Raw genomic sequence first — 114,376 nt, 5'->3', positions numbered from 1 at the left:
TTTGATGTTACTCAAATTGATCGGCGCATGGACTTGATCGTGTCGTCCCATGAGTTCCTCCATCCCAAAGAAGCCCAGGAGTTTTGGCAGGCCCTGTCCGAGCGCGAAGCATTCGATGCTGATCGCACCTTGTTTATCGATGACACTCTGCGCGTGCTCGATTCGGCCAGGGACTATGGCATCGCGCACCTGTTGGCCATTCATCAGCCCGACAGCCAGATCGAACGACGCGTTGAAGGCTATCCGGCCATAGAGCATTTCAGTGAGATTATGCCGCCGCCGGTGAGTTCCTGATCGTATGGAAAAAGTTCGAATCGATAAGTGGCTGTGGGCGGCGCGCTTTTTCAAAACCCGCAGTATCGCCAAACAGGCCATTGAGGGTGGTAAAATCGCGGTTGACGGTCAGAAAATCAAGCCCAGTCGCGAAATTGGAACGGGTGTGATGCTGACGATTCGCCAGGGATGGGACGATAAAACGGTTGAGGTGATCGCCCTGTCCGACCAGCGCCGTGGTGCTCCGGAGGCCCAAAGGCTCTATCGTGAGACCGATGGCAGCATAGCGCTGCGAGAAAAACGCGCTTTGGAGCGCAAGGCGGGCTTGGGCAGCTTTATCATCAGTGAGCAGCGACCAACCAAAAAGCAACGTCGTCAAATTCACCGTTTTAAACGCGATATGGATGACCAACAGGATTAAGCAAAGGAGAGCATAATGACGTATTCCGGAGTAATTGGTGCCCTGGTGTTATTGCTGAGTGCGGGGGCAAGTGCAGAACTGTACCGCTGGACAGACGCCAACGGTAAGGTGCATTACAGCGATAGGCAGCCCGCGGACAACTCGGCCAAAGATGCCGAGGTGATTGACGACAAGCTTAAGCCCGTCAACATCGACGATAGCCACGAGGAGCGCGAGGCTTTGCGGCACGTATTTCCAGATGAGCCACTGGAGCCGAGCCCGGCCGAGCAGCGCCAGGCTTCTGAGAGGGAGCAAGCATTGAAAGAGCACTGCCGTAAGGCGCGCGAGTACTTGCGTGCAGTGAGTGGCCCCGTTCAATTTATCGATGAAAACGGAGAAATGGTGGATGTTTCCGAGCGCGAACGCCAGGAACGTCAGGCAGAAATGGAAGCCTACGTCGAGAAGCATTGCTCGGGTGTCGCGTCCAACTGACTTGAGGTTTTATGATCAGCACAGATTTGTTGCATCGCTTTATCTTTGACCAATGTGATATCCGCGGTGAACTGGTAACTTTAACCACCAGTTACCGCGAAGTACTGCAGCACAATGACTACCCGGTGGCGGTTCAGCAACTGCTAGGAGAGTTTGTGGCAGCCGTTGCCCTGCTCTCCAGCACCTTGAAGTTTGACGGTGTGATCACATTGCAGGCGCGTGGCGAAGGTGATTTGGCGCTGATTATGGCCGAGTGCACGCATCACAACGAGGTGCGCGCCATTGTCCGTCCCCGCCCCGGAGTTGAAATTGATCAAGACAATCTCTCTCTTGTGCAGCTACTGGGTAAGGGCGTTTTGGCGATTACTCTCGACCCGGCTCAGGGTGAGCGCTACCAGGGCGTGGTGCCTCTGGACGCCCCGACGCTGGCCGGTTGCCTTGAGCACTATTTCCGTCAATCCGAGCAGCTCGAGACCCGCTTTTGGTTGGAGGCAAATGACCAGGCCGCCGCCGGTTTGCTGCTTCAGGCATTGCCCCTGCAGGTCGCTGACAGTGTCGAAGTCAATCGCGATCAATGGCAGACCGCTGTTGCCCTGGCCGACACACTGACTCGAGACGAACTTTTGGGCGTTGAGCACAGTCAGCTGTTGTACAGGCTCTTCCATGAGCAATCGGTCCGTCTTTTCAGTCCGGCGCAGCTGCGCTTTTCCTGCAGCTGCTCGCGCGAGCGCAGCCTGGCCGCTTTGCAGTCTCTTGGCAGAGAGGAGGTCGAGCAGTTATTGGTGGAGCAGGGTGCGATCGATATTGACTGCCAGTTTTGCAATCAACACTACCGTTTTGATACGTCCGATGTCCGCGAGATGTTCGGTGAGGATACCCTGCACTGATGAAAACCCTTCGCTATTGTTGTGTCCTCGCTGGCGTGTTATCGAGTATGGTTTTCGCTGAGCCGCCCACTGAAAAACGGTGGGAGGCTGGTATAGGTGTTGGCGGAATTGTCTCGCCGGATTATAAAGGCTCTGAGAGCTACCGTGACTATATCGCACCCATTCCCTATGTGGTTTACCGTGGGCCGGTGTTTCGTACGGACCGCGATGGTGTGCGCGGGGATTTTTTGCGAACAGAACGGTTTGAGTTGAACGCCAGCATGGCACTATCGGTCACGCCGGACAGCGATAAAAACTCCCTGCGCGAAGGCATGCCGGAGCTGACCTCAACCCTTGAAGCAGGGCCGGCATTTAATATCAATCTCACGGGCGAAAGTTTCTCCGACGGTTTGTCGGTGACCATACCCTTGCGAGCAGTTATCGCTCTGGGTGATGGCTCGCCGGATTATATCGGCTTGGTGAGTGCGCCTTCTCTGGTTTATCGCAGGGCCTTTAAAGGAGGATGGCGCTGGACGCTGCGCACCGGCCCCGTTTTTGCCAGCGGCAAGTATCACGACTACTACTACACCGTAAAACCTCAATACGCTCTGCCAGAGCGGCCTGCCTTTGAGGCTTCCAGCGGTTACAATGGCTTTAACGGTCAGCTTGCTTTGAGTCGTCGGTTCTCGGACTATTGGTACGCCTTTTACGCGCGATACTCCAACATTCAGGGCACGAATTTTCTCGATAGCCCCTTGGTCGAAACCGAACACAATGTGACCGCCGGCTTTGCCATTAGCTGGGTGTTTTTGTAAGTTAGTTTCAGCGGTTTCTCATCACGCTGAATTCACGAAGGAGTTCATGAGGCAGGCGGTGCAGCTCTGCCCAAGTTTTGTATAGTGCGCGTTGTTTTAAAGGGCATCATGACGCTGCCAGACCTGGCTGCGACCAAAAAGGGAAAAGCCGATAAAGCCGCGAACCGTCAGAGTCTGCCCATCGTCACTTAAGCTCACTTTCGCCTTATAGACTTTGCCGGATTTCGGGTCCAGAATTTGTCCCTCGGTCCACTGTCCGGTTTCTTCTTGAGTTAGACCCCACATAAACCTCAGGCCTTCCAGTGGTTTGTCTCTAAACTCACCCGGGCACTTTTCGCAGGTTTTGCCTTTGCTCTTTTCTTGCAGCAGAGTCAGGATCCTTCCTTCAAGGCTGCCCTCCTCCGTGACGCGTAGCTCGACAATGCTTTTTTTGGTGCCATCTTTGTCGTCTACAGTCATCCATTGACCCTCTACGGGAGCGGCCTTGGCGAGCAGTGAGCCTGAAAAAATCATACAGGCGATCGCGAAGCGATATATTGGACTGGGCATATCGGCACCTCCACTTCCAAGGGTAGACCCTTCAACTATAGCGCGGTACTGCGGGTTTTCCAGTTGACAACCAGCCCTGTGGGTGCCGCTTCCGGGTAGTTTTACTAAGCTGACTTGCAAAGAGTGGCGCCGCTTAGCGAGATTCTAGGTGTCATTGAAAAGGCGTTCAGGCAAAGAGTCGGCTCAAATGGCGGACTGCCAGCATTTGGCTAATTCCCAGCCTGGGGTGCGCGCTTGTTTTTGCGGATGGCGCGAGAAGGTGTTTTGCCCGCTTAGCACACGGGCTTAATGACCCGGAGGCTTCGTTTTTCGAATAATGTTTTAACGTCGAGCGCAACTCAGTTGCGGCGCATCGGGACAGGCACGTTCTGGGGTTTCACCAGGGCGGGCTCTGCTTTTAGTCGTTGGTATGCTTCTGAGTGAACCGCAGCGATGCGCCCCAGAGCTGCCTGAAGTCTTGGGTCTTCGCATCCGTCAATCTGCGTAAAAAGCTTTTCTATGGTCGCCAGTGCGCTGGCTTCTAAATCAGACCTCTGGATGTTTATCATTAAGTTAGCGAAAGCTTCAATGCCAACTTTTTGCTGCATCATGATTTCGACAGAAGGTTTACTCGCTACTTCAGGCATCTGAATGTCAGCGCAACGCTTTTTAATATCGCTCAGCATGACATGATTCGAAAGCAGGCTGCGGTAGTCCAGGCCCATTTGCTTGAGGCTTGCAGACGCCGGGCTGCAGGCGAGGCTAATAGTCAAGAAACATACAATTTTGGTCAGTAATCGCGAATTGATCATAAAAGAAAATACGTTTTAGCGGTTATCGAGCTTGGCATTCTAGCATTTTCGCAGTGTCTATTTCGATGCTATCCAGTCGTCAATGGATTGTTCCAGTATGTCCAGAGGCAGTGCGCCGCTGGAGAGCACCTGGTCGTGGAACTCTCTGAGTTTAAATCTCCCTCCGAGTTCCGCGCGCGCTTTCTCGCGCAGTCGGAGGATTTTTTCCAGTCCGATCTTGTAGCTGGTCGCTTGACCGGGCATAACGATGTAGCGCTCCACTTCCCGGGTTGCATCCGCTTGGTTCATGGGGGAGTTATCGATAAAGTAGGTGATGGCCTCATCCCGGCTCCAGCGGTAGTGGTGGATGCCGGTATCCACCACCAGGCGTATAGCGCGCCAGAGCTCAAAGCTCAGCCGCCCGAAGTCCGAATAGGGGTCCCGGTAAAAACCGAGCTCTTTGGGAACCCGCTCGGCGTAGAGCCCCCAACCCTCAATGTAGGCGGTGTAATGGCCGTGGCGGCGAAAGGCGGGCAGCTCGTCCATTTCCTGGGCAATAGCGATTTGCATGTGGTGACCTGGCAGCGCCTCGTGGTAGGCCAAGGCTTCCATCTGGTAGCGCGGCATGGCGGAGAGGTCGTGGAGGTTGACGTAGTAAATACCGGGGCGGGAGCCGTCCTCGGCGGGCGCTTGGTAAAACGCCTTGCCGGCGGATTTTTCTCGAAAGGGCTCGACCGCTTTGACGTGCAGATCGGCCTCGGGCAAATGACCAAACAGCTGCGGCAGCGCCTGACGCATGCCATCGATAATCTCGCGGGTGTCCTGCAAATACCGCTTGCGCCCCGCAGTGGTATCCGGGTAGTAGAGTGCTGGATCGTCTTTGATGTGACCGAAAAACGCGGCCAATGAGCCCTCAAAGCCAATGTTGGCGATAAGGTTGCGCATCTCATCGTGGATACGCGCAACCTCACTCAAACCGAACTGGTGAACTTCTTCGGCGCTCATCTCTGTGGTGGTCATGGCTTGCAGGCGAGCCTGGTAATAGGCGTTGCCATTTGGTAGCTTCCAGACCCCGGCGCGGTTGTCGGCGCGCAAGGCCAACTGCTCTAGCTTGCTGATCAGGGTCTGGTAGGCGGGTTCCAGCTCTGTTCGCAGTGCCTCTGCGGCTCTGTGCTCTAGCTTTTTCTGCTCAGCAGGGGTCAGCTCAAGCGCGGAGACCTTGTGGGTGAAATCTGCCATCAGCGGGCTTATGCCCTCCCGAGTGAAAGGCGCCCCCTGAATCAGGTTGCGGCTGTCGCTGATGACATAGGGGTAGACGAAGGCCGGAGCGAGAACTCCCTTTTGCGCCCGGCGCTCCAGGTTGTCGATAAGTTGGGTGATCAGATCGGAGACCCCGCGCAGCCGCTGGATGTAGGCCTCGGCATCGGCCGGATTGTCTACGCGGTGCGAGTTGATCAGAAACGAGGCGATACCGGCGTGTAGGCCGAACATCTGATTGACCGGGTAGCTGTGATCGCGCCAGCGATAATGCGCCTGGTTTTGGCGTAGTTCGCGTGCGAGCAGTGCCTGGTTCAGGCGGTTCTCTTCCGATAGCAATTCCGCATCCAGTGCTTCGACCCGGCGCAGCTGATCGGCGTAGAGCCGCTGCTCCAGCTCTTCGGCGGCGGGGCTGATATCGTCCCACTCACCGTAGTGGGTTTTTCGCCCTAGATGGGTTTGATACATGGGGCTGAGAGAGACCTGCTCTTCAAAAACGCGTTCAAACAGCGCTCTGGCGCGGGCATTTTCCAGCGCTTGGCGATCGGTGGCGAGAGCACTTAGAGGTATGAGTAACAGGGCCAGGCAAAGGCGTGGCAGGGCGAGTCCCATGGGGCGTCCTTAAGGTTGGCGGTGCTTATTGAGGGCCAGATCGGCGCGGCTTGTCAGTTTGTCTTTGCGGCGTATCTGGGCAAAGGGGTCTTGCTGCTCGGTGGCTTGTTCGGTCTGCTCTGGGGGTGGCGTGGATGCCTTTTCCCGCCGCTGCGCCTTGGCTTGAGGCGCGGTTTTAGCGGCGGGTGCAAGCACCCTTCGCATGTAGATGTAGTACAACAGCGTCAGGCCAAGCAAGGCCAGCCATTTAATGAGATACGACAGCCAGAGGTGGGCGGTATCGCCGGCGCCTCGACTGTAGTCGACATAGTCGCCGTGAACCATCGAGACCAAAAAATACCCCAGGAGCAGCGATAAGGTCGCGACTATGGGCCGGTGATAGCGCTTCCAGATGACGGTGGCGAGGGCCGATTTGGCAAGAAAACGAAACACGGTTAGACCTTACGGGAACAAACTTAGGCCGAGGGCCGCCACCAGGGCCACCATGCCGCGGGATTTGTATTCGCTGATGATCTTGTCTTCTTCTTCCTTAACGATGGTTTCTAAGATCTCGGCGTCGTAGTCTTCGGGCTTTCTGCCGTGCAGATAGATGCGCGTCTTCGCCCGCTCAATGGCTTTGTCGCGAATTTTGCGAGTGTATTTTTGCCGCACCTTATCATAGCTGCGTCTGAGGACATTGCGACGCTTTTCGGGTCTCAGCTCATTTTCCGGTAGTGACATAAAATACTCGTTCGGTCCGCTCTGCGCTCACTCGACAGCGCCGAGAAGGCATTGCCAGTCTGGTTTCACCGCATTGTTGGCGATGGAATAGGACTCGTCCAGCATAACCTCCCTACCCCAGCCTGTGAGGCCGGCGGCAGAGCCGTCTTCGCTCATGTCCAGATGCTTTTGTGGCTTGTTCCCTGGTCCCCAGGACCAAGGCAAAAAGCCAATCTTGTGTTCCAAGGCAGTTTTGATGATCTCGCGATAGGCAATGGCGCCGCCCTCGGTATCGTCCCAGCGATTACCGAACTCGCCTATCACCAGCGGCAGACCCGCCTCGACCGACTCTTCAATTTCCGCGCGTATTCGCTCCGGGGTGTAGCCCCACATGGCAGGCCACCACATATGCACTGACAACAGAATATTGTGTTTGGGGTCAGCCGCTATCAGTGCCGGTCCAGCGGCCTGCAACGTGTCTATGTCTTTGCCCCAGCCGGGCGCATCGATCATCAGTGGCGTCTGGTAACCGGCTTCGCGCATGCGGGTAATCGCTCGGCTGTAGCCTTTGACATAGTCTTCCAGCGCCACCTTGTCGCCGACCTCGTTGCCGATATTAACAATGGTGTAGCGCTGGTGCTTTTCGATGGTGGCGGCAATGTCGGGTCGCGTCCAATAATCCACCAGCTGCTTGAGTTTGGACCAGTCGCCGGTGGCATCGTGCAACTCAATAATGGGAATTAATTCAAAGCGGCGGGCGTTTTTCAGAACCGTGTCCAGCTCTTCGGGCTTACCCTCGGTGGTCCAGACGATACGGACCGTATTGGAGCCGGTTTTGGCAATTTCGCTAAAACTGGACAGGCCTGTGCGATCGAGCCAGTAGACCATGCGGTTTGGGCCCATAAGCACCACAGGGGCATTGCAGCTGTCGTACAGAAAACGCCCCTTGACGGTGAAGGTGCCAGTCTCGGCCCGGGCGATGGATGACAGAAACAGCAGTGACAGGATTAAACCCTTGAAGCTCATAGACACTCTACTCTCGCGCTTGAGCCCCTAGTGTACCTCGTGTGTGTCTACTTGTCCGCTGGCCTCAGGCCAGTGCGGCCGTCGTTTGCCGGAAAGATGCAAGTGAACACGCTGCCCTTGCCCACTTCCGAGTTGATTTGCAGTTCGGCGTCGTGGCGCAGCAGCACGTGCTTGACGATGGCGAGGCCGAGGCCGGTGCCGCCGGTTTTACTGTTGCGGCTGGCGTCGACCCGGTAGAAGCGCTCGGTCAGGTGGGGGATGTGTTTGGCCTCGAAGCCCACGCCGTTGTCTGTGACCGAAAAGTACACATGGGGTCCGCTGCGCCAGAGGCGCATGGCAATCTTGCCCCCCTCGGGCGTGTACTTGACGGCATTGATCACTAGGTTGGAAAAGGCGCTGTGCAATTCTTTCTCGTTGCCGATGACGCTGATCTCCGGCGCGCAGTCGAGGGTGATGGTCTGCTGCTTTTCGCTGGCCAGCACCATGGCCTCAGATTTGATGCTTTGCAGCAAAGGGACGAGTGGCAGGCGTTTTTGATTAAAGCCGGTATCGGCGGTCTCGAGCTTGGAGAGCATGATTAAATCGTTGATTAACAGCGACATACGCTTGGATTGCTGCTGCATCTGCTCAAGCGGCTTTTCCCAGGTGGGTATGGTGTTGTTGTCCGCCATGGTTTCCAGATAGCCGCTGATCACCGTCAGCGGGGTGCGCAGCTCGTGGGAGACGTTGGCAACGAAGTCCTTGCGCATCTGCTCCAGATGGTAGATCTGAGTGATGTCGCGCACCACAATCAGGCGCTCGTTCTTACCGAAGCGGGTAATTTGAAACTGCAGCCGTTTGTCCGGGAAGCGCGGTGAGGGGATATCCAGCGGCTCGACATAGTCGCCAGCTTCAAAGTAGTCGACAAATCGTGGGTGGCGCACGAAATTGATGACCGACTGGCCCTGGTCGGAATTGTAAAACCCCAGCAAGCGCTGAGCGGCCGGGTTCCACCAGTCCAGATGGCCGCGCCAGTCCAGCAGGATGACGCCGTCCTTGAGTGCGGAAGTAGTCTCCTGCACACGGTTGATGACCGCCTGCAGATTCTTTTTCTCGCGTTTCTGGCGGCGCTGCAAGTGGTAGATCGCATCGAAGACTTCGCCCCACAGACCGGAGGACTCCGGGGGCTGGCTTTTGCGCTTGCCCTGCAGCCAAATGTTCAGGCGCAGCATCTGCCACAAATTCCAGCCGATATACCAGGCACCGAACAGAATCAGCGTCCAGGCGAGTTGATCGATGAGAAGGCCAATGACCACGGCAATGGTCAGCACCACTACCAAACGCTTTAACTCGGCGTGAAATCCCTGCAGCAAAATCGAACCCTTGGGGCCAGTGAAATCCGGAGTCTGTGCGGCTGCGCAGACTCAAGGCTAAGTTTAGCTGGCCTTGGTAGAAAAGCGGTAGCCGGTGCCGCGCACCGTCTGCACCAGATTCTCGTGTTGATCCACCGTCAGCGCTTTGCGCAGTCGACGAATATGAACATCCACGGTGCGCTCTTCAACATAAACGTTACCACCCCAGACATGATCCAACAATTGGCTTCGGGTGTAGGCGCGCTCCTGATGGGTCAGGAAGAACTGCAACAGGCGGAATTCGGTCGGGCCCATATCCACCTCGCGGTCGTTGATGGTCACGCGGTGGCTCGCCGGGTCCAGGCACAGGCCCTGCACCTTGATGGGCTGGCTGGACGACTGAGGGTCTGCCCGGCGCAGCACCGCTTTCAGGCGCGCCACTAGTTCCCGTGGAGAAAATGGCTTGGTGATGTAGTCGTCGGCGCCGACCTCCAGTCCTTGAATTTTGTTGTCTTCCTCGCCTTTGGCGGTCAGCATGATGATCGGGATGTTGGCGGTGACTTCATCGCGCTTCAAACGGCGGGCCAGCTCGATGCCACTGGTGCCGGGCATCATCCAGTCCAGCAGGATCAAGTCGGGCTTTTCATCGATGATCAAGCCGTGAGCATCTTGAGCGTTGCTCGCTTCCAGACACCGGTACTCGGCCATTTCCAGCGCTATGCGCAGCATGTCGCGAATGGCGGATTCGTCGTCAACGATGAGGATGGTGCGACTTGTCATATTGCCTGCCTGTGATCCATCAATTGTGCGGAAAATCGGAGTAAGAGGGGTGCGCAAGGCACAGTGGCGTGGAGGATGGGTGCAAACCTCGCGCCGGGCTCCTCCCGTGCAAGCGTATTTAATGTATTAATTGTTGCATATTTATGACAGTTCGGCGCCGAATTTCTCCGTGTGTGCGCCAGTCACCCGAGCTGGATCGTTCCTACGATGATCCCGGCAAAGACCGCAACACCGACCCAGTTGTTGTTTAAGAATGCCGAAAAACACGGGCCTCGTTGGCGATACCGAATCAGCCGTTGCTGGTAAATGAACAGCCCCGCCGCAACCGCGACGCCTAGGTAATAGCCGCTGTTGAGCTCGAAGCGCTGGCCTATCATTACCAAACCGAAGACCACGAGTATTTGTAAGGTGGCGGTGATGACTCGGTCCTGATCGCCAAAGAGCACGGCGGTGGACTTGATGCCGATTCGCACGTCATCGTCCCTGTCGACCATGGCGTAGAAGGTGTCGTAGACCACGGTCCAGAGTAGCACCGTAAAGTAAATCAGCCAGGCCTCAGCCGGCACCTCGTTGCGCACGCTGGCAAACGCCATGGGAATACCCCAGGCAAAAGCGGCTCCCAACACCACCTGCGGCAGGTGGGTGTAGCGTTTCATAAACGGGTAGCTGCAGGCGAGGGCAAGCCCGCCAAGGGACAGCAGCAAGGTCAGAGTGTTGGTGAGCAACACCAGAATAAACGCCAGGAAAATCAGCGTGGCAAACACAGCCCAGGCCTCGCTGACGTGGATTTTGCCTGTGGCCAGCGGCCGGTCTTGAGTGCGCTTGACGTGACCATCAAAGTGGCGATCGGCGTAGTCGTTGATCACGCAGCCTGCCGAGCGCATCACTATGGCGCCCAGTGCGTAGATCAGCAAAAGGTCCAGCCTCGGCACTCCCTCAGAGGCCAGCCATAGCCCCCAGAGCGTGGGCCAGAGTACCAAGAGCCAGCCGATGGGCCGGTTGAGGCGGGTGAGCTGCGCGTAGAGCTTAAGCTTTTCAGGGATCTGCTGTGCCATAGCGGTTAGTGTCCTTGGTCGTTGGGCGCAAACGTCGGCAAAAAAATTTCACTGACCAGCAGTGGCTTGCCCTTCAGGGTGAAGACCGAGCGACGTCCCCACAGGGTTTGCCCCTTCTGCAACTTTGCGGGCACCACAGAGGGCGATGCCAATTCGGCAATGGCCATGGGCGAGCGCCCCAAATCCGGATGGCTGAAAAGATACCCTCCCAGGGGGCGATTATCCAGCTGCCGCAAATGACGCAGTTCGCCGGTCAGGCTGGAGGCGGGAAACAGGCTGCGGGCGAACACCCAGGCCTCATTGGCCGGGCCGCGCAGCACCACTTCGCGAATTAGGCAGCGGCGTGAGGTGGGCACGCCCAACTCACGGGCTTCGCTTAATTGGGGTCTGCCCCAAGCCTGCCGCAAAATCTGTACACTCAGGTGTCCTCCGCTCAGCTGGCGCAGTTTGGCCGTCAGCGAGCCCGGGTCGAGCAGCCAGCCTCTCAGAGGCCCGGGCAGCGCCTGAGCCTTATTGGCCGGGCGCCATAGGCCATATCCGCGCCTGAGAAAAGGGGAGTGAATGGGTGTGGCGGTAGCTGGTGGCAAAAAAACCTCTGTCCGACGGGGTATACGCTGGACGCATTTTAACAGGCCCGACGCCTTGGGAAAGGGCCGATTGCGCACTGCGCGGCTTTACCCGTTCCGGCGCCCTTGGTTTAATGGCCGCTGCCAAGCGTTAACAACAGGTATAACAAGATGCGTAAACCCGAGCTGGTGGCTTTGGTGGCTCAGCAGGCAGGCCTGAGCCTCGCCGAGGCCGATACGGTGATCGAAGAGTTCACAGCCCAGGTGACCTTAGCGCTGGGCCGCGGCGGTTCCCTGACGCTCGCGCGGCTGGGTTCATTTGTTGTCACCGAGCGCCGTGCGCGCTGGCAGCATCACCCGCGCACAGGGCAGAGAATTGAAGTGGCAGCCAGCCGTGGCATCCGGTTTCGCCCGGCCACCGCTTTGCGCCAGGCTGTCCTGGCCGGAGGTGCACTGTGACTCTGACTAAGCGTATTTTGCTCGCGATGGTGCTGGGTATCGCCCTGGGGCTGGTGCTCAACCTAATGAGCAGCGATAGCCCAAGCGGCTGGATTCAGGTTTTTCTGGTTCAGGGGGTGTTTGATGCGGTGGGCACCATTTTTGTCGCCTCACTCAAGCTACTGGTGGTGCCACTGGTATTTGTCTCGCTGGTCTGCGGTACGGCCACCTTGGGCAATCACACCAGAATGGGATCTCTGGCGATAAAAACCATCGGTCTTTACTTAATGACCACCGCCATCGCCATCACCCTGGCGATCGGCGTGGCCAGCCTGCTTGGGCCGGGCTCTGAGTTGGGGCTTAAGGCTCCCGTGGGTACCGATGTGGATGTTGGCCTGTCGGTGAAGGAGACACTGGTCAATATTTTTCCCGACAATCCTGTCAAGGCCATGGCCGAGGGCAATATGTTGCAGGTGATCATCTTCTCGGTCTTGCTCGGTATTGCCATTGCGCGCAGTGGCGACAGCGCCCGGCCCATGGTGGATTTCTTTGAGAACCTCAACCAGGTGGTCATGAAAATGATCATGATGTTGGTTCAGTTGGCGCCCTACGGTGTTTTCTGCCTGCTGGCCAAACTCTTTGCCACTATGGGGTTTGCGGTCTTCGAAGATTTGCTCTTTTACTTTTTTACCGTTATCGGCGTTTTGCTGCTGCAGTGCCTGGTGGTGTATCCGGGGTTGCTGAAGGTGTTTGCCGGTCTGAATCCTTTTGTCTTCTTTCGCAAAATGTACCCCGTACAGGTGTTCGGTTTCAGCACGGCGTCCAGCAATGCCACACTGCCTTTTACCCTGAGTACGGTGAAAGACAAGCTGGGGGTGGATAATAAGGTCGCCTCTTTTACCTTGCCGCTGGGGGCGACGGTGAATATGGACGGCACCTCGATTATGCAGGGGGTGGCGACGGTGTTTATCGCCCAGGCCTATGGTATTGATGTGGGTGTTACGGGTTATCTCATGGTGGTATTGACGGCCACTCTGGCCTCCATTGGCACCGCTGGTGTGCCCGGTGTGGGTATGGTGACTCTGACCATGGTGTTGCAGCAGGCGGGATTGCCGATTGAAGAGGGGATAGCCCTGATCATCGGTGTTGACCGGCTACTGGATATGCTGCGTACGTCTGTGAACATCACAGGTGATGCAGCGGTCACTACGGTGGTGGCCAACAGTGAATCTCTGCTTGATCGTGAGCGCTTCGCCGCAGATTAACATCCGCCGCTCATAAAAAATAAACCCGGCCTTGGCCGGGTTTACTGGGTATTTACCATCAAAGTCCCCTTCAGCCGGGGTTGAGCGCGTTGGCGATGTGCTCCAGCTCGTCGGTTGATTCGATAATATTGGCTATGGTCGCTTCCGCCTTGTCCCGCTTCAGGTGCAGCTCGTCGAATAGGGCGTCGGGCACGGCTTCTTTTGGGCCCAGGCCTATGCCGTGCTGGCGCAGTAGCGCTTTGGCCACGTAAATCAGCTTGGCGTAGATGGCGTGCTCACCGCGATAAGCGGGGTTTTGCTGATGGCGCAGCCCCACCACCACCTCTTCGGGCATGGACCAGAGCTCCATCAGTGTGCCGGCAATCTGATCGCGGTTAACGCCGAGAATGTGGCGCTCGATAGCCTGGGGTGTGGTGTGTGGGTTGGCTTCGCAGAGCTTGCAGTACTGCTCGTAGTGGGGCGGGAAGACCTCTGCCATGATCAAGACGCCGAAATTGTGCAGTAATCCTGTCAGGTAGGCCATGCCAAAGCTCGGGCGGTAATCGCGGGGGATGGCGGTTACCAGCCCCTCAATGGTGGCTGCCATATACACCGCTTGCTGCCAGTAGGGCAGCTCGCCACAGGGGCCACTTTTGGGCATTGAGATGGTTTTGCCGAGCGCTAGCCCCAGTGCCAGGTTGAGGACCATATCAAAGCCCAGTACGCGAACGATGGCGTCGTGGATAGACTTGATTTTGCCCGGTGCCGAGTAATAGGGCGACGCCGCCCAGCTGACCACCTGGGCCGCGAGGCTGGGGTCTGTTTCGACGATTTGTGCCAGGTCGGAGATGTCGGCATTGGGGTCCACCCGAAGCTTGATGATGCGCTGCGCGGTATCCGACAGTGGCGGCAGTTCCAGGGTTTCTTCCAGCCGCTGCTTGATGCGAAGTTGGGTGAAGTTGCGAATAGCGCCCTCGATTTGGGCGGTGTCCTCGGCGCTGCCTGGGTCTGTTTCCAGCGGCTCAAGTGGTACGGATATCTCGCAGACAATGGCATCTTTTAAGGTCTGCTGAAACTCCGTGCCGTGCACGCGAATCAGTTGTTCTTCATCGCCCGAGTCGAGCAGCAGGTCGTCTTTTTCCAGCAGCTGGTTGTCTACCAGCGTCAGCAACCCTGCCACCTGAGGCAGGGCCGGCACCGAGTGAAACTGATTGGCTTCGCAGAACTGTTTGAGCTCCTGCTCGCCGGCGGCGCGCAAGTCCCGGTTGAGGTGGCGATTGACGGCCGCCACGTCCAGCAGGCTGTTGGCGGCAATCACGACCTGCACGCGGCCGATCTCGTCTTGTAAAAGTATGGAGCGGGCGGCGCCGACGTTGCGCAAATGTTGGTCGTGCCATACCAAGCGGTCATCACTGCCCAGGGGCGTGGCGGCGATGTCATAGTGAATATTCTGGCTGCTGAGCAGCGTTTCTACGCTGGTGGGTACTGGCACTGTGTGTCTCCTGTGATCTTGCGGGCTCTGCGCGGGCCGTCGTTTTTTCTTTCCATCCTATAGAAAGTGTAGAAGCAAACCGGACGGACCCTTATGCAGAGTAGCAGTAAATATAGTGTTTTATAGGCGTCAATTCTACGCGGGATGTGACCGAGTGCATGTTTTTCAGATAAACGTCGTCTCATGCGCCAAGGTAGCGTTCGCGTCCGCCCAGCCAGCGTTCAACCACCGCTGCCGAGTGCTCTTTATGGTGTGAGAGCATGTACTCGGCGGCCCGTCGCACGCTGGGTAGCAGGTGGGCATCGCGAGCCAGCTCAGCGATGCGAAACTCCATTTGTCCGGTCTGGCGGGTGCCCAACACCTCACCCGGACCGCGCAGCTCAAGGTCTTGCTCGGCGATGTAAAAACCATCGGTACTCTCGCGCATGACCCGCAGCCGCTGTTTACTGTGGTTGGACAGGGGAGAGCCATAGAGCAACACGCAGTGGCTCGCCGAGGCGCCACGCCCTACCCGGCCGCGCAGCTGATGAAGTTGCGACAAGCCGAGGCGCTCGGGGTTTTCAATGATCATCAGGCTGGCGTTGGGCACATCGACGCCCACCTCGATCACTGTGGTGGCCACCAGCAGGTCGGCCTCCCCGGTTTTGAAGGCCGTCATAACCGCCTCTTTCTCGGCGTTCTTGAGCCGCCCGTGAACCAAGGCCACATTTAGCCCCGGCAGTTGTTCGCTGAGCAGTTGCGCCGTTGCTTCGGCCGCCTGGGCTTCCAGCGCCTCCGACTCTTCAATCAGCGTGCACACCCAGTAGGCCTGACGACCCTGGGCACAGGCCGCCCTGACCCGCTCCACGACCTCTTCGCGCCGCTGGTCCGAGACCACGGCGGTAGCGACGGGGGTGCGCCCCGGCGGTAACTCGTCAATGACCGAGCAGTCCAGATCGGCATAGGCACTCATGGCCAGAGTGCGCGGTATGGGGGTGGCAGTCATGATCAATTGGTGCGGGGTGAAGCCGGACCTCGCCTTCTCCCCCAATGCCAGGCGCTGGTGCACACCAAAGCGGTGCTGCTCGTCAATGATCGCCAGAGCCAAATCGTCAAAGGCCACCTCCGGCTGAAACAGCGCGTGAGTGCCGATTACTACCTGAGCTTCACCCGAGGCGATGGCGGCGAGCGCCTCGCGCTTTTCCCGCGCTTTCAGCCGGCCGCTGAGAAAGCAGGTTGCGACGCCCAGGGGCGCCAGCCAGTCGCTGAAGTTGATGCGGTGTTGTTCCGCGAGAATTTCCGTAGGCGCCATGACGGCGACCTGCTTGCCGGCGGCGACCGCGTTGAGCGCCGCCAGCGCCGCAACGACGGTCTTGCCCGAACCTACATCGCCCTGAACCAGCCGAAGCATGGGCTCGGGGCGTGCGAGGTCGGTGGCAATTTCGCCATCGACGCGCGCTTGAGCAGCGGTTAACTCGAAGGCCAGCTGTTGCAAAAAGCGCTCGCTCAATCGGTTGTCACGCTGCAAAGTCGGTGCGCGCTGGCGTCTTATGCGCTGGCGAAATTGCAGCATGCTCAACTGGTGGGCGAGCAGCTCTTCAAAAGCCAGGCGCTGCTGAAAAGGGTGAACCCCCTCGGCGAGCTGCTGCAGATTCACATCGGCCGGCGGCTGGTGCAGAAGTTTTAGCGCCTCGGCCAGCGGAATTTGATCGAGCGACTGGCGCACCTGCGCCGGTAAGAGCTCGTCGATGGGTTGAACGCTCAAAAGCGTTAACGCCTCGCTCATCAACGTTCGCAGTCGCGGCTGAGTCAAACCATCGGTTGTCGGGTAATGGGGGGTGAGAGTCCCAGCCAGTGGTTTGACCGAATCGCCATCCAGATACTCGTATTCCGGATGGATCATCTCCAGCCCCGAGCCGCCGCGCCGCGCCTCGCCAAAACAGCGCACGCGGCTGCCAGCGCTGAGCCGCTGCTTCTGCGCGGCCGAAAAGTGGAAAAATCGCAGGGTTAGGGTGCCGGTGGTGTCTTGCACGCGGCACACCAGCGAGCGGCGCCGTCCGTAGACCACGTCGGCGGCCCGTATATCAGCTTCAATCACCGCACTGACGCCCGGCTGCAGGCCGCCAATGGGCTGTACCCGAGTGCGGTCAAGATAGCGGCTCGGCAGGTGGAAGAGCAGCTGCTGCACGGTGAGAATGCCGAGACGGGCGAGTTTTTCGGCGAGCGCCGGCCCCACGCCCTTGAGGGTGGTTATCGGGCGGGTGGCGAGGGGCAGGCTCGCGGGCGGCACAGGATCAGCGAATCAGTGAGATCAACGGGTTGTCGTGCTGACAGCGGCGTATGGCTCCCCTCAGCGCATCCACGGCTTTGAAGCGCGGGAAGCTCGCGCGCCAGGCGAGTGCGACTGTGCGTTTGGGGCCGTGGCCGGAAAAGGGCCGGGTGACCAGAACGTCCTCGCTGTAGCCGGTCATACTGGCGGCGGAGACCGGCAATATAGTGATGCCCAGACCCGAGGCCACCATGTGGCGCAGGGTTTCCAGTGAGCTGCCTTCGGCGGCGGTGCGCACCTTGCCGTTGCTCCCTTCAATGGAGGGCTTAAGATTGGGGCAAGTTTCCAGCACCTGGTCGCGGAAGCAGTGGCCCTCCCCGAGCAGCAGTACTTCCTCTTCATCTAGGGCGGCCGGATCAATGGCCTTGGATGCGGCCAGCGGATGATCCTTGCGCATCAGCACTACAAAAGGCTCTTCGTAGAGCGGCTGGGTGACCACATCGGCCTCGGTGAATGGCAGGGCGACGATAATCACATCGAGCTCGCCCTTGCGCAGCTTGGTGCGCAAGGTCGCCGTATAGCCCTCCTCCACGTACAGGGGCATGGCGCTGGCCTCTTTTTGCAGCTCTGGGATAAAGTAAGGCAAAAGATAGGGGCCAATGGTAAAAATCGCACCGATGCTTAGCGGGCTCGACAGTTGATCCTTACCCTCGTTGGCAATGTCCTTGATGGCGGCGGTTTGCTCGAGCACCAGGTTTGCCTGAGCGACGATCTTCTCTCCCAGAGGCGTGGCGGACACTCGCGACTTGGAGCGCTCAAACAGCGCCACACCCAGCTCTTCTTCCAGCTTTTTTACGGCAATACTCAGCGTTGGCTGGCTGACAAAGCAGCGCTCGGCGGCGCGGCCAAAGTGCTGTTCCTGGGCGAGGGTGACGATGTAGCGCAATTCTGTCAGAGTCATGGAAAGCAGCGTCTCGAGTTTATGAAAGGTAACAATCTAGCAAAATGGATAGCGAAAAACTATTAGTAATCGGCTGTGGTGACCTGGGTCGCCGTCTGGCCCATCATCTCAACGATAGCTCAGTGCAGGTCACCGGCCTCAGGCGACACCCGCCTCATACGCCTCACGAGGGCTTAACCTACGTCAGTGCCGATGCGGCAGATGCCTCGGCATTGCAACAAATACTGGCGAGCGGCTACGACTACATCGTTATGACCCCGACGCCCACAGCGCGCACCGATGAGGGGTATGAGCGCGGCTATCTGGCGCCTTGTCGGGCGCTGGTGCAGGCATTGGCGGCGAGTCCCGCACCGAAGAAGGTGGTCATGGTGAGCAGTACCTCAGTGTATGGACAAAACCACGGCGAATGGATTGATGAGCAGGCAGAGGCTCTGCCCAGCAAATTTAACGGCCGGCGTATTCTTGAGGCCGAGGCGCTGCTAGCCGATGCCGGTCTCCCGCTGACGGTGCTGCGCCTGGCCGGTATCTACGGGCCGGGGCGCGACCGTTTGCTCGACAGCGTCAGAAGCGCTCGGGCGCGCGCCAGCCAAGCCTATACCAACCGGATTCACGCAGAGGATGCCGCAGGATTTATCGCTTACCTGTTGACCGAGGTCGGACCAGTGGCGCCACTATACCTGGTCAGCGACGGTGAATCGCCGACCAAGGCACAGGTGGTGCGCTGGCTGGCTGGGGCACTGGGGGTGGCAGAGCCGCCGCCTGGCGATGCGGACGGTGATTTGAATAAGCGCATCGACAACCGGCGAATGCTCTCTACCGGTTATCGACTACGTTATGAGAGTTTTACGGAGGGGTTTGCCGAGCTTATCCAGCGGTCACCATAATGCCGTCGGCCTCAACCTGAGCGCCCTTGGGCAGCTGGCTAATGCCAATAGCGGCGCGCGCGGGATAGGGCTCGTTGAAGTAACGCGCCATGACTTCGTTAACGACGGGAAAGTTGCCAAGGTCGGTCAGGTAAATATTGAGCTTGACGATGTCTTTCAAACTGCCGCCCGCTTCTTCGCAGACCGCCGCCAAGTTCTTAAAAACCTGATCGGCCTCGGCGGCAAAGCCCCCGGTGACCATTTCCATGGTGTCCGGATCCAGCGGGATCTGACCGGAAAGATAAACCGTGCCGTTGACTTTAACGGCCTGAGAGTAGGTGCCTATCGCCTGGGGCGCCTTGTCGGTGTGTATGACTGCTTTGTTGGGCATGATAAATCCGTCGATGAAAAAACCACCGAGTATAAACCCGGAGTTTCTCTCGGCCAAGTCGCGCGCCGTTGATCACACGCATACCGCTTATGGCGTGCTCGCGCCGCTGATCCCTTTTTCACCCTTACTACAGCGAGTTGCTCTTAGGCTGTTGATGTCATTCACAGCGAAGGAGTTTCTCCATGAAAGGTTTAAAAATGACCGTAATGCTCACTCTTGGCTTGGCGATCTGCATCGCGGCAAGCAGCCAGGCAGAGGACTATGGGTTTGTCGCCGAGGTGCGGGGTGAGGGGCCGCCCATGGTATTGATTCCGGGTTTGAATACCCCTGGCGAGGTCTGGGCCGAGGTGGAGGCGCATTACCGAGGCCGCTATCAAACCCACACACTGACCCTCAAGGGGTTTGCCGGCGAGCCAATGACCGCGGAGCCGTCCCTTGAGGCAGTAAAGAATGGACTCATGGCCTACCTCAAAGACAAGCAACTGAACAAACCCGTGCTGGTGGGACACAGCCTCGGCGGCTTTTTGTCGCTCTGGGTGGCCAGTGATGCGCCGAAGTCTGTGGGTAAACTTGTGATTGTGGATAGCCTGCCGTTCTTCCCTTTGATCTTCAACCCCGCAGCGACCGAGGCGTCCATGGAGCCCTTGGCCCGCCAGCAAACGCAAGGCATTGCCAGTGCCTCGGTTGAGGGGCGCCGCCAGTATTACCAAGGCAGTGTACCGGGACTTGTTACCTCTGAAGAGGATGCACGCAGAATCACCGGCTGGGGTGTGGCGTCGGACCCGGCGATGACGGCGCAGTCCATGTACACCATGTTCACCACCGACCTGCGCGATGATCTGGCGCGCATAGAGGTGCCGACATTGGTGCTCGGCAGTTGGTACTCGGCAAAAAACTTTGGTGGTACCATCGATTCAGTAAAGGCGCAGTTTAGTATGCAGTACGAGCATTTGCCGGAGGTTGAGATCGTTATGCATGAACAGGCCCGGCACTTTATTATGCTCGACGATCCGCAGTGGACAATGGAAAAAGTGGACGGCTTTTTACATTAACCAAAGAGACACGAAGCAATACATGCCTATGAGAGCGCACATTGACAGCCGGCTGTACTACGCCCTGCAACTGATTGGCTGGCTGTTTTTTTCCGCGATGCACGTGCTTTTTTCGGCCATGTATCTGCCGTTTGATATGGCCGTGGTCTTTAACGGCGGCTTTATCGGGGCGGCGGGTTTTCTCTGTTCGCATTTGTTGCGTCAGTGCTACCGCACCCGCTGGTTTAAGCTAGAGCGCATGGCACTGTTGATTGCCCGCGCGTTGATCTGTGTGGCGATAGCGACCGCCTTGTGGGAGGCGCTGATTGTATTTGTTTTACACATGGGGATGCTCAAACTCTACGACTGGGATAGCATGAGCAAGCCTGCAGCTGTTTTCTGGTACTACTACTATTTTGTTGCCCTCAGTTTGTGGAGCATGGTGTACTTCGCCAGCAAAATGTTGCTAGCGCGCAAGCGCGAAGCCATGGAAAAGCTCAAGCTGGAACTCTCGCTAAAAGAGTCCCAGCTGCAAAATTTAAAATGGCAAATGAACCCGCATTTCTTATTCAATTCGCTCAACAGCGTGCGTGCTATGATCAACGAAAACCCTGCGCGTGCCCGGGAAATGGTGACGCAATTGGCTGGCCTTTTGCGCCACGCCTTGAGCGATCCGCAATCGGCCACGGTCTCTCTTGGGCAGGAGCTTGAAAGCGTTCAAGCCTACCTGGCAATTGAAAAAGTGCGCTTTGAGCAGCGCCTGGAATATCAGATTGATATTGCCGCCGATCTGCTGCAAGAGCCGGTACTGCCCATGAGCCTGCAGACTTTGGTAGAAAACGCCATCAAGCACGGTATCAGCCAGCACCCGGCGGGCGGCATGCTCAGCATCAGGGCGCGCCGCGAGGAGCGGGCACTAGTGATCCATATTGAAAACCCCGGGCGCTTAGCGCCCGGAGACGGCAATGGTTTAGGGTTAAAAAACACCCGGGAGAGGTTGCATATGGCTTTTGGCGAGCGCTCGGGCGTCGAGCTCAGACAGGCAGACGAGCAGCGGGTGGAGGCGGTGATACGGGTGGAGCGAGCGTGAGAGCACTCATTGTTGATGATGAGCGCCTCGCCCGCAACGAGCTCCGGTCTCTGTTGGCCCAGCACCCGCAGATTGAAATTGTTGGTGAGGCTGAGAACGCTCATCAAGCCCTTGAGCAGATTCAGGCGCTCGCGCCGGAGTTGTTATTTCTCGATATTCAAATGCCCGGCAAGAACGGTTTTGAGCTGCTAGAGGAGCTCGGTCCCGGCCCGGAGGTGATTTTTGTTACCGCCTACGACCAGTACGCCCTGCGCGCTTTTGAGGCGAGCGCTCTTGATTACCTGCTCAAGCCCGTAGACCCGGCCCGCTTGTCTCAAGCGTTAAGCAAACTGAACCTTGAGCGCGAGCAGCCGGATGCCGCGGCGCCTTTGGCCTTGTCTGAAAAGGTCTTTCTCAGGGAAGACGAGCGCTGCTGGTTTGTGCGCTTGCAGGACATATCGGCGTTTGAATCCATCGGCAACTACAGCCGCGTGTATTTTGACGGCCACAAACCCTTGATTCGGCGCTCACTCAATCAGTTGGAAGCCCGATTGCCGGAGCAATACTTCTTTCGCGCCAGTCGCCAGTTTATTGTCAATCTCGATCATATTCTCGACATTGAGACGGCGGTAAACGGTAATATTGAGGCCCGACTACGCTCGGGCATTGCGGTGGAAATGTCCCGGCGCCAGAGCCTGGCGTTTAGAGCGCTAAAAAGTCTATAGCTGAAAGGCCCACCCCCGATTTATTGGAGACGGGCAAATTTCTTAAGAGTTTGATTGGCCTGAGGTGGCGAAGTAATGGGCAAATCCTAGCGGCTTCTGCACCAATGTCGTTATCAAGTATACCCCGTGCAGAACAGATAAAAGTCGACCCGGCAGGTGGCACCGTTCTCAAGTGTCTCGCCGACCATGCAGTCGGGAAACCCCGCGTCTTGCAGACGCATATCACCTTTTAGGGCTTCAGTTTGGGGCTTGCCTGGGGCCAGGACAAAATCCAGGCAAGCCTGGGGGCTGGCTTCCTGTACACGGACAATTTTTAGGGGCTGACCTGAGACGTTGGTGAATTCAAAAACCGGTATGCCTGCCGCAAACTGCGATTCGACGCTGATGTATTCGCCATTGGGGTTGGTAAACTGCTGCAGGCCCATTTGCGCCCGTAACTCTGGGCTGGCCACTATTGCCGTGGCGCCGGCCAGTACCAGGGTCGGGCCCACCAGTGCCGCTGCGAAGTTGCGTTTGCGCAGCACACAAAAAGCGGCAATAGACAGAATTATAACGGCGACAGAGAGGCCTATTGTGCTGGTCGCAGGTAAGGCAGCGGCCTCGAAGCCGCCGCTGCCTACTCCTTGTGCAACGGTAAAGGGCGCGAGCACGAGCAGGGAGAGTGAGGCCAGTAGAATCCTTACTTTTCGGTTGGTAGCAGTCATAAAATCTCCGTCTATGGCGGTGAGGTTTTGTGATGTATGTCCCATATTTCCATAACGCCTGCCAATATGCCAGCGTTTTGTTCGCGTCAGATTGCCTTTCAGGGCTCTGTGTCAAAAAGCGATTTATGGTCTTTGTGCTAGGAGGGAGAAGCTTACTACGGCTGGCTAATTCTTCGCTCTGTGGATGCGAATGACAAAGCTCAGGTTGCGGATGCGCCGCATGATATTGGCCAGGTGGATACGATTCTGCACGCCGATACACAGGTTGATAACGCTGTTGTGAGCGTCGCGTTCGTTGACGTGTATGTGTTCGATATTGCCGCCCTGTTCGGTAACGCGGGTGGCCAGGGTGGCGATAATGCCGCGCTCGGATTCTACCTCTGCCCGAATGTCTACCAAAAACTCCCCCGAGACGGTCGGCGCCCAGTTGACGTGGCTGATTTTTTCGGGGTTGTGGCGGATTTCGGCCAGGTTGTGGCAGGTTTCCTGATGAATGACCAGGCCTTTGCCGGAACTGATGTGGCCGATAATGGGATCTCCGGGAATGGGCCGGCAGCACTTGGCAAAGGTAATCAGCACGCCATCTGAGCTGTCGATGGTCAGTGGCGAATAGATGCTGCCGCCGCGGGGCTTGATGTCGGCGTCCGGTTGCAGCAGTTTTGCCACGGCGTAGGCGATGCGGTTACCCAGGCCAATGTCCTCGAACAGTGCTTCCATGGAGGCCGCGCCGGTGGACTTTTGCAGCTTGTCTTTGTGCTCGTCGCTGAGGTTGTCCACGTCAAGGTCGATGTCCGCCAGTGCCCGGCCGAGCATTTTTTTGCCCAAGGCAACTGAGTGGTGATGGCGCTGGTTTTTCAGGTAGTGGCGTATGGCGCTGCGCGCTTTACCAGAGATGGTAAAGTTGAGCCAATTGGGATTGGGTTGGGCTCCGGGCGCGGTAATGATCGTCACCTTCTGGCCGCTTTGCAGCGGCTGGGAAAGCGGCGCTAAGCGGCCATTGATGCGGCAGGCCACACAGGTGTTGCCGATGTCGGTGTGCACCGCATAGGCAAAATCCACTGCGGTCGCGCCGTGGGGTAGCTCGACGATGCGGCCTTTGGGTGTGAAGACATAGACCTCGTCCGGGAAGAGATCAATTTTGACGTTCTCGATAAACTCCAGCGAGTCGCCGGCCCGACGCTGCATTTCCAGTAGGCCTTGCACCCATTGGCGCGCGCGGTTGTGGCTGCTGCTCAGGGCGTCGTCGCTGTTGGATTTGTAGAGAAAGTGGGCGGCGATGCCGGTATTGGCCATCTCGTCCATTTCTTTGGTGCGAATTTGCACCTCTATCGGCACACCGTGCATGCCCACCAGAACCGTGTGCAGTGACTGGTAACCGTTGGCCTTGGGGATGGCAATGTAATCTTTGAATTCACCGGCCACGGGTTTGTACAAATTGTGAATCACACCCAGGGCGCGGTAGCAGGCGTCCACGCTGTCCACAATAATGCGGAAGGCGTAGACGTCCATAATCTCTTTAAAGAATTTCTTCTTCTGGCGCATCTTCTGGTAGATGCTGTAAAGGTGTTTTTCGCGGCCAATCACCACCGCATTGACGCTCTCCCGACCCAGGCGCTTTTCAATGGCGGTCTGAATTTGTTCCACCAGCTCCTTGCGATTGCCGCGGGCGGTTTTCAGGGCGGCCTGCATGCGAGTGGCTCGCAGCGGGTACATAGCGTAGAAGCCTCGGTCTTCAAACTCCAGGCGCAGGTCGTTCATGCCCAGCCGGTGGGCAATGGGGGCGTAGATTTCCAGGGTCTCTTTGGCAATGCGACGCTTCTTGTGCGGCGGCATAGCGCCCAGGGTGCGCATGTTGTGCAGCCGGTCGGCGAGCTTGACCAGGATGACCCGCAGGTCATTGGCCATGGCCAGGGCCATTTTCTGGAAGTTTTCGGCTTGCTTTTCGGCTTGGGATTCAAACTCAATCTGGGTGAGCTTGCTGACACCGTCAACCAGTTCAGCCACCGGATCACCAAATTGCTTGGCGATGGCTTTTTTGGGAATGCCGGTGTCTTCAATCACGTCGTGCAGCATGGCCGCCATCAGGCTCTGATGGTCCATGTGCATGCTGGTGAGGATATCGGCGACGGCCAGAGGGTGAGTAATGTAGTCCTCACCCGAGCGGCGCTTCTGGCCGTCGTGCGCCTGTTCGGCGTAGTAATAGGCACGCCTGACCTGATCGATCTGAGGGGGTTCCAAGTAAGACGAAAGCCGGTGGCTCAGTGCCTCAATGGTTAACAACGTCGTCCTCCGATCTGTCGGGTCCTATATCTGCTGGTCGAAATTGTGCTCTTCCAGCTGCGGGGCGGGCGCCGGTTCGTCGCGCTCGGCCAGGATGCTGGCGTCAATAAAGCCCTCTTCGATTTCGCGCAGGGCAATAACCGTGGGCTTGTCATTCTCTTCCGGTACATGGGGGTCTTTGCCGCCAACCGCAAGCTGGCGAGCGCGTTTGCTGCCCACCATAACCAGTTCAAAGCGGTTGTCCACGTGGTCGAGGCAATCTTCAACAGTAATACGTGCCATATGTCTTCCGTTGTTACTCAGGAGTGATCGGGTGCTCGCGATGATCGCAGCCTTTGGGGCTATTATGCGCTACCGGGGCGATAAGAGCCAGTGAGGGCGGTCGCGAGCGGGGGCGATATTGTACACAAATTGCCCAACAGGGGAAGTGTCAATCGCGGTTATTTGGACAGCAGCTCTGCCAACAGGGGCGCATGGCGTTCCGACTGCACCTGCTGGCGCAGGTGCTGGCTGGTGATCAGCGCCTGAAACTGCGCCAGGGCGACAGTAAAGTCGTCGTTAATGATCATGTAATCCGCCTCCACATAGTGGGAGATCTCATTAATGGCCTCGCTCATGCGCGCTTCAATCACGGCTTTGTCGTCCTGGCCGCGGCCGGTAAGCCGCTGGCGCAGGCAGGACAGCGAAGGCGGCAGGATAAACAGGCTGACGGTGTCTGGCATGAGTTTGCGCACCTGGGCGGCGCCCTGCCAGTCGATTTCCAGAATAACATCCATGCCACTTCTGAGCGTTTGCTCTACCCAATGCTGCGAGGTGCCATAGAGGTTGCCAAACACCCGGGCGTGCTCGAGAAAGGCGCCTTGCGCCAGCATGGCCTCGAACTGCTCATGACTGATAAAGTGGTAGTTAACGCCGTTTTCTTCGCCCGGGCGCATGGGGCGGGTCGTGTGTGACACCGAAACGCAGACTTCGGGGTTGGACCTGACCAGGGCGTTGACCAAGCTGGTTTTGCCGGCGCCAGAGGGGGCGGATACAGTGTAGAGTATGCCTTTGCTCATGGAGTCATCCGTTGCAGTGTGCGCCGCGGCGCCTAAAGCCGATATTATGGCACAAGCCCGGCGCCGGCGAACACCGGCGGCGCCATCTTTCAAGCCAACCGACACGAGTGTGAGATGCAAAATACCCTAAGCTTAGATGACGCTGCCGAATTGCTCGGATGCAGCCCGGCGTTTGTCCGCACCATGATCACCAAAGGCAGGTTGGAGCCGGATACGGACGGCCAGTTGCAGCGCTCACAGGTGGAGGCCCTGGCCGAGTTAATCGCTAAGTTAAAAGACGGCGGCTTTTCCGCCATGGTCTCGGGCATGGCGCCAGAGGATTGATGCTCCGAGCTCATACCCGGTTTGCGAGGGGCTTAACACTCTTTTATACGCTGGTGCTTGCGTGCGCAATGCCGCTGAGCTAATTTATGGCTACCCGCCGACTGGCGGTCACAACCTTCGATTTATCCCGCCCAAAAAATAATTCCAAAAGCGACTTCGCTCTGCGCTGAGCCCAGTGCCGTGCGTTCGCCCGTGGCATTTTCCCAGCATGGAGAGGTATTACATGGGACTGCTGATATTTGCTCTGTTTGTTGCTTCGGCCTGTTATGTACAGCTGCGAGGTAAGGTTCGTCACGAGCGTTTGACACGCCGACTGACCGATCATTCCAACCTGATGGCACCGTTAAACTGCCTGTTCTATGCGTTCTCGGCGGTCAAGCGTCAGCCCTACATCGACGTTGCAACCTTTTCCGAGTTGTCTGTTTTACAGGATAACTGGCAGCTCATTCGCGATGAAGCATTGGCACTTGATCGCACCCGCGAGATCAAAGCCTCGGATCAGCTGGACGATCTGGGCTTTAATTCTTTCTTTCGCACAGGTTGGAAGCGCTTCTACTTGAGCTGGTATGGCGAGCCCGTCACCTCGGCGGCGCGTCTGTGTCCCAAAACCACGCAGTTGCTGGCGGGGCTGCCCAGTGTCAAGGGGGCCATGTTTGCCATGCTGCCCCCCGGAGCGCGCCTGGTAAAGCATCGGGACCCCTATGCCGGATCTCTGCGCTATCATCTGGGGCTGGTAACGCCTAACGTTCCAGAGTGTTACATCGACGTGGACGGCGAGCGCTACCACTGGCGCGACGGTGAAGCGGTGATGTTTGATGAAACCTATATTCACTACGCCGAGAATAAAACCGATTGCAATCGCATTGTGTTATTTCTGGATATAAAGCGGCCGGTCACTTTTGCGCCGGTTGATTGGCTTAATCGGGCCTTCTCGCAGTTGGTCATGTCGGCGACGGCGACGAAAAACCTGCCGGGTGATAAAGTGGGTTGGCTCAATCGCAGTTTTGCGCATGTGTATCAATTGAGGCGCCTAGGTAAAAAGCTGAAGGCCTACAACACGCGTTTGTACTACAGCTTGCAGTACGCGCTCTACGCTCTGCTGATCTATTTGTTCTTTTTCGCTCGTTAAATACCCGCTTTAAACCCCTCGGCGCTTGACCGAAACCGCCTGTCTGAAAACGTTTTCCAGTACCTGAAAACGTTTTCAGGTATGTCCCCACTTCCGTTGTATAGACACCCTTAAATGCGCCGCATTAGGATTGCCGAGTCGGTACCGCCATACAAATAAAACCGGCCGACAAGATCAGCGTGACTGAACGCTGACAGAAAGTATTCGCAGGTCAGGTTGCAGAGTTAAGCCGTCCATGTACGGCGCGACCTACGAATGTCTTATCCAATCACAATAACAGCGACTACATAATAACGAGGAGCCGCCAATGAAATCTCATACACGATTCAAACGAAATCTCCTGGCCAGTGCCGTAGCGGGCTGTGCCCTGGCAGGTGTGGGGCAATTGGCCATTGCCCAGGAAGGCGAGCAAGCGCAAGGCGCATCAATGCTTGAAGAAGTTATCGTTACGGGTGTAAGACAAGCCTTGACCTCGGCTATGGATGAAAAACGTGATGCTTCTGGCGTCGTGGATGTCATTAACGCAGAGGACATTGGTAAGTTTCCCGATACCAACTTGGCGGAGTCCTTGCAGCGAATTCCAGGGGTTTCAATTAATCGCGAAGGCGGCGAGGGTAAATTTGTTACCGTTCGCGGTTTTGGTCCCGGTTTTAACGTGGTGACACTGAACGGTCGTCAGCTGACTTCAGAGAATATCAACCGCGACTTTGAGTTTGATACCCTGGCATCAGAGATGGTCAGCTCTATCGTGGTCAACAAAACAGGCTCTGCTCTTACGGACTCTGGTGGTATTGGTTCGGTCATTGACTTACAAACCCCCCGTCCTTTTGATGTTGGCAACAAAGTGGCCGGCACCGTCAAGTACAGTTACGAAACTTTAGCCGAAGAGGGCAGTCCGCAAGCCTCTATTCTCTATAGTGGTAATTTTGCAGACGATACTCTGGGCGTACTCTTCGCCTACAATCATTTCGAGCGCAAATCCACCGTGAACCGTGTTACCAATGCCAACTGGGCTCGGGTGGAAGCCGATTCGGGGTCAAACCTATACCCGGATGCGTCAGAGCTTCGCTCCAATGCCAACCCCGAGGGGCGTCTATACCTGCCGCAGAACCACTTTATTCAGGTGCAGCGCGATAAGCGCACCCGAGACAACGCCAATTTAGTGCTGCAGTTTGCTCCGACGGAAGACCTTACCCTGACAGCGGATGTACTCTACTCCGAGTTTGAGCTCTTGCGCGATCAGAATATGCTGGTCCATTGGTTCGGCAGTCGGCCAGATTGGCGAGATGTGGTTGCTGATGAAAATGGCACTGTGACTCACTTTATCGCCGATCGGCGCGAGGGTGAGGGCGTTGTTCAGGCGACGGAGTTCAATGCGATTAAAGAGAACCGGAAATCCAACACTTTGGTTGGCGGTTTGAATCTAGGTTGGAATATCACCGACACCCTCAGCCTTTCTGTAGATGCGTATCGCTCTGAATCTGAGTACGACGATCCTATGGGCTTCGGTAATTCTCAAGTGACGATGGGCTATCGTAATCGTTTAACCTGGGATTTGGGTGATGGATTTATTCCGGCGATTTCCGGGTTTGAGTCAGGCACGGGTTCGGTTCCTTATCAGCCCGACGCAAATGGCCAGCTGACCATTCCCAACAGTGACTATCTTGATCCTGACAACCTGCGGCCTGGCTTTACCATCCGCAACGGCCGTGTAGTCAATGACACCATCGATCAACTGAAGATCGCCGGGGCGTTTGATTCCAACGATTCCTCGGGTTTAATAAAGGCGGATTTTGGCCTTTCGTTTAAAAGTCGTGCAAAAGACCGACAGCAGTTTACGACCGGCCGTGGGCTGACCGAACAAGAGGCGGCAATTGTCGCTGAGAACGAGCCGCGGGCTTATGTCGGTCCGGGTGCCACATTGAACTGCATGTTCTGTGGTGGCGAGTATTTCTGGACAGAAATTACACCGCCGCAAATATCGGTGCTTGATGCCGGGTCTGATTTTCTAAGCGGCGTCAGCGGTAGCGGCAACATACAGACTCAGTGGCTTGAATTTGATCATGATGAGTTTCGTGAAATTTATGAAGGCCATGTTGGTATCCCCTTCACAACGGCTGAAGTCCCTTCGGAATCTTACGACGTTGAAGAAGACATTTTAGCGCTTTATACGCAGCTGGAGTTTGCCGGTGATCTTGGCGGGCTTCCCTATGACGTGGTAGCGGGCCTTCGATACGAAAAAACCGATCTTACAATTACCGGTAACCTGGCGTCTATTCTTAGGGTAGAGGCTGAGGGCGCAGAAGTTCTGAATGAAGTTCTATCCCCTGTCACGCCTACGCAGCTTGAGTCCGATTATGCCGTCTTCTTGCCCAATGTGAGCTTCAAAATTGATTTAACGGAAGAGTTGGTCGCACGCGCAGCCTATTCCAAGACCATTACACGGCCATCCATGCAGGAGCTTCGGCCAAACCTTGAGTTCAGGGATCTTAAGCAGAATGGCCCTTATCCCGTTACGGCGGGTAACCCTGATCTGAAACCGCTGGAGTCTGACAATATCGACCTCTCTCTGGAGTGGTACTACGCTCCCGGAAGCTACGCCTCGATCGGGGTTTTCTACAAGCAGGTTGACAACTTCATCGTCAATGCAACCAGCGGTCAGACCTTTATCGGCGAAGACGGCGAGCCGATTACCGACCCGGCAACGGGAAGCATTAACTTGATTCCGCCGGGTGGCGCGCCCTCGGATATCGTCGATCCCAACGACGAAGTGATTGAGTTTTCGGTTACCAAGCCGTCAAACGTGGAAACCGCTGATGTGAACGGCTATGAGTTGTCAGTCCAGCATATGTTTGGCGGCAGCGGCTTTGGCATGATGGCTAACGCGACGTTTGTCGATACCAATGCGGAGTACGACAGGTCTAAGTTTGATCAGGGCTTTGCCCTAGTTGGGTTAAGCGATTCCTACAATATTGTCGGGTTCTACGAAAATGAGACCTATTCTGCACGGCTTGCCTATAACTACCGGGACGAGTTCTTGCAATCGCTTGATCAAGGCGGGGTGGCGGAACCTACTTTTGTTGAGGGTTATGGTCAGTTGGATATCAGCGCTAACTACAACCTGACAGACAATGTTTCGATTTTCCTGGAAGGCATCAATCTGACCGGAGAGGAAACCAAGTGGCACGGGCGGTTCTCCAACCAGTTCCTATTGGCTGAAGAGAGCGGGCCGCGCTACTCGGTGGGGGTTCGCGCCACTTTCTAGCCTCGACGTCTAGGCGACAGAGAAACTTTGGCGCGTGTTAACGGTGCCAAAGTTTCTCCCGTACTGGCCTGACCCTCGCTTTTGCAAGGTGGGGCTGTCATGACTAAAAGACAGTCCATGGGAAACTCCAACTTGGCTCTTAAGAAAAAATGCGTAGCGATAGTATAAAAAACATAGTAGTAGTCGGCGGTGGCACGGCCGGATGGATTACAGCTGGTATTCTCGCGGCCAAGTGTGCTTTAGAGCAAGGGCGGAATCTCACCGTTACGCTAGTGGAGTCTCCCACAGTGGGCACTGTGGGGGTCGGCGAGGGAACCTGGCCGTCTATGCGAACGACTCTTAAGGATTTGGGTGTTTGCGAAGCTGATTTTATACGCGCTTGCGATGCAACCTTCAAACAAGGCGCGCGCTTTAATCGCTGGGTCGATGGCTCGGAGTCTGATTTTTACTATCATCCGCTTATGCTGCCGGCCTACTTTGCGCCTCTTAATTCACTGATTCATTGGTTAGGCTGTGATTTAAACACTGAGGATCTATCCTATTCAACGGCATCCTGTTACCAAGAGGCGGCATGTGAAGCGGGGCTGGCGCCCAAAGCGATTACCACCCCGCAATACCAAGGCGTACTCAACTACGCCTATCATTTGGATACCCATAAGTTCTCAGAATTTATTAAGAAACACTGCATTGAGACGCTGAACGTTGTTCACAAAGTCAGTGATGTAACTGGCGTTCGTACGGAGGAGGATGGCGCTATATCCTCTCTGATTCTGCAGGATAATACTGAGCTGCCGGGAGACTTCTATATCGATTGTTCCGGTTTCAGTGGTGTGCTGATTGATAAGCACTTCCATATTCCTTTTGCTGACAGATCAGAAGTGCTTTTCTGTGACCGAGCATTGGCGGTTCAGTGCCCTTACGATCAAGCAGGAGCAATTGCCAGTCACACGGTGTCAACGGCGACAGGATCTGGCTGGATATGGGATATCGGTTTACAAAGCCGGCGCGGAGTTGGTCACGTCTACTCCAGCCGGTATTGCAGCGATAGCGACGCTGAGCAGGTGCTCAGACGGCACCTTGGGGAAAAATCCAGGGATCTACCAATTAAATCAATTCGGTATACGCCCGGCCACAGGGAGCGGTTTTGGGTCAAAAACTGTGTTGCAGTGGGCTTATCCGCCGGTTTCGTCGAGCCACTGGAAGCATCTTCAATACTGCTTGTCGAGCTATCAGCTTACTGGATAGCCGAAAAACTACCATTGCGGCGCTCTGAGCTTTGGCGCTGCGAGAAGCAGTTCAACGACATCTTCCAGTATCGCTGGAACTCGATTATCGAGTTCTTAAAGCTTCACTATTGCCTGTCCAGCCGGAAAGACACCCCCTTCTGGCGAGACAATACGAGCGCAAGCTCAATTCCTGCAAGTCTGATCGACAAGCTTGAAAGATGGAAGGAGAAGAGTCCTTCTGTTCTGGATTTTCTGAGTAGAGCGGATGTCTTTCCCTTGGAAAGTTACTGCTTCGTCATGTATGGGATGAATTTTAAAACCTCGACCCATGATCCGGGAAAAAATCGCTTGGAGAAAATACAAGCCAAAATTGACCAGTACAGAAAAGAAACCGACAAAGTTCTGGCGTTTTTGCCGCAAAATCGGACCCTTTTGAATGCCATAAATGAGCACGGATTACAACGAATATGACGACAATGCCTAGCGTAGAAATCCTGGAAGAGCATTCTCATAGACAGTTACGGGTCGACTTTTCTGAAGCACGAAAAGCCTATTTTCACCGTCGGCTGGTTCCGGTTGTGATTTCCGAGTTTTCTACGCTGATGTTTCACTACCCAATCGTTCTGGTGAAAGATGGGCAGACGGGTAAATTCTCATGCTCGGTGCTTCTTGGCATCTCAGAAGAATCTACCCTTTTGAGTAGAGGGCGCGTTGATGATGGGGCTCTTCCTTTGAGCATTCAAAGACTGCCTTTGGTGGCTGTGGAGTCCTCCCCGGAATCGGACCCTGTAATAGGTTTGGATATTGACTCGCCGGGGGTGGGTAAAGGTGAGCCGATATTCGGTGAAAATGCTACAGCTCTCAATGACGCTATGGCTGCTCTGGGAGAGATTTATAGAGGGCGTGAAGAGACTGAGGATTACATACAGAATGTATTGGCTATGGATCTTGTTTCAAAGCTTCAGGCGGAGGTCACCTATAAAGACGGCAGAAAAGTCACAATGGAAGGACTCTACAGTGTCGATATTAACCGGGTTGCGAGAATCGATGACGACAATAAAAGATCACAATTTATGAAAATTTCCAGATACCTTTATGCCCAGAATTTCTCGCTGTACAACATGACAAGAATAGCCGAATTGGCGGGATAATTCACAAATTCTCGTTTGTGTCGACTGTCTACTTTTTGAGGTGAAAATTTTTCAGAGGGACTTGAATCATTGAGGAGCGGGACCATTGGAAAAGGGTGTTTCTAATAGCCCCGGAAAATAGGATATAGCTATGTTCAGAGTAAAAAATTGTAGCGCTTTAACGTTTACTGCTTTTGTCTTGTGTTGCGGCTCTGCCTTGGCAGGAGATGTTCCTGTGACTTGGGAGGTGGTGTATCAGCAATCCGGTCCTAGCCAATTGGTACGCCAGGACAGGGCGAAAGACGGCAGTGCTGTCGTTGCGGACCGAACCATCAAGGCGGGCCAGGTCAATAGCTGTACTATCAATGTATATGCCCCCTATGAAAATTCGGGCGACTGCCAGTCCCCCAGCTTTGTGGTCCAATCGGCCTACGACTGTCCCAACTCTGGTGAGCAAGCGTGGCAAGGCTTGGCAACGAGCTATCCAAACGAGTATGTAGCGGATTTCTGCGGTCAGTGCGGCGCGACAATCACTACGATACATTCTGGGAGTTACAGCACCCCGCCGACATTGAGAGCTGTTTGCAATTGATGTAGATAGGAAACGCCTCAAGAAAACGTTTTCAAAGGGTTGGAAACGTTTTCTTGGTCCGAGAAACGTAACTGCCGTAGTAAGCCAAAAAGCGGAAAATTACACTGACTCATCGCTGGAATTTTTAGTCACCACAACAACGACGTAATAACTATGAAAACGATCTTGCTTTTGGGAGCGCTGCTTATGCTCACCATTCATCCGGTAACAGCTTCTGAGATTATCCAGGCTCAGTCCCCTAATGGTGATATCACACTGCAATTTTTTCTCGATAATCAGGGGCATCCCCAGTATCGGGTGAGCTATCGCGGCGACGAAGTGATCGCTGATTCCGCGCTGGGGCTTGATTTTAAAGGTCAGGCGCCACTGTCAAAAGCTTTGACGTTGGCAAGTGTGTCGCGCACCGGTTTCGATCAAACCTGGGAGCAGCCCTGGGGAGAAGAGCGTTACATTCGCAATCACTATAATCAACTTCTCGTGTCTCTACATGAAGAGTCGGGCCTTAAGCGAAAGCTCAATATTGTTTTTCGGCTCTACGATGAAGGCTTAGGTTTCCGCTATGAGTTGCCTGCTGCGGACGGTGTATCATCGGTGTCGGTTACCCGGGAATTAACCGAATTTTCTCTGGCAGGCAATCACACCGCCTGGTGGACTCCGGCGCAGGCGGGCAATCAATACGAATATTTGTACCGCGAGACACCGGTCGAAGAGATGGATCTTGTACACACCCCCGTGACGTTCAAAACTGGCAAGGGGCTCTACCTGGTGTTGCACGAGGCGGCTCTGCACGATTACTCCACCATGAACCTGAAGCGCACCGGTACGCACACCCTGGCCGCCGAACTGGTTCCGCTGACGCCGCACACTCAAGTGCGGGCGCAGGTGGACTTACCCTTTGCAACTCCCTGGCGTACGCTGCAGGTAGCGAAAGCACCCGGTGATCTGATTACCAATTATTTAACGCTCAACCTGAACGATCCCAACGCCCTTGGCGATGTTTCCTGGGTAAAGCCAGGCAAGTACGTGGGTATTTGGTGGGAGCTGCACCTGGAAAAAGGCACTTGGTCCCAGGGTGACAAGCATGGCGCTACCACTGAAAACGCCAAAAAATACATCGATTTTGCGGCTAAGCACGGCTTTGACGGTGTGCTGGTCGAGGGCTGGAACACTGGTTGGGACAGTGAGTGGTTTAACGGCCAGGGCGCTGAGTTCAATTTTACCCAAGCCTACCCGGATTACGATGTGGAGGAAGTTACCCACTATGCAAAAGACAAGGGAGTCTACATTATTGGTCATCATGAAACCGGCGCGGCGGTCGACAATTACGAGAGTCAATTGGAAGACGCCTACCAGTTTCTCGCCGATCATGGCATGAAGGCGGTCAAAACCGGTTATGTTGAAACCGGAGAACGTTTGACCAATGGCTACTATCATCACGGTCAGCGTTTTGTGCGTCATGCCGATCGCGTGACAAAAATGGCGGCGAAACACAAGGTCATGGTTGTCGCGCACGAAACGGTTAAAGATACCGGCGAACGCCGCACCTACCCGAACCTGGTATCCCGTGAAGTGGCCCGTGGCCAGGAATACGATGCCTGGTCGGACGACGGCGGTAATCCGCCTGAACACACGGTAATTTTGCCTTATACACGCTTGCTCTCCGGTCCTATGGATTTTACCCCAGGCGCTTTTGAGTTGACCCTGCCAAGCCGCCCGAACAATCAGGTGAACACAACCTTGGCAAAGCAATTGGCGCTTTATGTTGTCGTTTATTCGCCGGTGCAGATGGCATCTGATCTGCCTCAAAATTACGCGCGGCACCCGGACGCCTTTGAGTTTATCAAGCAAGTCCCGGTGGACTGGGAGACGACCCGGGTGCTGGCCGGTGAAATTGGCGAATCCATTGCGATTGCCCGGCGCGAACGCGGGGGGGATGACTGGTATTTGGGCGCCATTACCAACGAGACGGAGCGAACCTTGACGCTGCCTCTGGATTTTCTCAGCGAGGGCGAGCGTTACCGGGCGATCATCTACGCCGATGCAAAGGATGCGCACTACCGTAATAATCCCGCTGCCTATCACATTAGCCACCGGGAGGTGGGCGCGGCGGATACCCTAAGCCTGCAGCTGGCGCCCGGAGGTGGCGCTGCGGTAAGTTTGCAAAAGCTGCCGTGATCAATACACAAACACTTCTGCAGCAAGGCTATTAACTTGGCAATTAAGATACTCGTCCTGAGCATCTTAATTGTCGCCCCGTAAAATCTGCGGAATTTGCGAAACCTTGATTTTACAGGGCTTGCGCTCGCCTTCGGCTGCGCATCCTGCGCCGCTATTAACCTGAAAATTATAATTGCCGGGTTAATAGATAGAGCGGTACGACCGACTACATGGGGCCTCCGACCTCACCAGTGCGTATAGGGCAATGCTGGCGAGAGGTTCGGGCTCTCGCCTTAGGCAGCGCGTGTTGGCGATTGATTCGTTAGCACCCTGCCTCTTTTTTTGCCCTCCCACTGAGCGGCGGCGCTGTAGGCCTTCGGTTTACCCCGAAGGTCCGATTGGTTATTATCCTTGCAAAGATTCTAACGATAACAATACTGAGGTGGTCCCGTGACGGGCATTCGAGAAATCGCCATTGAAGCGGGAGTTTCCCCGGCGACTGTGTCGCGTGTGATTCGTAATCCAGAGCTGGTTTCCAAAGAGCGCCGCCAACGGGTACAGGCGGTGATTGACCGCACCGGGTATACCCCCAACAGCCTCGGGGTTAGTCTGCGTAAGGCCAAAACCAACAGGCTGGTCGCCATTATTCCCGATGCCATCAGTGCCTTTAATTACCCTGTGATTCGCGCCATGGAGAGTATTGCGCTGGAAAATGGCTATTCTCTGCTGCTGGGCGACACTCAGGAAATGGAAACCCGGGAGAGGTCTTTTGCCGCCATGGTCAGCTCGCGCCAGGCCGATGGCATACTGCTGTTCTGCCCTCGCCTGCCCTTTGATGTGGAACCCTCCATCCCGCTGGCCAATCAGCTGCCGCCTATGGTCAACGCTTGCGAGCTGGTACCCGTCAATGGTTTGCCTCAGGTCAACATTGATAACCGCGCCGCGGCGCGCGATGGCGTGGAATATTTGCTGTCGCTTGGACACACACGTATTGGTGTAATTGCCGGCAATTTGAAGTCCCCCAGCACGAAAGATCGCTTGGCTGGCTACAAAGATGCACTGCGCCAGGCAGGTCTTGCCATTGATGAGCAGTGCATTGATGTGGGTGACTACGGACTGGAAAAGTCCGAACAGGCTACCCGCCGTTTGATGAAACAGCCCCAGCCGCCAACGGCGATTTTCGCGTTCAGCGATGAAATGGCCATGGCGTGCATCGCGACTCTTTGCAAGAGTGGTTACCGGGTGCCTGACGATATCTCCGTGCTGGGTTTTGACAATATATCCTACGCCAACTACTGCAACCCTTCACTGACGACCATCGCGCAGCCCATGAGCGATATCGGCCGGGTTTGCATGGAATTGCTATTGCCACAGCTGCGTGGCGAGCCGATGGTCGCTCAAAATATCGTGCTCGATCACACCCTGATTATCCGCGAGAGTACAGGGCCGGTAAAAACCTAACGCCTGTCCTCGCTAGGTAACGGCAACTGCGTGAACAGGCGTTGCTTTTTATTGTCGCGCCTGACTTTTGTGCCAGTCTGAACCCGGCACCTCATTGATAAAGGATTCAATATTGCCGCGCTTTTGCATGGTCACGAAGGCACGCGTGCCCATGGCCCCGCCAAAGGTAATATTGGTGGGGTGCTGTCCGGTGAGTGTGATTTGCCGAATCAGCTCGCCGGCCGGGGACAAGACGGCAATTGTTCCTGCGCCGTAGCGGGCAATGTATAGGTTGCCTTCGATGTCGGTGCTCATGCCATCCATACCGTGATCGCTGAATTGATAAAAGCGCTTTTTATTGCTCACGCTGCCGTCATCGTTGCGATCGTAGACCCACACAGTGCGCTGTACACTTTCATTCACATAAAGCTTGCGCCCATCCGGTGACAACTCAATGCCGTTGGTGGTGCCCATGTCGCTCTCCAGGAGCGTTACTGTGCCATTGGCATCGATCTTCCAGAGGTTGCCTCTGCTCTCGGCCCAGTTGGGGTCGCTGGCGTAGACGGTGCCGTCGTCCGCAACAACAATGTCATTGGGCTGATTCATCCGCGCCTCGTGGGCGAAGACCGATACCTCGCCGGTAGCGGTATCAATGCTTAAAACATTGTGCCCGGTGTAGTCAGCCACCAGCATTTGGCCGTTCGGGCCTAAACGCAAGGCATTGCCGGTGCTGCCCTCGGGCAGCGCCAGCCAAAGCTTTGCCTGGCCTTTGTCGCTCACGGCACCAATGGTGCCTTCGCGCTCGTAGTTGACGGCGTAGAGAGTGCCATCGGGCCCGACCACTGGTCCTTCCACCCCGGTGGTAAAGGTGTTTTCGGCTACCCAGTCTTCACTGGTGTAAGGTTCTTGCCCGGCCTGAGCCAAACTGGGCAGAGTCGCTGCCAACAGGCCCAGCGACAAAAGCGGGCGAACACTGAAACGTATCATAAAAGCTCTCTCCAAAGCCGCGTAGCGAGGCAGCGTGAATTTAGGGTTGTGTATGAAGCAGTTGTTTGACACCAAAGGCCGCCGACACAATCACCTCGTACTGAATGTTCAGTGCCCGATCGATAACGGCGTTCGCCTCTTTGCGCTGTTCGACCGTCAACGGCTTGCCCTTGGCGCGAGCCTCAAGGGCGGCGAGCCCCCAGCGGGTGACCTCGCTCAGGTTGTCAGCCAGCTGGTGTAGCTCCTGGTGTGCTGGCGCTTGCGTGGCCTTGGCAACCGCTTTCGCTGCTTCTTGCCACTGCTGCAGTTGTTTGTTGAGGCGCTGCTGCACGCTTGTGTTTTCCGGCTGTGCCAGCCACTGTGATACCTGATCAACAAAGTCTTGGCTGGCGCGGCTCTCGGCGGGCAGACTGTCGACAAACCGATTCAGCGGGTCGCGCCGCGAATAGGTTTCTTTTTCGGATTTTTCGTGGTGGCGGTGGTAGTAGTGCGCCGGCTCCATGGCCGAGCTCAGCTGCAACAGTGAATCGAGCGCCACATCGGGGTAGCGACTCTGCAGTGCGTCGCGCTGCTGTTGAAAGTGCTCAAGCCCCGCCGACACCGCCGACCACTCGGATACATTATCCAGGCGCGCGTAGAGGGCCTTTTCATCGCGCAGCTCCTCCGCGGACCAGAGCCTTTCGGCGACCACAAAGCCTCGCGGCCAGAGGCGCAGATCGATGCTGTTTTCATCGATAATTTCAGCCCAGAGCGCGGCCTCACCGCCGAGCAGCAAAGGTTCTTTGCTGGCATCGACCAGATCTTTTTTTACCGGCTCCGGCAGTTGGCTTCCTGCAAGCTCGCTGCCGGCTATTTTCTCACCCGTTAATAGGTATGGGGCGTTGCCCACCAGCAATTGTCCGCTGAGTGTGTGATTGTGGCTGTCAAGTTCGGCGCTGATAGGGCCCATCCAGCTGTCCACTGTAAAGCTCAGGTGTTGGCCGTCGTAACGCACATCGGACAGCACCTGACGCGACTTGTTTTTAAAATCGATAAAACCGCGACTGGTCTTGTCATGAGTAATGACAGAAAGGGTGCCGGCAACATCGCTGCCGCGTTTGCGCGGAGCGCTAAAGCGCCAGGTGCTCCAACTTTCGTCGTCAGCGGGGGTGGTGTCCAGTTTCACCGGCTCGGGTAACAGGCGCACACGGTAGTGATAACTGGCGTACTGCGGTTGGTCGAGGTAGAAGCCGGTCGATAAGAGCGCGGGAAAGCCCATATTGATCGCCCGCCCCAAGGCATCCGGGCCCTGCCAGGATTGCACCACTGTGCCCTTGGGTAAATCGGGGTGCAGCACCTCGTCCCAGCCAATCATTTTGCGGTCGAGCTGAGTCAGTATCTCGGCCAGGCGCTGGTTAAAGTAGGCGTGCAACGCGTGGCTGTCGGCCAGTTTTTGTTTTTCGCGAAAGGCCTGAATCTCTTGGTTGGTTTCCCAGTGCTCGGGGTCGACTTCATCGCCACCAATGTGCACATAGGGAAAGGGAAACAGCTCGGCCACTTCGCCCAGTATGGCCCTTGCGAACTCGTACACCGCCGGGTTGGCTGGGTTCAGCAGCGGCTTGTGCACGCCCCAGCGGTCTTCTGGTTGGTAGGGGCCCGGGGCGGACATCAGCTCGGGGTAGGCCACGGCGATGGCACTGGCATGGCCGGGCATATCGATCTCGGGGAGCACGTGAATGCCGCGCGCCGCCGCGTAGTCGATCAGCTCGCGCACCTGCGCCCGGGTGTAATACTGCCCGCCCGAGGCCTGTTCGTGCAGCTTGGGGTAGCTGGGCGACTCAAGGCGCCAACCCTGATCGTCGGTCAGGTGCCAGTGGAACACGTTGAGCTTGGCGGCGGCCATGCCGTCTATCTGGCGCTTGAGTGTCTCAAGCGAGAAAAAGTGTCTCACGGAGTCAATCAGCAGGCCGCGCCAGGCAAAGCGGGGTGAGTCTGTCACTGTCAGTGCCGGCAGGCGGATGCTTTCAGCCTTGTGCTGAATGCCGATCAATTGCAGCAGGGTTTCCAGCCCGTGCAGTGCGCCGCGATAGCTCTCGGCGTCTAGAGAAATGGCCTCGCTACTGACCGCCAGGGTATAAGCTTCACTGGCGGTATCGAGTGCGCGCTCGGCTTTGGCGCTAACGCGGATGCTTATTGGCAGTGATGATTCGCCGGCCTTCAGCCCGGTTTGCTGGCGCAGGCGGGATAGAAACCGCTCGCCCGCCTGCCTCACCAGCTCCGTGTCCTCACCGCTGACGGTAACACTCGGCAGAGCCTTTAGAGTCAGATATTGCTCGCTGGTCTCTACCGATTGCGGCCAGGGCAGGAGGTTGAGAGATTCGGATGTGGTGGCGAAGGTGGTGGGGGTCAGCAGGGCGGTGCAGAGCCCGCCCGCCAGTATCAAAGATCGTAACATCATATACAGCGACAGCCAGTTGTGGAGTTAAAAGCAGGTGTTAACTTGCTCGATTATGGTGTAATCGTCGTCGATTAGGTGTATTTCCCGCCACTTATCAAAGGTCAGACACGGGTGTGAGGTGGACAGGGCAATCATATCGCCGACCTTCACATCGGCGTCTTCAGGCAAGCGCATGGCACTGTGCTGATCCATGATGTGAAAGACCTCCCACCCGGCTGGGGCCTTTACCGGGCGGGCAGAGCCCGGGCGGAAGTGCAGCGCCGGTTGCGGCAGGCCGGCATCGAAGGCGCAATCGCGCTTGCCCAGCGTTAAAATCGCGAGGCCAGGCTCGGGCATAGACTGCACATAGGCCCAAACCTCCAGCGAGGATTGTAAATCCCCCTGCACGGCGCAGCTGTCGCCGAGGCGCTCGCGCACCTGCTGCTGAGCCTCCAGGTAAATACCTTTGTCGTGAATCAGGTAGCAGCCCGGCCGGATCACCGGGATGACCTTGCTCTGGTCGGCGCCGCCGAACACCTCGGCGACCAGATCGTACCAAGCAGAGCCGGCGCCGGTGAGAATGGCCCGCTGCCCGCCAAAGCGGCCCTGGGCATGGAGCTTGAGGGTGAGATCGCGTACCTGTTCCAGATGACGACGGATCTTGGCCGGCGCCTCGGGGCCGCCAATTACCCCTTCGTAGGTTTCAATACCGGTGAGCCGCAGCGAGTCGTATTCGGCGATAATAGCGCACAGCGCCTCGGCCTCGGCGTCACTGCGACAGCCGCAGCGCCCCCCCGGCACGCCGATTTCAATCAACAGGTTGAGGGTTTGGCCGGCCGCTGCGAAGTAGTCCCCCAGTGCGCGAATGTTCTCGGCCGAGTCCACAAGGCAGTGGAACTCTGTGCCCCACTCGGCCTTGAGCCCGCTGACCAGCGCCATATTGCGCTTGCCCACCAGCTGGTTGGCCATAATTATACGGCCGATACCGGCCTCGGCGGCCGCAACGGCCTGGGGGGCACTGGCCAGGGTTTGGGCCCAAGCGCCAGCCTCGCGCTGCAGCTGAAAAAACCGCGGGGTCATGGTGGTTTTGCCGTGGGGGGCGAGTTTGACCCCCTGGCTGTCGGCAAAGCTCTGCATCCAGCTCAGATTGTTGTCGAGCCGCGAGCGGTAGACAACCGCCGCTGGCAGGCTGACGGATTCGTGCAGTAAACTCAGGCCTTTGCCCGCTGTGTCACCCGCTCCCTTGGTGGCGGTTACCGATGGCAGTGTGATCTTTTGATTCATGCTACACCTGGGCGTAAAAAGGGGTTTTTGTGCCCGGTCAGACACAAGCGACATGATAGAAAATAACGTTTTCATTGGTCAATAACTGTTAGTATATAACAAAATGAATTATAATTCCCTGGCTGACTCAGCCCGGGCTGCCACGATGAGATGAAAAGGAGCCAGGCTGTGACTCACGAACCGGATATTGTCTCGCGCATTAACGCCCTATTTGGCCAGTTGCGCGATGCTGAGCAGAAAATTGCCAGAGTGATTCTGGAGGATATTTCCTTTGCCTCGGAGGCCAGTATCAGCGAACTGGCGCTGCGCGCCGAGGTAAGTGAAGCCACCATTACCCGCTTTGCCCGGGCGGTGGATTGTAAAAACGTCAGGGATTTAAAGCTGCGCCTGGCGCAGTCGCTGGCGGTGGGGCAGCGCTTTTACGCCGATGTGCCGGCTGAGCCCGCCGGTTTGCACGCGGTCTATGAAACGGTCAAGGCCGCACTGGACCACAACGCCAGGCTGGTGACCGACGAGGTCATCGAGCCGGCGGTGGACGCCCTGGCTGAGGCCAGGCAAATCATTATTTTTGGGGTGGGCGGCGGTTCCACCGTCTTGGCGCAGGAGTGTCAGTACCGGCTCTTTCGCCTGGGCTTTACCGCTACCGCCTACTCGGACCCCATGCTCATGCGCATGGCGGCCGCAGCCATAGACGCCAACGACGTGGTGATCTGCCTGTCGGCCGGGGGGTACAGCCCCGATGTGCAGGAGGCGGCGGAAATCGCCCGGGAGTACGGTGCGCTGGTGGTGGCCATTACGCCCCAGGGCTCGCCACTGGCGGGCGAGGCGGATTATCTGGTTCCCATGGAGCCGATAGAGACAGATTACATCTTCAAACCCAGCGCTTCGCGCTACGTCATGATGGCGGCGATCGATGTACTGGTGATGGAGCTTGCTGTAAGACACAAACGTAAAAGCCGGGAAACACTCCGGCGGATCAAGCACACTCTGGACAATCACAAGCAGGGTGCGGATCGGCTGCCACTGGGCGATTAGTCCGGGGCCTGGTCGCCCCACAGGTTTTGCTTTTCAGGGTTTACTGGTTCGCCGCTGGCAACCGTAAAGAGGTTTAAGTTGTTCGATACCCTGATACGCAAAGCGCTGGTGATAGACGGCAGTGGCGCCGCGCCCTATGTCGCGGACCTGGCCATCGCTGACGGCAAGATTGCCGAGGTCGCCAATTTCATTGATGCTGAGGCGCGCCACCATGTGGATGGCGATGGCCTCTGCCTCTCCCCCGGTTTTATCGACGTCCATACCCACGATGACCTTAACGTCATTCAGGACCCGGACATGCTGGCTAAAATCAGCCAGGGTGTGACCACCGTGATCGTCGGTAATTGTGGCATCAGCGCCAGCCCGGTCACCTTGGCCGGCGACCCGCCAGACCCCCTTAATTTGCTTGGCAACCGCACGGCCTTCACTTATCCGCGCTTCTCGCTCTACGCCCAGGCAGTCATTGAGGCACAGCCAAGTGTGAATGTGGGCGCACTGGTGGGACACACCGCTATCCGCAACAACCATATGGATGACCTGCAGCGCACCGCCACCGCCACAGAGCTGGAAGCCATGATGGCGGATGTACGCGGCGCGCTCAGCGATGGCGCCCTGGGTATGAGCTCGGGCCTCGCTTACGGCAGTGCCAAGTGCTCCAGTACCGAAGAAGTCATGGCGCTGGTGAAAGAGCTCGGGCGCGAAGGTGCGATCTACACCACGCACTTGCGCACCGAGTTTGACGCGGTGCTTGAGGCTATGAACGAGGCTTTTTTAACCGCCCGCAGTGGCAAGGTGCCTTTGGTGATCTCTCACCTCAAGTGTGCGGGCAAAGGCAATTGGGGCCGCAGTGGTGAACTGTTGACCCACATTGAACAGGCCAACGCCGCACAAAAAGTCGCTTGCGACTGCTACCCCTACGCGGCCAGTTCCAGCACCCTGGATTTGGCACAGGTGACCGACGAAACGGAGATTTTTATCACCTGGTCCCAGGGCAGTCCCGATCAGGCCGGCCGCTACCTCAAAGCTATCGCCGCCGACTGGGATACCGATCTGATCTCTGCAGCCAAACGCCTGTTGCCTGCCGGCGCCGTCTATTACTGTATGGACGAACAAGACGTGACCAATATCGTGAGCTACCCCCGATCCATGATTGGCTCCGATGGCTTGCCCAACGACCCGCACCCGCACCCGAGATTGTGGGGCGCCTTCCCTCGGGTGCTGGGGCACTATTGTCGCGACCTGGGCGCGCTGGATTTGCCGCAGGCGGTGCACAAAATGACAGGGCTGTCGGCCAGCGAGTTTCGCCTCGCCGAGCGCGGCCTGATCAAGCCCGGCTACTGCGCTGACCTCGTGTTGTTTGACTTTCAAACCATTAAAGACACTGCCGACTACACCAACCCCAAGCAGGCTGCCAAGGGCGTTGAAAAGGTGTGGGTCAATGGCGTACTGAGTTACGAGCCCGGCACTCACGTGACTGGCCGCTCGGGACAATTTTTGTATCGCCAGTGAGCCTGGCGAAAATTATCTATCGGAGGAGTTATTGTGAGTATTACACGTTATGGCGCTGAGGGCAGTGTGGGTACCGGCGGGCAGCACCTGCCCTTTTCGCTGGCGGCCGAAGCGGCTGGTTGGTTGTATGTCTCGGGCCAAACCCCCATGCTCGATGGCGAAGTGGTCGAGGGTTCGGTGGTCGAGCAATCGCAACTGGCGATTGATAACTGCCTGAAAATCATGCGCAACGCCGGCTACGACAAAGAGCACATCGTGCACCTGACCGTGATCCTCACCGATGCGCGTTACTTTCAGTCGTTTAATAAAGTGTTTAAAGAAAACTTCGGCGCCCACCCGCCGGCGCGTATCTGCTCGGTATGCGACCTGGTGGTGGATTGCAAAGTGGAAGTCGGCGTGGTCTGTTACAAAAAGCCGGAATAAATCCCGTTTGTCTTGCCGCCTTCGGGCGGCGTTTTTTTATAACAATAGAATTGCTTTATGAACGCATCTGTTTTTCTCACCGCTCTCGGCCTGTACATTCTGTTTCTTATCGTACTGAGTTGGTACGTCTCCCGCGGCAACAAAAGCGGTGAAGACTTTTTGCTGGCCGGGCGCGGCCTGCCGGTGTTTTTAACCATAGGCACAACCGTGGCCACCATGGTGGGTACGGGCTCTTCCATGGGGGCGGTGGGTTTCGGCTACGCCAACGGCTGGGGCGGCATGCTCTACGGTGTGGGCGGCGCTATTGGCATACTCTTGCTGGGCTGGTGGTTTGCGCCGGTGCGCAAACTGGAATTTATGACCATGAGCGAAGAGTTGTCCTACTACGTGGGCGCCAGCCGCTGGGTTAAAAACATCGTCGCGCTGCTGATTTTTATTGCCAGTATCGGCTGGTTGGGTGCGCACATTCTCGGGGGTGGCTTGTACCTCGCCTGGATTGCCGACATCGATTTACAGTTGGCGAAAGTGATTATCGCCATCAGTTTTGCTATCTACGTGGTGATTGGCGGTTACAACGCCGTGGTCTGGACGGACACCCTGCAGGCGATTATTTTGTTTGTCGGTTTTATTCTTATGGCCGTGTTGGCAGTGGATGCGGCCGGGGGCTGGAGCCAGCTAATGGCGGCGCAGCCGGCCGAGAATGTGTCCTTGCTGGCCATTGAATCCATTGGCGGTTTGCACGCGCTGTCTTTGGCCATGGTTATCGCCGTCGGTGTGCTGGCAACGCCCTCGTTCCGTCAGCGGATTTATTCCTCACACAATGTCAGCGCGGTGCGCAAATCGTTTTACATTTCCGGCTCCCTCTACCTGCTGTTTTCCTGCGTGCCGGCCATTATCGGTATGGGCGCCTATGCGCTCAACCCGGAGCTGGACAACCGCAATTTTGCCTTCCCGTTCCTGGCCGTTGAAGTGCTGCCGCTGGCTATTGGTGTCGTGGTCTTGATCGCCGGCCTGTCGGCCACCATGTCCAGCGCCAGCTCTGATGCCATTGCCGGTGTGGCCGTGCTGCTTAGGGATATTTTCGTGCTGGTGACCGGGCGCATGCCTGCACGCGAGCGGGTGATTCACTACTCACGCCTGTCGCTGGTGTTGGTTATCGCCATTGCTCTGGCGTTTGCGCTGCTGTCCAACGACATCATTGGTTACATCACCACCATGATCTCCACCGTGATGGCGGGCATGTTTGTCTGCGGCCTGCTCGGACGTTTCTGGCCGCGCTACAACGCCCCGGGAGCCATCGCGTCGCTGCTGGCGGCTTCGGCAGCCTCGCTGGTTGTGGTCAATTTCTACAAGGACTTCTGGGGCAACCCGGTGATCCCCGCCGTGCTCTCGGCGCTGGTGGCCGGTGTGGCCGTATCGCTACTGACGGCGCCCAGCAAGCTTACCCCCGAGCAGGCGCTAAAAGTGTTGGATGACGAGCGCCACGCGATGGAGGGTATTGAATTGTAAGTGTGTTCCGTTAAGCTCAAGGCATGAGCTATGAGATTTGCCTGAAACGTATTTACCAAAAAGCCGATCCATCGGACGGCACCCGCATTCTGGTGGACCGGCTCTGGCCTCGCGGCCAGCGCCGTGAAGACCTCACGCTTCACGACTGGTACAAAGACGCTTCGCCCTCGTCCGGCCTGCGTCAGTGCTGGCACCGCGATGAGCTGACCGTGGACGCCTTTGCCCACGCCTACCGCCACCAGCTGGACGAAGCGCCGCAAACGCTGCTGCCGCTCATGCGCGCCGCCCGCGCCGGGCGCCTGACCCTGCTCACCGCCAGCCGCGAGCCAGAGAACTCCCACCTGTCCATACTGCGCCGCGCGCTGCTGGACGCCCTGGAAGCCGAAGACAGCGCAGACTGCGAGGATGTCGCCTCACCCGTGTGCTATCAAAACCAACGATAAGTGCGTGGTAAACTAACGGCTTTTCATCTGAAAAACCGTTATGGCAAAAAGCAAACTCAATAAAGGCTCCTCCGGCCAGAACCGCAAGGCCAGCGAGGACTATATGGACAAATACCGCCAGAAAGACGGCGTAGAGCAAACCGCCAGCGGCCTGCTCTATCGGGTCATTGAGCCTGGCAGCGGCCTGACCCCCACCGAGGCCGACAGCGTTGAAGTCAATCAGCGCATCCAGCTGGTGGGCGGTAAGATCATCGGCGACACCTACAAAGAAGGCATGCCCGACGAATTCACCATGAAAGAAGCCATCCCCGGCATCCGCGAGGGCCTGCAGCTGATGCAAGAGGGCGCCCGCTACGAGTTCGTCGTCCCGCCCGAGCTGGCCTGGGGCAAAAAGGGCGTGGGGAATAAAATCGGCCCCAATGCGGTGCTGATTTTTGATCTGCGGTTGTTGAAGGTGGTGTTTTAAAAGTTTGCTATGAAGTCCGCAATACGGTTTTGTGCTTCGTTTGCGATGAGCAAAGCTATCGGCGAGCTCTTGTGTGGGTTAGGATAACAAGAGCACATCATCTCCTACCTTGATTTCCCCACCTTTTGGAGCATTTCCATAAATTCCCAAATTCTGGTCGGCTTCGCGAACGATGTTGCGCAGAATGCTTTTATCCTGCGGTAAGGCGCCTTGCTCGCGGATGACGGCGCCGCAGCGCCGGGCGGTGGCATTGCAGTCGATGGTGATTTTGCCAATTTGAATCTTGTGGTCGAGCCAGTGTTGTTCGGCTAAGCCCTGGATGGCGGGATCGGTATCGATGACGATGTTGGGGCGAAAGCGCTCCAGGTGCCAGTCACTGCCGGGATTGAGCGCTTTCATCTGGGCGAGGCTGGCGGTGGTGAGAATGTGCAGCGGCGAGACGAGAAAGAAGCTGCCCACCACTGACACGTACTCCTGCATGTCTTTTGGCAAGTTGTCGAGATCGGGTAAGGGTTCGCCTGGCTCGCGCTCAAAGGTGGCTTTGAGCTCTTCCAGCCAGGTGTGATTGTCTTTTTTAAAGCGGCGGTAGAAGTCTTTGTCGCTGGCCGGCCTGCGCGCTTGCAATAGGCTGTTGTGACCGACCAGTTGCGAGACCCGCTCGCTGGCCTCTGGGTCGTCGCTTCGCAGTGTTTCACCACCGGGGAAAGTGATGCTCACACCACCATCGGCGAGGGTGCCTGCGCGGCAGCGCAGCAGTTCGGGGCGAAACTTACAGCTTTGAATTTCACGGCGTTTTACGTCCTGTACTGCCCAGGTTCTGTCACCCTGCAGGCCGTTTGCGTCCAGCCAGCATCGCGAAAGCGGCTCGCCAGCCATGCCTTTCACCGGGTAGCGCCAAATGGATTGAACGGTGCCGACTTTCATAGAGGCTCTCTGCATTGTCATTGAGCCGAGGGTAGGCAGCGGGCGCACCGGAGTCTATACGTCGATCTACGTATAAAAATAGAAGGCGCTAAGCTCCAGCGGGTTTGGTGGCCGCTTTTGCGCCAAGCGGTATCAGTACCATCATGGCCGCCAGCAGCCAAAAGGAGGTTGCCAGACCTATCCAGTGCGCGACAAAGCCGATGAGCGCGGGCCCCAGCAGTATGCCGGCGTAGCCGGTGGTGGTGACGGCGGCGATGGCAAGCGCCGCGGGCATCAGGCTTTGTCGGCCGGCGCGGCGAAACAGCACCGGGACGATATTGGCGGCGCCGAGGCCAATGAGTAAAAATCCGCTGAGCGCCACTATGGTCCAGGGGCTGGCAAGCAAGACCACAAAACCGAGCACCGCCAGCCAGCCGCTGTAGTGCAGCAGAGCGAGATCCCCCAAACGGGTAGCGAGACTGTCGCCGCTAAAGCGGCCAGTCACCATGGCGATGGCAAAGAGCATATAACCCAGGCCGCCGCGCGCCTCGCTCACTCGCCCCTGCTGGGTAATCAGCAGGGCGCTCCAGTCGAGAATGGCCCCCTCCATCAAAAAGGCGATGGCCGTGAGTGCGGCCAGAAGCAGCACTATGCCTTTGGGGAAAACAAATAGGGTGTCGCTTGCCGCAGGCTTATCGCGCAACAGTTGTGGCGCTGCGACTGCCATGGCCGCCAGCATGATAAGCGCGCAGGCGAGGCTGGCGAAAAGCAGGTTGCTGCCGAGCGAGAGCAGCGCCGTCATCAGCGCTGCGCCGAGAAAACCGCCGAGGCTAAAAAGCGCGTGAAACCCCGACATAAGATGGGTGCCGGCGGCCTGTTCCACTTCAACGGCGTGCAGGTTGATGACCACATCCAGCGAGCCCAGGGCCGCGCCAAAAGCCAGCAGGACCAAACCCATGGTCATTGGGCTGTCCATAACGGTCAGAAGCGGCAAAATAAGCAACAATGAGAAGCCGCTGGCGAGAATCACCGGGCGGCTGCCCATGCGCGCGGCGATAATGCCCGAAAGCACCATGGCGCATACCGAGCCCACACCAATACACAGAATGAGCAGCCCGAGGATGCTCTCATCAATGGCGAGTTTGTGCTTGATAAAAGGCACCATGGGCGCCCAGCAGGCAATACCGAAGCCGGCCACGAGAAACCCGAGGCGAGTGGCCAGACGGCTGGCCGGGGTGTCGGCTGAGATCATAGGGGTTTATCCATGGCGAGGCCGCTAAGTCCGCAAGCGATAGGCTGCGTCCGGGCTCAAGAAACTTGGTTTTACTCAATATTTTGAATCTGCTCGCGCATTTGCTCGATCAGGACTTTGAGTTCAACGGCGGCTTGAGTGGTTTCGCTGACCACGGATTTTGAAGACAGGGTATTGGCCTCGCGGTTGAGCTCCTGCATCAGAAAGTCCAGCCGGCGACCGAGGGAGTTCTTTTGTTTGAGCGTGCGGCGTACTTCCTGAATGTGCGTATCCAGCCGGTCCAGCTCTTCGTCGACATCCGCTTTTTGCGCCATCATGACGATTTCTTGTTCCAGGCGGTCCGGGTCCAGCTCAACGCTGAGCGCCGCGATTTTTTCCTGCAGCTTCTGCCGCTGGGTTTGCAGAATCTCGGGCAGGCGCTCGCGCACCAGGCGCACCTGCTCGGCGATGCCGTCCAGCCGCTGTTCGATAAACCCGGCCAGTTCGGCGCCTTCGCGGGCGCGATGCTCAATCAGTTGGTCGAGGGTGGTTTCAAATTGCTTGAGGGCGTTCTCGTGCAGGGCCTCGCGGTTCATTTCTTCGCTGATCTGCACCCCGGGCCAGCGCAGCACCTCCAGCGGATTGATAGGGGCGCAGTTGGGAATTTGCGCGTCAATGCGGCTGCAGGCATCCGCCAGTTGCGCTAGCCGCTCGCTGTCCAGGCCGATGCTACCGCCGCTGGATTGTTCGGGCTGAAAATGAATGCTGGCCTCAAGCTTGCCGCGCTGCAGCTTGTTGCGGGTGATTTCGCGCAAGGCAGTCTCGATTTCACGAAACTCTTCAGGCAGGCGCAAATACATTTCCAGATAGCGGTGGTTAACGCTGCGCACCTCCCAGATTAAGGTGTAGTCAGTGTGCTGGCTTTCGGTCCGGGCAAAGCCGGTCATACTGCGAGGCATGGCGTATCCTGTGATGGGGCGGTAGTGCAGAGCGCACGATAAACGTTAACATAGGCCCGATATTAACACACACCGCAGCGACGCAAGTGGCTGCCAGGCAACAGGACCCGATGTATGCAGCGCCCCAGCGGACGACTCCCAGAACAGTTACGCCCTATTACGCTCACCCGCCAGTTCACCAAGCACGCCGAGGGCTCGGTGCTGGTGGCCTTTGGTGATACCAAGGTGATTTGCACCGCCAGCGTGGTGCCGGGGGTACCACCGTTTTTGCGCGGCCAGGAACAGGGCTGGCTGACCGCTGAGTACGGCATGTTGCCGCGCTCGACCGGCTCACGCATGAACCGCGAGGCCGCGCGGGGCAAGCAAGGGGGCCGCACCGTCGAAATTCAGCGCCTGATCGGCCGCTCGTTGCGCGCCGCGGTGGATCTCGGTCAGCTGGGGGAAAACACCCTGCACATTGACTGCGATGTGATTCAGGCCGATGGCGGCACCCGTACCGCCTCCATCACCGGCGCCTGGGTGGCGGTGGCCGATGCCATTGGCTGGATGAAAGCCAAGGGGATGGTCAAAGGCGAGCCGCTGATCCGCGCTATCGCTTCGGTATCCGTGGGTATTTATCAGGGCGTGCCGGTGCTGGATCTGGATTATCCCGAAGATTCCAACGCCGATACGGATATGAATGTGGTCATGGCCGATGACGGCGGTATTATTGAAATTCAGGGGACGGCGGAGGCTGAGCCGTTTAGCGAAGATCAGTTTGCACAGATGCTGCGGCTGGCCAAGCAGGGCATTGGGGAGTTGAATAACTTGCAGCGTGAGGCGCTGGCCGCAGGATAAACCGTAGGGCCGGGGGTGAGCGGCGTTGCCCGCTCACCCTGGCGTGCAGAGCGTTACAGCTCCATATCGTAATCGACGATTACCGGCAGGTGGCTGGAGAACTGGCCATTTTTGTAAATGGCTCCGTACTCGACCCGCTGGCCGATGGCGTTGGAGGCGACCTGGAAGTCGGTGCGCCAGCCCGGGCCGGTACCGATTTTGCCGCTGGGCCACCAGCTGTATTCGTCCGGATCGCGAATGGCGCGGCGGAAGGCGTCGACATAGCCGATCTGGTTAAACAGCTGGCTCAGCCACTGACGTTCGTGGGGCAAAAAGCCGGATTCGTGCTGCAGCTCGTCGGAGTCGGTGACATCCCGCGGTGTGTGCGCCATTTGCCAGTTGCCGCAAAAAATGTACTCGCGGCGCTTGCGGGTAATCTTGTCCATGTGCGCCTGCAGGTCGTCGAAGAACTTGATTTTGACTTCCTGAGATTCCACTTCGGAGCTGGCACTGGGGGCGAGCAGTGAGCCGATGCTCATGTGTTCGTAATCGACTTGCAGGTAACGGCCTTCCATGTCCACACCGGATGAAAAGCCGAGGCCAAAGATCAGCGCTTTGGGTTGCTTGCGGGTGTAGATAGCCACACCGTTGTAATGCGGTGTTCCCGAGTCAAAAAAATACGCGAAATAGCCTTCGGGATGAAAGATGTCGTCGTCCAGCTCGTACTCAAGCGCACGCAAATCCTGCAGGCAGATAATGTCCGCGTCCTGATTCTCCAGCCATTCATACAGGCCGCGCTGCGCCGCTTGAAAGATGCCATCGACGCTAAGACTGATAACTCTCATGTTAGCCCCTTAGTTGCGGACTGTGTATGATACCCGAGCCGGAAGCCTATGTGTTATGGGTTATCGGAAGTTGCCAGGCCCGCGTGGGATTTTTTACCCTTTTTTATTGTTGTTGGTTAAAAATCCGGCAGGTGGGCGGCCGTGTGAGCTTTCCGGTCACTGCGGCCTTGCTCTCGCTTATAATAGCCTGATTTTCCCGAAACAGTACAGGATCAGCCCTCATGAAAGATTATCAACGCGACTTTATCGACCTTGCCATCGCCAAAGAGGCGCTGCTGTTCGGTGAGTTTACGTTGAAGTCCGGCCGTATCAGCCCCTATTTCTTTAACGCCGGGCGCTTTTTTCAAACGGGCTCAGGGCTGGCGGCTCTCGGGCGTTTTTATGCGCAGGCTATTGTCGATGCCGGCGTGAGCTTTGACCTGGTGTTTGGCCCGGCCTACAAAGGCATTCCGCTGGCCAGCGCTACGGCCGTGGCTCTGGCCGAGCATCACGGTATGGATGTGCCCTATTGCTTTAACCGCAAAGAGGCCAAGGATCATGGCGAGGGCGGTACCTTGGTGGGCGCGCCGCTTAAAGGCCGCGCCCTGATCGTCGATGATGTTATCACCGCGGGTACCGCCGTGCGTGAGGTGATGGAGATTTTAGCGGCGGTAGAGGCCACGCCGGCTGCGGTCATGATCGGCCTGGACAGGCAAGAGCGCGGCCGCGGTGAACTGTCGGCCATTCAGGAGGTGGAGCGGGAATATAAAATTCCCGTCGTGAATATCATTAACTTGGCGGATATTATCAGCTATCTTGAACAGCAAGGCGGTTCTGAGCGGCTGGAGGCTATCAAGGCCTATCGCTCCCAATACGGCGTATAGGAGTACCCGATGACACGGTTTTCAAAGCGAATGCTGATTTGCCTTCTGGCGGTGCTCTGCAGTGGCGCTTGGGCGCAGGAGGAAGAAACGGAGCACAGCAATGCTCTGTTCCGCTACAAAAATGACCGTGGTCATCTGGTGGTGGACCAGAGCATTCCGCCGGCCGCCGCCGCCCGGGGATATGAGATCATCACTGACACTGGCCGGGTTTTGAAAGAAGTGCCGCCCGCGCCCAAAGGTGAGGATGCCGTCCGCTACGCGGAGCAGTTGCGCCGCGAGGCCGAACTGGCCGAGTGGGATGCTCGCTTAAAGCGGCGCTTCAGCTCGGTTAAGGATATTGAATCGGCGAAAAAACGCGCGCTGACGGAGCTGCGCGGCAATCTGAGTATTTTGCAGGCGAACTTGTCCGGCGTATCGGCGCAGCTTGAAGACCAGCAGCGCCGTGCCGGTATCATGGAGCGCAATGGCACGGAAGTCTCCGAAGCCGTGCAGACCAACATTCATCAGTTGGAGGCCGAGCTGGTGGAGATTCGCAAACAGATTCGGGCCCGCGAGCAGGAAATTGACCAACGAGCCGCAAGGTACGATCGCGATATCGAGCGGTTTCGCGAAATTAAATCCTGACCCTTAAACCACCGGCGTCGATTCGCGCATCAATCCCGCGGCAATCACCGGCCATTGATCGGCCCAGTACTCGGTCGGTGGTCGGCGGAACTCGCTGCGGACGAATTGAGTGATCCGCCCGTCCGCTACACTCATCAACAGGTTGGCCGCTGCCGATAGCGGCAGGTTCGGGCGCAGCCCTTCACGCAGCTCCGCTTCACGTATCACTTGTTTGAGCTGGGTTTCAACCCGCTCGAACAGCTGGGCGATGCGATTGCGCAGGCGCTCGGTTTCCCCGGTCAGGGCATCGCCGGTCAGCAGGCGGGTAATTCCCGGATTGCGCTCGGTAAAGCTCAGTAGCAGGTAGAGAATCTTCTCGCAGCGATCCAGCGCGCCTGGCTCCTCGCTTAAAATCAGCTTGATCCGGGTGAAGATTGTCTCTTCAATAAATTCAATCAAGCCTTCAAACATTTTTGATTTGCTGGGAAAGTGGCGATAGAGCGCCGCTTCGGAAACGCCGACTTCTCTGGCGAGAGCAGCGGTCGTGATGCGGGCCCCGGGGCTGGCTTCCAGCATACGGGCAAGGGCTTCGAGAATTTGCTGGCGGCGCGATACCTTCTGATGGGTTTTACTCATAGGGCAAGCTCTGCTCTGTGTTATGACCCAGGTGTCCGCTCGTGAGAGCGCCTGAGTGTTCCATTAAGGGCGAGGGCCTTTCATTCCCCCGGCGCTCTCGCCCATTGTGTATTCAGCTCGACTTATTGGTGATCAGTGTGCCCACGCCAATGTCGGTGAAAATTTCCAGCAGCACGGCGTGGGACACACGGCCGTCGATAATATGGGCCGAGGTCACACCGCACTTGACCGCATCCAGCGCGCAGCCGATTTTGGGCAGCATGCCGCCGTAAATCGTGCCGTCGGCAATCAGCTCGTCCACTTGCGAGGTGGTGAGGCCGGTGAGAATGTTACCCTCTTTGTCCATGAGCCCGGCCACATTGGTCAGCAGCATCAGCTTTTCCGCCTGCAGGACTTCGGCAATCTTGCCGGCCACCAGGTCAGCATTAATGTTGTAGGAGGCCCCGTCCTTGCCGACGCCGATGGGCGCGATCACCGGAATAAAATCACTGTTGAGCAGCATGTCGATAACGGCTTTGTTGATCGATGCCACTTCGCCTACATGGCCAATATCGATGATCTCCGAGGTAGAGACCTCTGGCGTCTGCGCTTTGACTTCAAGCTTTTTGGCGCGAATCAGCTGGCCGTCTTTACCGGTAACACCAATAGCCTCGCCGCCGTTGCGGTTTATCAGGCTGACGATCTGCTTGTTCACCGTGCCGCCGAGCACCATTTCCACCACGTCCATGGTTTTGCTGTCGGTGACGCGCATGCCGCCGACAAATTTGGAGTCGATGTTGAGCTTGGCCAACAGGTCACCAATTTGCGGGCCGCCGCCGTGAACTACAATGGGGTTCATGCCCACGAGTTTCATCATGACGATGTCGCGGGCAAAGCTGTTCTGCAGCTCTTCGTCCACCATGGCGTTGCCGCCAAACTTGACCACAATGGTTTTTCCGGTAAAGCGTTGAATGTAAGGCAAGGCCTCGGTCAACACCTTGGCGATGTTCATCGCAGCGTCGCGATTGAGAGACATAGTTAAAAATCCAGCTTCAGGGTTTTATCAATTTTCAACAGCTCGCGTTTAAACAGCTGTTGCAGTTTGTTGAGGGTTTCTTCGGATTCGGCCTCAAAGCGCAGGGTGATTTCAGCCGCCGTGTTGGAGGCGCGCACCAACCCCCAGCCTTTGGAAAAGTCGACCCGCAAGCCATCGATGGTGGTGGCCTTGCCGCTTTGAAAGTCGCCCTCGGCAATCAGTCGCTCGATCAGTTTGAACTTGTCCGCCTCAGCCACCGGCACACGAATTTCGGGTGAGCTGGGCAGCATGGGGAAGGCGGCAAACACGTCGTCGATGGGTTGATCGCGCAGGGTGATGATCTCCAGAAGACGGGCGGCAGTATACAGGCCGTCATCGAATCCGTACCAGCGCTCCTTAATAAAGATATGGCCGGAGTATTCACCGCCGAGTAGCGCACCGGTTTCGGCCATTTTGCGCTTCATGTGCGAGTGACCGGTTTTCCACATGATGGGGCGCCCACCGTAACTGGATATCAGCTGGTTGAGTTGCTTGGAGCACTTCACATCGAAGAGCACGTCGGCGCCTGGGTTACGCGACAAAATGTCCTTGGCAAAGAGCATCAGCAGGTGGTCCGGCCAGATGATCTTGCCCGCCGGCGTCACCACCACCAGACGGTCACCGTCGCCGTCAAAGGCAACGCCAAGGTCGGCTTCGGTCTCTTTGACTTTGGCGATAAGGTCTTGCAGGTTCTCGACAAGGCTCGGATCCGGCGGATGGTTGGGGAAGCGGCCGTCGAGTTCGCAGTGCAGCGGAATCACCTCGCAACCGAGTTCCTCAAACAGCGCCGGTGCCACCACGCCGGTAATGGCATTGCCGGCGTCGATCACGATACGAATTTGTCCGGCCAGAGCGACATCGGAAAAGATGCGGTCGATGTAATCGGGGGTGATGTCTTCGTGGGTTTCCTTGCCCTCGCCTTCGAGAAACTTGCCGCTGGCAATGCGCGAGCGGATATCTTGTATAGAACCGTCGGCCAGGGTCTGGCCGCCGATCACCATCTTAAAGCCGTTGTACTCAGCGCCGTTGTGGCTGGCAGTAACCATGACACCGCTGTTGGTGTCCTCCAGTTCGCACACGGCAAAGTGCATAACGGGGGTGGGAACCGTGCCGATGTTGATGACATCGCAGCCCGATTCCAGCAAACCGTCTACCAGCCGTTGGCACAGCTCCGGGCTGTGGCTCCGGCCGTCGCGTGCCACGACAATGCTGGTCTCGCCCTGGTCTTGCACCTCGCTGCCGAGCGCCAAACCGATTTGATAGGCAAGATCCGGTGTCAGGGCAGCACCGACTTTGCCACGAATGTCGTAGGAGCGAAAAATCTCATCCGGCAGGTGCGGGCCGTCCTGCACGGCAGGCTGGGCGCTGGGCGCTTTCTTGCGCGGTGCAGCGCTGTCGAGTCCGAGGATGTCTGCGTCCTCTTCGATGACTTCGATGTCGAGAATGTCTTGGTTCTGATAGAGGGTACTGGGCTGGGGCGCCTCTTGATCGGTGGCCGCATCGCTCTTGGATTTATCCGCGCTGCGGGTATCGACATATTGCTGGGGCAGCGTCAGCCCCTCGCCGGTAGGCCCTGGTTTACTGCGCACCAGCAAGCGCGAGAGCACCAGTGACAGAGCGAGCCCGGTAGTGACGCACAGGCTGATCACCAGCAGCCACATACCCGGCAGCTCGGCGGATTGCTCGACCAATTTCTGTGAGGGCGTAAAATGAACGCTCAAATAACTGCCTGGAATTTTGGCTTCCGCGGGGGGCGCTGCATCGCCGCTGCCGTGACGGTGCAACGGGTAGGGACGGTGGCTGGAGAAGGACTGTTGCAGTATCAGGGTGCCGCGGTCTTGCTCGTTGGCTGTGACCATGCTTTTCAGCGCGTCGGTGTCGAACGTAGCGAGCAGGCTGCCGGGGGCATCCCCCTCGCCTTGGGGGGGCACGGCACTGGCAATCTGTAGCTGCCACTGGCCGTCAATCGGGGCGGCCTCTGGGAGGGTCTCCTGGCGGCGGGTGCTGCGCCGGATCAAGTCAATTTCGGCGTAGCGCAGCGGTGCTTGATGCTCCCGGTCTATCTGCGCTTTTCCAGCGGCAAAGGCCCGCAGGGCGAGCAACTCCGGATGTTCTGCCATCCGTTGACCGGTAATCTGTGCCAAGGTCTCGGCATCGCCGGCTTCCATAGCGGCCACCAGGGCCGGGTCTTGTGCCCAGCCTTTTACCAGGGCCTGCCTTTCATGCAGTGCGGTGGCAATACTCTGGGCGGTAGATTGGGCGGCGTGGGCCGCCGCATCGGCCACTCGCTGGCGCTGCTTACCCTCGACCATTGAACCGTAGAGCCAATAACCCACGCCGGCGTTGATCAGCAAGGTAATGCCCACCAGCAAAAACAGCATGCGGTGACGACGGGCGTGCAGTTGCTTTTTAATGTCTTGTGCGCGCCGCTCGGCGCGGGTCATTTTCGGTTGTTGTTCACTGTCAGCGCTGTTGGCCGGTGTGTCGGTCATTGTCCGTTGTCCTTTGAGTTCTTGCTTTTCTCGGTGGAGTCACTCTTAGTGGCCAGTAGGGCAATCAGATCCCGTGCCAACTGGGTTTTGCTGCGCTTGTCGAGCAGGATTTCACCCTCTTCGTCGATCAGGGTGACGGCATTGTCGTCACTGTTAAAGCCAGTATCGGTGCCGCTGACGTCGTTGGCGATAATGCACTCTACCCCTTTGCGTGCACGTTTCGCTCTCGCATAGTCTAGAACCCGCTCGGTCTCGGCGGCAAATGCCACGCAATAGGTGGGCTTTTTCTGAGCCGCTACCGTGGCCACAATGTCCGGGTTTTGCACCAGCTCCAGCTTCAGGCTTTCATCGCCGTGCTTTTTCAATTTCTGAGCGCTGCGGTGAGCCGGCCGGTAGTCGCAGACGGCGGCGGCGGCAATAAACAGGTGGCAGTTACCGGTTGCCTCAAGGCTGGCGGCGAGCATTTGATCGGCGCTGATAACGTCTATTCGCTCGACTCTATCGGGCGTTGGCAGGGCGCAGGGACCGCTGATGAGCACCACTTTGGCGCCGGCCTCGGCGGCGGCTTCGGCCAGGGCGAAGCCCATCTTCCCGGAGCTGTGATTACTCAGGTAGCGCACCGGGTCCAGCGCCTCTCGGGTGGGGCCGGCGGTAATCACCACCCGGCGGCCGCTGAGCGCGCCACTGGCAAAGCTGCCGGCGAGCAGCTCGGCAAGCTCAATGGCTTCAAGCATTCTGCCGGGTCCCACTTCGCCACAGGCTTGGCTTCCCGAGGCCGGCCCGTAAAAGGTCACCCGTCTGTCTTTTAACAAATCAATGTTGTGGCGCGTGCCCAGCGCGTCCCACATGGCCTGATTCATGGCCGGGGCGAGGGCAATAGGTGCACGGGTAGCCAGACAGAGGGTGGCCAGCAGGTCGTCCCCCAGGCCGCCGGCGAAGCGGGCGATAAAGTCGGCACTGGCCGGCGCGATCAGTACCCGGTCGGCCCAGCGCGCCAGTTCAATGTGGCCCATAGCGGCTTCGGCTTCGGTATCGAGCAGCGAGGTGTGCACCGGGTTGCCCGAGAGCGCCTGCAGTGTCAGCGGGGTGATAAATTCACAGGCGGCGCGGGTCATCACCACGCGCACCTCAGCGCCACGCTCTTTCAGTGCCCGCACCAGCTCGGCCGCTTTGTAGGCCGCTATGCCGCCGGTAATACCCAGCAGAATACGTTTGTTTTGCACAGTGGACATGAAACGTTTCGCCGCATTGAAGGTAAGTGCTTGCTTAGGGGGTAAAGATACCATTCCAGGCGTCGGATAACACCTCCGTGGCGCGAAATTGTGGTTTGAAAATACCCCTCTGGTGGGCTTGAATAAGGGCTTAGTCACGCTGACAAGGAGGTTCGTCATGTCGATTGCCCAGTGGCCCGTGGGGGAGCGCCCGCGGGAAAAACTGCTCGAGCGCGGCCCGGGGGCGCTATCGGACGCCGAGTTGCTGGCCATTTTTCTGCGCACTGGCTGTGCCGGTAAATCCGCTGTGGACCTCGCCCGCGAGCTGCTGGCGGGTTTTGGTGGCTTGCGGCCTTTACTCGAGGCCTCCCACGAGGCGTTCTGCCGCGGCGAGGGCCTGGGTGATGCCAAGTACGCGCAGCTGCAGGCGGTGCTGGAAATGGCTCGGCGCCACCTCAGCGAAACACTGAGTGTCGGCGACGCTCTGACCAGCCCCGACTTGGTGCGCCGGTATCTGGTCTCGCAGCTGCGTCACAGCACGCGCGAAATTTTTGCGCTCTTACTGCTCGATAACCAGCACCGCCTGATTCGCTACGTGCCGCTGTTCATGGGGACTCTGGATGGCGCCAGCGTCTACCCGAGAGAAGTGGTCAAGCTGGCGTTGTCGAGCAACGCGGCGGCGGTGATACTGGCGCACAATCACCCATCGGGGGTGGCTGAGCCCAGCCAGGCGGACCGCCGCATTACCGAGCGTCTGATTGCTGCACTGGATCTGGTGGGGGTGCGTGTGCTCGATCACATGATTGTCGGTGACGGCGAGGTGACTTCCTTTGCCGAGCGGGGCCTGCTGTGAGCCGATCAGGGGTGGATATCGGTATTTTCTGGCTAAAAAAGCAACGAAACGTTGCTATTGGAAGGCGCTTTTGGTATAAAACGCGGCTCTTCGCGGCCGGGTTCCCGGGAGGCGCCCGAAAACCGGGTTCCCGAGGGTGAGTCCAGAGCACCGGACCCCGCTGTCAGGCCGTAATTTGGATACACAGGCTGCTCGATGAATCCTGCTCTGGGCTGCTTTTGCTAATGCTGAAGCATAGAGGCAGCGCAGCGCGATTAAATTTGGTTAAGAGGCAAAACCATGTCTAAGGTATGTCAGGTTACCGGCAAGCGTCCCGTAACTGGAAACAATGTTTCTCACGCAAAAAACCACACCAAGCGTCGTTTTTTGCCGAATTTGCACACCCACCGTTTTTGGGTCGAGGCGGAAAAGCGTTTTGTGAAACTGCGCGTTTCTGCTAAGGGTATGCGCGTTATCGACAAGCGCGGCATTGAAGCCGTACTGGCCGATCTTCGTGCTCGCGGTGAAAAAGTTTAATTGAGGAGATAAGTCATGCGCGAGAAGATCCGTCTGAACTCAACTGCTGGTACCGGTCACTTCTACACGACCGACAAAAACAAGCGCAACATGCCCGAGAAAATGGAGATCAAAAAATTCGATCCCGTTGCTCGCAAGCATGTGATCTACAAAGAAGGCAAAATCAAGTAAATCTTGGTGCGCTTTCGACGTAAAAAAACCCGGCGTGCGCCGGGTTTTTTTACGTCTGTGACTTAAGGCTGGTCAGAAACTGGGTTTGAGGATTTCTACTCCACCTGCTCGCCCCAGCAGCAGCACGTCGGCGCCGCGATGAGCAAAGAGGCCGTTGGCCACCACACCGGTGATCTGGTTGATTTTCAGCTCCAGGTCTCTCGGGTCCGTAATGGCGAGGTTGTGCACGTCCAGAATCACATTGCCGTTATCGGTAGTGACGCCTTCGCGATAGACCGGGTCGCCGCCGAGCTTGACCAGCTCGCGCGCCACGTAGGAGCGGGCCATGGGAATGACCTCCACTGGCAGGGGAAAGCTGCCCAGCACTTTCACCCACTTGCTCTCATCGGCAATGCAGACAAATTCCCGGGCGACGGCGGCGACGATTTTCTCTCGGGTCAGCGCCGCGCCCCCGCCTTTGATCAACGCCAGCTGGGCGTTGGATTCGTCGGCACCGTCGACATAGACCAGTAGCTCGGAAACGCTGTTGAGGTCCAGCACCTCAATGCCCAGGGTTCGCAGCTTGTTGGCCGAGGCATCGGAGCTGGCCACGGCGCCGGCGAAGTCGTCTTTCAGATCGCCCAACATCTCGATGAAAAAGTTGGCCGTTGAGCCCGTGCCAATGCCCAGGATGCTGTCTTTTTCCAGCTTGGGTGCTATGTAGTCAATGGCGGCGCGCGCCACCGCTTGTTTGAGTTGATCCTGATTCATAACCGCTCCTGCAAGTCATCTGTGCACCATTATACGGTGTCGCGTCCGAATTATCAGTGTCTGTACTCGTGGCGCAGGTGTAACCTACCCTTAAATTGTTTATCATGCTGCGAACCTCACACTCCCTTGCAAGACTGAGCTATGCCGGACTCTTACATAAAACGAATTCTCAATGCCCGCATCTATGACCTGGCGGTAGAGACGCCGCTGGATCAGGCGCGACTGTTGTCGCAACGCACCAACAATCATGTGCTGCTTAAACGCGAAGACCTGCAGCCGGTCTTCTCCTTTAAAATTCGCGGTGCCTACAACAAGCTGTTGCAGTTGACCGAGGAAGAGCGGGCCCGCGGTGTGATCGCTGCCTCGGCCGGCAATCACGCCCAGGGGTTGGCGCTCGGTGCTCAGCACCTGGGGGTGCGCGCGGTGATTGTGATGCCGCGCACCACCCCGGCCATTAAAGTGGATGCGGTGCGCGCCCGTGGCGCCAAGGTGGTGCTTCATGGCGACAACTTTGACGAGGCCGCTGCGCATACGCAAAAGTTGATTGAGGAGAAGGGTTACACCTACATTCATCCGTTTGACGACCCGGATGTCATCGCCGGTCAGGGTACCGTGGCCATGGAAATTCTGCGCCAGTACCCTAAGCACATTGATGCCATTTTTGTCGCCGTCGGTGGTGGTGGCCTCTGCGCCGGTGTGGCTGCCTATGTGAAATACGTGCGCCCGGGCGTGAAAGTTTTTGCGGTGGAGTCCGAGGAGTCCGCCTGTCTTGCTGCGGCCATGGAGAAAAACCGTCGCGTGCGGCTGCCGCAGGTGGGTATTTTTGCCGACGGCGTTGCGGTGGCTCAGATTGGCAAGGAGACCTTCCGGGTTCTGAAAAAAACCATCGACGGTGTGATTACGGTTAATACCGATGAAATCTGCGCCGGTATTAAAGACATATTCGAGGACACCCGTTCCATCGCCGAGCCTGCCGGGGCGGTGAGTGTGGCTGGCCTGAAAAAATACGTGGCCGAAAACGGCATCATTGGGCAAACGCTGGTCGCCATCGACTGCGGCGCCAACATCAATTTTGACCGCTTGCGGTATATCTCTGAACGCACCGAGATTGGCGAAAAGCGCGAGGCGGTTTTGGCGGTAACCATTCCTGAGCGCCCGGGCGCTTATCGGGAATTTTGCCAGGCACTGGGCAGACGTAATATCACCGAGTTTAACTACCGCTACGCGGACTCTGACAAGGCCCGTATTTTTGTCGGCGTGCAGGTCAGCGCAGACCCCTCGGATCGCGACGAGCTGGTGAGCAGTTTGCGCGAGCAGGGCTATGAGCTGGTGGACATGACAGACAACGAGCTGGCCAAGCTGCACATTCGTCATATGGTCGGCGGTCACGCGGCCGAGGTCAAAGATGAAATGGTCTTCCGTTTCGAGTTCCCGGAGCGCCCCGGCGCCCTGCTGAACTTCCTGAGTCAGGTGGCGGGCCGTTGGAACATCTCGCTGTTTCACTACCGCAATCATGGTTCTGCGTTTGGTCGAGTGTTGGTGGGTATGGAAGTGCCGAAAAAAGAGCGCGCCCAGGTGCGCAAGTTTTTGGCCGAGATCAATTACCCTTTCTGGGAAGAGACCGACAACGAAGCCTACCAGTACTTTCTCGGATAAGGTTAAGGGGCCTTAAAACAGCCCCTGAATCCCCTGCCGCCGACCAAACCGCCGTCGGTTACTACCCCGTCTACAGGAACATCCCAGCTTTGCAGGGCCAGCCCCGCGACCTCTTGGATCTGGTGGGCTACACCGAGCAGCTTCGGTCGGTTCCAGCCTGGCTGATGACGCCTGAATGCAAAGGTGGTGTCGTAAAAGCCCCCTCCCATACCCAGGCGCCCGCCGCTACGATCAAAGCCCACCAGCGGCAGTAGCACCACATCCAGGTGTTTGGGCGACAGCGGGGCGCGGGCTACCTTTATCGGCTCGGCAATGCCGAAGCGGTTGCGCCGAAAGCGGGTTTTGGCCGTGAAGGCGGTAAACCAGAGTCGGCGTTTTGACCAGGGGTGAAGCACCGGGAGGTAGCAACGAATACCGCGTTGCCAAGCCCAGCGGGCAATGGGGCGCGGATCGATCTCACCGTCGGCGGGCCAATAGAGTGCTATGTGCCTCGCTGCTCGCAGTTGGGGTAAGTGCTTGAGGTGACGACAGAGCGATTCGGAGGCCTGCTTTTGCTGCGCGCTGGACAAGGCTCTGCGCTTTTGTCGCAGCTGGCGGCGCAGGTCGGAGCGTGAAAGAGGAGGTTGGCTCATGGCGGGTAAAATAAAACCCCAGAATGCCGCTGTCGATTGGGCCTTGAACCCTAAAGTTCAAGGGGTGGCTCCTGCGATGCTATTAGGCTTTCCGTCGTGCGGACTTGCTCACAAACACCGGCGAGGAGCTACCGGGTACAGCAGTATCGGCTCAAGGACATAGTCAACTGGCGTACATCCCAGGGTGTATTCACAGTATAGCGCAGTTTTCCCTTTGACCCCAAAGGCCGGGCCACATCAATGTGATGACAACCGGTCCAGCTGCGCCTCGATTTTTTCTTGCATTCTCTGCAGCGTGGCACTGTCGCCGCCGACGGCGGAGTGATTGCTCTGCGCCTGCAGCAGTTCGTGACTGAGGTTGAGCGCGGCCATAACAGCGATACGCTCGAGACCGATAACGCCTCCCGTGTTTTTAATCAGGCGCATGCGCTCGTCGAGAATTTGCGCCGATTGAATCAGGGCGCTGCGCTCTTCAGCCGGACAGGCGACCTGGTAGTCCTTATCCAGTATTTTCACGTGTACCGTTTCGTTACTCACAGTGCCCCCGTCCTATTCCGATTCAAGGCTTTTCAGCCGGGTGATCATCGCTTCTACCCGCGAGCGCGCCAGCTCGTTTTTTTCCACCAGTCTTACCCGCTCGCGCTGCCACTCGCTTTCGCGCTTTTTCAGCTCGGCATTGTCCTGCTGCAGGCGGGTGCACTGGCGGATCAATTCGTCCAGTTTGGCTTCCAGCGTATGTATCAGTTCATCAGACATGGGGCAGGTGACCAATAGAGTTTCAAAGGCTACTATATTGCGCCGTTTGCAGGGGGTCAATCGGCCTTAACGTAAATTCTAGTTTATGTGCGCAGTGTCCGAATATCAAAGGTGTTTTTGATTTTTCGACCTTGGGCGCGCCGGGGCTTGTGGCGCCTGTGTGCTAGCATGGTTCTTTGGTTAGGAGAGTAATGCATGTCTGAAATAGAAAAAGTCGCTAATCCCTTTGACGACTGGGATGATCGATTGGCACCGCTTAACGCGCTTAACAGCCCGGCAGAATTGCAGGGCATGCTCTGCGGCAGGCTCTGCGGCAGCCCCTTGAATGAGGCCGACTGGTTGCGACTGGTGAACGATTTCATGGCTCTGACGGATGAGCCAGACGCAGAGACCACCGACGCTTTGCTGGAGTTTTTGCAGCTTACCCGCGAGCAACTCTCGGGAGAAGGGTTTAGCTTTGTGCTCCTGCTGCCCGATGATGAACAGGGTATGGCCGAACGGGTAGAGGCGCTGTCGCAGTGGTGTCACGGTTTTCTCAGCGGCTTTGGCGCTTCGGGCGCGGCTGAGCAGGATCAGGTCTCCTCCGAGACGGCGGACACGCTGCGCGATTTTTCCGCAATTGTGCAGATTGAGTCGGATGACAACGATGCCGCCAGCGCCGAGTCGGATTTTATCGAGGTCTCTGAATACGTGCGTATGTCCGCCCTGACACTGTTTCAGCGCTTCCATCCCGATTCAGTCGCCGCCACCGCACCGACCGCCTCCGCTACTTTGCACTGAGTGAGCCATGAGAATTACCAAAGCTGAATTTGCCCGGCGCCGCAAGGCGCTGATGGATGTGATGGAGCCCGATAGCATTGCCATAGTGCCCTCGGCTCCCGAGCGGACCCGCTCGCGCGACACCGAGTACCCCTACCGCCAAGACAGTGACTTTTATTACCTGACAGGCTTTGCCGAGCCAGAGGCGGTGTTGGCGCTGATTCCCGGACGCGAGCATGGTGAGTGTGTCATCTTTTGTCGCGACCGCGATCCCGAGCGCGAGATCTGGGATGGTTACCGAGCCGGGCCCGAAGGCGCCTGCGCCGACTATGGTGCCGACGACGCCTTCCCGGTGGACGATATCGACGATATTCTGCCGGGCCTTCTGGAAGGCCGCGAGCGGGTCTACTACGCCATGGGCAAAGATCCAGCGTTTGATCGCCAGGTTATGGACTGGGTGAATACCATCCGCGCCAAGGTGCGCTCCGGCGCCACCCCGCCCGGTGAGTTTCTCGATCTCTCGCACTTTTTGCACGACAACCGGCTGTTCAAAAGCGCTGCGGAAATCCGGGTCATGAAAGAGGCCGGGGAAATTTCAGCGCGCGCGCATGTGCGGGCGATGGAGTTTTGCCGCCCCGGAGTCATGGAGTACCAGCTGGAGGCCGAAATTCTGCACGAGTTTGCCATGGCTGGGGCTCGTTCTCCGGCCTACAGTTCTATTGTCGGCGGTGGCAAAAACGGCTGCATTTTGCATTACATCGATAATAGCGCGCCGTTAAAAGCCGGCGAACTGGTGCTGATTGATGCGGGCTGTGAGCTGGAGTACTACGCGGCGGATATCACTCGCACCTTTCCGGTCAGCGGCACTTTCAGTGAGGAGCAGCGGACCCTCTACGACATTGTCCTAAAGGCGCAGGACGCCGCCATGGAGACGCTAAAGCCCGGTGCTCACTGGAACGAACCCCACGAGGCATCGGTGCGCGTGATCACCGAGGGTTTACTGGAGCTCGGTCTGCTTGCCGGTGAGCTGGAGGCCTTGATTGAAGAGGGCGCCTATCGCCGCTTTTACATGCACCGCATCGGCCACTGGCTCGGAATGGACGTGCACGATGTGGGTGACTACAAAGTCGGCGGCGCCTGGCGCGTGCTTGAGCCCGGTATGGTCATGACCGTTGAGCCTGGAATTTATGTGGCGCCGGACGATGACACCGTGGCCAAGAAGTGGCGAGGCATTGGCATCCGCATTGAAGACGACGTCCTCATCACCAAGGCTGGCTGCGAGGTGTTGACCGCGGCCGTCCCTAAAACCGTCAGCGAGATTGAGGCGCTGATGGCCCGCGCCGCTAAGGCTCGTGGAGGCTGACAGTGGCGGAGTATGATCTGGCGATTGCCGGTGGCGGCATGGTGGGCGCCTCGGTGGCGCTCCTGTGTCTAAGACATAACCCGCACTGGCGTATTGCCTTGATTGATCCGCGCTCCGGTGCACCGGAGCAGAGCCGGCCGAGTTTCGATGCCCGCTCCACAGCGCTGTCGGCGGGCAGCATGGATTGCCTTGAGACGCTGGGGTTACGCGCGCCGTTAGAAGCGGCGGCGCCGATTACACGAGTGCATGTATCGGATCGCGGCTACCTGCCCGGGCAAGTACTCAGTGCCAGCGATTTTGGCAGGGCCGCCCTTGGCTATGTCGTGCGCAATGACGCGCTGGGACGGGCTCTGCTGGGCGCTCTGGACGCCTGTGCGGGAATTGACGTTTTACAGGATTCAGTGGCGCTGCTGCGCTTTGGTGCAGAGGCGGCACAGCTAGAGCTGGCCTCTGGCGAGCTCATCAGCGCTCGCCTTGTGGTGGTGGCCGATGGGGCGGACTCGCCCCTACGCGAGCGCTTGGGCATCGGCGTCGAACAGTCCGACTACCAGCAGTGCGCTGTCATTGCCAATATCCGCTCGAGTCTTCCCCACCAGCAGACGGCCTACGAGCGCTTTACCGACACCGGACCTATGGCTTTGCTGCCGCTTGCCGATCCCCACGAGTCGGCACTGGTCTGGACGCTGCCCCCAGAACTCGCGGCTGGGCTTTGCGCCGGCTCGCCGGAGGCGTTTCTCGGCCACCTGCAGCGGCGCTTTGGTCACCGGCTCGGCCGTCTGAGGGCGGTTAGTGAACGCCACGCCTATCCTTTGGTTCGCCGTGAGGCCCGCGAGCAGGTGCGCTCGCGCCTAGTGCTGGTGGGTAATGCCGCGCACTCTCTGCATCCCGTGGCCGGCCAGGGGTTTAACCTCTCACTGCGCGACGCCCAGATACTGGCGAAAAGCCTGAGTGGCTCAGTGGACCCGGGGTGTCTGTCTGGTCTTGAAGCTTATTGTCAGCAGCGTCGGGCCGATCAGCGACTGACGAGTGAGCTGACCCACCGAATGGTGCAATTATTCACGCATAAAGGCTGGAGCGCTGTCACTCTGCGCCACCTTGGGCTTTTGAGCCTTGAGCTGGTGCCGGGGGCAAGCGCCGCCTTTGGCCGGCAAATGATGGGGGTGGCGGAAGCGTCCTATGGCTGAGCAGCAGGTCGATGTGATTGTGGTCGGCGCGGGCATGGTAGGTCTGGCTGGCGCCCTTAAGATCAAGCGGGCCTGCCCTGAGTATCGGGTGGCGCTGGTGGCGCCCCTTGAGCAGGCGCCCGCTGAGGCGCTCTTTGATCCCCGTGTAGTCGCCCTGACTCAGGCTTCCCGCGCTTTACTGGAAGAGCTGAACGTCTGGGACGCCCTTGTGACCGAGCGAGTCTGCCCTTACCAGCATATGCACGTGTGGGATGGCGAAGGCAGTGGTTCTATCGATTTTGACAGCGTCGCGCTCGGCGCTGAGGCGCTGGGGTATATTGTCGAAAACAGGCTCATTGTCCGCTACCTGACCCGCGAGCTTGAGCGCAGCGGGGTGATTCGCTACGAGGCCGAGGCGAGTGCTTTGCTGAGCCTTGGCAGCCATGTAGGCGGCGTGGCGCTGGAGGGTGGTCTCGCGCTGCGCGCACCTGTCACCCTGGCCGCCGACGGGTCGCGCTCGCGCCTGCGGGACTGGGCGGGGCTCGCCGTGCGCGAGTGGTCTTACGGGCAAACGGCCATAGTCACCAGTGTCCGGACCGAGCTTTCCCACGGTTTTGCCGCGCGCCAGAGGTTTATGCAGTCCGGCCCCCTGGCTTTTCTGCCCTTACGCGAGAGTGACTGTGACAGCACGCCGCGGCATTGCTCCATCGTCTGGTCGGCGGATCAGGCTCTCGCCGATGAGCTGATGGCGCTGGATGAGGGCGTTTTCGCCGAGCGTCTGGCGGCGGCCTTCGAGCATCGCTTGGGCGCCGTCGAGTGGGTCGCCGAGCGCTACCCCCTGGCGCTCTATCAGCGCCATGCCCGGGCGTATGTCCGACCGGGGTTTGCCCTGCTGGGCGATGCGGCCCACAGCATTCACCCGCTGGCAGGTCAGGGGGTAAACCTCGGGTTTCTGGACGTTGTCAGTCTTGCCCGCGAGCTGGCGCGCGCAAGGCAGCGGCAAGTCCCCTTGGAGGATGTCGCTACGCTGCGGCGTTATGAGCGCGAGCGAATGGGACATAATCTGACCATGATGGCGACCATGGAGGGATTCAAACGGCTGTTTGGTGCCCGGTCGCTACCGGCGCTTTTATTGCGCAACCGCGGCATGTCGGCGGTTAATAACCTGCCGGCCCTGAAAACTGTGTTGGCCAAAGAGGCCATGGGGCTATCGCTGTAATGAAACTTTCGGAAAAAACCGGGAAAATGGCCATGGTGGCACATTTTTTTAATGCACTTTTGCTGCTATGGCTGATCGCCGCTGCCGGGTTTCTGGCTGCAGAGCTGACAATACCGACGGTATTTGCTGCCGTGATTACGCTGGTGATTGCCGTGCTGGTGCTTCGCCGCCGCCGTTGGGGCTACTTCGCAGCGGCCGCCTGGGGACTGGCCTGCTATCAGCTTGCCAAAGAGGGGTTGGCGTTGGAGCTGGTAAAACGCCCCGCCATGCTGGGCGGCTTCGCCGTGGTCGTGATTGCGCTGATTTTGCACGAAACCTACTGCCGGCGCCCCATAAGTGAGCGCGAGCCGCCGGCTTGAGGTGACAAGCCCGTGAAACTGTGCGTTCGCTGCTTGAACTCGCCATAGCCAAGTGATTTAATTTTGATCAGGTTCGGTGGGATTGCTGAACTTTGATGGCCGGGGATTGTGTTCGACCAAAGTTGACAAGCGCCTTTGATCGATCGTGAATTCGTAGGTCTCGTGTCTGGTGGCACGTTTTCGACAATCTGCCAGCGCGGGGTGGTAAGTAAGCCGAGTTTGTCGGCGTAAGGAAGCAAGAGGGCGTTATGTCTGATCAATTGGTCTCTGGTGTCGTTAAATGGTTTAACGATGCAAAAGGTTATGGTTTCATCGAGCGTGAAGGTGGCCCGGATGTGTTTGTCCATTTCCGGGCAATCAATGGCAGTGGCCGCAGAACCCTGCTTGAAGGTCAGAACGTGACCTTTGAAGTGGTTCAGGGGCAGAAAGGCCCTCAGGCGGAAAACGTTACCGCCGTATAGCCGTATAATAGCGCGAAGGCCGTCGCCTTCGCCGGGCGCTCAGAGCGCTCTTCCGGTATATCTCGCCCTTGGTCGCTCTGGCGGCCAGGGGCGCTTTTGTGTTGTGTAAAGGTAGACCCCTTGTCTGATTTGACTGTTGTTATCTGGTGTTTTGCGCTCATTGCCATCGGTTATTACTGGTGGCGGGCGCTGCAAACCAAGGATCTGGCCTTTGCCGCCGCTGTGCGTCACTGCCGGGAAATGGACGTGCAAATGCTCGATCAGAGCGTCTATTTGCGCCGGCTGTGGTTCAAGCGCAACAGCTCGGGGGCGCTCAGCCTATGGCGTGCCTTTTACTTCGAGTTCACCTCAACCGGTGAAGATCGTTACTCCGGCCGGGTGATTATGCTGGGCCGGCGCATCGAGGCCATCCAGCTCGATCCCCATCGAGTGCATTAGCCCCGCCGGTCCTTCCTACTGGCACTGCCTTGTGCCAAACCTTTATAATTCGCCCTTTGCCCCCGGGCTGTTAGTCGGAGAACATCATGTCAGAGCGCAAAGCGCAAGTTAGCCGGGATACCCTGGAGACCCAAATCAGTGTTGAGTTGGATCTCGATGGTACTGGTTGTGGTGAGTTTGACACCGGAGTGCCCTTTTTAGAGCACATGATGGATCAGATCGCCCGCCATGGCATGATTGATCTCAAAGTGACCTGTCAGGGCGACACCCACATCGACGATCACCACTCCGTGGAAGATATCGGCATCACCATCGGCCAGGCAATTGCCCGCGCCGTCGGAGATAAAAAAGGGATTCGGCGCTACGGGCACGCCTACGTACCGCTGGATGAAGCCCTGTCCCGCGTGGTGATCGACTTCTCCGGGCGTCCCGGGCTGATTATGCAGATACCTTTTACCCAAAAGCGAATCGGCCAGTTTGATACCGAACTGTTCTGGGAGTTTTTTCAGGGCTTCGTCAACCACGCCCAGGTGACCTTGCACATCGACAATCTGCGCGGCGAGAACGCTCACCATCAGATTGAAACGGTGTTTAAGGCCTTCGGTCGCGCCCTGCGCCTGGCGCTGGAAGAAGACCCGCGCATGGCTGGGATCACCCCCTCGACCAAGGGCAGTCTGTAATCCATGGCAGAGACAGTAGCGGTCATCGACTATGGCATGGGCAATCTGCACTCGGTGGCCAGTGCGCTGGGCAAAGTGTGCGACCAGCGAGTAACAGTGACCAGCGATCCGGCTGAAGTAGCCGCGGCCGAGCGGGTGATTTTCCCCGGTGTCGGGGCTATTGGCGATTGCATGGGCGAAATTCGCCGGCTGGGTTTCGATAAGCTGTTGCGCGAGCAGGTCGCCTCGGGTAAACCGGTCTTGGGTATTTGCGTGGGCATGCAGGCGCTGCTGACGCACAGCCAGGAGAGTGGCGGCACTGACTGCATCGATTTGTTTCCCGGCGAAGTGCGTTTTTTCGGTCATGAGCTTACCGGTAGCAATGGCGAGCCGCTCAAGGTGCCGCATATGGGCTGGAACCAGGTGGAGCAAACGGAGCACCCGCTGTGGGCCGGTATTGATCAATTGAGTCGCTTTTATTTTGTGCACAGTTTCTACGTAGAGGATACCGGCGCCGAGGTGATGGGCCGCTGCGACTACGGCGTGCGCTTTGCGGCAGCGCTTGGGCGGGATAACTTATTTGCTGTGCAGTTTCACCCGGAAAAGAGCCATACCGCAGGGCTGCAGTTACTGCACAATTTTGTTCGCTGGAACGGTCAGCGCTGATCGTTTAACAAAGAGAGTTTTACATGCTGATTATTCCTGCCATCGATTTGAAAGACGGCCAGTGCGTGCGTTTGCGCCAGGGCCTGATGGACGATTCCACGGTGTTTTCCGATGACCCTGTGGCCGTAGCCACCCAGTGGGTGGACGCCGGCTGTCGCCGCTTACACCTGGTGGACTTGAACGGCGCTTTCGCCGGCGCACCGGTTAACGGCGAAGTGGTAACCGCCATTGCCCGCGCCTACCCCAAGCTGCCGATCCAGATTGGCGGTGGCATTCGCTCGGCCGAGACCATCGAGCACTATCTTCAGGCCGGCGTTGAATTCGTGATTATCGGTACCAAAGCCGTGAAAGAGCCGGAGTTCGTGACCCAGATGTGCCGCGAATTTCCCGGCCATATCATTGTTGGTCTCGATGCCAAAGATGGCTGGGTTGCTACCGACGGCTGGGCCGAGGTGTCGGACATCAAGGCGACGGATCTGGCGCGGCGCTTTGAGGCCGATGGTGTCAGCTCCATTGTCTACACCGATATTGCCCGCGATGGCATGATGCAGGGCGTCAATGTCGAGGCCACGGTCGCCATGGCACAAGCCTCCAGTATTCCCGTGATTGCCTCGGGCGGCATCACCAACATGAAAGACATTCGCGCTCTGCAGGCCCAAAGCGGGCAAGGTATCTGCGGCGCCATTACCGGCCGGGCCATTTACGAGGGCACTCTCGATGTGGCTGAGGCTCAGGCCTACTGCGACGGTGTGGCCTAACCATGGCATTGGCTAAGCGCATTATTCCCTGCCTGGATGTGGACAATGGCCGCGTTGTCAAAGGCGTGCAGTTTGTCGATATTCGCGATGCCGGCGACCCGGTGGAAATTGCCAAGCGCTATAACGAGGCCGGCGCCGATGAGATCACTTTCCTCGATATTACCGCCAGCCACCAGCAGCGCGATACCACGGTACACACGGTAGAGCGCATCGCCGCCGAAGTTTTTATTCCGCTGACAGTGGGCGGCGGTATCCGCAGCAACGATGATATCCGCCGCATGTTAAACGCCGGTGCCGACAAAGTGGGCATTAACTCAGCGGCCGTACACAATCCGGATTTCGTCAAGGCGGCGTCGGATCGCTTTGGCGCTCAGTGCATTGTCGTCGCTATTGATGCCAAGCAAGTCAGTGGCGAAGGCGAGCCTCTGCGCTGGGAAATCTTTACCCACGGAGGTCGCAACCCCACCGGCATTGATGCCGTCGAGTGGGCTGCGCGCATGAGCGACTATGGGGCCGGTGAAATCCTGCTGACCAGCATGGACAGAGACGGTACGAAAAACGGTTTTGACCTAGCGCTGACCCGCGCTATTAGCGATGCTGTGCCGGTTCCGGTTATTGCCTCGGGCGGGGTGGGCAATTTGCAGCACCTGGCCGATGGTATTACCCAGGGGCGGGCCGATGCGGTGCTAGCTGCCAGCATCTTCCACTTTGGCGAGTACACGGTGCCCGAAGCCAAAGCCTATTTGCGCGAGCAGGGCATCGAAGTCCGGTTGTAACGCGAGGGGCTTAAAACTGGGCCCTAATCCAATCCATATGTCGGGCAAAGGCCAAGCTATCCTCGGCGGTGACCTGCGAGGGTGAGGTTTTCTTTTGCAGCAGGTCATCCGTGACCGCCTGGGCTTCGAAACACAGCCCTTGCGTTTGGCGGTTGTCGATAAATCGTTCCACCCGCTCATCCAGCACATAGAAGGAGCATTCCCGCGCCCGCCAAAAATCGGGTATGGCAATGTAGCCCTCATCGCCAATAATGTAGGCCCAATTTTGCAGTTTGCAGCGAAACGAGGTGCCTAGCGTCGCGGTGCAATCTCGATACTTGGCTATCCAGCTGAGGTCGTCCTCTACCCCATTGGGTGCCAAACGGCTGGATACCTGAATGGACTCCGGGTCCTGGCGCAGGAACAGCCAGGCAATGGCCACCGGATACACGCCCATTTCCAGCAGGCAGCCGCCGGCGAGTGATTTGTCGTATTCGCGCCTGGAGGCGTCGTAGGGGCGTTGTGGGTAACCAAAATCCGCTTTGATGTGTTTGATCTTTCCGATGCGGCCATCCGCTACCCACGCCAGTGCTTTTTTTATGGCCGGCAAAAAATAAGTCCACATAGCCTCCATTAAATAGGCGTTATTGTCGGCTGCTATTTTTTGCAGGCGAGAGCACTCGTCGAAATTAATGGTTAAAGGCTTTTCGCACAGGACTGCTTTGCCCGCTTCGAGTGCTCGCTTAGCATGTTCGAAGTGCAGCGAGTGTGGAGAGCCAATATAAATAGCGTGGATGTTTGGGTCGCTGAAAAGTGCCTCGTAGCCCTGGTAGGCATTGGGTATTTGGTGCCTGTGGGCGAACTGCTCGGCGGCTGCTAGCTGGCGACCAGCGACAGCGTGCACACTGGCGCCGCGTACCGCACAGAAGTCGGCCGCGAATTGATTGGCGATACGTCCTGTGCTGAGAATGCCCCATCGAATCTTTTTCATCGTTTGAAGGTCTGCTCCAGTTCTTCAAGCGTCTTGCCTTTGGTTTCCGGCAGCAACCAGTACACCAGTATAAGGCCTGCCAGGGCAAAGCCCCCATAAGCGAGAAAGGTGTAGGCCGCACCGATGGTTGACAGCTCCCAGGGGAAGACAACCTGAACGGCATAGCTGACAGCGCTATTGATCATGCCGACAAACGCCATACCGATTCCGCGCAAGTGGTTGGGAAAGATCTCCGACAACAGGACCCACATGACGGGTCCGAGAGATACCGCAAAAGAGGCGACAAACCCCAAAATCCCCAGCAATATCCAATAGGGATTCATGTTGGTCGCGGCGGCAATGATCTGACCCTGTAAACTACGTAACTCACTCTCAGAAAGATGCTCTCGCAGTGCATTTTTAAAGGCGACATCGGTGCTATAAATAAGACCCTCGAGAGGCACAAGCCTTTGTTTGACTTCAACGCTGTCGATTTCAATGGCGGCTACATCGTCGATGACATAGCTGGCCTGTTTAAAGCCATAAGTGCAAACCAACATACTGAGAATCACCCCGGTAAGACCGATAAGCAGCAGCGGGCGCCGGCCAAGACGCTCAATCAACACCATCGCGACAATGGTAAAAAGGACATTGGTAATGCCTACCCAGATCGCTTGGGCGAAGGCGGCATTGGTGCCGATTCCGCTTTGCTCAAAAATCGTTGGCGCGTAAAAGTAAATAGCATTGACGCCGGTAATCTGCTGAGCTACGCCAATCACTAGGCCGACAACAAGCGCCAGCCTGACGCTGGGTTTAAACAATTGTTTGAGCCGGGTAAGGAAGGGCTCAAACCGGGTGTGATGGGTGGCGTTGATCGCCGCGATCTCCTGTACTGGATCGCAGCCCGGCTGCAGCCGGCTGATAACACTTTGCGCTTGATTAGACTTGCTGTTGAGTACCAGCCAGCGAGGACTTTCGGGTATCAGCGTCAGCATAAAAACGTAGAGTACCGCCGGCACCGCTTCAATGCCAAGCATCCAGCGCCAGGTGTATTGATCAATGCCCAGCGTTTGACTCCATTCGCTGCCGGAGTTTGCTATTTGCAAAAGTGCATAGTTGGCAAAATAAGCGGCTGAAAAGCCGATGACAATGTTCAGTTGATTGATCGACACCATGCGCCCGCGCACTGCCGGGGGTGAGATTTCGGCGATGTAAATAGGCGCGAGGCTCAGCGCGCCGAAGCCCAGGCCGCCAATAAACCGGGCTAGAGAAATACTGAAATAATCAGGTGCCAGCGCTGAAAATGCTGCCGAGATGGCGTAAAGGATGGCGATCAGGAGTAAAATGGGTTTGCGACCAAAGCGGTCACTCAGCGGCCCCGAGCTGGCGCCGGCGATTATGCCGCCAAGGGTTGGCGCGCCGACCACTAGGCCCAGCTGCCAGTCGGTGAGGTTGAAATCCGCACCGATAAAATTGATCGCGCCTGAGATCACGGAGGCATCAAAGCCAAAGAGAAATCCGCCGAGGGAAACAATGACGGCTAGCCTAAACGCGTAGAGAGAGTGAGTCATTATTATAAGCTCTGTTAAGGATGTTATACCTCGCCAGCCAGTCTGTCTTCGACAATCGAGCTGGTGGCAAACTGATAGCGCATGTTGCGGTAAACGCAAATATCGGTAATCTCCTCCGGTGTGCCTTTGGGGCAGCAGCGATAGTTGGTTGATACCCGATAGCCGCCCACCACCGGCCGCACTCGGTGCCAAGTATGCCCGTGCAGCAATACCAGAGTTCCCTTGCATGGTGTCAGGGTCACTTGGTCGGGGAAGTCCTCGTCCACTTCGCCAATTGTAATGGTGCCGCGTCTATGGGAACCCGGGATAACCAGTGTCTGACCGCCGATAGACTCGCGAATATCCTCGGTATAAATCAGCCGGTTGACGTTGAATTTATCGGCGTTTTGTTGCGGGTCACAATCCTGGTGCCAAGCTTGGCCTTTGGTGCCCTGACGGGAAAACATGGTCATGCAGTAAAGCGGGTACCAGCCCTCGCCCAAAATAGCGTCGGTCAACGTCGTTAGACGGGTATCCTGCTCGACGGTATCGAACTGGTGCCGCCCCTCTTGTTGCGGAAACCAGGGTATGACCTCAGTAGCGGATTTTTGCAGGAATTCATCGGTGTGTAAAAAATCCGGACTGGCACCAAAGTGATCTAAAATCAGCTCCTGATACTCGTCCATTAGTTGTGCGGAGAAAAAATCCTCCAGCACAAGGTATCCGTCGCGCCAGAAATTCTTGGCCAGTTCTTGGGTGTTCATGGCTGTACCTATTAAGGCTGTCTGTTAATGAAGCCGGGCTGGCTTATCTTTTTGCTCCAGTGTTGCGCGACGGCGTGGTTATCGTTCAGTCGTGAATTGGACTGGGAGAAATAGCCATTGCAACCCTGATCACTTTGCTCAGTCCACATGGGCGAATAGCTGACGTCGGACCAGTCGGCATTGATGTAGGCGATGGCTCCGATTACATCTCGGTTTTTCTCTATATGCACAAAAAACTGATCGATCCATTCGATCGCTTGCGCCGGTTCTGTGGCAATGTCTATCTGATCGGCGCAGTCACCGGAGTGCGGAGCCGCTTCGCCGATAAACGCTTTGACGCCCAGTTCACGGGCGAGAGCCAGTTCGTGTTTGCCGGGCGCGTTTGGGTCGAGGTTGAAGTACGAATAGCCAATCCAGTCGACGTAACGCTCGCTGCTTTCATCCGGTTCGGGAAAATAAGCTATGAGAGTGTCTCGGCTCGCGTAGCCTGCTGAGTGAAAGACGTAATCGACGTTGTCAACGCCCTCATGATGCAAGTAGCGGTGGATATGCTTGAAGGCCTTCTTGTACTGAGTCGGATCGTAGTTATTCCAGGCGCCGTCAAATTCGTAGCCGATGCGAAGCAGTACCTGCGCATCAATGCGATTCAGCCAAAGTGCGAGCTCTGTTAGCAGGTGATCGTAGTCGCCTCTGGCGATTTTGTTCAGGTTACAATGGGGTTCGGCCCGGCACAGCTCTCCTTTTTTGTTTGCCGGGCCCGCGAGATACATACCAATGTTGATGACGGAGGGCTTGAAATTATCTTCGCGTAAAAGGCAATCTACACACTGTTTGCCAGAGCCCCAGTTAGTCGAGCTGAGTAGTGCGTCGTTGCCCAGATATTTTTTAGGGGCATCGGGCGCATTGTCTGCGTAAGCGGCGCCGACATCGTAGGAAATGTAATCGGAGTAACCCGCCGGCTGTGGGATACGCTGGTCGTAGTAGTAGGCTCTGGTGGCGCGCAGGTTTTGCCCGACCATTACCCAGATGCCATCCTCCAGAGCCGCCGCTGTTGTGCCGGAAGCCGGCAGCAAGAACAGGAGGGCTGTTATAATTGTCGCTCGTATCATGTATTACTCCCTCGGGTGGTGTCGTCGTACAAAAAGTGACTGAAATCGGCACTTAGCTTCGATCCAGTCAAGTCCTGACATGCCATGCCGACAAAAGTGCCGGTAAAACTGGCGCCCTCGCCTTTGCCGGCTTCGCACGATAGTAGGCGGTAGTCCAGGGCAACCGGGAGCTCCCGCCACTGCTGCGCATCCAGGCTGTAGCTAAAGATCAATGTGTCGCGAGTGACCTGCGCGCGTAGATGCACCGTTCCTGTTGTGGGTAAAAGTATTGGATCCAGTGGGAAATGGGCGGTCAGTGAGAGTTCAGCCAGGCAGGACATGATGCTCAGGTGACGTTGACCGCTGTCATCGCCACTGAGATAGAGGTAGTGAAATTTTTGCGAGTTGTAGTAGCACACGAGTCCAGCCATTTGCTGGAAAGATTCGGGGGCGAACTCGACGCAGGTTTGGGCGCAGTAGCTCAGAGTGGTTTGGCGCATGGCCACCAAGGACGAGTGGTAGAGGCTGCCGAGAGATTCGCGCCCATACAGGCGCAGGTGACCGGGTCTGTCGCTCAGGCTGAACAGTTTTTCCGGGTAGGGTGTACGCAGCCACTGAAACACCTCTGGCAGTGCGGATTCGGTGAAATAAAAGTGCGTGCGCTGGTTTGGCCAGGGGTGTAGTTTCAGTTTGGGAGGTGAGACCTGAGCCTGCGGCAATTGCTGATCATTGTCCAATCGCAGCCAGTCGTCTTGGTTCCAGAAAACTTTCTGAAGCGCTGTTTCCCGGCCAAGCGGGCTGAAGCGGTTGTCATGAGCCAAGGGGCGCGAGCAAAGATGTACCGCGTAGAATTCACCGCTCGGTGTCTCCACCCAGTCGCCGTGGCCACAGCGTTGCAGGCTCAGTTCCGGGTTGTCTTTGGCTGATACAAAGTGTCCAGCTGGGTCCAGCTCAAAAGGGCCGGTGATAGATCTTGAACGGGCCATGGTCATCGCATGGGTGTAGCCAGTGCCCCCTTCGGCGGTCAGTAGATAGTAGTAACCGTTGCGTTTGTACAGGTGTGGTCCCTCGGTGAAGCCCAGCTCCGAGCCCTTAAAGATGTTGACTGGTTTGCCCAACAGCGCTTTTGCTTCTGGGTCGTATTCCTGCAGCGCAATACCGCCAAAGAAGGTGCGCTCAGGTCGGTGATCCCAGATCATATTGAGGAGCCATTTGCGACCGTCATCGTCGTGAAACAGCGAGGGATCGAAGCCGCTGCTGTTCAGGTAAACGGGGTCGGTCCAGCTGCCATCGATCGTCTCGCAAGTGGTCAGGTAATTATGAGTGTCTTTGAAATTACCGTCGAAGCGCTTAACGTCGGTGTAAATCAGCCAGAATTTGCCATCGGCGTATGTCAGGCAAGGCGCCCAAACCCCGCAGGAGTCGGGCTCGCCGGTCATGTCCAGCAAGGTCGGCCGGTTTAGCGGCCGGCTGGCCAGACGCCAGTGAATAAGATCTCTGGAATGGTGGATCTGTACTCCCGGGTACCACTCGAAGGTCGAGGTGGCAATGTAGAAGTCATCGCCCACTCTGACAATGGAGGGATCCGGGTTGAAGCCGGGTAGGATGGGGTTGTTGATTGGGCCTGGTCTCATACGCTCGTTTGCATTTGGGTGAACGGGAGGCGGCTCGATACTATCATGACGCCTTTTTATCGTTAATGTTAACGATAACAGGCCTATTCGGAAAGGGTCAAGAATTTTATTGAGAGGGGGATGATCAGCCTCTGGCCCCAGGCACGCCAGGGGTGAGGCGTGCCATGGTTAGGACAAAGGCTTCAGACAAAACAGCTTAGTGGGTGACGATCAAGCTGCGCGGTAGCGTTCAATAATCTTTGCCGCCTCGGGCGCTGAGGCGCAAATAAAATCTATAAACTCACCAACGCCAACTTCGGCGTCGGCCCGGGAATCAAAAGGGCCGATGTCCACGCCCTCGCGTGTCTGGTAGTACCAGTAACCGGATTTTTCCACAAAGCGACCACTTCTGTGGGGGACGTTGCCCTGCTCGCCTTCTCTGTTCTGACTCATAGTCTCCACCTTAAGTATTAGAGGTCCCTGACGCCGGTGCCGCCTATTGTCATCGCGAAAACCGGGGCGCGACAGTCGCGCAGATCCTAGCCTTTTTAATAGTAACAATTTTTATGGCTCAGTGGTTCGCAAAGACGCGTAGCCTCGTTGGCTGCCAAACCTTATACGAACACCTCTGTGAGATTATACGCCCATCATCCCGGATTGTTTATATCGTCTTTATATACTGAGAAAAGGGCCTGATAACCGTTTTCTATGAGCTGAAGCGGGCTCCACCACCGGTGTAGCCGTGGAGGGACCGCGGCGATGAGCAGGCTTCGCAGCATTTGCGGAGGGGCGGGACAAAAAGACGAGGAGGGTGGGCTGTGACTGGCCACTTCAGAGGCGGGCACCAGTTCTATGCCCTCGAGCTCAAACCAGTCGGCGGCCTGCTCCAGCAGCTCAAGTGTCTCTGGGTAAGGGTGGCCTATAGCAATGGCCTGGCCCTCGCGCTTTGCGATGCGAATGGCGCGCTCGAGCTGATGGCGAATATCGGCCGGCTTGCGCGAGTGATCGAGAAACACATCGCGCTTGGCGCTTTTCAGGCCATAGGCCTGCGCGACGTCTAAAGCCAGGCTGGATGCGGTGGTGCGGCTGTCGATAAAAAACAGCTTGCGCCTGGCGGCCTCGCCCATCACCCAGCCCATGGGACGCGCCTGGGTGGTCAAGGCGCTGCCTGTGTGGTTGTTGAGGCCGGTAATGCCCGGCAGTTCGTCCAGGCTGGCGCGCAGTACCGCCAGGGTGTCGGCGCGGCTCATGCCATTTTCCAGTCCACCGGGCCCTAATGGCAGGCCGGCGATATTGGCCATGGGGGTGTGCAGTATCAGCTCCTTGCCGGAGTCGCGCCCGAGTCTTGCCAGTGTGGGGCCATGAGGGGTGCTTGGGAGAATCGCCAGCGTGTAGGCGCCCTGCAACATGGCAGAGCGCTTACCCTGAGTCAGGTTGTAGCCGATATCGTCGATAATAATGGCGAGCTTGGCGCTGGATTTTGCCTGAGCGCCAAGGCTCAGGCACAGCAGTGCAACGCACAGCAGTCGCCTTGGCACGCCTCAGGGCTCCCCGAGGGTCTCGGTGGTGGCCTCGGCGAGATGCTGCTGGCGGAAGATGCTAAGGCCCTTGAGCAGATTCAGAGCTTCGTGCAGCTGATTGTCATTGGTCAGCAGCGCCGCACTGTCGCTGCGACGTTCCTTGCGTGCCTTGCTGCCCATCTCCTCACCGCCATTGCCGTTGTTCAAATGGCCTGCCAAGTCGGCTTCGGTGGTGCGCAGGGCGGGCTTGACGGCGGTCACCTTAGCTCGCTCGACGATGACATCCGGCTCAATGCCCTGTGCCTGGATGGAGCGCCCGCCGGGAGTGTAGTAGCGGGCAGTGGTGAGCTTGATGGCCCGCCTTTCGGTAATCGGCACCACGGTTTGCACTGAGCCTTTGCCAAAGCTGCGGGTGCCCATAATGACCGCACGCTTTTGATCCTGCAGGGCGCCGGCGACAATTTCCGACGCCGAGGCTGAGCCGTCGTTGATCAGTACCACCAGCGGCAGGCCGGCGGTGCTATCGCCCGGATTGGCGTTGTAGCGGCTGTGGCTGCTGTCTATGCGCCCTTCGGTGTAAACCACGAGACCGCCATCGAGAAAAGTGTCTGCCACATCGACAGAGGCCTGGAGTACGCCGCCGGGGTTGTTGCGCAGATCGAGAATGACGCCTTTGATGTTGGGGCGTTCACTCAGCGTATCTTCCAGTTTTTCGCGTAGATCGCGGCCGGTGTTGACCTGAAAGGTAGCGATGCGCAGGTAGAGATAATCATCGTCGAGCATTTTTGTGCGTACGCTGCGCACCTTGATAATGTCGCGGGTAACAACGACGTCAAAGGGTTGGTCGATACCCTCGCGGACGATGGTGAGCGTCAAATCACTGCCCTTGGGGCCGCGCATGATGGTGACGGCCTCGTTCAGGGTCATGCCCTTCACCGGCTGGTCTCCCAGGCGGATGATCAAATCGCCGGCTTCAATACCGGCTTTTTGCGCGGGGGTGTCATCGATGGGAGACACCACTTTCACGAAACCGTTTTCCATCCCCACTTCAATGCCCAGGCCACCAAATTCGCCGGAGGTGTTGACCTGCAAGTCTTCAAAGGATTCAGCGTCCAGGTAAGCGGAGTGCGGATCGAGCTCCGCCATCATGCCCTTAATAGCGTACTCCAGTAGTTCTGAGTCGCTGAGCTCTTCCACGTAACTCGAACGAATGTGGTCATAGACACGGGTAAAGGTACGCAGATCCTCCAACGGCAGCAGTCCTTGAGCCCCCTCGACGTCGGGGAGCTCTTGAGCCGGATCTGTCTCGGCCACTGCCTGGAAGCTGATCAGGCAGGCCAATGCCGCAATATGTGCGAATAACAAAGCAAAGCGCATGTTGTTCTCCTGCATGGTGCGCGTCGTTAGGAGCGCAGTGTAACCCTTTTTTGATGGTGCCAGTGTCCTGTCCGGCACACTAGGCGCGCGCTAACCATGGTCCAGGGTTTGTCGGCCGGCCTTCGTGGCGGATTTCAAAGTACAGGCCAGAGTAGCTCTGGCCGCCGCTGTTGCCCACCCGGGCGATGATGTCACCGGCGTCTACCCTGTCCCCTGGCCGTTTAAGCAGGGTTTGATTATGAGCGTAGAGGCTCATATAACCCTCGCCGTGATCGACAATGATCAACAGCCCCTGCCCTCTAAGGTATTCGGCAAAGATAACCTGGCCTGCGTGCACGGCGATCACCGGAGTCCCCGCCTGTGCCTGAATCATCACGCCCTCCCAGCTGAGCTGATTGCCTACCCGGCTACTGCCATAGCGGTGACGCACCTGGCCCTCGGTGGGCCAGGGTAACTTTCCCTGCAGGCGGCTGAAGCGGGTTCCCGGAGGGTTGGTGCTGCCCAGGGTGGCACTCATCTCTGCCAGCAGCGCTCCCAGGCGCTGGCTGTCTTCGCGCTCGGCGGCGAGCTGAGCATCTTTACTGGCAATAACAGCGGCCAGCTTTTCCAGCGTGCTGCTGCGCTTTTCCTGTTGTTTGATCAGTTCGCGCTGGCGCAGGGATAAGTCCTGCCGGCGTTGGTTGAGCGTCTGGCGCGCGCTGACCAATTGCGGCTCCAGAGCATCGAGTTGACTGAGCGTTGTGCGATAGTGTTTCAGCTTTTCGTTGCGCGCTGCGAGAAGGTAGTCATGGTACTTGTTCAGGCGCGTGATGCGCTCGGGCGAATCCTGCCCCAGAAGCATCTTCAGTGGGCTTTGAGGGCCTGCGCGATAAGCGCTTTGAATTTGCGCTGCGATCTGCTGGCGCTGAGCGTTGCGCTCGCGATCGAGCTGGCGTTGCTGTTGCTGAAGACTCTGCAGTTCTTCGTCCTGCTGTTCGATTTTTTCATTGAGCGTGTCGACCTTGTCTTCCAGCTCGCCGATTTCACTCTCGGAGGCCTCCAATTCCTGCTGCAGTTGGCCGCGCTGAGACTTAACGCTATCCAGCTCGCTTTTCAGCTTTTCGATGTTTTCCCTGAGCGCCTCAAGTTTCTTTTGGTATTCGGCCGCGTCGTCCGCGCCATTGGCTGACAGCGTCGTGAGCAGCAGCGCCATGGAGATGGCGCCGAGTAGGTATTGGCCGATACTTTTACTGTGAACGCGCTTGAACATGAGGAGGCGGGAGCGCTGCGGCGCCCCTTGTGTCAGGATGTCAGGCTAATAAGGTTGCGACCGGACATTTCCTCCGGCTGTTCCAGTCCCATCAGGTGCAGCATAGTGGGCGCTACATCGGCCAGTGAGCCGCCTTCGGCAATGCTGCCCTGGCGTTCACTGACGTATACCAGCGGCACCGGCAGGGTGGAGTGCTGGGTGCTTACCTGGCCCGACTCCGGGTCAAACATCTCTTCACAGTTGCCGTGGTCAGCGGTGATCAAGACTTCGCCACCGACTTTGCGGCTGGCCTCGACAACGCGGCCGATGCAAGTGTCAACTGCCTCGACGGCGGCGACTGCGGCATCGAAGACGCCCGAGTGGCCCACCATGTCGCCGTTGGCGTAGTTACAAATAATGGCGTCGTATTTACCTGACTCAATGGCCTCGACCAGTTTGTCAGTGACCTCGGGGGCGCTCATTTCCGGCTTGAGGTCATAGGTGGCGACGTCGGGAGAGGGCACGAGAATGCGGTCTTCGCCGTCGAATACGGCCTCCTGGCCACCGTTAAAAAAGAAAGTCACATGAGCGTACTTTTCCGTCTCGGCAATACGCAGCTGAGTTTTGCCGAGTTTTGCCAGGTATTCACCAAAGGAGTTGGTCAAGGCCTGGGGCGGGAAGGCGCAGCTGGTCTTGATGTCCGCCGCGTACTCAGTGGTCATGACGAAATCTGCCAGCTGAGGCATTAGCTTGCGCTCGAAGCCGTCAAAGTCGGTCTCGACCAGCGCGCGGGTGATTTGGCGGGCGCGGTCCGGGCGGAAATTCATAAAGATGACGGAATCGCCATCGTTGATGGTGGCGGCTTCTTCGCCCTCACCGACAATCACTGTGGCTTTGACGAATTCGTCGTTTTCGTCGCGCTCGTAGGCCGCTTTCAGCCCGTCAACGGCCGTTTCGGCATCGTATTCAGCATCGCCTGTGACCATGACATTGTAGCTCTGCTCAACACGATCCCAGCGGTTGTCGCGGTCCATGGCAAAGTAGCGCCCGCAGATGCTGGCTACCCGGCCTACTCCAATCTCGGCAAACAGATCCTGAGCTTTTTGCAGAGAGGCCTGTGCGCTACGCGGGGCAGTATCGCGGCCGTCGAGAAAGGCGTGCAGGTATATCTCTTCGGCGCCGCGTTCGGCCGCCGCTCTGATCATGGCAAAGATATGGTTCTCGTGGCTGTGCACCCCGCCCGGGGACAGCAGGCCGATGATGTGAACCGCTTTGCCGCTGTCTTTGGCCTTGTCGAGGGCGGCAGCGTAGGCCGGGTTGCTGGCGAACTCGCCGTCTTCAATGGCTTTATTGATACGGGTAAAACTTTGATAGACCACCCGGCCGGCACCGAGGGTCATGTGCCCCACTTCGCTGTTGCCCATCTGCCCCTCGGGCAAGCCCACCGCCATGCCCGAGGTGCCAATCAGGCTTTTGGGGCACTGGCTCCAATATTCATCCCAATGGGGGGTATTGGCACTGTAGATGGCATTGTGTTCGGTCTGCTCGGAGTAGCCGAAGCCGTCGAGCACCAGCAAAACCATGGGTTTTTTCTTGGCAGTCATAGAAAAGTCGCTTGTATGTCTGGGGGAACAGGAACGTGTAAAGGACTTATTCTACCGGTTAATGCCCGACTTCTCTACGTTGGCGGCAGTGAGATTTCCCTATGCCTGACATAGCCCGCGGCGCCTGTCGATAAAAGAGCCTGTGGTGTATACTTCCGCCCTCTGTGGCGCGGTGCGGCGCCCTGTCAAAAAAGCCATAGTAGAGTAGAAAAGGTAGCCGGGTGGACGATTTTTTTAGGTTTCTCAGTCAGGAGTGGATGCTGGTAGGCATTCTGGTGGTGCTGATTTACGTATACGCTTGGCGCGAGCGGTTGAAAAACGGGCGACCAGTCACCACATCGGAGGCTACGGCCTTGATCAACACCGACGCGGCCATTTGGCTTGATGTGCGCGATGCGTCTGAATTCAAGTCAGGCCATATGGTGGATGCGATCAATATTCCCCATGGCAAGTTGGCCGAGCAGATGGATAGCCTGGAGAAATACCGGGACAAAGTCCTGATTGTGGTCGACAAAATGGGCCAGCACGCCGGCAGTGCCGGTCGACAGCTGGGCAACAAGGGGTTTGATGTGCGCCGTCTGTCCGGAGGTATCTCTGAGTGGCGCAATCAGAGCCTGCCGCTGGTGAAAAAATAGGCAAGCCTGTGGCTAAAGTCCTGATGTACACCACGGCCATCTGCCCCTACTGCGTGAGCGCCAAGCGCCTGCTGGCGGCTAAAGGGGTGGAGGTTGACGAAATTCGGGTGGACCGCCAGCCACATCTGCGGCAGAAAATGATGGCTGACAGCGGACGCCATACAGTGCCGCAAATCTGGATCGGCGAGCGTCACGTAGGCGGTTTTACCGACCTCTGGACCCTGGACAAACGCGGCGAGCTGGACGCCTTGCTCGCTGGTTGATGAAATCATAACCATACATATTAGAGATACTGTTATGTCAGAAGAAAACACCCAAGAGCCACAGGCTCAGACCAATGGCGAAGAAAAAGCCAATCCCTCATTTTCGATCAAGCGCATCTACCTGAAAGATCTGTCGTTTGAGACGCCCATGGGTCTGGAGGCTTTCAACCAACAGCAGCCTCCCGGTGTTGAGCAAGAACTCAACGTACAGGTAAGCCGGATAGACGACAATCACCATGAGGTGGTTTTGCTGCTGACCGTCACCGCGAAGCTCAATGATCGGGTGGTTTTTTTGATCGAGGTTAAGCAGGCCGGTGTGTTTTCCATTACCGGTATGAGTAACCAGCAGATGGCACAGTTAATTAATGCCAACTGCCCCAATATTCTTTTCCCGTATGCGCGGGAAGTGATCGACAGCGTTTTGTCGCGAGGCACTTTTGCCGCACTGATGTTGCCACCGATCAATTTTGACGCGGTTTTCGCCCAGGCTGTGAACTCGGCGCAAAAGCAACAGCAGCAAAACGGTGAGGCAGCTGCTACTGCGAGCGAAAACTGATCCGTTTTTGACACTTGTGTTACCAGGGCCTGCCGTCGAGCAGGCCTTTTTGTTTTCGGCCTTTATTTTCGTCGTCTCAAGCGTATAGTATTCAGGCTATAAGTCTTTGATAACAGGCGGGCTGCCACACCATGTTCAACCTTTCGCGTATTCTGCCCAACGAGGGTGGGCACATAGCGGCTATTGATCTCGGCTCCAACAGTTTTCATCTCATCATCGCGCGTTGGGAAAATCACCAGCTGACCCTGCTCGACAGACTGCGCGAGCCGGTGCGCATGGGCTGGGGATTGGAGGAGGACGGCAGCCTTAATCCGGAAGTGCGCGACCGGGCCCTGGCTTGCCTCGAGCGCTTTGGCGAGAGACTGAGAAATTTCCCCTCGGGCAGCGTACGGGCGGTTGGTACCAAAACGCTTCGCTCGATCAATAACTCCCGTGAATTTCTAAAACTGGCCCGGGCCAAGCTCGGCCACCCGGTGGAGATTATTTCGGGTGAAGAAGAGGCCCGGTTGATCTATTTGGGCGTGGCCCATTGCATTGCGCCGGACGGACGCTCGCGCCTGGTGGCCGATATTGGCGGTGGTAGCACCGAGGTAATCCTCGGGCAGGGTATGGAACCGAGGGTCAAGGAGAGTTTGAGCATGGGCTGCGTGGCCATGACCAAACGGTTTTTCGCCGATGGCAAGGTCACCGAAAAAGCCATTAAAAAAGCCCGTATTGCCGCTGGGCAAGAAATTTCACCCGTTGCGGATGAATACAGCGATCGCCCCTGGGAGGAAGTGCTGGGCGCCTCGGGCACCATCAAGGCGGTGGCCAATGTCTGCCTTGAGGCCGGTTGGAGCAATGGCGAGATCACTCTCAAGTCTATGGAGAAAATTATTGACCTCTACGCCAAGCACGGCGCCACGGATCTGAGCCTCAATGGCGTTTCAGACGATCGCCAGCCAGTATTTCTGGGTGGCGTGATTGTACTGGCAGCGCTGTTTGAAAACCTGAATATCGAGTCCATGGTGGCTGCCGATTGGGCCTTGCGCGAAGGCCTGCTGTTTGATCTCAAAGGGCGTTTGGAAAACCACGATATTCGCGAGAGCAGCGTGCGCGCCCTGGCCGAGCGCTTTCATGTGAATACCGCCAAAGCCGAGCGTGTGGCGCAAACTGCGCAGATGCTATTGGAGCAGGTGGCAGAAAGCTGGTCGCTGGACGTGCATGATGCCGCTAAGTTGCTGCGCTGGGGTGCTTTTCTCTACCCCGTGGGCCTGGACATATCCCACAGCGATTACCACAAGCACAGCGCTTATATTGTGCAGAATGTCGATATTGCCGGCTGCTCGCGCGCCGAACAAGCGCAACTGGCGGCGCTGGCGCGCTGCCACCGAAAAAGCTTGCGCACCAAGCACTTTACCGAGGCTGGCACTAACCTGATTCCGATCGCCATTTTACTGCGCCTGGCACATATTTTTAATCGTACCCGCCGCCACTCCATGCCCGAGGGGCTCAGCTTGAGCGCGAAGAAGAAAAAACTGAGCCTGTCCATCCCTCAGCAGTGGCTTGATGCCAACCCGCTGACCTTTGCCGACCTGGAATCGGAAGCCCGCTTTCAGCAAAGCGCCGGGTATGAATTAGTGATTAATCAAGGGCACTCGAGCAACGATTAAACCTTTGCTCACACTAGGCATTGCTTGGTGTATGTTAACGCTAAGCGTTCGCCACCCACTGGGACAACAGCTCTGCTTGGGCGTCGATAGGCTTTTGCCCCTCTTGTGGCTGCACGTGCACGTAGCTGCCGTCGCTTTGCAGAATCCACGCATGGGTGTTGTCAGCGAGGTAGAGTTTTAAGTCGCTGATGATCTGTTCGCGGATCTTCTTAGCTTTGATGGGGAAACAGGTCTCGACCCGGTGGAACATGTTGCGGATCATCCAGTCGGCACTGGAGCAGAACACTTGCGGACTGCCGGCATTTTCAAAATAAAACACCCGGGTGTGCTCGAGAAAACGACCGACGATCGAGCGCACCTGAATGTTCTCCGATTGCCCGGTAATGCCGGGGCGTAACTGACACACACCGCGCACGATTAAATCGACCTGAACGCCGGCGTTGGAGGCCTCGTAGAGAGCGAGCACCAGCTGCTCTTCGTAAAGCGAATTCATCTTGGCAATAATGCGGGCCGGTATGCCTTTGCGAGCGTTGTCGGTCTCCTGCTGAATGTGCTTCAACATGCCCTTGTGGAGGGTGAAGGGGGCGTACATCAGTTCGCTCATCTTAGACGCTTTGCCCATGCTGGAAAGCTGAATAAAAATGCGATAGACATCGGCGCATATGGCCTGGTCAGAGGTCATCAGACCATAATCGGTGTAGAGCTTGGTAGTCTTGGGGTGGTAGTTGCCTGTGCCCAAGTGCACATAGTAAGCGAGTTTTTTCTCCTCGCGACGAGCCACCAGCAGCATTTTAGAGTGCGTTTTGTAGCCAACGACGCCGTAGATCACATGAATGCCGTAGCGCTGCAAGCGCTCGGCGAGGGCAACGTTCTGCTCTTCATCAAAGCGCGCGCGCAACTCTACAATAGCGGTGACTTCCTTGCCGGCCTTGGCCGCCGCCACTAACGCATCCACAACCGGAGAGTTGGAGCCTGTGCGATAGAGAGTCTGTTTGATGGCCAGCACGTGTGGGTCGACGGCAGCTTCGCGCAGAAAGTCCACCACCGCCTGGAAGGAGTCAAAGGGATGGTGCAGCAGAATATCGTTTTTCTTTAGCGCGTCAAAGTAGTTGTCGGTGCGCTTGGGCAGTTTGGGCATGGATTGCACAAAAGGCTGGAAAACCAGTGACGGGTCATCCACCAGATCGAACAGATCGGACAGTCGGTTGAGGTTGACAGGACCATCTACCTTGTAAATGTCCCGCCGATGGATTTCACAGCGCTCAAGAAGAAAGTCTTCAATGTCCGGCGGACAGGTGCCGGTCAGCTCAAGTCTGACTTCGTCGCCGTACTGGCGGTACACCAGCTCACCCTGCATGGCGCGCAGCAGGTCATCGGTCTCTTCTTCATCCAGAAAAATATCCGAGTTGCGTGTCAGCCTAAACTGAAAGCAGTCGAGCACAGACATACCGACGAAAATCTCGCCCATAAAGTGATGAATGATGGACGACATAAACACAAATTCCCGGCCACTTTGCGCCAGTCCTTCCGGCAGCTCAATCATATTGGGCAGCGAACGGGGCACCTGAACAATGGCCCGGCCGGAGTTGCGGCCAAATGCATCCTTGCCGTCGAGCTTGACGATAAAGTTAAGCGATTTGTTCATGATCCGCGGAAAGGGGTGGGCGGGGTCCAGCCCAATAGGGCTCAGCAGCGGCAGAACCTCCGTTTCAAAGTACTGATGGAGATACTGCACCTGATCCGTATTCCATTCATCGCGGCGCAGGATATGAATCTGATGTTCGTTCAGCAGCGGCAACAGCTCTTTGTTGAAAATGCTGTATTGCTCGTTCACCAGTTGGTGGGAGATCTGGCTGATGGCTGCCAGATTGTCGCCGTGGGTCAGGCCGTCGGGGGGGATGGCGCTGATACCGACTTCCAGCATCTGCACCAGGCCGCCCACCCGAACCTCAAAAAACTCGTCCTGGTTGGTTGAGAAGATGCAGAGAAAGCGCAACCTTTCAAAGAGCGGTAGTGACCGGTTATAGGACTGGTACAGAACCCGCCGGTTAAACTCCAGCAGGCTGAGTTCCCTATTGAAAAACTGCTCGGACACTTGGCTACCTCGGTGATGAACGTTCAAACAAAAGTCCTCAACCTATACCCAGTATATGACGGAAACGTTACAGCTGCGCATTCGTACTGCGGCCTATCGACAGCGGTAAACGCTAAAGTGCTGCTTGCCATCGGTGATGCTGGAAGCCGGCACCACTGTGTCGCCGCCCAGTCTGGCCGCTTCATTGCGAGCAATGGTGGCCAGCTCTTCTTTAACCTTCTTTTCACTGCGGTCGATAAAACCAACGCCGTCCATCACGCTGGCTGTGACATGACTGATGGACTCGCACTCGGCGATGTCCTGAGTGCGGGCCACGGCGACGCTCTGGGCGTCTGGCTCGAGGTCCACCCAGGTGCAGGCACCCAGCGCGGTCAGGGTAAAAAGAGCAGTCAGAATGTGTTTCATGGTGTTGTCTCCCGAACTAAAGTTGATCCAGTCCCAGATTACGAACTATGGACGAGACTGGCTCGGCCTGATTCATAGTGTAGAAATGCAGCCCGGGCGCGCCACCTTCGAGCAGGGTTTCGCACAGCTCAGTCACCACCTCTTCACCAAAGTCGCGCAGCGCCTCCGGGTCGTGCTCGAAGCTCTCCAGCCGCCGGCGCAGCCAGCGGGGTATGTCAGCACCACAGTTATCGGAAAAGCGCATCAGGTTACGATAGTTAATAATCGGCATAATGCCCGGATAAATGGGCTTGTCGATACCAATCTTGGCGCAGCGGTCCATAAAGTAAAAGTAGGCATCCGGGTTGTAAAAATACTGGGTGATGCCATTATCCGCCCCGGCGTCGAACTTTCCTTTTAAATAGCGCACATCGTCTTCGTAACTTTTTGCCTGGGGATGAATCTCCGGGTAAGCCGCCACTTCCAGCTCAAAAGCATCGCCATAGTGCTTGCGAATAAACGCGACCAGCTCATTCGCGTAGACCAGTTGGTAAGAGCCGCCTACCCCTGAAGGCATATCCCCGCGCAGCGCAACGATTCGCTCAATGCCGGCGGCCTGATACTCGCCGATAAGGGCCCTAATAGAGTCCTCTTCATCTCCGCCGAAAGACAGGTGTGGCGCCACCGGCGTGTCCAGCCCATTAAACTGTTTTACCAGATTTTTGGTATTGTCCCGGGTGGAGCCGCCCGCGCCATAGGTGACCGAAAAAAAGTCGGGCTCGAACTCAGCCAGCTTGTCGCGCACGGCGGCGAGCTTGGTCTTTCCCTCCTCGGTTTTCGGCGGAAAAAACTCAAAGCTCAAACGTAAAGAATCTTCACTCATCTTGCTGGATTCCCGATCAATACTTATAGCTTTCTGGCTTAAAGGGCCCATTGACGGCAACGCCAATGTAGTCGGCCTGTTCGCTGCGCAGCTTGGTGATCACACCGCCAAAACCTTCCACCATATGGCGGGCCACTTCTTCGTCCAGTTGCTTGGGCAGCACTTTAACGTAGATGCTGTCGGGCTTATCGGCTGCGGGCAGCTCGGCAAACTTGCGCTCAAACAGGTACATTTGGGCCAGCACTTGGTTGGCAAACGAGCCGTCCATGATGCGCGACGGGTGACCTGTGGCGTTGCCGAGGTTAACCAGGCGGCCTTCGGACAACAGCAGCAGGTGGTCGCCGGTTTTGCGGTCGCGGTAGACCTTGTGAACCTGAGGTTTTACCTCCTCCCACTCCCAGTTTTTGCGCATAAAGGCGGTGTCGATTTCGTTGTCAAAATGGCCGATATTGCACACGACGGCGCCGTTTTTCAGCGCCTGCAACATGGCAGAGTCGCATACGTTGATATTGCCGGTGGTGGTGACCAGCAGATCGGTGGTGCCCAGCACGGCGGTGTTGATGTCTTCGGGCTTGCCGGTGTTGACGCCGTTGTTGTAGGGCGATACCACTTCATAGCCGTCCATGCACGCCTGCATGGCACAAATGGGGTCGATCTCTGTGATCTTGACGATCATGCCTTCCTGGCGCAGCGAAGCCGCTGAACCCTTGCCGACATCGCCATAACCGATCACCAGTGCTTTTTTACCCGACAGCAGGTGGTCGGTGCCGCGCTTGATGGCATCGTTAAGGCTGTGGCGGCAGCCGTACTTGTTGTCGTTTTTGCTTTTGGTAACCGCGTCGTTGACATTGATGGCGGGCACTTTCAAGGTGCCTTTTTTCATCATGTCCTGCAGGCGATGCACCCCGGTGGTGGTCTCTTCGCTGATGCCGTGAATATTGTCCAGCAGCTGGGGGTATTTTTCATGGACCATCTGCGTCAGGTCACCGCCATCGTCAAGAATAATATTGGCATCCCAGACATCGCCATCTTTCAAGATGGTTTGCTCAATGCACCACCAGAACTCTTCTTCGGTTTCGCCCTTCCAGGCAAAAACCGGAATGCCGGCGGCGGCGATTGCGGCGGCGGCGTGATCCTGAGTGGAGAAAATATTGCACGACGACCAGCGTACCTCGGCGCCCAGTGCGATCAGGGTTTCAATCAGCACGGCGGTCTGGATGGTCATGTGAATGCAGCCCATGATTTTCGCCCCGGCCAGAGGTTGCTCGGCGGCGTACTTGGTGCGCAGGGCCATCAGGGCCGGCATTTCGCCTTCGGCGATGTCAATTTCGCGGCGACCCCATTGAGCCAGCTGCTGGAATTCTTCGGCGGACTTGGCCGCGACTTTGTAGTCGGTAAACTTGGTAGCGATGTTCATTGCATTCTCCGGTTGGCGGTCTATGGGGAACAGATAGCGCAATCGTTCTCCCGTGCATGTTTGGCATTCTGGTCTTATGGGTGTGGGCAACTGCTGAGCGTTTAGCGTCCTTGCCTTCTGTGCTCAGCCGTTGGTTTTCTCACAAATACTTTTTTAACAATTCTGCTTTATCGGTTTTTTCCCAGGTGAACTCTGGCAGCTCGCGGCCAAAGTGACCGTAGGCAGCGGTGGCTCGGTAAATGGGGCGTTTTAGGTCGAGCATGGCAATCAGGCCTTTGGGGCGCAGGTCAAAATGCTCGCGCACCAGTTTGACAATTTCTGTGTCGGGTAGCTTGCCAGTGCCGAAGGTGTTGACGGAAATCGAAGTGGGTTCGGCCACACCAATGGCGTAGGAGACCTGGATTTCGCAGCGCTCAGCCAGGCCGGCAGCGACGATGTTTTTCGCCACATAGCGGCCAGCGTAGGCCGCCGAGCGGTCGACTTTTGACGGGTCTTTGCCCGAGAAGGCGCCGCCGCCGTGGCGAGCCATGCCGCCGTAGGTGTCGACGATGATTTTACGGCCGGTCAGGCCGCAGTCGCCCACCGGGCCGCCGATAATAAACTGGCCTGTCGGGTTAATGTGGTAGAGCGTTTTGTCGTGCAGCCACTCGGCAGGCAGCACCGGCTTGATAATTTCTTCGCGCACGGCCTCTTGCAGCTCTGCAAGGGCGATTCCGGGGTTGTGCTGAGTGGACAGTACAACCGCATCGACGGCCACCGGCTTGCCGTTTTCGTAACGCAGGGTCACCTGGCTTTTGGCATCCGGGCGCAGCCAGTCGAGCTTGCCGCTTTTGCGCAGCTCGGCCTGCTTTTCCACCAAGCGATGAGAAAAGTAAATGGGCGCGGGCATAAGCACGTCGGTTTCATTGGAGGCGTAGCCAAACATCAGCCCCTGGTCGCCGGCGCCCTGGTCTTTGTCTTCGGCTTCGTCCACGCCAACCGCAATATCGGCGGACTGTTTGCCAATGGCGTTGAGTACGGCGCAGGAGGCGCCGTCGAAGCCTACATCGGAGCTGTTGTAGCCGATGTCCAGAATGACTTGGCGAATCAGATCTTCCAGGTCCACATAGGTGGACGTGCGTACCTCGCCGGCGACGACGGCCATGCCGGTCTTCACCAGTGTTTCCACCGCGACCCGGGCGTCAGCATCGTCGGTCAGAATGGCATCGAGCACCGCATCAGAGATTTGATCGGCGAGTTTGTCCGGGTGGCCTTCCGAGACCGACTCGGAAGTAAAGAGTCCGTATTCCGCCATAGAGAGTGGCTCCTGCTGTTAAGAAATCAGTATGAAGGTTTAAAAAATTGTCGTAGCTGTATCTGGAAACCGTTGCGCAGCGCCATGTAGATACTCTGGCCGTCTTCCAGGCCGGCCGCCGCCGCCCACTGGGTTAAATCGGAAGGCTCAAAGCCCTGCCAGAGATCGCCACAGTTGTCCCGTGCCCAGTCCTGTTCGTGGCGGCACAACTCGGTCACCACCAGGGCGCCACCGGGAGTGAGTGCGGCGCTCAGGTCTTTAAAGATATCCGCCGGCGAGGGCGTATGGTGTAGCACCATGTTCATTACGGCGCAGTCGGCCAGCACATTGTGCTCGCTCAGAATGGAGGTGTCGCCGTGGATAAACTCAATGTTCGTCAGGCCGGCTTTTTCCGCCGCGGCGCGCGAGTGGGCGAGCATCTGCGCGGCGCTGTCGAGCGCTACCACATGGGCAAAGCGCCGGGCCATAACGGGTAGAAACTCCCCTTGCCCCGGCCCGATCTCAAGGGCCAAGTGGGTGCTTTTGAGCGGAGTATTGTTCAGCAGCTGAGAGACCTGCTCGCCGTACACCGGGTAGCTGGCAATCAAGTCTTGCTGGGCGCGAAACTTGTGCGCGTTCTCGGCGAAAAACTGCTGGGAGGTTTCCGTTCGCTCGCGGGTGATGGCCTCGCACTGAGCGCTCACAGCGGTATCCGCCGCCAGCTGGTCAACACTGGCAAAGAGCGCGCGCTGCAGCTCTGCCAAGGGCTCGTCGGGCACCACAATCGCCCGGCGATAAAAGATGGAGTTGCCCTCGCGCCGGGTGGTGGTGAGTCCGGCATTGGTCAACAACTTCAAGTGGTGACTCATGCCCGATTGGCGCACGTCAAAGATTCTCACCAACTCGGAAACGCCGTAGGAGTTTTGGGCGAGAACTTTGAGCACTTGCAGGCGCAAGGGGTCCGCGGCCGCTTTGAGCAAGCCGGCGAGCTGCTCGCCGGCTTGCCCCGGCTCGGGGGGGCTTTGAGAAAGTGTGGTGACCTGCTGATTCATGGAGGCTATAGTAGCGCAAGCCGCGACCTATATCAAAATATTTTGATATAGGTCGCGGCTCTGCTCCGGGTACCTTTACTGAAAGGGCGAGGTGCGGGACAATAGCGCCCCCAATTTTGCGGTACTTCGGGGGGAGAGAGCCCGGTATCGCGCACAAGACAAGGTTGCGTAACCATTGATTTAGGCCCGCTAGAGGTCATTTTGAACCTAATCACAGCTACTATTTAAGGAGCCTTGACCCCTATGCCGTCTCGTTTAGAACTTGCCAATGCCATCCGTGTACTTGCCATGGATGCCGTTCAGAAGGCCCAAAGTGGCCACCCAGGTGCGCCTATGGGCATGGCGGACATCGCCGAAGTCCTGTGGAATGACTTTTTAAAGCACAACCCGCAGAACCCTCACTGGAGTGACCGCGACCGCTTTGTTCTGTCCAATGGCCACGGCTCCATGTTGGTTTACTCCCTGTTGCATCTGAGTGGCTACGATCTGCCCATGGAAGAGCTGAAAAACTTCCGTCAGTTGCACTCCAAAACACCGGGCCACCCAGAGCTGGGCTACACGCCGGGTGTAGAAATTACCACCGGCCCACTGGGTCAGGGCATCAGCACCGCCGTGGGTATGGCTCTGGGCGAGAAAATGCTGGCCGCCCAGTTTAACCGCGATGGCCATGAGATCGTGGACCACTATACCTACTGCTTTTTGGGCGATGGCTGCCTGATGGAAGGTATCTCACACGAGAGCTGCTCACTCGCTGGCACCCTGGGGCTGGGCAAGCTGGTCGCCTTCTGGGACGACAACGGCATTTCCATCGACGGTCATGTTGAGGGCTGGTTCACCGACGATACCGCCAAGCGCTTTGAAGCCTACGGCTGGCATGTCATTCCCCATGTGGACGGTCACGACCCTGAGGCCATCAAACTGGCCATTGAAGCGGCCAAGGGCGAAGATCAAAAGCCGACACTGATTTGCTGCAAAACCACCATCGGTTTTGGCTCGCCCAATAAGTCGGGCACCCACGATTGTCACGGCGCCCCTCTGGGTGATGACGAAGTGGCGGCCACCCGTGAGTTTCTCAAGTGGGAGCATGCACCCTTCGAAATCCCCGCCGACGTCTACGCGGGCTGGGATGCCAAAGAGCAAGGCGCCGCCAACGAGAAAAGCTGGAACGACAAGTTTGCAGCCTACAAGGCCGCCTACCCACAAGAAGCGGCCGAGTACGAGCGCCGTGTGATCAAGGGCGACTTGCCGGCTGAGTTTGCCGCCAAGGCCGAAGAGTTTATTCTGCAGTGCCACAAAAACCCCGAGAAAGTCGCCTCGCGCAAAGCCTCGCAAAGCACCATCGCAGCCTACAATAAGCTGCTGCCGGAAATGGTGGGTGGTTCTGCCGACTTGGCCGGTTCCAACCTGACCATGTGGCAGGGCTCCAAGCCTGTTACCGCGCAAAACGCCGACGGCAACTACATCTACTACGGTGTACGCGAGTTTGGTATGAGCGCCATCATGAATGGCTTGAGCGCCCACGGCGGCTTTATCAACTACGGCGGCACCTTCCTGATGTTCCAACAGTACGCGGCCAATGCCGTGCGCATGTCGGCGCTGATGAAGCTGCGCAACGTTTTCGTTTATACCCACGACTCGATTGGTCAGGGTGAAGACGGCCCTACGCATCAGCCGATTGAGGTGCTGGGCACATTGCGCCTGACACCGAATCTGGACACATGGCGCCCCTGCGATGCGGCGGAAACCGCCGTGGCTTGGAAAGCGGCGATTGAGCGCAAAGACGGCCCGGCCGCTCTGGTGTTCAGCCGTCAGGGTATCGACCCGGTAGAGCGCCCCGATGAGCAGGTGGCTAATATCGCCAAGGGTGGTTACGTGCTCAAAGACTGCGACGGTGAGCCCGAGTTGATCTTGATTGCCACTGGGTCAGAAGTGCCTGTCACCGTCGAGGCCGGCGAAAAGCTCAGCGCTGCCGGGAAAAAAGTGCGTGTGGTTTCCATGCCGAGCACCAGCGTCTTCGACCAGCAGGATGCGGCCTATCGCGAGTCTGTCTTGCCACTGAATGTCACCAACCGCGTGGCGGTAGAGGCGGCACACGTGGACTTCTGGTACAAGTATGTGGGTATCGATGGCCGTATCGTCGGTATGAACAGCTTCGGCGAGTCCGCCAAAGGCCCGGACCTGATGAACTACTTTGGCTTTACGGCAGACAATATCGTCGCCACAGCCCAAGAGCTGCTGGACTAAGCGCTCGACCAAGCGCCGCCATCCGGCGGCGCTTTCTTCTTCCTACCCCTATTTTCTGAACAGCCGCGCATCGCGCATACAACGGAGCGACACATGAACGTAAAACTGATGAGTGATCAGGACCTCTCGGGCAAACGCGTATTGATTCGTCAGGACCTTAACGTACCTTTGGAAGACGGCAGAATCACCAGCACAGTGCGTATTAACGCCTCTTTGCCCACCATCAAGCAGGCGCTGGACGCAGGCGCGAAAGTTATGCTCATGTCACATCTGGGTCGCCCGGAAGAAGGCACTTACGATGAGTCCGCCTCCCTCGCTCCCGTCGCGGCTGAGCTAAGCAAGCAGCTCGGGCGCGATGTACCGCTGATTAAAGACTGGGTCGACGGCGTGGACATGGGCGATGCCGATGTCGTGTTATTGGAAAACGTGCGCTTTAACCAGGGTGAAAAAGCCGATGATGACGCGCTCGCGAAAAAAATGGCCGCCCTGTGCGATGTGTTTGTCATGGACGCCTTTGGTACGGCCCACCGCGCACAGGCCTCCACGCACGGAGTCGCCAAGTACGCGCCCATAGCCTGCGCCGGACCCCTGCTCGCCAGCGAGCTGGACGCTCTGGGCAAAGCGCTGGACAACCCCGCTCGCCCACTGGTGGCGATTGTGGGCGGCTCGAAAGTATCGTCCAAGCTGAGCGTGCTCGATGCCCTGTCGAAAATTGCCGACACGCTGGTGGTCGGCGGCGGCATCTCGAACACCTTTGTTGCCTCGGCGGGCAATGAAGTGGGCAACTCGCTCTATGAAAAAGACCTGATTCCCGAAGCCAAACGCCTGCGTGAGGCCACCGAAGTGGTATTCGCCACCGATGTGCGCACCACCAAAGACGGCTTTAGCGACTGGAGCCACGACAGTAAAACCGAAGTCAAAGCGGCGAGTGAAATTCAGGCCGATGAAGAAATCATCGATTACGGCCCGGAGACGGCCGCACGCGTTGCCGAGATTATCAAAAACGCCAAAACAGTTCTCTGGAATGGTCCCTGCGGTGTGTTTGAGTTCGACGCCTTTGCCAAAGGCACTGAAGTGATCTCGCGGGCCATCGCCGAGAGCGATGCATTCTCCGTTGCGGGCGGTGGTGATACTCTGGCCGCGATCGACAAGTGGAACCTGGCCGACAAAATCAGCTACGTGTCCACCGGTGGCGGTGCATTCCTCGAGTTTGTGGAAGGCAAAAAACTTCCGGCGGTTGCCATTTTGGAAGAGCGCGCGAAAGACTAATTGTTGTTATTTTGCGCGGTTTGAAAAGGCGAGCTTTGGCTCGCTTTTTTGCTTTTGGGTTAAGGTGAAATGGTTATTTCACTTTTTATAGGCGCGTTTCGCCGCGCGGACGAGTTACTTTTCTCTTGTTTGGGAGACAGAAACCTAACGAAAAGGCAGCTCCTGCGCATCCCTGCACCCGCTGCATTCGTGAACCCCTTCACATCAACAGCCCACCCCGGCGAATGGCCCTTGGGGTTCCCTCCCTACGGTCGATTTTGAGGGCCGTATCGACGCACCCTCCCTGGAGCGGCGATACTTGCGCAAGCATCCATGCGTGTTTACCCACAAAAAAGCGACCTCCGTTCGGCTTATTCGCAGGGGGCTCAGGTGTGCCAGTCTGCCGGTTAGGTGTTTTTTTTGAATTTCCTCATTCCGTGCTGTGACACTGAATCCAGCTGGAAAGTGTGACTTGTCGCCACATAAAATCGAACCAATAACACGCGTCGCTTGTTCTATTTCTAGATGCGCAGCGAACTATTACTTAATTTCGCGCATGGCCCTCAAGTCTTACCGGGCAAGGCAAAAACCCTTCGAAAGATGCGAACTTAAACTGGTTTTCCGGGTTTTACCTGGTGGACGGGATTGCCTCGGCGGTGGTGGATTATCACCGGTAGCGAAGGATAAAGAACCTAAAAGTTGTCCGGAGTTGGTTGACCACTACACTACAATTTTATTAGGATTCTGAAACCTAAACTAATTAAAAACACCAATCAGGGATGAGCATGTCAAAAGCAACGCTGTCTTTTTTAGTCCTTACATTTACCGCTCTCGTTACCGCTTGCAGTGGTTTTGTTAAAAATGAATATCGCTCCGGCACCTCCAGTAGCTTGGTGGATTTTTTGTACCCGGGTAATGAGGTGCCGACTATTGAGCAGGATCAAACGCCACACCTAAAGCTGCCCTTACGGGTGGGGTTAGCGTTTGTTCCTGCTAAGTATTCGAATCGAGATACCCTGCCTGAAAATAAGAAAACACAATTGCTTGAGCAGGTGAAGTCGGAGTTCTCACATTTACCCTACGTGAATGAGATTACCGTTATCCCCGAAGCTTACATGCGCTCACGTAAAGGGTTTGATGGGCTGGAGCAATTATCCCGTCTTTACAGCTTAGATGTCATTGCGCTGGTGTCTTTTGATCAGGTAGCGATTTCATCGGGGCGCAAAAGCGCACTGTTGTATTGGACTATCGTCGGTTCGTATGTGGTTAAGGGCAGTCAAAATAGCGTCAACACCTTTGTAGATACGGCCGTAATCGATATGAAAACTCGTAAGCTGTTGTTGCGTGCGCCTGGCGTAAGTGAGCTGGCCAAAAACTCGACCTTGGTTGAGTTGGATAAGGTCAGTCGCGAAATCAAAGAAGAGGGGTTTGAGATGGCCATGGTGGATATGAGCCAAAACCTTACCCAGGAACTGCAGGCGTTTGAAGAGCGTATTAAGCAAGATAAGAGTGTTGAGGTATCTTATCGCAAAGGCCACGGCGGTGGCGGCTCGGTATCTTTGATGACGCTACTGGCGCTGGCGTTATTATTGGCTTTGTGCCGTCGGAGCGCTAATTTACCCTGAAGTGCCGTCCTGGCAGCTTTTACTGCAAAACTGGGCGGAGGCGGGTTCTGCGCTATGCGGAAAAATAGTGATAGACAAGCCTTCAGAAACTCTATATAGTGAGGCCTAGCTAGAAATTGACCACTCATTTACATCCTACATTTCGACGTTTATTCGTAACACCTCGTCCTGCAGTTTTGCAAATTCGTCTCATTTTTTTGCTATCAAGCCTTAATGAAGGCGTTTATTGTTAATTTTCAGGATATTGTTATGTCTAAAACTACCCAGGGAACCGTTAAGTGGTTCAACGAAGCAAAAGGTTTCGGCTTTATCGAGCAGCAGTCAGGTCCTGACGTGTTCGCTCACTTCAGCGCCATTGCCAGTTCGGGATTCAAAACTCTGGCCGAAGGTCAGCGTGTTGAGTTCACCGTGACTCAAGGCCAAAAAGGCCCCCAAGCTGAGAACATTGTCGCTATCTAAGCGGCGCTGCACCCTTAGCTCTAAAAGGCAAACTTTAGGTTTGCCTTTTTTATGCCTGGGTTTCTTGTAGGGGTGGCCGTCGAGCGATGGCCGGTTTAATCGGGATCAGCATCGGAGGTCGTTTCGCTGCCGTTGCGGCTTGCCTGGCGCCGCCAGTGCCGGCGGGCCAGCTCCTGCATGTCCCGGGTTTTGTCGTTTTCATCGACGATCTCTCGCCCCAGCAGTGTTTCGAGTACATCCTCCAGGGTAATAATGCCTTGAACATCGCCAAATTCCGTTACGACCAGAATCATATGGGTTTTCTTGCGCAGAAACTCTTCAAGTGCTTGGGTAAGAGGCATGGCGCCGAGCAGCGCTGGCAACTCGCGTCGAAATTCGCTGACGGGTTGCTCGGTGTCGCCGCGGGCCTGGGCCAGCAGCAAATCGCTTAACAGCACCACGCCGGTAATATCATCCGGGTTTTGATCGTAAATGGGTATCCTCGAAAAGGGGATGGTCTTATGGCGGCCCAGCACATCGCTCACGGTGTCCGTTTGGTTTTCGCTGAACAGGACAGTGCGTGGTGTCATCGCTTCGCGAATCATGGTGTGGCGCAGGGCCAGCAGGTTCTTTACCACCAGGCTTTCACTCTCATCCAGATGACCTTCAGCGCTACTGATATCCGCCGCTATCGCCAGCTCCTGCCGGTCGAGTCCTGCGCCCGTCCGCTCGCCGCGCGTGATCAGGCGCGTAAGCATTTCCGACAAGCGAATAAAGGGATAGAGCAGCTTGATAAGATAATGCAGTCCGTAGGCGGTCATGGGTGCCAGGCTTCGCCAGTAGTAAGCGCCCAGGGTTTTCGGAATGATTTCCGACAGCACTAAAATCAGCAAAGTGAGCACTGCGGAGAAAGCGCCGAGATAGGCGCTGCCAAAAACGACCGTCGCCTGAGCGCCCGCGCCTGCGGCGCCGATGGTGTGGGCGATGGTGTTCAGGGTGAGGATGGCGGCCAGTGGTCGCTCTACATCTTTTGTCAGTTGGCCCAGCAGCTTGCCAGAACGTTTACCCCCCTGCTCGAGCAGCGAAGAGTAGGCTGAAGTAACACTGAGTAGTACGGCCTCGGCGACGGAACACAAAAAGGAAACTCCCAGCGCCAGCGCAATGTAGATCAATAGCAAGGTCATAACGGTCTCTCCGGCGCGGTCGCAACAGGTCCGTAGCTAAATGGAGTGAATCGGCTTTGATAGCCTATCAGGCTGGTAGCCATGGTGGAAGCGCTTGCTTCGGGCTATAGTGTCGGGTGTGACTAAACTGGACGGGTGCGGAATTTACCTGAGCCGCTGCTGACAATAAAAAGGATTGACCCAATGTTTAAAAAATTTATCAACAGGGCCCGCCAGCAGCGCCGGGAAGCCCTGAATGAATACTACAATAAAATCTACGCAACCGTTAATGATGAAGCGGCGCGGGATGTGCGGTGGCTGCCTCTGGCTGAGGGCGGCTCATCAGGTATGACCTATGCGCTAAAAAAATCCGGGCCTGGTCATTATCGGTTTGAGCCCGGATGGTTTTTGAAAATTCTCGCGCATACGCCTTTGTTTTTGGGCAGTGCATTGCTCGTTCGTCAGCTTTACCGATTGGCCGTGGCGGAGGATCTGACCTCGCTTTGGGGGGCAGTGGCGTTTTGGGGCGCTGTGGCTTTGGTGCTTATTGTAGTTGGCCTTTTCTCCCTCCGACACATATATTCAGCACCCACGGTAGAGCTTACCCGGGGGCAGATCTCACGTAAGCATATGCCCATGCCCGCGTTTTTTGAACGACTGTTCCCCGGCAAGAATTATTACCGGATCAGCTTTGACGATGTACTGGCGCTGCAGATTTTGGCGGAGCGCTGCTCCAGTCAGGACGACAGCAGTGCTCGTACCTTTATTAGCTACGAGTTGATTTTGGTTCTGAAAAAGAGAAAGCGCGTACTCTTGGTGGACCATGGAAACCTGGAAGTTATTCAGTCTGATGCCAGGACACTGTCGTCACTGTTGGGTGTGCCCGTCTGGGACGGGTCGGCCCATCCTCTGGAGAGCCTTTTGGTGAGACCCTTTTAAAACTCTGTCTTTTTCCAGTTAAATAAACTCGGGAACCCTTACTGGAACCTGGGTAGTTCGTCCAGCGTGATCACCCGATTATGTTCATACACATGGCGTTTATGCGCCTGAGTGTTGTAGTGCTCGCCCGTCCAAAAGTTGTTGGGGTGATCGCCCGTCGTGTCTAAGGTGCCATCGTTCCAGACCATAAACCACAGCCAATGGGCACCGTCATTTTGCATGGTATCCGGATCGGGGATATTGCTGTTTTCACTCAGCGCGATCATTTTTTCCTGATGTGCGAAGGTGTTGGTGAGCTGGTACAGGGCGAGCTGTGACTCGTAGTTGCGCGCACCGTCGTAGATGTCGGTACTGACAATATCCACAAGATCGTCACCTGGATACCAGATAGCGTTTTGTCCGTTCCATACCCATATGAGATTATTCAGGCCGTGGTAGTGAGTCAGTCGCTCGAAAAGGTAGCGCCACAGTAGTGTTTGCGCGTAGGCCGCAGGCACGCCATCGGTGCGTGAGCGGCCCCACCAGAACCAGCCGCCGGCGGCCTCGTGAAGTGGACGCCAAAGTACGGGTACACCGGCGTTTTCCAGCTTTTGCAGCTCGATCGCAATTAAGTCTACGTCGTTTTCAATAGCGGCAAAGGCAGTGCTGTCTGTATCCAGTGTGCCGTTTTTAACGGGAATAAGGAAAGCGGTGTTTTTGCTGGCTTCTTGCTGGGCGGAGTAGAAATTGTGGGTCTCGCCGGACGGGTCGCGCCAGTGCCAGGCGAAGGTCACCAGCCCACCGCTCTTCCAAAAATCAATGGCCTCTTCCGTCTGCGTCAAGCCCGAGCCGTTGGCGTAGACTCCGTAGTTCATAAAGTCGTACCCCATGAGAGCCGGTGCTTTGCCTGTGGCATCAATAACGCGCTGCTGCATGTCAACGTCATCGGCCCAGGTCAAGTCCATTTGCCCGGCAAGCATCGCCTGGCCCCACTGGCTGAGCAGGTAGTCGAACACCGCCTTGGCTTCGGCGCTGGCATCGGGTGTGACAAGGCGGTCGGACAAAGGCGCCTGAGTTTTCTGGCTGTTGCCGGGGCAGAAATCGCGCGCGATACAGTACTCACCGGATAAAAACCGCAGGCCACTGCTGCCACTGGCGCAATAACGGATTTGCTCGGCGCCGACCTTACAGTGATCAAAGTCGCCCGCGCCGGGGTCAGCCGGCGACTGATATACCACGCAGTTGTGGCCGTTTTCCCAGCCCCAGCCGCTCTCGGGTTGAGCGTATCGGCAGTACGGTAAACCATTACTCGCGGCATTGGGTATCAAGCCGCTTGTCGCTGGGCTCGGAGCGGGTGTGCTGGAGGCTTGGCTGGATGACGCATCTTTGCCGGATAGGCTGGAAGCCTCGTCTGTCGTGAAGGCTGTGCCGGATGACTTACCGCCGCTGCTGCCACAGGCGGTCGCGAAAACGCAGAAGATAAAGCTGAGCAGAAGGCGGTGCGGCGTCATGGTGTGGGGTTCTCAGCCTGTTATTATTGCGAGAATTGTAACCGATTACATTAGTGCTTCCAAGTGCCGGCTGTGTGTGCCGGTAAATCCGGGGGTGTCATCACCCTGTCACCACCGTTCTCAATACTTTGTCGCTTTGACCATGTGGGGGATGTTCAATGCCTGATGTATCCAGAAGGGGTTTTATCCGAGCTGGCTTGTTTGGACTTGGCGGCATCTATGTCACTTCGGCGCTGACCGGCTGTGGCAGTGATAGTGACGACAACGAACTTGGAATGGGTCGCTTTGCTCACGGTGTGGCCTCGGGAGATCCGCTCGCCGACAGTGTGATTTTATGGACGCGGGTGACGCCCGCCGACACCAGTGCCGAATCCGTGCGGGTGAGCTGGGAGGTCTCCGAGAATGCGGCGTTTCGCCAGATTATCGCCGAGGGCTCGGGGGATGCGCATTTGTCCCGCGATTTTACGATCAAAGTGGACGTGCGCGGCCTGAGCCCCGATACCCATTATTATTACCGCTTCAGAACGGCCAATAGCGCATCGGCCACCGGGCGTACGCGCACCCTGCCGGATCATACCAGCGAGCGTTTGCGCCTTGCCGTGTTGTCCTGCTCAAACTACCCCGCCGGTTTCTTTCACGTTTACAACCACCTCGCCAGCCAAGATGTAGATCTGGTTCTGCACCTTGGTGATTATATTTACGAGTACGGCCGCGACGGCTACGCCTCGCAGATGGCCGAGCAGCTGGGGCGCGTGTCGCAGCCGGCACACGAAATTCTGACGCTGGACGATTACCGCACCCGTTATGCCCAGTACCGCAGCGACCCGGACTTGCAGGCAGCACACGCGTCGGCGCCGTTTTTGGTGGTATGGGATGACCACGAGATTGCCAACGACACATACGACGGCGGCGCCGAAAATCACAACGACGGCGAGGGGGATTTCGCCGAGCGCAAGCTGGCGGCCTTGCGGGCCTACTTCGAATGGCTACCGATTCGCCCCGAGACCACGGGCGACAGCGACTCGCTGGCCATGCCTTCAAGCATTTACCGTCAGTTTGAGTGGGGCAGCCTCGTCAATTTACTGATGCTGGACACCCGCAACGAGGCTCGGGCCAAACCGCTGGTGGTGACCGACTATTTTGATGCCCAAACCGGCGCTTTCGATTTTCCCGGCCTGTTTGGCGCTATCAATGATCCGACTCGCGAGCTGCTCGGCGCGCGCCAGCGAGACTGGTTGAGTGCCGCCATCGGAACTTCGAGCGCCACCTGGCAAATCCTCGGGCAACAGGTCTTGATGGGCCGGATGTATCTGCCGTTTGCCATTGCTACCCAGCAATTGAGCATCCCAGATTACGCCGAGCTGGGTGCTTTGGCGCTACTTGCCGGGCGCGCCCAGCAAAACGACCCGACCCTGACGACGCAGGAGCTCGCCTATCTGCAGGCCAATCAATCGCGGCTGACACCAGCGGTGATGGCGCTGCTGCAGGCTCCCAACATCCCTTACAACCTGGATGCCTGGGACGGCTACGGTCACGCCCGCGAGCAGGTGTTGTCCATGGCTCGGGAGGCCAACGCCCGATTGGTGGTGCTGGCTGGGGATACCCACAACGCCTGGGCCAATGAATTGGCCGACGCCGATGGTCATCCCGTGGGGGTTGAGTTTGCCACCTCCTCGGTAAGCTCGCCGGGGCTGGAAGAGTATTTGGGGGTGCCCGAGGCGGCCTATGCCCAAACCGAAGCGGGTATTGTCAATCTAGTGGCGGGGCTAAAGTATTTAAACGCAGGCGATCGCGGTCTTCTCACGCTCGATATCACCCACGAGCGGATACTCGCCGAGTGGGCGTTTGTCTCTTCGGTGCAAGAGGCCAGTTACACACTGCTCACTGAGCGCGCTAAGCGCCTGGCTGTGCAGGCCCAGACCAGTACAGTGCTGGTTGAGCCCTGACATTTACTTGCGTTGATCGCTGTGGCAAGGTGCCCAAAAACGCTTGGGCACTTTGCATGATCAACACGCTGGCTATTGGCAACTACCGTTCGCTGCGCAAAGTCACTATCGCCCTGGGTGGCCTGAATGTGATTACCGGGCCCAATGGCAGCGGCAAGTCCAACCTCTATAAAGCCCTTGTGTTGCTCGCTAAAACCGCCCAAGGCGGTGTTGTCAGTGCTCTGGCAAAGGAAGGTGGCCTGCACTCCACGTTCTGGGCCGGCCCGGAAAACATCAGCCGGCGCATGCAAAGCGGCGATGTGCCGGTAGAGGGTGGGCCCCGGCAGGCGCGCACCCGGCTCAGGCTCGGCTTTGCCGGCGAGGATTTTGGCTACGCTATCTCCCTCGGTTTGCCCACGCCGTCGAGCTCGGCGTTTTCCCTCGACCCAGAAATCAAGCGCGAGACCCTCTGGGCGGGACCCGTGTACCGGCCGGCTGCGGCCCTGCTGGAGCGCGACGGTGGAGTCATCAAATGCCGCGATGGACGGGGGTGGGACGTCATCAGTCAGCACGCCGCCAGCTTTGACAGCGTATTCAGCGAGGTGGCCGACCCGGTGCGAACCCCCGAGGTGGTGAGCATGCGCGATCGGATTCGCGCCTGGCGCTTTTACGATCACCTTCGTACCGATGCTCAAGCGCCCGCGAGGATGGCGCAGTTGGGCACTCGCACCCCGGTGCTCGGTCACGACGGGCAAGACTTGGCTGCGGCGCTGCAAACCATTATGGAGGTGGGGGATAGTCAGGCGCTGCAGGCGGCAATCAGTGATGCGTTTCCGGGCGCGCGGCTGGGGGTCGCTCAAAGTGCCGAGGGCTTGTTCACCGTGAGTTTTCATCAGCACGGGCTGCTGCGTCCGCTCTCGGCGCTAGAGCTTTCTGACGGTACCCTGCGCTACTTGCTCTGGGTTGCCGCTCTGCTCACGCCGCGCCCGCCACCGATGATGGTACTCAACGAACCTGAAACCAGCTTGCATCCCGATTTATTGCCCGCGCTGGCAAGACTGATCATTAAAGCCTCCGAGCGCACCCAGGTGTGGGTTGTCTCCCACGCGTCGCGGTTGATCGCCGCGCTGGAGCAGTCCGCCCATTGTCACTGTATTGCTCTGGAAAAATCCTTGGGCCAGACGCAGGTTGTCGATCAGGGTCTGCTCGACGAGCCCGCCTGGCACTGGCCCGATGGTGGTAAATAACCATCAGCATGACCGCTAAGCCGTGCCGCCGAGTTTTACCGCTGGCGATGCGCAGTGGGTGAGTTTAAAAAGTCACCTTAACGCCTACAGAGCCAAACGTACCCATTTCGGCAGAGTCTTCAATATAGAGTTCGCCAGTGGCGTTGACTTGCTCATAGTCGAGCTGGCGCTCAGAGATGTTGTCGGCGTTGAGCACGTTGAGTACATCAATAAAGAAACTGGCGTCTTTGCCAAACAGTGTGAGCTCTCGCTCGGCCCGAATATCCAGCCGGGTGTAGGTGGGTAGGCGGTCGGCGTAGGCTTCCCCGTAGACGGGCAGGTAGCGCCCCGGAAAGTTGGGGTTTTCCTGAACACCGATAATTTCTGTGGTGGCCTCGCCGCTTTTGGCCGTAAAGCGAAACCCCAGGTCCCATTTTGGTGTGAGCGCGTAGTGGCCGACCAGGTTAAAGACGATGGGTGTGTCGAACGTATACTCGCGCGTTTCGCCCGAGCGTGTATTGGTGCGCTCGCTGACAGAGTAGCTGAGCGACATCCAGCCGTACCAGCGATCGGTGAGATTGCGGTTGATAAACAGCTCCAGGCCGCGTACTTCACCGGTGACGTCGTTGCTGTAGAGCTGATCGGTGTCCGGTTGATCCTCATCCAGTGCCAGTGGCAGCTCTGACAAATCCTTGTAGTAAGCCTCCAGAGACCAGTTCCAGCGGTCGTTGATGTCGCCGGTAAAACCGAAGGTGTAGTGATCCGCCAGTGGCGAGCCGAGCTCTGGGTTACCCACGGTGGGAAGCAGGTATTCCACGTTGGGGGTGCGATTGTAGCGCCCGGCGGAACTGATCAGGCTGAGAATGGGGAGTATGTCCCAGGTGAGAGCCGCGCGCGGATTGGTGAAGTATTCGTCGGTGTAGTCGTTGCCGGCGTACTGCAGTCCGAGCTCGAGATTCACACTCTCCGTTATCTGCCAGTTGTCTATCAAATAGACACTGCTTTCGGCAATAGCGATATCGCGCGCGTCTTCGATCAATTCGCGTCTGTCCTCGTCGCAGTCGACATCAAACTCAGTGCAGACAAAAAGGATCATGCGCGTGCTGTAGTGGTAGTCGTTTTCGCTGTACTCACTACCGAGTGTCAGTGTGTGATCTCCCACCAGCGCACTGATCCAGGCGCGGCCCTGAAGACTGTCGAGCTCGAGGTCCAGGTAATAGTTATCGCCCCACTCCACCTCTTCCAGATCGGCGTAGTGTGAGAGGGTAATGCCGGCTTGAAGGCCGGTGTCGCCCTGAAAAAGCCAATTGATTCCCTGGCTGTCAAACTCGCGATTGATCATGGCATCGCCCTGATAATCGGGGTTTTTCTGCACAAAGTCTGATAAATCCGTAAATTCGGCTTCGGCGAAGTCTTGCGCACCGGCGAGTGTCAGGCTCAGACTGTGATTGTCATTGAGGTCCCACTGGGTTTTGAACTGGTAGTCACTGTCCTCGGGAGCGCTGATGATGCGGATGCCGTCTTCATCCGGCTCGTCATCCTCCGGCAGGAAAAACTGAATCAGGCCAACCCGAGCCGAGAGGTAAAAAGCGGCTGAATCGGACAGCGCGCTTTCGACAAAGACGCCCGCCCGCAGGAGCGACAGGTTGACTGTGGTGCTCAGCGGTTGCCTGGCTGGATCGCGCAATCGCACATCGAATATAGCGCCGGTCGCCTGTGAGTACTGAGCACCGAAGCCGGCGGCGAAGAGTTGGAAGTCCTGGATGACGTTCTCGTCAAAAATCGACGTATTGAACTGGTGAAAAATATAGCCTGCAGGCATACCGTCGATGTAATAGCGGTTGTCATCCGGGGAGGAACCGCGCACCGCAGGTGGCCCGCCGGCGGCCGGCGTTACTACGCCAGGCAGAGCGGTAATGGCGCCCAACGGATCGCCCAGCGAGCCGGGCATGTCCACCAGCTTCTGGGTGTCCTCGGTGATCTCGGTAAAATTGGCCTTGCGAACACCGAGCACTACCGTCTCCTCGATGGGGGATTGCTCAGTGTCTTCGGCGAGACTGACGGTACTCATGCACAATAGGGGCAAGCAGAGAAACCGGAGGGTGCGGCTAGCCATAATCGAACGTCCTTGAAGGGCTGTAGAGCGCGCGATTATAGAGAGCTTTCGGTGACAGGAGTGTTTAATGGCTCAGTTTTATGAGCCAGTTCAAACTGGGTGCTATGCCCGAGCGCCGGGCAAGCGGGCGCTCAGTGCCGCCCGCCTCGCATCTCTACTGTGCGCCGGCTGCTCGGGCTGCCACTATGGCGGCTGGGGCCGGCAGAGCGGTTGATATTCCGCGGGCTTTGCTGAATCTGCCGGCGCATATCCGAGGCTTCTGGCCGGCTCGGGCGTAGTGTTGGGCTCGGCGTGGCTCGCTCTGTAGCGGGCGCACGGGCCTCCGGCACCCGTCTTTGGTTTTGCGACTGCTCCATGATGGCACGGCTGCGCGGAGTGGTGTTGATGTTTGAGCGTCTTTCAGTGATGGAGGTGGCCCGGTCTGCCCCACTTTGTTGCGGTTGCGTCTCTGGCCTGACCGTGCGGTTGACGTTTTCCCGCCGCTGATCCTGGCCAAATACCGCGTCGCGCCTGCTCGAGTGATGCCGCAGTTGTTCTGTGACCTGCTCGTGCCGGCGCTCGCTGCGATGATAGCTCGGTTGGTTATGATCCCAGTGCTGGCGGCTGTTCACTGTCTGATAGCGGACATTGCGCCGATGGTGAGGGTTGTGGCGCCAGCGCTCCACCTCCCTCTGGCGATAACCATAGCTGTGGTGGTGGTAGTGGTAGTAAGGGCGGTGTTGACTGATCACTACGGTGCGATGGCTCCAGTGAAACCCGCTAAAGTAAAACCAGTTGCCCACCGGTGCATGATAGCCCCAGTAAAAGCCGCCGCTGTAGCGCGGCGGACGAGGCCAGTAGACCGGAGGATAGGCCGACCAGGCCCAACTGCCGTAGACCACTCGGGTGTCGTAGTAAGGTACATAAACCACTTCGCGCCTGACCGGTTGAATGACAATTTGGCGGTCCTCGTAGACCACTTCCTGATGTTCCATATCTTTCAGGGCGCCGTTATCCCAGGCCTGTTGGCGCAAGGTCTGAACGGCGTCCAGTGTTGCGCCCTCATCCGCGAGAAAAGCCTCGCCCAGCTCTTGTGTCCAAAGTAAGTCTTCACTCATGCGCGAGAGCAGTTCGGGGAAGGCGATTAGTGCTTTGACGCTGGGGTCCCAAGGCTGGTGCTCGGCGGCCTGAACGGCTTTCTCGCCTTTAAGTCCTGAGTTTTGTTGGGCCCAGCGGTCGGCCTGTACCACTTCGAGGGGGTAGGTGGCGGCAATAAGAATGTGGGTCAGCACAGTATCCGGGTAGAGTGCGATGGGGGCGAGCAGCTGCTGCAAGCGCTGGGGAGAGACGCTCTCACCTTGCGCCTGCGTGCTATTGGCCGCGCAGCCGAGCGACAGGGCGCAGAGCACCGTCAGGCACAGAAATTGTTTGATTGACGCCATGGTAAACCTCCGGGGGCAAGGCCCTCCAAATTGCATAAGAGCCTGACGATATTAACAGGCCCTTATGCCAGTCTAGGCAACCGTCATTAACCGGAGCTGAATGTCGGCAGTCGGGTTTGGTCATTGAGTGGCCCGTGAGCCTTGGACTGCGTCTGATCAGATTTTATCCATGTGTCCTTTTTTGGATCTTACCCGGTCTTTTGCGCGGCGAAAGCGGCGCAAGCCTTGAGGAAAATTGTGCCGCTTGGCGGTGCATTTGGTTGCGCTATCATAACTGTTTGCCCGTTTTTTGGACGCGATTATGATGATTTTGTTGGGTGTTTTGGCTGGCTTTTACGAAAAAAATTGCTGGGCCAGCTTCTGCCTGCTTTTCTTTAACTCATTGAATTAAAAGAAAAAAAATAGTCCCGCTTTCAGGTGGGAAAAGTGAGACACGCCATGTTATCGATCACCGTCAAAGTGGGACGACGGTTTAACGGCACGGACGAGATATTAGCGTCGGTTTGGTCGGTGCAGATGTTTGGCCGGCTCAAAGACATAACAATAATGGTTCGAGGATCAGCTCCATGATGAAAAAACAGAACTTTAAGCGCAGGCTCATCGCTTCCGCAGTTGCCTCTACAGCTCTGGCCGGAATGGGAAATCTGGCATTTGCCCAGTCTGATGAGGATATGCTGGAAGAAGTAGTCGTTACTGGTATCCGCGCCAGTCTCGAGCGCTCGATGGACATCAAGCGGGACTCTCAGGGTGTTGTAGACGCGATCTCTGCTGAAGATATCGGTAAATTCCCAGATTCCAACCTCGCCGAATCTCTGCAGCGTATCACCGGTGTGTCGATCAACCGCAGCAACGGTGAAGGCTCCAAAGTGACCGTGCGTGGCTTTGGTCCGGATTACAACCTGGTTACCCTGAACGGTCGTCAAATGCCGGGCACTACCATTGAGGCCACCAGCGTCTCTGGTTCTCGCTCTTTTGACTTCTCAAACATCGCCTCTGAAGGTATCAGCGGTGTTGAAGTGTACAAAACCGTACGCGCTGAGAATCCGGCCGGTGGTGTTGGTGCGACCATCAACATTAAAACCGCACGTCCGCTTGAAAACCCCGGTCAGCAGCTGTCTGTGGGTGTTAAGGGCGTTTATGACGATTCAGCAGCGGATCCGAGCCTGACACCTGAAATCTCTGGCCTGTACAGCAACACTTTCGCCGATGACAAGTTCGGTGTGGGTCTGTCTTTCAGCTATCAGGATCGTGAAGGCGGCAACGCCAATTCAGAAGTGGGCACCGGTTGGCGCTACTTTGAGGCAGGCGCTGAGGGTTGGGGTGCAATCACTAACCTGCAGGACACCGATTTCCACACCAATCCGCCGAGCCCGGAAGATGGTGATCTCTACGCAGTGCCACAGCAGACCGGCTACAGCTTTAACGAGTACGAGCGTACCCGTATCAACGGCCAATTGGTGCTGCAATACGCGCCTACCGACGACATCGTAGCCACCATGGACTACACCTACTCCAAGAAAGAGGAGTCTTCCAAGTTCTCCGATGTGGGTGCTTGGTTTAACTTCGGTGCCAACCGTCGCACCTCTTGGACCGATGCCGGTGCGGGCGTGGTTGAGTCGCCGCTCATGTACGAAGAGTTTGGCCTGAACGGCGCTGACCTCACCTTTGGTGCTGGTTACAATGCCAGCGTTAACGAAAATGACTCTCTGGGCCTGAACGTCGAGTGGACTGTCACTGATCGCCTGACCCTGGAGTTCGATGCGCACGCCTCGGAAGCAGAGTCCAAGCCTGACAGCCCTTACGGTAACAGCAACGTTATTACCACTTCGGCTTTCCTGCGTGACTCTTCAGCCGTTTACCTGGGCCAAGATCTGCCCGTACTGAACGTGGGCGTTTCCAAGGACGTTGAGCTGAGCGACCTGCAGATCACTGGTAGCTCATTCCGCAACGCGCGGATGGTGCACGAAATCGATCAGTTCCAGTTCAAAGGTAATTTCGAGTTCACTGATCAGTTCGATATGGACTTCGGTGTATCTCGCATCGAGCAGAGCAACCGCTCTACCTTTGCCAACAACCAGCGCGATACCTGGGGCGGTCTGGGTAATCCGGGCGATGTGCCGATGGATGGTTACACGCTGGACGATATTGGCAGCTACTTTGACAATGTCAGCGGTCACGACAGCGAAAACCTCCTGGGCTTCCGCTATGTAGCCGACTTTGACAAAGTGGTTCAGTACGCCGCTGACAACCTGGACGATGGCGGTGGTTTCTCCGACTGCGCCAACGGTAGCACCTATTACTGTATGAACCCGACTCCCGATGATGTGCGCATCATTGAGGAAGATTCAAACAGTGCCTGGGTCCAGCTCAACATGGATACCGACATCGCCGGTATGCGCACCAGAGCTGCCTTGGGTGTGCGCTGGGAAGACACTGAAACCCGCTCCTACGCCACGCCGATCGAAGATCAGTTCACCGGTGAAGTTGCCTGGATCGGCGGTAACGAGATGTACCTGCTGACTGCCGATGATTACTCGGTAGATCCGGTCGAGAACGGTGTCGGTGGCTACGACTACTTCCTGCCGAGCCTGGATATCGCTGTCGATGTATTGGACGACGTAGTGGTCCGTGCTTCTTATGGCCGCAGCTTGGGTCGTCCGCTGTGGAACCAAATGAGCGCCCTGTCTGTAGGTCGTGGTCCGATCGCGCCTCAGTCTATGTTCCCTGGCACAGCCGGTGGTGCGGCGACTCGCGGCAATATCGACCTGAAGCCAATCCTGTCGGATAACTTCGACCTGTCGGTGGAATGGTACTACGGTGACGCCAGCTACGTGTCTGTGGGTTACTACAAGAAAGACGTAGAGAACTTCATCGGCTCTACCGTAACGCCGGAAGAGCTGTTCGATGCTCCGGACCCGTCTCAGGGTAGCCGTCGCGACGCCGCTGTTGCCGCTGATCCTAACAACCAGTGGAGCACTGGCGCGGTTCGTGACTACATCGTCAATAACACTGAAGAAGGTGAGCCTGGTGTTGACTTCACCAAGTTCCCCAGCTGGGTTCTCGGCCTGCCGGGCGATCCGAACGTGATCTTCAATGTGACCGAGTTCGTCAACCAGGATAACGCGTCTTTCGATGGTTGGGAGTTCGCGGTACAGCACACCTTCTGGGATACCGGTTTTGGTGTGGTGGCGAACTACACTATCGCCGAGTCTGACACCAGCTTTGACGACAACGATATTGCCAACGCACAGTTTGCATTGACTGGCTTGAGCGATACCGCCAACTTCATCGCTTTCTACGAGAAAAACGGTGTCCAGCTGCGTGTTAGCTACAACTGGCGCGACCAGTTCCTGGCCGGCACAGCCGATGGTACCGGTGCTAACCCGACTTACGTCGAAGACTATAGTCAGATTGACGTGAATGCCAGCTACGATATCAGTGAGAACTTCACGATATTCCTGGAAGGCATCAACGTTACGGATGAGTATGGTCGGAACTTCGGGCGTACAGACCTGTTGACCAAAGGCGTGTACACCAGTGGTCCACGCTACAACATTGGTGCTCGCTACACTTTCTAACGAAAGTGTAGTCTTGTAACGCGCGCTATGCGCATGAAAAAGCCGCTGTTTATCAGCGGCTTTTTTGTCCTTGGCCGTATATCGGTTAGGCTGAGTGAGTGGGCAGGTGTCAGCTGACGGGCTCTGTCCAGCTAAGAGAGAAACAGTGCCAAGAACTGCCCT

General features: G+C 57.1%; 107 protein-coding genes and 1 other RNA gene (1 of these 108 running past the window's edge). 54 read left to right on the top strand and 54 right to left on the bottom strand.

Features of this window, described 5'->3' with window-relative positions; all coding sequences use genetic code 11:
- The 5 genes in view from yrfG to QWI16_RS04345 are tightly spaced (at most 15 nt apart) and all read left to right on the top strand, a layout consistent with a single transcriptional unit that may run on beyond the window.
- Positions 1 to 294, top strand: the 3' portion of a protein-coding gene (yrfG, locus tag QWI16_RS04365) for a GMP/IMP nucleotidase (protein ID WP_302711534.1). The gene continues 369 nt to the left of window position 1, outside the view; 294 of the gene's 663 nt are visible here — the last part of the coding sequence; its start codon lies off the left edge, out of view; it ends in the stop codon at positions 292 to 294.
- A 4-nt stretch (positions 295 to 298) separates the two neighbouring features.
- Positions 299 to 694 carry an RNA-binding S4 domain-containing protein gene (locus QWI16_RS04360; protein WP_302711533.1) on the top strand — a complete coding sequence of 132 codons (396 nt, stop codon included), beginning with the start codon at positions 299 to 301 and terminating at the stop codon, positions 692 to 694.
- Between the two features lie 15 nt (positions 695 to 709).
- Positions 710 to 1,165 (top strand): DUF4124 domain-containing protein, encoded by a 456-nt coding sequence (locus tag QWI16_RS04355; RefSeq protein ID WP_302711532.1) that lies wholly within the window; start codon positions 710 to 712, stop codon positions 1,163 to 1,165.
- An 11-nt stretch (positions 1,166 to 1,176) separates the two neighbouring features.
- Entirely contained in the window at positions 1,177 to 2,052 is an 876-nt protein-coding gene (gene hslO, locus QWI16_RS04350) for an Hsp33 family molecular chaperone HslO (RefSeq protein WP_302711531.1), read from the top strand.
- Positions 2,052 to 2,846, top strand: coding sequence for a MipA/OmpV family protein (locus QWI16_RS04345; RefSeq protein ID WP_302711530.1), 795 nt, complete (start codon positions 2,052 to 2,054; stop codon positions 2,844 to 2,846). Before hslO ends, QWI16_RS04345 begins: the two co-directional genes overlap by 1 nt.
- A 96-nt stretch (positions 2,847 to 2,942) precedes the next feature.
- Here the strand turns inward: QWI16_RS04345 and QWI16_RS04340 are convergent, their stop codons facing one another.
- From QWI16_RS04340 to QWI16_RS04295, 10 genes are all read right to left on the bottom strand, one after another.
- Complete coding sequence (locus QWI16_RS04340; protein ID WP_302711529.1) at positions 2,943 to 3,395, bottom strand: DUF2147 domain-containing protein; 453 nt, start codon at positions 3,393 to 3,395, stop codon at positions 2,943 to 2,945.
- 338 nt (positions 3,396 to 3,733) lie between these two features.
- Positions 3,734 to 4,186, bottom strand: coding sequence for a hypothetical protein (locus QWI16_RS04335; protein WP_302711528.1), 453 nt, complete (start codon positions 4,184 to 4,186; stop codon positions 3,734 to 3,736).
- A gap of 57 nt (positions 4,187 to 4,243) precedes the next feature.
- Positions 4,244 to 6,034: a DUF885 domain-containing protein gene (locus QWI16_RS04330; RefSeq protein ID WP_302711527.1), complete on the bottom strand. Its 1,791-nt coding sequence runs from the start codon at positions 6,032 to 6,034 to the stop codon at positions 4,244 to 4,246.
- A 9-nt stretch (positions 6,035 to 6,043) separates the two neighbouring features.
- A complete protein-coding gene (locus QWI16_RS04325) occupies positions 6,044 to 6,466 on the bottom strand; it encodes a hypothetical protein (protein WP_302711526.1) in 423 nt (140 codons plus the stop codon).
- A gap of 9 nt (positions 6,467 to 6,475) precedes the next feature.
- Positions 6,476 to 6,754 carry a dihydrouridine synthase gene (locus tag QWI16_RS04320; protein ID WP_302711525.1) on the bottom strand — a complete coding sequence of 93 codons (279 nt, stop codon included), beginning with the start codon at positions 6,752 to 6,754 and terminating at the stop codon, positions 6,476 to 6,478.
- 27 nt (positions 6,755 to 6,781) lie between these two features.
- Positions 6,782 to 7,759, bottom strand: a complete 978-nt coding sequence (locus QWI16_RS04315) for a cellulase family glycosylhydrolase (RefSeq protein WP_302711524.1) — start codon at positions 7,757 to 7,759, stop codon at positions 6,782 to 6,784.
- Positions 7,760 to 7,806: 47 nt separating this feature from the next.
- Positions 7,807 to 9,111: a phosphate regulon sensor histidine kinase PhoR gene (phoR, locus tag QWI16_RS04310; RefSeq protein ID WP_302711523.1), complete on the bottom strand. Its 1,305-nt coding sequence runs from the start codon at positions 9,109 to 9,111 to the stop codon at positions 7,807 to 7,809.
- 63 nt (positions 9,112 to 9,174) lie between these two features.
- Positions 9,175 to 9,870, bottom strand: a complete 696-nt coding sequence (gene phoB / locus QWI16_RS04305; protein WP_302711522.1) for a phosphate regulon transcriptional regulator PhoB — start codon at positions 9,868 to 9,870, stop codon at positions 9,175 to 9,177.
- Positions 9,871 to 10,052: 182 nt separating this feature from the next.
- Complete coding sequence (gene ubiA, locus QWI16_RS04300) at positions 10,053 to 10,925, bottom strand: 4-hydroxybenzoate octaprenyltransferase (protein ID WP_302711521.1); 873 nt, start codon at positions 10,923 to 10,925, stop codon at positions 10,053 to 10,055.
- Between the two features lie 5 nt (positions 10,926 to 10,930).
- Complete coding sequence (locus QWI16_RS04295) at positions 10,931 to 11,512, bottom strand: chorismate--pyruvate lyase family protein (protein WP_302711520.1); 582 nt, start codon at positions 11,510 to 11,512, stop codon at positions 10,931 to 10,933.
- Positions 11,513 to 11,662: 150 nt separating this feature from the next.
- Here QWI16_RS04295 and QWI16_RS04290 point away from each other — a divergent pair, with 150 nt between their 5' ends.
- Positions 11,663 to 11,950, top strand: coding sequence for an HU family DNA-binding protein (locus QWI16_RS04290; RefSeq protein ID WP_302711518.1), 288 nt, complete (start codon positions 11,663 to 11,665; stop codon positions 11,948 to 11,950).
- Positions 11,947 to 13,194: a dicarboxylate/amino acid:cation symporter gene (locus tag QWI16_RS04285; RefSeq protein ID WP_302711517.1), complete on the top strand. Its 1,248-nt coding sequence runs from the start codon at positions 11,947 to 11,949 to the stop codon at positions 13,192 to 13,194. The genes QWI16_RS04290 and QWI16_RS04285 overlap by 4 nt, the downstream gene beginning before the upstream one ends.
- Positions 13,195 to 13,264: 70 nt before the next feature.
- On the opposite strand, the gene QWI16_RS04280 is transcribed toward QWI16_RS04285, so the two are convergent.
- The 3 genes from QWI16_RS04280 to QWI16_RS04270 form a co-directional block, all read right to left on the bottom strand.
- Positions 13,265 to 14,665: an HDOD domain-containing protein gene (locus QWI16_RS04280; RefSeq protein WP_302711516.1), complete on the bottom strand. Its 1,401-nt coding sequence runs from the start codon at positions 14,663 to 14,665 to the stop codon at positions 13,265 to 13,267.
- 181 nt (positions 14,666 to 14,846) lie between these two features.
- A complete protein-coding gene (recG, locus tag QWI16_RS04275) occupies positions 14,847 to 16,934 on the bottom strand; it encodes an ATP-dependent DNA helicase RecG (protein ID WP_302711515.1) in 2,088 nt (695 codons plus the stop codon).
- A 4-nt stretch (positions 16,935 to 16,938) separates the two neighbouring features.
- Positions 16,939 to 17,874 (bottom strand): hydrogen peroxide-inducible genes activator, encoded by a 936-nt coding sequence (locus tag QWI16_RS04270; RefSeq protein WP_302711514.1) that lies wholly within the window; start codon positions 17,872 to 17,874, stop codon positions 16,939 to 16,941.
- Positions 17,875 to 17,918: 44 nt separating this feature from the next.
- On the opposite strand from QWI16_RS04270, the gene QWI16_RS04265 reads away from it, so the two are divergent.
- The gene (locus QWI16_RS04265; protein ID WP_302711513.1) at positions 17,919 to 18,758 is read left to right on the top strand and encodes an SDR family oxidoreductase; all 840 of its coding nucleotides are present in this window, start codon (positions 17,919 to 17,921) and stop codon (positions 18,756 to 18,758) included.
- Here the strand turns inward: QWI16_RS04265 and ridA are convergent.
- Complete coding sequence (gene ridA, locus QWI16_RS04260; RefSeq protein WP_302711511.1) at positions 18,739 to 19,128, bottom strand: deaminase RidA; 390 nt, start codon at positions 19,126 to 19,128, stop codon at positions 18,739 to 18,741. The two genes, QWI16_RS04265 and ridA, sit on opposite strands and share 20 nt — an antisense overlap.
- A 182-nt stretch (positions 19,129 to 19,310) precedes the next feature.
- Here ridA and QWI16_RS04255 point away from each other — a divergent pair, with 182 nt between their 5' ends.
- From QWI16_RS04255 to QWI16_RS04245, 3 genes are read left to right on the top strand one after another with little or no spacing between them, the layout of a single operon-like run.
- Positions 19,311 to 20,180: an alpha/beta fold hydrolase gene (locus QWI16_RS04255; protein WP_302711510.1), complete on the top strand. Its 870-nt coding sequence runs from the start codon at positions 19,311 to 19,313 to the stop codon at positions 20,178 to 20,180.
- A 28-nt stretch (positions 20,181 to 20,208) separates the two neighbouring features.
- Complete coding sequence (locus QWI16_RS04250) at positions 20,209 to 21,249, top strand: sensor histidine kinase (protein WP_302711509.1); 1,041 nt, start codon at positions 20,209 to 20,211, stop codon at positions 21,247 to 21,249.
- Positions 21,246 to 21,953 carry a LytR/AlgR family response regulator transcription factor gene (locus QWI16_RS04245; protein ID WP_302711508.1) on the top strand — a complete coding sequence of 236 codons (708 nt, stop codon included), beginning with the start codon at positions 21,246 to 21,248 and terminating at the stop codon, positions 21,951 to 21,953. The genes QWI16_RS04250 and QWI16_RS04245 overlap by 4 nt, the downstream gene beginning before the upstream one ends.
- A 113-nt stretch (positions 21,954 to 22,066) precedes the next feature.
- On the opposite strand, the gene QWI16_RS04240 is transcribed toward QWI16_RS04245, so the two are convergent.
- From QWI16_RS04240 to gmk, 4 genes are all read right to left on the bottom strand, one after another.
- Positions 22,067 to 22,657 (bottom strand): midcut-by-XrtH protein, encoded by a 591-nt coding sequence (locus QWI16_RS04240; protein WP_302711507.1) that lies wholly within the window; start codon positions 22,655 to 22,657, stop codon positions 22,067 to 22,069.
- Positions 22,658 to 22,822: 165 nt separating this feature from the next.
- Positions 22,823 to 24,937: a RelA/SpoT family protein gene (locus QWI16_RS04235; protein ID WP_302711506.1), complete on the bottom strand. Its 2,115-nt coding sequence runs from the start codon at positions 24,935 to 24,937 to the stop codon at positions 22,823 to 22,825.
- Positions 24,938 to 24,961: 24 nt separating this feature from the next.
- Positions 24,962 to 25,219, bottom strand: a complete 258-nt coding sequence (gene rpoZ / locus QWI16_RS04230) for a DNA-directed RNA polymerase subunit omega (RefSeq protein WP_302711505.1) — start codon at positions 25,217 to 25,219, stop codon at positions 24,962 to 24,964.
- A gap of 158 nt (positions 25,220 to 25,377) precedes the next feature.
- Positions 25,378 to 25,995 (bottom strand): guanylate kinase, encoded by a 618-nt coding sequence (gene gmk / locus QWI16_RS04225; RefSeq protein WP_302711504.1) that lies wholly within the window; start codon positions 25,993 to 25,995, stop codon positions 25,378 to 25,380.
- Between the two features lie 114 nt (positions 25,996 to 26,109).
- Here gmk and QWI16_RS04220 point away from each other — a divergent pair, with 114 nt between their 5' ends.
- The 7 genes from QWI16_RS04220 to QWI16_RS04190 all read left to right on the top strand — a co-directional run bounded on the left by QWI16_RS04220 (position 26,110) and on the right by QWI16_RS04190 (position 37,279).
- Positions 26,110 to 26,319 carry a helix-turn-helix domain-containing protein gene (locus QWI16_RS04220; RefSeq protein WP_302711503.1) on the top strand — a complete coding sequence of 70 codons (210 nt, stop codon included), beginning with the start codon at positions 26,110 to 26,112 and terminating at the stop codon, positions 26,317 to 26,319.
- Positions 26,320 to 26,542: 223 nt separating this feature from the next.
- A complete protein-coding gene (locus QWI16_RS04215) occupies positions 26,543 to 27,448 on the top strand; it encodes an aspartyl/asparaginyl beta-hydroxylase domain-containing protein (RefSeq protein WP_302711502.1) in 906 nt (301 codons plus the stop codon).
- Between the two features lie 307 nt (positions 27,449 to 27,755).
- A complete protein-coding gene (locus tag QWI16_RS04210; protein WP_302711501.1) occupies positions 27,756 to 30,713 on the top strand; it encodes a TonB-dependent receptor in 2,958 nt (985 codons plus the stop codon).
- Between the two features lie 149 nt (positions 30,714 to 30,862).
- On the top strand, positions 30,863 to 32,410 hold the full coding sequence (locus tag QWI16_RS04205; RefSeq protein ID WP_302711500.1) for a tryptophan halogenase family protein: 1,548 nt from the start codon (positions 30,863 to 30,865) through the stop codon (positions 32,408 to 32,410).
- The gene (locus QWI16_RS04200; RefSeq protein WP_302711499.1) at positions 32,407 to 33,090 is read left to right on the top strand and encodes a SapC family protein; all 684 of its coding nucleotides are present in this window, start codon (positions 32,407 to 32,409) and stop codon (positions 33,088 to 33,090) included. The genes QWI16_RS04205 and QWI16_RS04200 overlap by 4 nt, the downstream gene beginning before the upstream one ends.
- A gap of 724 nt (positions 33,091 to 33,814) precedes the next feature.
- Entirely contained in the window at positions 33,815 to 35,836 is a 2,022-nt protein-coding gene (locus QWI16_RS04195; RefSeq protein WP_302711498.1) for a glycoside hydrolase family 97 protein, read from the top strand.
- Between the two features lie 432 nt (positions 35,837 to 36,268).
- Positions 36,269 to 37,279: a LacI family DNA-binding transcriptional regulator gene (locus QWI16_RS04190; protein WP_302711496.1), complete on the top strand. Its 1,011-nt coding sequence runs from the start codon at positions 36,269 to 36,271 to the stop codon at positions 37,277 to 37,279.
- Between the two features lie 48 nt (positions 37,280 to 37,327).
- On the opposite strand, the gene QWI16_RS04185 is transcribed toward QWI16_RS04190, so the two are convergent.
- From QWI16_RS04185 to QWI16_RS04175, 3 genes are read right to left on the bottom strand one after another with little or no spacing between them, the layout of a single operon-like run.
- Entirely contained in the window at positions 37,328 to 38,245 is a 918-nt protein-coding gene (locus tag QWI16_RS04185) for an SMP-30/gluconolactonase/LRE family protein (protein ID WP_302711495.1), read from the bottom strand.
- A 40-nt stretch (positions 38,246 to 38,285) separates the two neighbouring features.
- The gene (locus QWI16_RS04180; protein WP_302711494.1) at positions 38,286 to 40,682 is read right to left on the bottom strand and encodes a beta-N-acetylhexosaminidase; all 2,397 of its coding nucleotides are present in this window, start codon (positions 40,680 to 40,682) and stop codon (positions 38,286 to 38,288) included.
- Between the two features lie 24 nt (positions 40,683 to 40,706).
- Positions 40,707 to 41,945, bottom strand: a complete 1,239-nt coding sequence (locus tag QWI16_RS04175) for an amino acid deaminase (protein WP_302711493.1) — start codon at positions 41,943 to 41,945, stop codon at positions 40,707 to 40,709.
- 168 nt (positions 41,946 to 42,113) lie between these two features.
- On the opposite strand from QWI16_RS04175, the gene QWI16_RS04170 reads away from it, so the two are divergent.
- The 6 genes from QWI16_RS04170 (at position 42,114) to QWI16_RS04145 (ending at position 47,330) form a co-directional block, all read left to right on the top strand.
- Entirely contained in the window at positions 42,114 to 42,980 is an 867-nt protein-coding gene (locus QWI16_RS04170; protein WP_302711492.1) for a MurR/RpiR family transcriptional regulator, read from the top strand.
- 78 nt (positions 42,981 to 43,058) lie between these two features.
- Positions 43,059 to 44,489: an N-acyl-D-amino-acid deacylase family protein gene (locus QWI16_RS04165; RefSeq protein ID WP_302711491.1), complete on the top strand. Its 1,431-nt coding sequence runs from the start codon at positions 43,059 to 43,061 to the stop codon at positions 44,487 to 44,489.
- A 33-nt stretch (positions 44,490 to 44,522) separates the two neighbouring features.
- A complete protein-coding gene (locus QWI16_RS04160; RefSeq protein ID WP_302711490.1) occupies positions 44,523 to 44,912 on the top strand; it encodes a RidA family protein in 390 nt (129 codons plus the stop codon).
- A gap of 57 nt (positions 44,913 to 44,969) precedes the next feature.
- Complete coding sequence (locus tag QWI16_RS04155) at positions 44,970 to 46,421, top strand: sodium:solute symporter family protein (RefSeq protein ID WP_302711489.1); 1,452 nt, start codon at positions 44,970 to 44,972, stop codon at positions 46,419 to 46,421.
- Between the two features lie 23 nt (positions 46,422 to 46,444).
- Positions 46,445 to 46,864, top strand: a complete 420-nt coding sequence (locus QWI16_RS04150; protein ID WP_302711488.1) for a DUF488 domain-containing protein — start codon at positions 46,445 to 46,447, stop codon at positions 46,862 to 46,864.
- 40 nt (positions 46,865 to 46,904) lie between these two features.
- Positions 46,905 to 47,330, top strand: coding sequence for an FKBP-type peptidyl-prolyl cis-trans isomerase (locus tag QWI16_RS04145; RefSeq protein ID WP_302711487.1), 426 nt, complete (start codon positions 46,905 to 46,907; stop codon positions 47,328 to 47,330).
- Between the two features lie 78 nt (positions 47,331 to 47,408).
- Here the strand turns inward: QWI16_RS04145 and QWI16_RS04140 are convergent, their stop codons facing one another.
- The 3 genes from QWI16_RS04140 to QWI16_RS04130 all read right to left on the bottom strand — a co-directional run bounded on the left by QWI16_RS04140 (position 47,409) and on the right by QWI16_RS04130 (position 50,423).
- Entirely contained in the window at positions 47,409 to 48,254 is an 846-nt protein-coding gene (locus QWI16_RS04140) for an MOSC domain-containing protein (RefSeq protein ID WP_302711486.1), read from the bottom strand.
- Positions 48,255 to 48,342: 88 nt separating this feature from the next.
- Positions 48,343 to 49,485 (bottom strand): MFS transporter, encoded by a 1,143-nt coding sequence (locus tag QWI16_RS04135; RefSeq protein ID WP_302711485.1) that lies wholly within the window; start codon positions 49,483 to 49,485, stop codon positions 48,343 to 48,345.
- 71 nt (positions 49,486 to 49,556) lie between these two features.
- The gene (locus QWI16_RS04130) at positions 49,557 to 50,423 is read right to left on the bottom strand and encodes a YicC/YloC family endoribonuclease (protein ID WP_302711484.1); all 867 of its coding nucleotides are present in this window, start codon (positions 50,421 to 50,423) and stop codon (positions 49,557 to 49,559) included.
- Between the two features lie 114 nt (positions 50,424 to 50,537).
- Here QWI16_RS04130 and rph point away from each other — a divergent pair, with 114 nt between their 5' ends.
- Complete coding sequence (gene rph / locus QWI16_RS04125) at positions 50,538 to 51,260, top strand: ribonuclease PH (protein ID WP_302711483.1); 723 nt, start codon at positions 50,538 to 50,540, stop codon at positions 51,258 to 51,260.
- Between the two features lie 53 nt (positions 51,261 to 51,313).
- On the opposite strand, the gene QWI16_RS04120 is transcribed toward rph, so the two are convergent.
- Complete coding sequence (locus QWI16_RS04120) at positions 51,314 to 52,084, bottom strand: exodeoxyribonuclease III (protein WP_302711482.1); 771 nt, start codon at positions 52,082 to 52,084, stop codon at positions 51,314 to 51,316.
- 221 nt (positions 52,085 to 52,305) lie between these two features.
- On the opposite strand from QWI16_RS04120, the gene pyrE reads away from it, so the two are divergent.
- Positions 52,306 to 52,947 carry an orotate phosphoribosyltransferase gene (pyrE, locus tag QWI16_RS04115; RefSeq protein ID WP_302711481.1) on the top strand — a complete coding sequence of 214 codons (642 nt, stop codon included), beginning with the start codon at positions 52,306 to 52,308 and terminating at the stop codon, positions 52,945 to 52,947.
- Between the two features lie 9 nt (positions 52,948 to 52,956).
- Positions 52,957 to 53,571, top strand: a complete 615-nt coding sequence (locus tag QWI16_RS04110; protein ID WP_302711480.1) for a hypothetical protein — start codon at positions 52,957 to 52,959, stop codon at positions 53,569 to 53,571.
- 3 nt (positions 53,572 to 53,574) lie between these two features.
- On the opposite strand, the gene slmA is transcribed toward QWI16_RS04110, so the two are convergent.
- The 4 genes from slmA to coaBC all read right to left on the bottom strand — a co-directional run bounded on the left by slmA (position 53,575) and on the right by coaBC (position 58,964).
- On the bottom strand, positions 53,575 to 54,186 hold the full coding sequence (slmA, locus tag QWI16_RS04105) for a nucleoid occlusion factor SlmA (protein WP_302711479.1): 612 nt from the start codon (positions 54,184 to 54,186) through the stop codon (positions 53,575 to 53,577).
- 112 nt (positions 54,187 to 54,298) lie between these two features.
- Entirely contained in the window at positions 54,299 to 55,201 is a 903-nt protein-coding gene (argB, locus tag QWI16_RS04100; RefSeq protein ID WP_302711478.1) for an acetylglutamate kinase, read from the bottom strand.
- 2 nt (positions 55,202 to 55,203) lie between these two features.
- Positions 55,204 to 57,732 (bottom strand): phosphomannomutase/phosphoglucomutase, encoded by a 2,529-nt coding sequence (locus QWI16_RS04095; protein WP_302711477.1) that lies wholly within the window; start codon positions 57,730 to 57,732, stop codon positions 55,204 to 55,206.
- Positions 57,729 to 58,964, bottom strand: coding sequence for a bifunctional phosphopantothenoylcysteine decarboxylase/phosphopantothenate--cysteine ligase CoaBC (coaBC, locus tag QWI16_RS04090; protein WP_302711476.1), 1,236 nt, complete (start codon positions 58,962 to 58,964; stop codon positions 57,729 to 57,731). Before coaBC ends, QWI16_RS04095 begins: the two co-directional genes overlap by 4 nt.
- A gap of 157 nt (positions 58,965 to 59,121) precedes the next feature.
- Here coaBC and radC point away from each other — a divergent pair, with 157 nt between their 5' ends.
- The 3 genes from radC (at position 59,122) to rpmG (ending at position 60,483) form a co-directional block, all read left to right on the top strand.
- Positions 59,122 to 59,796, top strand: coding sequence for a RadC family protein (radC, locus tag QWI16_RS04085; RefSeq protein WP_302711475.1), 675 nt, complete (start codon positions 59,122 to 59,124; stop codon positions 59,794 to 59,796).
- A 279-nt stretch (positions 59,797 to 60,075) separates the two neighbouring features.
- The gene (rpmB, locus tag QWI16_RS04080; RefSeq protein ID WP_253968263.1) at positions 60,076 to 60,312 is read left to right on the top strand and encodes a 50S ribosomal protein L28; all 237 of its coding nucleotides are present in this window, start codon (positions 60,076 to 60,078) and stop codon (positions 60,310 to 60,312) included.
- A gap of 15 nt (positions 60,313 to 60,327) precedes the next feature.
- The gene (rpmG, locus tag QWI16_RS04075; protein WP_302711474.1) at positions 60,328 to 60,483 is read left to right on the top strand and encodes a 50S ribosomal protein L33; all 156 of its coding nucleotides are present in this window, start codon (positions 60,328 to 60,330) and stop codon (positions 60,481 to 60,483) included.
- A 72-nt stretch (positions 60,484 to 60,555) separates the two neighbouring features.
- On the opposite strand, the gene rpiA is transcribed toward rpmG, so the two are convergent.
- The gene (rpiA, locus tag QWI16_RS04070; protein ID WP_302711473.1) at positions 60,556 to 61,233 is read right to left on the bottom strand and encodes a ribose-5-phosphate isomerase RpiA; all 678 of its coding nucleotides are present in this window, start codon (positions 61,231 to 61,233) and stop codon (positions 60,556 to 60,558) included.
- 141 nt (positions 61,234 to 61,374) lie between these two features.
- Between rpiA and ilvA the strand changes: the two genes are divergently transcribed.
- Positions 61,375 to 62,889, top strand: a complete 1,515-nt coding sequence (gene ilvA / locus QWI16_RS04065; RefSeq protein ID WP_302711472.1) for a threonine ammonia-lyase, biosynthetic — start codon at positions 61,375 to 61,377, stop codon at positions 62,887 to 62,889.
- Positions 62,890 to 62,891: 2 nt separating this feature from the next.
- Here the strand turns inward: ilvA and QWI16_RS04060 are convergent, their stop codons facing one another.
- From QWI16_RS04060 to QWI16_RS04045, 4 genes are all read right to left on the bottom strand, one after another.
- Positions 62,892 to 63,521, bottom strand: a complete 630-nt coding sequence (locus QWI16_RS04060) for a 5-formyltetrahydrofolate cyclo-ligase (RefSeq protein WP_302711471.1) — start codon at positions 63,519 to 63,521, stop codon at positions 62,892 to 62,894.
- Positions 63,522 to 63,532: 11 nt separating this feature from the next.
- A non-coding RNA gene (ssrS, locus tag QWI16_RS04055) (6S RNA) lies at positions 63,533 to 63,710 on the bottom strand.
- 48 nt (positions 63,711 to 63,758) lie between these two features.
- Positions 63,759 to 64,058, bottom strand: a complete 300-nt coding sequence (locus QWI16_RS04050; RefSeq protein ID WP_302711470.1) for a cell division protein ZapA — start codon at positions 64,056 to 64,058, stop codon at positions 63,759 to 63,761.
- 12 nt (positions 64,059 to 64,070) lie between these two features.
- A complete protein-coding gene (locus QWI16_RS04045) occupies positions 64,071 to 64,277 on the bottom strand; it encodes a TIGR02449 family protein (protein WP_302711469.1) in 207 nt (68 codons plus the stop codon).
- Between the two features lie 195 nt (positions 64,278 to 64,472).
- Here QWI16_RS04045 and QWI16_RS04040 point away from each other — a divergent pair, with 195 nt between their 5' ends.
- The 11 genes from QWI16_RS04040 to hisF all read left to right on the top strand — a co-directional run bounded on the left by QWI16_RS04040 (position 64,473) and on the right by hisF (position 72,898).
- Positions 64,473 to 65,057 (top strand): UPF0149 family protein, encoded by a 585-nt coding sequence (locus tag QWI16_RS04040; protein WP_302711468.1) that lies wholly within the window; start codon positions 64,473 to 64,475, stop codon positions 65,055 to 65,057.
- 7 nt (positions 65,058 to 65,064) lie between these two features.
- Positions 65,065 to 66,399 (top strand): Xaa-Pro aminopeptidase, encoded by a 1,335-nt coding sequence (pepP, locus tag QWI16_RS04035; RefSeq protein WP_302711467.1) that lies wholly within the window; start codon positions 65,065 to 65,067, stop codon positions 66,397 to 66,399.
- 2 nt (positions 66,400 to 66,401) lie between these two features.
- A complete protein-coding gene (ubiH, locus tag QWI16_RS04030) occupies positions 66,402 to 67,583 on the top strand; it encodes a 2-octaprenyl-6-methoxyphenyl hydroxylase (RefSeq protein WP_302711466.1) in 1,182 nt (393 codons plus the stop codon).
- Entirely contained in the window at positions 67,576 to 68,781 is a 1,206-nt protein-coding gene (locus QWI16_RS04025; RefSeq protein ID WP_302711465.1) for a UbiH/UbiF/VisC/COQ6 family ubiquinone biosynthesis hydroxylase, read from the top strand. The genes ubiH and QWI16_RS04025 overlap by 8 nt, the downstream gene beginning before the upstream one ends.
- Positions 68,781 to 69,140, top strand: coding sequence for a hypothetical protein (locus QWI16_RS04020; protein WP_302711464.1), 360 nt, complete (start codon positions 68,781 to 68,783; stop codon positions 69,138 to 69,140). The genes QWI16_RS04025 and QWI16_RS04020 overlap by 1 nt, the downstream gene beginning before the upstream one ends.
- A gap of 248 nt (positions 69,141 to 69,388) precedes the next feature.
- Positions 69,389 to 69,601 (top strand): cold-shock protein, encoded by a 213-nt coding sequence (locus QWI16_RS04015; protein WP_302711463.1) that lies wholly within the window; start codon positions 69,389 to 69,391, stop codon positions 69,599 to 69,601.
- A gap of 120 nt (positions 69,602 to 69,721) precedes the next feature.
- Positions 69,722 to 70,039 (top strand): DUF3301 domain-containing protein, encoded by a 318-nt coding sequence (locus QWI16_RS04010; protein ID WP_302711462.1) that lies wholly within the window; start codon positions 69,722 to 69,724, stop codon positions 70,037 to 70,039.
- A gap of 86 nt (positions 70,040 to 70,125) precedes the next feature.
- Complete coding sequence (gene hisB / locus QWI16_RS04005; protein ID WP_302711461.1) at positions 70,126 to 70,719, top strand: imidazoleglycerol-phosphate dehydratase HisB; 594 nt, start codon at positions 70,126 to 70,128, stop codon at positions 70,717 to 70,719.
- A gap of 3 nt (positions 70,720 to 70,722) precedes the next feature.
- On the top strand, positions 70,723 to 71,364 hold the full coding sequence (hisH, locus tag QWI16_RS04000; RefSeq protein WP_302711459.1) for an imidazole glycerol phosphate synthase subunit HisH: 642 nt from the start codon (positions 70,723 to 70,725) through the stop codon (positions 71,362 to 71,364).
- A gap of 23 nt (positions 71,365 to 71,387) precedes the next feature.
- Complete coding sequence (gene hisA / locus QWI16_RS03995) at positions 71,388 to 72,122, top strand: 1-(5-phosphoribosyl)-5-[(5-phosphoribosylamino)methylideneamino]imidazole-4-carboxamide isomerase (RefSeq protein WP_302711458.1); 735 nt, start codon at positions 71,388 to 71,390, stop codon at positions 72,120 to 72,122.
- A 2-nt stretch (positions 72,123 to 72,124) separates the two neighbouring features.
- Entirely contained in the window at positions 72,125 to 72,898 is a 774-nt protein-coding gene (gene hisF / locus QWI16_RS03990; RefSeq protein ID WP_302711456.1) for an imidazole glycerol phosphate synthase subunit HisF, read from the top strand.
- 10 nt (positions 72,899 to 72,908) lie between these two features.
- Here the strand turns inward: hisF and QWI16_RS03985 are convergent, their stop codons facing one another.
- From QWI16_RS03985 to gpmM, 10 genes are all read right to left on the bottom strand, one after another.
- Positions 72,909 to 73,868, bottom strand: coding sequence for a Gfo/Idh/MocA family protein (locus QWI16_RS03985; RefSeq protein WP_302711455.1), 960 nt, complete (start codon positions 73,866 to 73,868; stop codon positions 72,909 to 72,911).
- Positions 73,865 to 75,418: a sugar porter family MFS transporter gene (locus QWI16_RS03980; protein WP_302711453.1), complete on the bottom strand. Its 1,554-nt coding sequence runs from the start codon at positions 75,416 to 75,418 to the stop codon at positions 73,865 to 73,867. The genes QWI16_RS03985 and QWI16_RS03980 overlap by 4 nt, the downstream gene beginning before the upstream one ends.
- Positions 75,419 to 75,441: 23 nt before the next feature.
- Positions 75,442 to 76,161 (bottom strand): phytanoyl-CoA dioxygenase family protein, encoded by a 720-nt coding sequence (locus QWI16_RS03975; protein ID WP_302711451.1) that lies wholly within the window; start codon positions 76,159 to 76,161, stop codon positions 75,442 to 75,444.
- Positions 76,162 to 76,172: 11 nt separating this feature from the next.
- A complete protein-coding gene (locus tag QWI16_RS03970) occupies positions 76,173 to 77,270 on the bottom strand; it encodes a glycoside hydrolase family 26 protein (RefSeq protein ID WP_302711450.1) in 1,098 nt (365 codons plus the stop codon).
- Entirely contained in the window at positions 77,267 to 78,883 is a 1,617-nt protein-coding gene (locus QWI16_RS03965; RefSeq protein ID WP_302711449.1) for a glycoside hydrolase family 43 protein, read from the bottom strand. The genes QWI16_RS03970 and QWI16_RS03965 overlap by 4 nt, the downstream gene beginning before the upstream one ends.
- A gap of 210 nt (positions 78,884 to 79,093) precedes the next feature.
- Positions 79,094 to 79,315 carry a DUF6316 family protein gene (locus QWI16_RS03960; protein ID WP_302711448.1) on the bottom strand — a complete coding sequence of 74 codons (222 nt, stop codon included), beginning with the start codon at positions 79,313 to 79,315 and terminating at the stop codon, positions 79,094 to 79,096.
- A gap of 194 nt (positions 79,316 to 79,509) precedes the next feature.
- Positions 79,510 to 80,400 carry a divergent polysaccharide deacetylase family protein gene (locus tag QWI16_RS03955; protein ID WP_302711447.1) on the bottom strand — a complete coding sequence of 297 codons (891 nt, stop codon included), beginning with the start codon at positions 80,398 to 80,400 and terminating at the stop codon, positions 79,510 to 79,512.
- 3 nt (positions 80,401 to 80,403) lie between these two features.
- On the bottom strand, positions 80,404 to 81,759 hold the full coding sequence (locus tag QWI16_RS03950; RefSeq protein ID WP_302711446.1) for a S41 family peptidase: 1,356 nt from the start codon (positions 81,757 to 81,759) through the stop codon (positions 80,404 to 80,406).
- A gap of 79 nt (positions 81,760 to 81,838) precedes the next feature.
- Entirely contained in the window at positions 81,839 to 83,008 is a 1,170-nt protein-coding gene (locus tag QWI16_RS03945; RefSeq protein WP_302711445.1) for a murein hydrolase activator EnvC family protein, read from the bottom strand.
- A gap of 32 nt (positions 83,009 to 83,040) precedes the next feature.
- Positions 83,041 to 84,591 (bottom strand): 2,3-bisphosphoglycerate-independent phosphoglycerate mutase, encoded by a 1,551-nt coding sequence (gpmM, locus tag QWI16_RS03940; RefSeq protein ID WP_302711444.1) that lies wholly within the window; start codon positions 84,589 to 84,591, stop codon positions 83,041 to 83,043.
- Between the two features lie 221 nt (positions 84,592 to 84,812).
- Between gpmM and QWI16_RS03935 the strand changes: the two genes are divergently transcribed.
- The 4 genes from QWI16_RS03935 (at position 84,813) to ppx (ending at position 87,697) form a co-directional block, all read left to right on the top strand.
- Complete coding sequence (locus tag QWI16_RS03935) at positions 84,813 to 85,226, top strand: rhodanese-like domain-containing protein (RefSeq protein ID WP_368045276.1); 414 nt, start codon at positions 84,813 to 84,815, stop codon at positions 85,224 to 85,226.
- A gap of 8 nt (positions 85,227 to 85,234) precedes the next feature.
- Positions 85,235 to 85,489, top strand: coding sequence for a glutaredoxin 3 (gene grxC / locus QWI16_RS03930; protein WP_302711442.1), 255 nt, complete (start codon positions 85,235 to 85,237; stop codon positions 85,487 to 85,489).
- Positions 85,490 to 85,523: 34 nt separating this feature from the next.
- The gene (gene secB, locus QWI16_RS03925; RefSeq protein ID WP_302711441.1) at positions 85,524 to 86,045 is read left to right on the top strand and encodes a protein-export chaperone SecB; all 522 of its coding nucleotides are present in this window, start codon (positions 85,524 to 85,526) and stop codon (positions 86,043 to 86,045) included.
- 131 nt (positions 86,046 to 86,176) lie between these two features.
- Positions 86,177 to 87,697, top strand: a complete 1,521-nt coding sequence (gene ppx, locus QWI16_RS03920; protein WP_302711439.1) for an exopolyphosphatase — start codon at positions 86,177 to 86,179, stop codon at positions 87,695 to 87,697.
- A 40-nt stretch (positions 87,698 to 87,737) separates the two neighbouring features.
- Here the strand turns inward: ppx and ppk1 are convergent, their stop codons facing one another.
- The 6 genes from ppk1 to QWI16_RS03890 all read right to left on the bottom strand — a co-directional run bounded on the left by ppk1 (position 87,738) and on the right by QWI16_RS03890 (position 94,801).
- Positions 87,738 to 89,819, bottom strand: a complete 2,082-nt coding sequence (ppk1, locus tag QWI16_RS03915; RefSeq protein ID WP_302711438.1) for a polyphosphate kinase 1 — start codon at positions 89,817 to 89,819, stop codon at positions 87,738 to 87,740.
- A 66-nt stretch (positions 89,820 to 89,885) separates the two neighbouring features.
- Positions 89,886 to 90,197: a DUF4156 domain-containing protein gene (locus QWI16_RS03910; RefSeq protein ID WP_302711437.1), complete on the bottom strand. Its 312-nt coding sequence runs from the start codon at positions 90,195 to 90,197 to the stop codon at positions 89,886 to 89,888.
- A 16-nt stretch (positions 90,198 to 90,213) separates the two neighbouring features.
- Complete coding sequence (gene metF / locus QWI16_RS03905; protein WP_302711436.1) at positions 90,214 to 91,059, bottom strand: methylenetetrahydrofolate reductase [NAD(P)H]; 846 nt, start codon at positions 91,057 to 91,059, stop codon at positions 90,214 to 90,216.
- Between the two features lie 16 nt (positions 91,060 to 91,075).
- A complete protein-coding gene (gene ahcY / locus QWI16_RS03900; RefSeq protein WP_302711435.1) occupies positions 91,076 to 92,476 on the bottom strand; it encodes an adenosylhomocysteinase in 1,401 nt (466 codons plus the stop codon).
- A gap of 139 nt (positions 92,477 to 92,615) precedes the next feature.
- The gene (metK, locus tag QWI16_RS03895) at positions 92,616 to 93,770 is read right to left on the bottom strand and encodes a methionine adenosyltransferase (RefSeq protein ID WP_302711434.1); all 1,155 of its coding nucleotides are present in this window, start codon (positions 93,768 to 93,770) and stop codon (positions 92,616 to 92,618) included.
- Positions 93,771 to 93,796: 26 nt separating this feature from the next.
- Positions 93,797 to 94,801 (bottom strand): ArsR/SmtB family transcription factor, encoded by a 1,005-nt coding sequence (locus tag QWI16_RS03890; RefSeq protein ID WP_302711433.1) that lies wholly within the window; start codon positions 94,799 to 94,801, stop codon positions 93,797 to 93,799.
- A 243-nt stretch (positions 94,802 to 95,044) separates the two neighbouring features.
- On the opposite strand from QWI16_RS03890, the gene tkt reads away from it, so the two are divergent.
- From tkt to QWI16_RS03870, 4 genes are all read left to right on the top strand, one after another.
- Entirely contained in the window at positions 95,045 to 97,045 is a 2,001-nt protein-coding gene (gene tkt, locus QWI16_RS03885) for a transketolase (RefSeq protein ID WP_302711432.1), read from the top strand.
- A gap of 93 nt (positions 97,046 to 97,138) precedes the next feature.
- Complete coding sequence (locus QWI16_RS03880; protein WP_302711431.1) at positions 97,139 to 98,314, top strand: phosphoglycerate kinase; 1,176 nt, start codon at positions 97,139 to 97,141, stop codon at positions 98,312 to 98,314.
- Between the two features lie 764 nt (positions 98,315 to 99,078).
- The gene (gene rhlP / locus QWI16_RS03875; protein ID WP_302711430.1) at positions 99,079 to 99,918 is read left to right on the top strand and encodes a rhombotarget lipoprotein; all 840 of its coding nucleotides are present in this window, start codon (positions 99,079 to 99,081) and stop codon (positions 99,916 to 99,918) included.
- 249 nt (positions 99,919 to 100,167) lie between these two features.
- Complete coding sequence (locus QWI16_RS03870) at positions 100,168 to 100,377, top strand: cold-shock protein (protein ID WP_302711429.1); 210 nt, start codon at positions 100,168 to 100,170, stop codon at positions 100,375 to 100,377.
- 95 nt (positions 100,378 to 100,472) lie between these two features.
- Here QWI16_RS03870 and QWI16_RS03865 read toward each other — a convergent pair whose 3' ends face one another.
- Entirely contained in the window at positions 100,473 to 101,540 is a 1,068-nt protein-coding gene (locus tag QWI16_RS03865) for a CNNM domain-containing protein (protein ID WP_302711427.1), read from the bottom strand.
- A 183-nt stretch (positions 101,541 to 101,723) separates the two neighbouring features.
- Between QWI16_RS03865 and QWI16_RS03860 the strand changes: the two genes are divergently transcribed.
- Complete coding sequence (locus QWI16_RS03860) at positions 101,724 to 102,458, top strand: hypothetical protein (RefSeq protein WP_302711426.1); 735 nt, start codon at positions 101,724 to 101,726, stop codon at positions 102,456 to 102,458.
- Between the two features lie 38 nt (positions 102,459 to 102,496).
- Here the strand turns inward: QWI16_RS03860 and QWI16_RS03855 are convergent, their stop codons facing one another.
- On the bottom strand, positions 102,497 to 103,948 hold the full coding sequence (locus QWI16_RS03855; RefSeq protein WP_302711425.1) for a glycosyl hydrolase: 1,452 nt from the start codon (positions 103,946 to 103,948) through the stop codon (positions 102,497 to 102,499).
- A gap of 158 nt (positions 103,949 to 104,106) precedes the next feature.
- On the opposite strand from QWI16_RS03855, the gene QWI16_RS03850 reads away from it, so the two are divergent.
- Positions 104,107 to 105,894: an alkaline phosphatase D family protein gene (locus QWI16_RS03850; protein WP_302711424.1), complete on the top strand. Its 1,788-nt coding sequence runs from the start codon at positions 104,107 to 104,109 to the stop codon at positions 105,892 to 105,894.
- 56 nt (positions 105,895 to 105,950) lie between these two features.
- Positions 105,951 to 107,120 (top strand): AAA family ATPase, encoded by a 1,170-nt coding sequence (locus tag QWI16_RS03845; protein ID WP_302711423.1) that lies wholly within the window; start codon positions 105,951 to 105,953, stop codon positions 107,118 to 107,120.
- 64 nt (positions 107,121 to 107,184) lie between these two features.
- On the opposite strand, the gene QWI16_RS03840 is transcribed toward QWI16_RS03845, so the two are convergent.
- Both QWI16_RS03840 and QWI16_RS03835 read right to left on the bottom strand, forming a co-directional pair.
- The gene (locus QWI16_RS03840) at positions 107,185 to 109,215 is read right to left on the bottom strand and encodes a TonB-dependent receptor plug domain-containing protein (RefSeq protein ID WP_302711422.1); all 2,031 of its coding nucleotides are present in this window, start codon (positions 109,213 to 109,215) and stop codon (positions 107,185 to 107,187) included.
- Between the two features lie 131 nt (positions 109,216 to 109,346).
- A complete protein-coding gene (locus QWI16_RS03835; protein WP_302711421.1) occupies positions 109,347 to 110,636 on the bottom strand; it encodes a DUF3300 domain-containing protein in 1,290 nt (429 codons plus the stop codon).
- A gap of 566 nt (positions 110,637 to 111,202) precedes the next feature.
- On the opposite strand from QWI16_RS03835, the gene QWI16_RS03830 reads away from it, so the two are divergent.
- Positions 111,203 to 114,214, top strand: a complete 3,012-nt coding sequence (locus QWI16_RS03830) for a TonB-dependent receptor (RefSeq protein WP_302711420.1) — start codon at positions 111,203 to 111,205, stop codon at positions 114,212 to 114,214.
- Positions 114,215 to 114,376: the final 162 nt, after the last annotated feature.

The organism is Gilvimarinus algae (genome assembly GCF_030518215.1).
GTDB classification, from domain to species: Bacteria; Pseudomonadota; Gammaproteobacteria; order Pseudomonadales; family Cellvibrionaceae; genus Gilvimarinus; species Gilvimarinus algae.
The sequence above is the reverse complement of the archived record's forward strand: the minus strand, read 5'-3'. Positions and strand labels throughout refer to the sequence as shown.

Coding starts and splice junctions, on each gene's coding strand:
- QWI16_RS04135 (WP_302711485.1), bottom strand. CDS start 49,485: ATGATCTCAGCCGACACCCCGGCCAGCCGTCTGGCCACTCGCCTCGGG.
- QWI16_RS04355 (WP_302711532.1), top strand. CDS start 710: ATGACGTATTCCGGAGTAATTGGTGCCCTGGTGTTATTGCTGAGTGCG.
- secB (WP_302711441.1), top strand. CDS start 85,524: ATGTCAGAAGAAAACACCCAAGAGCCACAGGCTCAGACCAATGGCGAA.
- QWI16_RS04120 (WP_302711482.1), bottom strand. CDS start 52,084: ATGAGAGTTATCAGTCTTAGCGTCGATGGCATCTTTCAAGCGGCGCAG.
- hslO (WP_302711531.1), top strand. CDS start 1,177: ATGATCAGCACAGATTTGTTGCATCGCTTTATCTTTGACCAATGTGAT.
- QWI16_RS03850 (WP_302711424.1), top strand. CDS start 104,107: ATGCCTGATGTATCCAGAAGGGGTTTTATCCGAGCTGGCTTGTTTGGA.
- QWI16_RS03960 (WP_302711448.1), bottom strand. CDS start 79,315: ATGAGTCAGAACAGAGAAGGCGAGCAGGGCAACGTCCCCCACAGAAGT.
- QWI16_RS03890 (WP_302711433.1), bottom strand. CDS start 94,801: ATGAATCAGCAGGTCACCACACTTTCTCAAAGCCCCCCCGAGCCGGGG.
- QWI16_RS04095 (WP_302711477.1), bottom strand. CDS start 57,732: ATGACCGACACACCGGCCAACAGCGCTGACAGTGAACAACAACCGAAA.
- QWI16_RS04185 (WP_302711495.1), bottom strand. CDS start 38,245: ATGATACGTTTCAGTGTTCGCCCGCTTTTGTCGCTGGGCCTGTTGGCA.
- gpmM (WP_302711444.1), bottom strand. CDS start 84,591: ATGACTGCCAAGAAAAAACCCATGGTTTTGCTGGTGCTCGACGGCTTC.
- QWI16_RS03980 (WP_302711453.1), bottom strand. CDS start 75,418: ATGACTCACTCTCTCTACGCGTTTAGGCTAGCCGTCATTGTTTCCCTC.
- rpoZ (WP_302711505.1), bottom strand. CDS start 25,219: ATGGCACGTATTACTGTTGAAGATTGCCTCGACCACGTGGACAACCGC.
- QWI16_RS03880 (WP_302711431.1), top strand. CDS start 97,139: ATGAACGTAAAACTGATGAGTGATCAGGACCTCTCGGGCAAACGCGTA.
- QWI16_RS04200 (WP_302711499.1), top strand. CDS start 32,407: ATGACGACAATGCCTAGCGTAGAAATCCTGGAAGAGCATTCTCATAGA.
- radC (WP_302711475.1), top strand. CDS start 59,122: ATGTCGATTGCCCAGTGGCCCGTGGGGGAGCGCCCGCGGGAAAAACTG.
- QWI16_RS04175 (WP_302711493.1), bottom strand. CDS start 41,945: ATGAATCAAAAGATCACACTGCCATCGGTAACCGCCACCAAGGGAGCG.
- QWI16_RS04315 (WP_302711524.1), bottom strand. CDS start 7,759: ATGAGCTTCAAGGGTTTAATCCTGTCACTGCTGTTTCTGTCATCCATC.
- QWI16_RS04130 (WP_302711484.1), bottom strand. CDS start 50,423: ATGCCTCGCAGTATGACCGGCTTTGCCCGGACCGAAAGCCAGCACACT.
- slmA (WP_302711479.1), bottom strand. CDS start 54,186: ATGAGTAAAACCCATCAGAAGGTATCGCGCCGCCAGCAAATTCTCGAA.
- QWI16_RS03845 (WP_302711423.1), top strand. CDS start 105,951: ATGATCAACACGCTGGCTATTGGCAACTACCGTTCGCTGCGCAAAGTC.
- ridA (WP_302711511.1), bottom strand. CDS start 19,128: ATGCCCAACAAAGCAGTCATACACACCGACAAGGCGCCCCAGGCGATA.
- QWI16_RS03945 (WP_302711445.1), bottom strand. CDS start 83,008: ATGTTCAAGCGCGTTCACAGTAAAAGTATCGGCCAATACCTACTCGGC.
- metF (WP_302711436.1), bottom strand. CDS start 91,059: ATGAGTGAAGATTCTTTACGTTTGAGCTTTGAGTTTTTTCCGCCGAAA.
- QWI16_RS04340 (WP_302711529.1), bottom strand. CDS start 3,395: ATGCCCAGTCCAATATATCGCTTCGCGATCGCCTGTATGATTTTTTCA.
- ilvA (WP_302711472.1), top strand. CDS start 61,375: ATGCCGGACTCTTACATAAAACGAATTCTCAATGCCCGCATCTATGAC.
- QWI16_RS04360 (WP_302711533.1), top strand. CDS start 299: ATGGAAAAAGTTCGAATCGATAAGTGGCTGTGGGCGGCGCGCTTTTTC.
- QWI16_RS04335 (WP_302711528.1), bottom strand. CDS start 4,186: ATGATCAATTCGCGATTACTGACCAAAATTGTATGTTTCTTGACTATT.
- QWI16_RS03970 (WP_302711450.1), bottom strand. CDS start 77,270: ATGATACGAGCGACAATTATAACAGCCCTCCTGTTCTTGCTGCCGGCT.
- QWI16_RS04015 (WP_302711463.1), top strand. CDS start 69,389: ATGTCTGATCAATTGGTCTCTGGTGTCGTTAAATGGTTTAACGATGCA.
- QWI16_RS04195 (WP_302711498.1), top strand. CDS start 33,815: ATGAAAACGATCTTGCTTTTGGGAGCGCTGCTTATGCTCACCATTCAT.
- QWI16_RS04145 (WP_302711487.1), top strand. CDS start 46,905: ATGGCAAAAAGCAAACTCAATAAAGGCTCCTCCGGCCAGAACCGCAAG.
- rhlP (WP_302711430.1), top strand. CDS start 99,079: ATGTCAAAAGCAACGCTGTCTTTTTTAGTCCTTACATTTACCGCTCTC.
- QWI16_RS03840 (WP_302711422.1), bottom strand. CDS start 109,215: ATGGCTAGCCGCACCCTCCGGTTTCTCTGCTTGCCCCTATTGTGCATG.
- QWI16_RS04320 (WP_302711525.1), bottom strand. CDS start 6,754: ATGTCACTACCGGAAAATGAGCTGAGACCCGAAAAGCGTCGCAATGTC.
- coaBC (WP_302711476.1), bottom strand. CDS start 58,964: ATGTCCACTGTGCAAAACAAACGTATTCTGCTGGGTATTACCGGCGGC.
- QWI16_RS03830 (WP_302711420.1), top strand. CDS start 111,203: ATGATGAAAAAACAGAACTTTAAGCGCAGGCTCATCGCTTCCGCAGTT.
- ppx (WP_302711439.1), top strand. CDS start 86,177: ATGTTCAACCTTTCGCGTATTCTGCCCAACGAGGGTGGGCACATAGCG.
- argB (WP_302711478.1), bottom strand. CDS start 55,201: ATGTCTCTCAATCGCGACGCTGCGATGAACATCGCCAAGGTGTTGACC.
- QWI16_RS04140 (WP_302711486.1), bottom strand. CDS start 48,254: ATGAAAGTCGGCACCGTTCAATCCATTTGGCGCTACCCGGTGAAAGGC.
- QWI16_RS04020 (WP_302711464.1), top strand. CDS start 68,781: ATGAAACTTTCGGAAAAAACCGGGAAAATGGCCATGGTGGCACATTTT.
- QWI16_RS04110 (WP_302711480.1), top strand. CDS start 52,957: ATGACACGGTTTTCAAAGCGAATGCTGATTTGCCTTCTGGCGGTGCTC.
- hisB (WP_302711461.1), top strand. CDS start 70,126: ATGTCAGAGCGCAAAGCGCAAGTTAGCCGGGATACCCTGGAGACCCAA.
- phoB (WP_302711522.1), bottom strand. CDS start 9,870: ATGACAAGTCGCACCATCCTCATCGTTGACGACGAATCCGCCATTCGC.
- QWI16_RS03860 (WP_302711426.1), top strand. CDS start 101,724: ATGTTTAAAAAATTTATCAACAGGGCCCGCCAGCAGCGCCGGGAAGCC.
- QWI16_RS04265 (WP_302711513.1), top strand. CDS start 17,919: ATGGATAGCGAAAAACTATTAGTAATCGGCTGTGGTGACCTGGGTCGC.
- QWI16_RS04150 (WP_302711488.1), top strand. CDS start 46,445: ATGAGCTATGAGATTTGCCTGAAACGTATTTACCAAAAAGCCGATCCA.
- QWI16_RS03855 (WP_302711425.1), bottom strand. CDS start 103,948: ATGACGCCGCACCGCCTTCTGCTCAGCTTTATCTTCTGCGTTTTCGCG.
- tkt (WP_302711432.1), top strand. CDS start 95,045: ATGCCGTCTCGTTTAGAACTTGCCAATGCCATCCGTGTACTTGCCATG.
- ubiA (WP_302711521.1), bottom strand. CDS start 10,925: ATGGCACAGCAGATCCCTGAAAAGCTTAAGCTCTACGCGCAGCTCACC.
- hisA (WP_302711458.1), top strand. CDS start 71,388: ATGCTGATTATTCCTGCCATCGATTTGAAAGACGGCCAGTGCGTGCGT.
- rpmB (WP_253968263.1), top strand. CDS start 60,076: ATGTCTAAGGTATGTCAGGTTACCGGCAAGCGTCCCGTAACTGGAAAC.
- QWI16_RS03965 (WP_302711449.1), bottom strand. CDS start 78,883: ATGAGACCAGGCCCAATCAACAACCCCATCCTACCCGGCTTCAACCCG.
- QWI16_RS04205 (WP_302711500.1), top strand. CDS start 30,863: ATGCGTAGCGATAGTATAAAAAACATAGTAGTAGTCGGCGGTGGCACG.
- rpiA (WP_302711473.1), bottom strand. CDS start 61,233: ATGAATCAGGATCAACTCAAACAAGCGGTGGCGCGCGCCGCCATTGAC.
- QWI16_RS04250 (WP_302711509.1), top strand. CDS start 20,209: ATGAGAGCGCACATTGACAGCCGGCTGTACTACGCCCTGCAACTGATT.
- hisF (WP_302711456.1), top strand. CDS start 72,125: ATGGCATTGGCTAAGCGCATTATTCCCTGCCTGGATGTGGACAATGGC.
- QWI16_RS04215 (WP_302711502.1), top strand. CDS start 26,543: ATGGGACTGCTGATATTTGCTCTGTTTGTTGCTTCGGCCTGTTATGTA.
- QWI16_RS04330 (WP_302711527.1), bottom strand. CDS start 6,034: ATGGGACTCGCCCTGCCACGCCTTTGCCTGGCCCTGTTACTCATACCT.
- QWI16_RS04060 (WP_302711471.1), bottom strand. CDS start 63,521: ATGAGCCAACCTCCTCTTTCACGCTCCGACCTGCGCCGCCAGCTGCGA.
- QWI16_RS04240 (WP_302711507.1), bottom strand. CDS start 22,657: ATGACTGCTACCAACCGAAAAGTAAGGATTCTACTGGCCTCACTCTCC.
- QWI16_RS04025 (WP_302711465.1), top strand. CDS start 67,576: ATGGCTGAGCAGCAGGTCGATGTGATTGTGGTCGGCGCGGGCATGGTA.
- QWI16_RS03950 (WP_302711446.1), bottom strand. CDS start 81,759: ATGCGCTTTGCTTTGTTATTCGCACATATTGCGGCATTGGCCTGCCTG.
- QWI16_RS03985 (WP_302711455.1), bottom strand. CDS start 73,868: ATGAAAAAGATTCGATGGGGCATTCTCAGCACAGGACGTATCGCCAAT.
- QWI16_RS04270 (WP_302711514.1), bottom strand. CDS start 17,874: ATGACTCTGACAGAATTGCGCTACATCGTCACCCTCGCCCAGGAACAG.
- QWI16_RS04255 (WP_302711510.1), top strand. CDS start 19,311: ATGAAAGGTTTAAAAATGACCGTAATGCTCACTCTTGGCTTGGCGATC.
- QWI16_RS04220 (WP_302711503.1), top strand. CDS start 26,110: ATGCAAAATACCCTAAGCTTAGATGACGCTGCCGAATTGCTCGGATGC.
- rph (WP_302711483.1), top strand. CDS start 50,538: ATGCAGCGCCCCAGCGGACGACTCCCAGAACAGTTACGCCCTATTACG.
- metK (WP_302711434.1), bottom strand. CDS start 93,770: ATGGCGGAATACGGACTCTTTACTTCCGAGTCGGTCTCGGAAGGCCAC.
- pepP (WP_302711467.1), top strand. CDS start 65,065: ATGAGAATTACCAAAGCTGAATTTGCCCGGCGCCGCAAGGCGCTGATG.
- QWI16_RS04155 (WP_302711489.1), top strand. CDS start 44,970: ATGAACGCATCTGTTTTTCTCACCGCTCTCGGCCTGTACATTCTGTTT.
- QWI16_RS03865 (WP_302711427.1), bottom strand. CDS start 101,540: ATGACCTTGCTATTGATCTACATTGCGCTGGCGCTGGGAGTTTCCTTT.
- QWI16_RS03870 (WP_302711429.1), top strand. CDS start 100,168: ATGTCTAAAACTACCCAGGGAACCGTTAAGTGGTTCAACGAAGCAAAA.
- pyrE (WP_302711481.1), top strand. CDS start 52,306: ATGAAAGATTATCAACGCGACTTTATCGACCTTGCCATCGCCAAAGAG.
- QWI16_RS03835 (WP_302711421.1), bottom strand. CDS start 110,636: ATGGCGTCAATCAAACAATTTCTGTGCCTGACGGTGCTCTGCGCCCTG.
- gmk (WP_302711504.1), bottom strand. CDS start 25,995: ATGAGCAAAGGCATACTCTACACTGTATCCGCCCCCTCTGGCGCCGGC.
- QWI16_RS04345 (WP_302711530.1), top strand. CDS start 2,052: ATGAAAACCCTTCGCTATTGTTGTGTCCTCGCTGGCGTGTTATCGAGT.
- QWI16_RS04040 (WP_302711468.1), top strand. CDS start 64,473: ATGTCTGAAATAGAAAAAGTCGCTAATCCCTTTGACGACTGGGATGAT.
- QWI16_RS04210 (WP_302711501.1), top strand. CDS start 27,756: ATGAAATCTCATACACGATTCAAACGAAATCTCCTGGCCAGTGCCGTA.
- QWI16_RS03975 (WP_302711451.1), bottom strand. CDS start 76,161: ATGAACACCCAAGAACTGGCCAAGAATTTCTGGCGCGACGGATACCTT.
- ahcY (WP_302711435.1), bottom strand. CDS start 92,476: ATGAACATCGCTACCAAGTTTACCGACTACAAAGTCGCGGCCAAGTCC.
- QWI16_RS04180 (WP_302711494.1), bottom strand. CDS start 40,682: ATGATGTTACGATCTTTGATACTGGCGGGCGGGCTCTGCACCGCCCTG.
- rpmG (WP_302711474.1), top strand. CDS start 60,328: ATGCGCGAGAAGATCCGTCTGAACTCAACTGCTGGTACCGGTCACTTC.
- hisH (WP_302711459.1), top strand. CDS start 70,723: ATGGCAGAGACAGTAGCGGTCATCGACTATGGCATGGGCAATCTGCAC.
- QWI16_RS04045 (WP_302711469.1), bottom strand. CDS start 64,277: ATGTCTGATGAACTGATACATACGCTGGAAGCCAAACTGGACGAATTG.
- QWI16_RS03910 (WP_302711437.1), bottom strand. CDS start 90,197: ATGAAACACATTCTGACTGCTCTTTTTACCCTGACCGCGCTGGGTGCC.
- QWI16_RS04290 (WP_302711518.1), top strand. CDS start 11,663: ATGCGTAAACCCGAGCTGGTGGCTTTGGTGGCTCAGCAGGCAGGCCTG.